This window comes from Pseudomonas sp. KH_021 (assembly GCF_057838865.1).
Map to the genome: position 1 here is coordinate 4442501 of NZ_CM174477.1, position 115343 is coordinate 4557843.

Consider the following 115343-nt stretch of genomic DNA (forward strand, 5'->3'; position numbering starts at 1 on the left):
TTGGCATCGCCCACGCTGGCGCAGACTTGCTCTCGCCGGCGTTGATCCCAATGGCGATTGCAGTTGCAGTGCTTTCCTCCGCCCTCCCCTACAGCCTGGAAATGGTCGCGTTGACGCGCATGCCCGCACGGACGTTCGGAACACTGATGAGTATTGAGCCAGCCTTCGGGGCGTTATCAGGGCTGCTGTTTCTTGGCGAAGTGTTGTCGTTAGCGCAATGGATGGCGATAGTAGCCATTATTGTGGCATCTGTCGGTGCTACGCTCACCATGCGCAAGGAACCCGTAGCGATGGTTGCCACCGACTGATTGAGAATTAATTTCATTAACTGCGCATTTGCCAATTGCGTCACAGCCAAGCGATGTTTAGGCTGTGACTCCAACGGCACCCTTGCTTTTTTTGACCAAGACGCGCAAACCCAAAGCGACGGTGAGCACTAACAGAAACAGACGCGGACATCTCCGCGAGTGCAATAAGGACAGGAATGAAACGAATTTTGCTCATCCTAGCCATAATCGCTGTCGCAGGATGCGCCGCGACCGCAAGAACAGAGACCAAGCACGGCAGAAAAGGCATGCACATCAACTGCTCGGGCCTCTCCTCGTCCTGGAACAAGTGCTACTCGAAAGCCGCGTCAATATGCACTGAAAAAGGCTACAAGGTCATCGCCAAGTCCGGAGACAGTGTCGAGGACCCAGGCGACTACCCGTTCGGCCTCAATCCAGCCGGTTATACCAGCCGCAGCATGATCGTAATCTGCAAGTAATCAGCGCCGCTCATTTGAGCGGCGCCCGATCCTCTTACAGGGGCGCGGTGTGCACGGTCAGCCATTCAAGCGCAGCGCCCTCCAGCAAGGGTGCCAATCGCAGGCGCACTTGCTGGTGATAAGCGTTGAGCCAGTCCCGCTCCTGGACCGTTAATTCGTCCAGTTCCAGGCAGCGAGTATCGATCGGGCAAAGGGTCAGGGTTTCGAACTCCAGGAAGTCGCCGAACTCGCTTTTTCCGACCTCACGATTGAGCACCAGGTTTTCGATGCGAACTCCCCATTGCCCCGGACGATAAGTGCCTGGCTCTATGGAAGTGATCATTCCCGGTTTCATGGCGGTCTGGGGAGTGGCCGCGGCCTGGTAGGCGATGACCTGAGGCCCCTCATGAACGTTCATGAAATGGCCAACCCCATGACCCGTCCCATGCCCATAGTCGACGTTGTGCGCCCACAGCGGAGCGCGGGCGATGGCATCGAGCAGGGGCGAAAGGATCCCGCGGGGGTAGCGGGCGCGAGATAGGGCGATCATGCCTTGCAGCACCCGAGTGCAATCGAGCTTCTGCGCCGTGCTCGGAGTGCCGATGGGAACCATGCGGGTAATATCGGTGGTCCCCCCCAGGTATTGCCCACCTGAATCTATCAACAGCAGGCCATCACCTTCTATTTGTGCATGAGCCTGTTCGGTCGCGCGGTAATGTGGCATTGCACCGTTGGCATTGAAGGCTGCAATGGTGGCGAAGCTCAGCGACACAAATCCTGGCCGACGCGCACGCTCGGCACTCAAGCGCTCATCAACCGTCAACTCAGTCAGCGTTTCACACCCTTGGGCTGCTTCGAACCAAGCGAAGAACTCACACAGCGCCGCGCCATCCTGTTCCATTACCTGCCTGATATGGACTGCGTCGGCTTCAGTCTTCTGCGATTTGAACAAGGTGGTCGGATTCAAGCCTTCTACCAGGTTGACTCCCTCTGGCAAGCACTCAAGCAACGCGCAGGTGACCCGTGCCGGATCGACCAGCAGGGCACTGCCCTCAGGCAGCGCAGCCAGGGCTGTTCCGGCATCTTCATACTCGCGCAGAGTAATGCCGTCCTCCTCCAACGCCTGGCGCACCGAGGCGTCGACTTTAGCGCCCGCCACGAACAGCATTGCCTGCTCCAGGCCAATGAGCGCAAAGGACAAAAACACTGGGTTATAGGAAACGTCGCTGCCACGCAGGTTGAACAGCCAGGCAATGTCATCAAGGGTCGCGATGAAATGCCAACTTGCCCCACGCTCCTTGATGGCCTGGCGCAAACGCTCGAGCTTTTCCTTGCGGCTCACGGTCGCGTGGGGTGGCAGGTGCTGGTAGACAGAATTTTCCGGCAGCGACGGTCGGCCCTGCCAGACCTTAGACAAAAGATCACCCCGCGTGCGTAACGCGATATTGCGCAATTGCAGCTTGTGTTCCAATTGACGACTGGATGCCACCGCCATCACCGCACCATCGACTGCAACGCAGCCACCCTGGGGGGCTGATTCGGCCAACCATTCGAGCGGCCCCGGCTGGCCTGGCATCAGCTTCATCAATTCGATTGTGCTACCGGCCAGTTCACGTTCAGCCTGCTCCCAATAGCGGCTGTCCGCCCACAACCCGGCGAAATCAGGCGTGACGATCAACGTACCGACCGAGCCTTGGAAACCTGACAACCACTGCCTCGCTTGCCAATAACCCGGCAAGTATTCGGAAAGGTGTGGGTCGGCTGAAGGAACGAGCAACGCATCGATGCCTTCCCAGCTCATAACTTGACGGACCCGCGCAAGACGCGCTGTCACGGATTGCTCGGATGTCGCCTGGTTGCTCACGGGGTCACCACAATTGACTGTTCTCAGGCCCTTGATAATGGAGCAGCCCCAGGCCCTGAGCAACCACCGGCAAACACTGCTGTGTTACATCACCTTGCACCGAAGTGCCCACCACTCATCCCTTGCGGTGAACTTACTGGCCCGCTCGGGTTTCACAATCCTGAATGTCTTGCACAAGCATCCTTAGCATCACAAGGAACATGCCTATGTCTGCATCCACTCAAGCGAAGACCGGCGTCGTTCTGCTGACCGCTCAAGAAGAAAAGCCCGCCCACGAGCATCAAGTCCACATCAAGCTGGCCGAGCGTCTGGCGAAATTACTGGGCACGGCATTTTTCCCTGAAGCGATCAGCGCGGCCGCTGGAGAAAATCGCTATTACTTGCCCACCGATACGCTCATCGATCCTGAGCGCTACCGCCAACTGGGTATCGAGTCGGAGAATGATTTTTTTGGCGGTATGGTGAGCCAGCCGTTCATGGCCACCAAAGCCATTTCTCATCCACTGCCAGGGGAGGCTTTTTCGCCACTGGGATGGAGCGATGACTTTGCCTTGCGGGCCGCCGATTCGCTGCTGCGCGGGTATAGCGTGTTTACCCTTGCCGATGCGCAAATGGCCGCGGACCTATTGCTGACCGAAGGCCCGCTGCGCCTCAAGCCCGTGCGGGCAACCGCCGGGCGCGGCCAATGCGTCATTCATAATCGCAATGAACTCGACGCCATCCTCAGCCAGCTCGATGAAGAAGAAATCAGCATCTGGGGCCTGGTGCTGGAAGAAAACCTCACCGAGGTCGAAACCTTCAGCGTCGGGCAGGTCACGGTCGCCGGCATGCTTGCCAGTTATTACGGTAGCCAGAGCCTGACCCAGGACCATGCAGGGGAAACGGTCTATGGCGGCTCGGAGCTGGTGGTGGTGCGCGGCGATTATGACCAACTACTGCAACTGGATATGGAAGAACCCCTTCGTCTGGCCATCAATCAGGCGAGGATTTATGAACAAGCCGCTTTCACTTCCCTCCCAGGACTTGTCGCGTCCAGGCGCAACTACGACGTCGCCCGTGGGACCAATGCCCAAGGCAAGACTCGCAGCGGGGTGCTGGAGCAATCCTGGCGAATAGGTGGCGCCAGCAGCGCTGAAGTACTTGCGCTTGAAGCCTTCGCCCAGGATCTTTCGCTACAAAGACTGCGTGCATCGACTCACGAAGTATTTGGCTCAGTCCAATTGCCCGACGATGCCACGCTTTTCTACCAAGGGGGTGACAGTGAAGTCGGATTCATCACCAAATACGCCCGAGTCAGGCCCTATGACCATCCATAGCGAGCCGGTCGATATCAAGGTCGACGGCGAACTGATTGCCGGGACCATTCTAAGCCCGAGCCCGAAAGTGCCGGGCATTTTGTTTGTGCACGGCTGGGGTGGCAGTCAGCAACGCGACCTGGCTCGAGCCAAGAACATCACCGGGCTTGGATGCGTCTGCCTGACTTTCGACCTGCGTGGCCACGAGAAAACCGAAAGCCAACGCATGAGTGTCACGCGCGAGCAAAACCTCAATGACCTGATTGCCGCCTACGATAGGCTGGTCGGCCATCCGGCGGTGGATACCTCGGCCATTGCCATTATTGGCAGCAGTTATGGCGGGTACCTGGCAACCATTCTGACCCGCGCGCGGCCAGTGAAATGGTTGGCCTTGCGGGTGCCAGCGCTGTATTGGGATGATGAGTGGAGCCTGCCCAAGCAGGACCTGAATCGTCAGAAGCTGGTGACCTATCGCGCCAGTGCCTTGAGCCCGGCCGACAATCGCGCCCTGGCGGCCTGTGCAGAGTTTGCAGGCGACGTGTTGCTGGTGGAGTCCGAGCAGGACGACTATGTGCCCCACGCCACCTTGATGAGCTACCGCTCAGCGTTCGTCAGTGCCCACTCGCTGACTCACCGCATCGTCGATGGCGCCGACCACGGGCTATCGAGTGACAGCAGCCAAAAGGCGTACAGCTCGATCCTGACGGCCTGGATCAGCGAGATGGTGATCGGTGCACGACTGGACAAATATCCCCATCACTCGCCTTGGTATTCATAACCCGGATCAGCCCTCACGGTCCTTGCTGGCGGCGGTGCGAGCAGCGTTCACCGCCCCCATGCCCTCAAAACCGTATGAGGCTGGCTGTGAACGCAAGACTCGCGTCTTTTCTCGCTGATACTCATCGAATGACAAACCGCGACGATTCAACGACTCCAGCGACAATTCTAGTTGTTCTTCTACGCTGTAGGGTCGGTTCTCCGGTGCTGGATGGGTGCTGCAACCCGCCACTACGGCGAATGCAAATAACAGGGTCATGGCGGGCAGATGGATCATGGTAGCCTCCTGGTCGGGAGTGTCGTGGAGCAATGAGACAAGGCTACAGCGCCGCTCAGGTCGCCAGAAATCAACCGTTTCGATAGTGACTATTGCCAGTGTTGCAGGGCTGCGCTTCTGACGGAAAATGCCCTATGCAAAATTGCAGAGAGCACCTGCAGTTTTACGAATTGAAACGGGCAAATTTGCACTGTTACGATCGTACGGACATCCATGCCCCCAAATCCGCTCCAAATCATTTGGAAATCAATAACAAAGCAGGGAGATAGCGATGACTGCCCAGGCCCATCCCACCACTTCATCCACGAGCAGTTCCCTGGATGCTCATGTGCTGAGCGAGATTCGAAACCACGTTGGCCACCTGACCCTCAACCGTCCTGCAGGGCTCAACGCACTGACCCTGGACATGGTTCGCAGCCTGCAGCGTGCCCTTGATGAATGGGCCCAGGACGACCGGATACGCGCTGTTGTGTTGCGCGGCGCCGGCCCCAAGGGCTTCTGCGCCGGCGGCGACATTCGCTCGCTGTACGACAGCTACAAGAGCGGTGACAGTGTTCATGAAGCGTTTTTCGAGGAGGAATATGCCCTCGATCTGTGCATCCATCATTACCGCAAACCCGTGCTCGCACTGATGGATGGCTTCACCCTCGGCGGTGGCATGGGCCTGGCCCAGGGCGCCGACTTGCGCGTGGTGACAGAACGCAGCCGCCTGGCCATGCCAGAAACCGGCATTGGCTATTTCCCTGACGTAGGCGGCAGCTATTTCCTGCCGCGCATTCCGGGCGCAGTGGGTATTTACCTGGGCGTCAGTGGTGTACAGATTCAGGCTGCCGACGCCCTGTATTGCGGCTTGGCTGACTGGTTCCTGGAGAGCAGCAAAATACCCACCCTTGATGAGCGCCTGGATAATCTGAGCTGGACCGAGAGCCCGCTCAAGGACCTGCAGGGAGCGCTGGCCAAGGTCGGCGTTCAAACGCTTGAGGCCCCTCCTCTGGCCGCGCTTCGCCCCGCCATCGATCACTTCTTCGGGCTACCCGATATCGCGAGCATGCTCGAGCAACTGCGCCAGGTGAACGTCGCAGGCAGCCAGGAGTGGGCACACAAGACCGCCGATGTACTGCAAGGCCGTTCGCCACTGGCGATGGCAGTCACCCTGGAGATGTTGCGCCGCGGACGCCATTTGAGCCTGGAGCACTGTTTTGCGATGGAGTTGCATGTGGACCGCCAGTGGTTCGAGCATGGCGATTTGATCGAAGGTGTGCGCGCCCTGTTGATCGACAAGGACAAACAACCACGCTGGAATCCGCCCACCTTGCAAGCCTTGAAGCCTGAGCGAGTCGATCAATTTTTCGAAGGCCTCTGAGGGCCGGAGCACTGCCATGCAAGACCTTGAATTGAACGAAGAGCAGATCATGATCCGCGACATGGCGCGCGACTTCGCCCGTGGCGAGATCGCCCCCCATGCCCAGGCCTGGGAAAAAGCCGGCTGGATCGACGATAACGTCGTGGCCAAGATGGGTGAGCTGGGCCTTCTGGGCATGGTGGTGCCTGAACAGTTCGGCGGCAGCTACACCGACTACGTCGCCTACGCCCTGGCGGTGGAAGAAATTGCGGCGGGCGATGGCGCCACCGGCGCGCTGATGAGTATTCACAACTCGGTCGGCTGCGGCCCATTGCTGCAGTACGGCAGCCAGGAGCAAAAAGACACCTGGCTTGCTCGCCTTGCCAGCGGCGAGGTCATCGGTTGCTTCTGCCTGACCGAACCCCAGGCGGGGTCTGAGGCGCACAACCTGCGCACCCGTGCTGAACTGCAAGGCGATGAATGGGTGATCAATGGCACCAAGCAATTTGTCAGCAACGGCAAGCGCGCCAAGCTGGCGATTGTCTTTGCCGTGACCGACCCTGAGCTGGGCAAGAAGGGTCTGTCGGCATTTCTAGTACCCACCGACACACCCGGCTTCAATGTTGATCGCCGCGAACACAAGATGGGTATTCGCGCCTCCGACACCTGTGCCGTCAGCCTGACTAATTGCCGTGTACCCGCAGCAAACATGCTCGGTGCTCGCGGCAAGGGCCTGGCGATTGCCTTATCGAACCTGGAAGGCGGGCGCATTGGCATCGCGGCCCAAGCCCTGGGGATTGCCCGTGCGGCGTTTGAAGCGGCGTTGGTGTATTCACGTGATCGGGTGCAATTCGGTAAACCCATCAATGAACACCAGAGCATCGCCAACCTGCTCGCCGACATGCACCTGCAGATCAACGCCTCGCGCTTGCTGATTTTGCATGCGGCACGGTTGCGCAGCGCAGGCCTGCCCTGCCTAACCGAAGCCTCGCAAGCCAAGCTGTTTGCCTCGGAAATGGCCGAGTCGGTGTGCTCCAAGGCCATCCAGGTTCACGGCGGGTATGGGTATCTGGAAGATTATCCGGTGGAGCGTTACTACCGTGATGCGCGAATCACCCAGATCTACGAGGGGTCGAGCGAGATCCAGCGGATGCTGATTGCGCGCGAGCTCAAGCATTACGGGGTTTGAACAGGCCACTCTGTAGGAGCCAGCCTTGGCTGCGATGGCATCACCGCGGTATACGATGAATCGCGGTGATGCCATCGCGGTGGTCCGGCATTCCGGTAAACCTGGCTCCTACGGGCAGTTTTGGATCACCGACTTCAGGACGGTCTTGAAGGTCTCTATCTGCTCGTCGCTGAACTCGCCAAACACCTTGTCCTGCTGCTCCCGGGCAATGGTCCAGAGCGAATCGGTCTGGTCGATGCCAGCCACGGTCAAGCGCACCTTGTCCTCACAATCGGTCACCAGTCCCTTGCGCTTGAGGTTGGCCACTGCCTCGTCGATTTCACGCGCGGGCATCGCCACTTCACGCTGCAAGTCGACCAGGTTCAGGCCGGAATCGTTTTCCAACACCATCAACATCCGCGCCTCACTGGTGCGCAGGCCCGTGGACAGTTGCCGCGGTTGGTAGCTGGCCTGATAGGCGCGCAGAGCTTGGGTCATCAGGTAGTAGAGGTTATGACTCAAGCGGCCCTGGAAGTTGCTGCTGGGCGGCTGACCTTCCTCGCGCGGGGTCATGCGGGTATGGGGCAACACCATCGAGTAGGCACCTTGGTGGTACAGCAGCGGTGAACGGCCGAAATCGTCAAACGCCACGACTTTGCCGATCATGATCCAGTGGTCACCACCGTCCACCTGTTGGTACTTTTCACATTCAAAACGTGCCGCGCAGTCGGCGAATACTGGCGCGCCACCTGCGCCCGACTCGTACTCGATGCCTGCGAAACGGTCTTCCTTGGGGCGGGCAAAATTGTTCGACAGGTCGATCTGATCGGCGGCCAGCACGTTGACAGCGAAATGGCTGGCCTCTTCAAAGACGGGGTGGCTGTTGGAGCGTTTGTCGATGCTCCAGAGAATCAGCGGCGGGTCTAGCGAAACTGAATTGAAACTGTTGGCCGTCACGCCAACTTGGCTGCCCGATTCGGTCGCTGCAGTCACGACGGTAACGCCAGTGGCGAAGTTGCCCAAGGCACGACGAAAGGCACGGCTGTCGAACGCCGTTTCAGATTGAGTAGACATGCAAGACTCCCAGGCTGCCCATGACGACAGCCCTGATTGTTGTTATGGGCGACGAGGATGGGGCAGATCAGACCATGCTTGGATCGGGCTCAAGGCCCATCAACTCGCGACCCAAAATCTGTGCGCAAACGTCATAGTCAGTGTAGGCATGGGCTCCGGTCAGATGAGAATCGCGGAACAGGCGCTGCAGTTCATTGGTTTCAAACCAGGCACCACCACCGGCAGCTTCCATCAGGCGATCGACCGCCTGGATGCACATCTTGGTGGCATAACCCTGGTTGGTACGCCAGAACGCCAGGGTCTCACGATTCGGGTATTCATGACGCTCACCGTGCTCGGCGATGTCCTCCCAGCTTTTTTCCAGCAAGGCGCGAGCCGCGGCCACTTGATGGGTGGACTCAGCCAGACGCATCAGGGCAGGTGTAGCGGCACCGACGGCTGCCCCCGTGTAGGCACGAACGCGGTTGCGGGTTTTCTCGCGGAAGACCTCTAGCATACGCTCGGCGATGCCCAGGCTCACGGTTGAGAATCCACTGGCGAAGTAGGGACGGTACGGGGTGAAGAAGATCTTGCTGTCCGGGTACAAGCCAAAACCTGCGGACTTGCCTTCCATCATGTCCTTGGCTTTCTGGATACGGTGTTCAGGCACGAACACGTTGTCGATGATCAAGGTCTTGCTGCCGCTGCCACGCATGCCCACGGCGTACCAGTCGTCACGGATCTGGTAATCGCTGCGTGGCAACACGGCAAAGCAATAGTCCTGGATGCCGTCGGCGTTCTTGCGGCGAAAGCCCACGATGGCCCATTCGCCGTGATCGCAACCACTGCTCCAGCCCATCTCACCACTGAACATCACACCGCCGTCGGTCTCGCTGGTACGGCCGAACGGCGCGATGCTGCTGCTGGCGGTAGCGTGTGGGTTTTCATCCCACACCTCGTGCTGCAACTGGGCCGGGAACATGGCCAGCTGGTGACTGTGCGTGCACAGCAAGCTCATGGCCCAGGCAGTGCTGGCGCAAGAGCCGGCCAGCAAGGCGATGCAATCGGCGAATTGTGGCAGGGACAGTTCCATGCCGCCAAAAGCCTTGGGCTGGAAAGCCCGGTGCAGGCCGATGCTTTTGAGCAGCTCGATGTTCTCGGCAGGAACCTGACGATCTTGCTCGGCACGCAAGGCATTGGCAGCGATGGTGGGCAGAATCGACTTCAGGTCTTCGAGCAACGGGTTTGGCTTTTTCATGGGTGGCCCTGCTTATTATTAAATTTGCGCTCAGCCCGCTGGAGTAAAGGGCAGCGCTGGATACAGGGCCAGTATGGGGGGATACCTCGAAGTGGAGAATGCAACTTCCAGACGCAAGATTGTACTTTTCATGGCGGATACAGACTTGAAAATGCGGGGGGCTTCGAAGGACTTGGCACGCATAGACATCTAGGCGGCAGGCACAGTCAAGCAGCCCCGCGACCCAGTCGCTAAGGTAGGCCATTGCTGTTTTTCTTCCTGCCCACAGGTATGCCCCCATGAGCGCGATTCCTCTTCTGCCCCAGGTTGAAGCCTTCCTCAAGCGTAACCACCAGCTGTTTATCGACGGCGGCTATCTACCCAGCACCTCCTCCCAAACACTCGATGTAGTCGATCCCGCCAACGGTGAGGTGATCAGCCGGGTTGCCGATGCCAGCCAGGCCGACATCGATCAAGCGGTAGCTTCGGCCAACCGTGGCTTTAAAGTCTGGTCGCAGACTGCACCGGCTACACGCGCAGGCGTGCTGCTGAAACTGGCCGATCTGCTGGAGCGCAATCGCGAGGAGCTGGCCCAGATCGAAACCTGCCAATCGGGCAAGATCATCCACATCTCGCGAATCTTCGGACCCGGACAAAGCTGTCAACGGCATGATCGAAGCCGGTTTCCTGCACTCCGGCCAGATCTGCGCGGCCGCCGAGCGTTTCTTCGTTCACCGCTCGCAACTGGACGTCATGACTGAAAAGCTGGCCGAACGCCTGGCCGCCCTGAAAATTGGCTCGCCCCTGGACGAAGCCACCCAGTTCGGCCCGCTGACCAACAAGCAACACCAAGCCAAACTCGGGCAGTTTTTCGCCCAGGCGCGCGCCGAAAACAGCACCATCGTCTGCGGCGGCAACGTCATCGACGGCCCGGGCTGCTATGTAGAGCCGACGGTCATCATCGCCAATTCGATCAACGACACATTGCTCAACGAAGAAACCTTCGGCCCGGTGGCGACCTTCTTCCCCTACGACGATGAAGAGCAACTGCTGCAGCTGATGAACAATACCCCCTATGGCCTGAGCGCCAGCCTCTGGACCAACGACTTGAGCAAGGCACTGCGCATGGTGCCGCAGATCGAGGCGGGTACCGTGTGGGTGAACATGCACACCATGCTCGACCCAGCCGTGCCGTTTGGTGGCGTGAAAGCCTCGGGCGTCGGCCGGGAATTTGGCGATGCATTCATCGACGACTACACCGAGCTCAAGTCGGTGATGATCCGCTACTAAGTCAGCCCTACCCTGGGATTGTGTCGTTCGATGCATTAACCGTGCTTGGCTATACTTAAACCTCCCGACTCGCCACTGGTGGAGGTGCCCCATGACCAACAAACCCGCCCCCGAACCTTCCAAACAGCCCCCTCCCGATGAGCCGGACGACGACGAACAGCCGCCGCCACAAACCTGGAAGCACCCTGACGACGGTAAAGAGCTGTCCGAGCAGGATGAAGAGCGCCCACTGAAGCCGTAACGCCCCGTTCAGACTGTCCGACAATTTTGTAGTACCAGAAAAAATTCACTACAAAACCTATTGACGACGCTCTTTCGGCCTTGCATGATGCAGCCATCTCCCAGATCGGGAGTGCTGGCAAAAGGTAATCCAGGCAGGCTCGACAAGCCGTTGAACTGCTCAGTGATGTGTACTGCCCAAAAGGCAGTTTGATGAATGACTAGCATCATCGTACGGCATGGGAAAGCAGTTTTGGGAGCCGTTCTTGATGACGTTGTCACCGTCACCTGTAACCTGGGAATCATCCCCTCCCCCCATGACGCGACGCTGGTGTAGTAGCTTCTTATCGAGGCTACATACATCAAGCTAGGGCCAGATCTTCACTCGACGAACACACTGTGTCGTCCATTTGCTTCGCCACTCATCAATGGGCCTTTACGCCTGTTTGAGTTAACTCATAAGCAGATCAACGAATGATCTAAGGGGCTTACAAATGAATTTGAATGATCAACCTACTGTTGCTGAACTGGCTAAACTGTTCGCGGCACGCAAAGATACGCTCGACAACCATATACTTTGGGTCAGCGAGGCGGGCACTGTTCATATTGATGCCCTAGCGCCTTTCAGCGAAGAGCGCGAGTTTGAACAAAACACTCCAAACTTGCGGGCACGTTTGAAAATGTACCGCCGTGGCCAAGGCTATGTTGGCAAGAAAGCCGCAGCCGACAAGGACTTCATGAACCGCGTGCTGCATACGCTGAAGCAGGAATGGAACGGGATCACCGACGGCTCGGACGTTCGCCGACTGGACCGCTACTGCTGATAGCGACTGCTAAAAAGTAGGTTCAATACAATCCCCGCCTTGTGCAAGGCGGGGATTTTTTGTTCCCGTCCCACACTGTTTCTGCTACGCCTCACCCCTCTTCTTCGCAGCCCTGAACGCCCATGAACGCAACCCTACGTTAGAGCAAGGGTCATGGCGTTTGCTCCCCATCCGTCTATCGTAGGATTCAGACTACATAAACCAGAGAATCTACCTACAGTTGACAGTAATTCATCCGAGGTTTACGTTAACGTAAAGGTCATCACCCAGCCATCATAAAAACAATCCGCACAGGTGCCCGCATGAGCTATCCCTCCTTGAATTTCGCCTTGGGCGAAACCCTCGACATGCTGCGTGATCAGGTCAAGGCGCTGGTCGCCGCCGAAGTGGCTCCGCGCGCCGCCCAGATCGATCGCGACAATCTTTTCCCCGCCGACCTGTGGCGCAAATTCGGTGACATGGGCCTGCTGGGCATTACTGTCCCGGAAGAATACGGCGGCACGGGCTTGAGCTACCTCGCCCACGTCATTGCGATGGAAGAGATCAGCCGCGGCTCGGCTTCCGTCGCCCTCTCCTACGGCGCGCACTCGAACCTGTGCGTCAACCAGATCAACCGCAACGGCAACCATGAACAGAAAACCAAGTACCTGCCCAAGCTGATCAGCGGCGAGCACATCGGTGCCCTGGCCATGAGCGAGCCCAATGCCGGCTCCGACGTGGTGTCGATGAAACTGCGCGCCGACAAGCGCGGCGACCGTTTTGTGCTCAATGGCAGCAAGACCTGGATCACCAACGGCCCTGACGCCAACACCTACGTCATCTATGCCAAGACCGACTTTGAAAAAGGCCCCCATGGCATCACCGCCTTTATTGTCGAGCGCGACTGGAAAGGCTTCAGCCGCAGCAACAAGTTCGACAAACTGGGCATGCGCGGTTCCAACACCTGCGAGCTGTTCTTCGACGACGTCGAGGTACCGGAAGAAAACGTGCTGGGCGTGCTCAACGGTGGTGTCAAAGTGCTGATGAGTGGGCTGGACTACGAACGCGTCGTGCTCTCCGGCGGCCCTACCGGGATCATGCAAGCCTGCATGGACGTGGTCGTGCCTTATATCCACGACCGTAAACAGTTCGGCCAAAGCATCGGCGAGTTCCAGCTGATCCAGGGCAAGGTCGCGGACATGTACACCCACCTCAACGCCAGCCGTGCCTATCTCTATGCGGTAGCCCAGGCCTGCGAGCGCAACGAAACCATCCGCAAGGACGCCGCTGGCGTCATTCTCTATACCGCCGAGCGCGCCACGCAAATGGCCTTGGATGCCATCCAGATCCTGGGGGGCAATGGCTACATCAACGAGTTTCCCACCGGGCGCCTGCTGCGCGATGCCAAGCTGTATGAGATCGGTGCTGGCACCAGCGAAATTCGCCGCATGCTGATTGGCCGCGAATTGTTCAACGAAACTCGCTGAGCTCTCGAATAAAAGGAATCGCGCCAATGGCAGTCCTGCACACCCAGATCAACCCCCGCTCGCCTGAGTACGCCAGCAACAGTGCGGCCATGCTCGAACAGGTCCAGGCCTTGCGCGGCCTATTGGCCAAGGTTCAGCAGGGCGGCGGTGAGAAAGCCCAGCAACGTCATACGTCACGCGGCAAATTGTTACCACGTGAGCGCATTGATCGCCTGCTGGACCCAGGCTCACCCTTTTTGGAAATCGGTCAGTTGGCCGCCTACGAGGTCTACGGCGAAGAGGTACCGGCTGCCGGTGTTATAGCCGGTATCGGCCGAGTTGAAGGGGTCGAGTGCATGATCGTGGCGAACGACGCTACGGTCAAAGGCGGCAGTTACTACCCGCTGACGGTGAAAAAGCACCTGCGCGCCCAGGCCATCGCGCTGCAAAATCGCTTGCCGTGCATTTATCTGGTGGATTCGGGCGGCGCCAACCTGCCGCGCCAGGATGAAGTGTTTCCTGATCGCGAGCACTTCGGCAGGATTTTCTTCAACCAGGCCAACATGAGCGCCTTGGGCATCGCCCAGATTGCGGTGGTCATGGGCTCATGCACCGCCGGTGGCGCCTATGTGCCGGCCATGGCCGATGAAGCGATCATGGTCCGTGAGCAAGCGACGATTTTTCTGGCGGGACCGCCGCTGGTCAAAGCCGCGACCGGCGAGGTGGTGAGCGCCGAGGACCTCGGCGGGGCCGATGTGCATTGCAAGGTCTCAGGCGTTGCCGACCACTATGCCGACAATGACGAGCACGCGTTGGCCATCGCCCGCCGCTGTGTCGCCAACCTCAATTGGCAGAAGCTGGGTGAAGTGCAGCAGCGCGCGCCCATCGTCCCACGGTATGCCAGCGAGGAGCTGTACGGTGTGGTGCCTGCGGACGCCAAGCAACCGTTCGATGTGCGGGAAGTGATTGCCCGGCTGGTCGATGGTTCGGTCTTCGATGAATTCAAGGCCTTGTTTGGCGCCACCCTGGTGTGTGGCTTCGCTCACCTGCATGGCTACCCCATCGCGATCCTGGCCAACAATGGCATTCTGTTTTCTGAAGCTGCGCAAAAAGGCGCGCACTTTATTGAGCTGGCCTGCCAGCGCGGCATCCCGCTGCTGTTCTTGCAGAACATCACAGGCTTCATGGTCGGGCAAAAATATGAAGCGGGGGGTATCGCCAAGCATGGCGCCAAGCTGGTGACCGCCGTGGCATGCGCCAAGGTACCGAAGTTTACCGTCATCATCGGCGGCAGTTTTGGGGCCGGTAACTATGGCATGTGCGGTCGCGCCTACGACCCGCGCTTCTTGTGGATGTGGCCCAATGCCCGGATCGGCGTGATGGGCGCCGAACAGGCCGCCGGTGTTCTGGCACAGGTCAAGCGCGAACAGATCGAACGCAGCGGGCAAAGTTTCAGCGCCGAGCAGGAAGCGCAGCTCAAGCAGCCGATCCTCGACCAGTACGAACACCAGGGCCACCCCTACTACTCCAGTGCCCGCCTTTGGGACGATGGCGTCATCGACCCGGCACAGACCCGTGACATCCTGGGCCTGGCCTTGTCCGCGTCACTCAACGCACCGATTGAACAGAGCCGTTTCGGCATTTTTCGGATGTGACTGATGAATAACTTCGCAACCCTGCAATTGCATAAGGACGCTCGCGGCTTTGCCACGTTATGGCTGAGCCGCGAAGAGAAAAATAACGCGTTCAACGCCCAGATGATTCGCGAACTGATTGTGGCGCTGGAGCAGGTGCAGGCCGACTCGGACCTGCGCTTTCTATTGCTGCGTGGACGCGGCCGGCATTTCAGTGCTGGCGCAGACCTGGCCTGGATGCAGCAGTCGGCGGGCCTGGACTATGCCAGCAACCTGGCAGACGCCCATGAGTTGGGCGACCTGATGTACAACCTGGCGGCGCTGAGCATTCCGACCCTTGCCGTGGTTCAGGGCGCAGCCTTCGGCGGTGCATTGGGGCTGATCAGTTGCTGCGACATGGCCATCGGCGCCAGTGATGCTCAACTGAGTCTCTCGGAAGTGCGCATCGGCCTGGCACCGGCGGTTATCAGCCCCTTTGTGGTCCAGGCTATTGGCGAACGCGCGGCCCGTCGCTATGCGTTGACGGCCGAGCGTTTCAGCGGGGAGCGAGCGCGGGAGTTGGGGCTTTTCGCCGAGGCTTATCCAGCCTGCGAGCTGGATGCGCAGGTTGAGGCCTGGGTCAGCAATTTACTGCAGAACAGCCCTCAAGGCCTGCGTGCAACCAAGGCTCTACTGCGCGAAGTGGCCGCCGGTGAATTGACCGATGAACTGCGTCACAGCTGCGAAGGCACTATCGCCCGCGTTCGCGTGAGCCCTGAAGGCCAGGAAGGTTTGCGTGCCTTCCTGGAAAAACGCCAACCCGCTTGGCAATCCGCCCCCCATGCGAAGGAGCCGCGCCCATGAGCCGCCCCCCACTGACCACCCTGCTGGTCGCCAACCGTGGCGAAATCGCCTGCCGTATCATGCGTACTGCCAAGGCACTGGGCTTGACCACAGTGGCCGTGCACAGCGCGGTCGACCGTGATGCCCGGCACAGTCGCGAAGCGGATATTCGTGTCGACCTGGGCGGCAGCAAAGCGGCCGAAAGCTATCTGGACATCAACAAATTGTTGGCTGCCGCCAAGGCCGCTGGCGCCCAGGCGATTCACCCAGGCTACGGTTTTCTTTCCGAGAACGCAGGTTTTGCTCGTGCCATTGAAGAGGCCGGACTGATTTTCCTTGGCCCACCGGCCAGCGCCATTGATGCGATGGGTAGCAAGTCGGCAGCCAAGGCCCTGATGGAGACAGCAGGCGTCCCGTTGGTGCCGGGTTATCACGGCCAGGCCCAAGATTTGGAAACCTTTCGCGAGGCCTCGGCGCGCATCGGCTACCCGGTGCTGCTCAAGGCCACTGCCGGTGGCGGCGGCAAGGGTATGAAAGTGGTCGAGCACGAAAGCGAGCTGGCCGAGGCGCTGGCGTCTGCCCAGCGCGAAGCGCAATCGTCATTTGGCGATTCACGCATGCTGGTCGAAAAGTACGTACTCAAGCCCCGCCATGTGGAAATCCAGGTCTTCGCTGACCAGCACGGCAACTGCCTGTACCTCAACGAGCGCGATTGCTCAATTCAGCGTCGTCACCAGAAAGTCGTCGAAGAGGCTCCGGCTCCCGGCCTGAGCCCGGCGCAGCGCCAGGCCATGGGTGAAAGCGCTGTACGGGCTGCCCAGGCCATCGGTTACGTGGGCGCCGGTACTGTTGAGTTTTTGCTCGACTCACGCGGCGAATTCTTCTTTATGGAGATGAACACTCGCCTGCAGGTCGAACACCCGGTCACCGAAGCGATCACAGGCCTGGACCTGGTGGCCTGGCAGATTCGCGTTGCGTGTGGCGAGCCGCTGCCGATCACCCAGGCGCAAGTGCCGCTCAATGGGCATGCGATCGAGGTACGGCTGTATGCCGAGGACCCCAGCAATGACTTTCTGCCCGCCACCGGTACTTTGCAGCTCTATCGCGAGTCGGCACCTGGCCCTGGCCGGCGGGTCGACAGCGGCATCGAAGAAGGCGACAGCGTATCGCCCTTCTATGACCCCATGCTGGGCAAGTTGATTGCTTGGGGTGAAAACCGTGAACAGGCCCGGCTGCGCCTGTTGAGCATGCTCGACGAGTTTGCCGTTGGCGGCGTTAAAACCAACATTGCTTTTTTGCGCAGAATCCTTGCTCACCCAGCCTTTGCCGCAGCAGAGCTGGACACCGGTTTTATCCCTCGCTATCAGGAGCAACTGCTGCCCTCGCCACAACCTTTGCCTGCCAGCTTCTGGCAAGCGGCCGGGGAGGCTTACATCCAGAGCGAACCTGCGCGGATACGCAGCGACGACCCCCATTCACCCTGGAGCTCGACTCAAGGCCTGCGTGCCGGGCTTCCCGCCCAGATCAGCCTGCACCTGAGCTGCAATGGCGAGCGGCAGATGATCTCGCTGAGTGCCTTGAGCCCCAGCACCGGCATGTGCCACAACCCCCTGGCCCTTCGACGCGGCGGCGACCTCTACCTGAAATGGCAAGGAGACCTGCAGTGCATCTCCCGCGTCGACCCGATTGCCGAGGCCGAGGCCAGCCATAGCCATCAGGGCGGGCTGACCGCCCCCATGAACGGCAGCATTGTGCGAGTACTGGTTGAGGTCGGCCAGGTGGTAGAGGCCGGCGCGCAACTGGTGGTACTCGAAGCGATGAAGATGGAGCACAGCATCCGTGCGCCGCAGGCGGGCGTGGTCAAGTCGCTGTATTGCCAGGAAGGCGAGATGGTCAGTGAAGGGACTGCGCTGGTGGAGCTCCTGTAGGAGCCGGGTTTACCCGCGATGAACGCACCGCGGTTTGTCTGATGCACAGCAGCGTGCCCATCGACGGTAGGAGCTGGCTTTAGCCGCGATGAACGCACTGCGGTTTGTCTGATGCACCGCGGCGTGCCCATCGCCGGCAAGCCGTGCTCCTACGCCGATGAACACGACGCGGTCTGAGCGTGCGGGGACGATGATGCGGCCTGTAGGCCGCATCAGTTCTTGGCTACAGAAATCTTACGGTTGCCTGTACGACCACTCCGATAACACGGCATTGATCTGTCAGAAGCTGCTTGGGATAAGTGGGGTTGAGCGGCGTCAAATAACGCTGCCCGCCCTCTTCCGTAATTTGTCGGAAAGTGGCGACTGGGCTGTCATCCCATTTCGCTATCACCAGACTGCCGGCTTTGGGCACAAGGGTGGGGTCTACCAGAATGAGCATGCCCTGAGGCACACTGAGCCCCACAGGAGCGTTCATGGCATTGCCCTCCACTTCCAGCCAGAAGCAGTGGGCGTCGGTTTGATAGTCGGTGAGTTCGAAGCGCTGCCCTGGCACCGAGAGCAATGCGGGCTGCTCCGGATCCAATGCCTGCTCCCAACTGATCAGCGGGTAACGAAAGCACAGTGCCAGCCGCACGCCATCGCTCACTTGGGAGATGGCCGGGGCTTCCTTGACCTCCAGGCCATAGCTTGCCGCCGCTTCAGCCACCTGCGCAGAGGGCATCAGTTGCAAGGGCGTGAGCCCCAAGGCATGCAACATTCGGTTGAGGCGGTCCAGTTTCAGCCCGCGGCGGTCATTGAGCCAATGGCTGACTGCACCCTGGGACACCCCAAGGCGTTCGGCGAGTTTTTCCTGCGTGACATTCATGTCGCGCATTCGATTTCTGATCAGAGCAATCCATTTTTCCATGGCGGCACGATACGGTCTGTACTGAACCACTCAATACACACTTTGTATTATGTAGATTATGGAAATAAATACGAGGCGTATTACCCTGAGGCGGACTTTTTCAAACCCAAAAAGGCGGCCTGCACTTCATGAATTCACAGTTTCGCGACACCCAGGCAATCGACCCCGACAGCCACCCTGCCCTGAGCGAGTCAGAAGCGGCTCGCCGCGCACTGGACTACTACCTGAACCCGGAGCCTGTGGCCAATGAGCCACAACGCCCACCGTTCATGGCGCGCGACGGCCTGAGCACCGAACAGGTGCTCACCCACGCATTGATGTTGATGCGCTGCACAGCCGCCACGGCGTATGAAGTCGCCGATGCGCAGCAAGGGACAAAAAGGGATTTGGCTTTTTCGGTCGTGCACATGGCAGATATGACCAGAACCCTTGTAGAACGGGCCCTGGATCAATATCAGCGGCAATGAGGCGACAATAAGAATCAGAAATTTTCATGAATGACAGAAAATTCACTTGATCTCTAAACGAGAACGATTATTATTGCATCAGCTGGTCGCGAGACTGGTTGGATAACCTGAAAGACCTTAGGTCGGACTCTCAGATTATCTCCTCATCAGGCTAATCACGGTTTTTGACCCGGCTTTTTGCCGGGTCTTTTTTTTAGTTTCTTCAGGCTAATGAAGAGGGTGTTTCGAATGGCCGCGATGATAGCAAAGGACTATCGCCTGCAAAAGCCTGAAACATCTCTGTGATATCAAAATTCACCGATTTAGCACTTGAGAATCAATCGCACAAATACTAAGCTGCTGCAGCGTCAGGGAAGACGCCCCCCCTCCCAGCTGCTCAGCGTTCGCCGCACCTCGCATGGAGCTTACCCATGGCCAGCTTGCTCTCGTCGTTTGAAAACCCCTTCCAGCGCCACCCGATCCATGGCCAGAGTGCACGGCTGAAAAAACTACCTCGCCGCATCCAGCAAGTGTTTCTGTTGGCTCGACTTGATGATCTGTCCTTTGCCGACATCGCGCTGCGCCTGCACATGACCCAAGCTCAAGTAGAAAAAGACATGACCCAGGTGCTCGTTCACGGACGTGACCACCTTCAGTCAGACCTGAATACCGCCAGCCAGTGGTATGTGCGACTGCAGTGCACGTCCACCACTGCCTGCGAACGCATCGACTTTCGCCGTTGGCTGGACGCCGATCCCGCCCATCTGCACGCCTTTCACGCCACCGAACTGCACTGGCGCGCCCTGTTGGCCCCTGCTCGTGAACTAGGCCAGGGCCATTGGTACCGCCAGCCAAGGCACACTCTGGGAGTGGGCGCTTGGGCGCTGCTGTTGTTCGGCCTGGGTCTGCTCGGGCTCGGCTGCGCCTGGTACTGACGCAGCATTCGCCGAGCCGTGTAAAGTAAGCCTCACACGTATCTTGATGAGGCCCTTACCGTGCCAGCACCCTCTGTTCAGATCAGCGCCGACTTCGACAGCGGCAATATCGAAGTGATCGACGCCAGCGATGCCGGCAATGTGCGCCTGGCCATCCGCCCCGATACCCGTAGCCAGCATTTCCAGTGGTTCCACTTCAAGGTCGACGGCATGACGCCGGGCGAGCACTACAGCTTCAGCCTGGAAAATGCCGGGCAGTCTTCGTACAACAAGGCCTGGAGCGGCTACAACGCCGCGGCCTCCTACGACCAAAACACCTGGTTCCGTGTGCCCAGCCGCTTCGATGGCCAAGCCTTGCGCTTTGACCTTCCAGCTCAGGAAGGCCTAGTCTGGTTCGCCTATTTCCAACCCTACAGCCGCGCCCAGCATGAGCAGCTGATTAAACGCGCTGTCAGCGATGCTGGCCTGGAATTGCTGGCAGTCGGTAAAAGTGCCGAGGGCCGAGAAATACCTCTGTTGCGCAAAGGCGACGGCGCAGCGGGCAAGCGCAAACTGTGGATCATCGCCCAACAACACCCCGGCGAGCACATGGCCGAGTGGTTCATGGAGGGTGTGATCGAGCGCTTGGAGCAAGACACCGGCGTTGAACTCAAGGCGCTGCTGGCGACTGCTGACCTGTATCTGGTGCCGAACATGAACCCCGACGGTGCTTTCCATGGGCACTTGCGCACCAATGCCATGGGCACGGACTTGAACCGCGCCTGGCAGGCATCCAGCGCTGAGCACAGCCCAGAGGTATTTTTCGTTCAGCAACAAATGGACAAATACGGTGTGGACCTGTTTCTCGACGCCCATGGCGATGAAGAAATCCCCCATGTGTTTACCGCAGCCTGTGAAGGTAACCCAGGCTACACACCGCGTATCGCTGAGCTTGAGCAGGCGTTTCGCAGCCATCTAAGCCTGCAGACTCAAGACTTTCAAACGGTGCACGGGTATACGCGCGACGAACCCGGCCAGGCCAATATGACCCTGGCTTGCAATGCCGTGGGGCAAAAATTCGACTGCCTGTCATTGACCCTGGAAATGCCGTTCAAGGATCACGACGATAACCCCGACCCCGTCACAGGCTGGTCTGGCCAGCGTTCGGCGCAATTGGGCAAGGATGTCTTGAGTACGCTTGCACATCTGGTCGACCGGTTGCGCTGAATCCAGATAGCCCTCTCTCACACAGGAACCGCCCCATGGCCCTGACCGTCTATCTGCACCCCTTGGCGTCCTTCTGTCACAAAGTGCTGATTGCTCTTTATGAGAACGACACGCCCTTCACCGCCCACGTCGTCGACTTCAGTGACCCAGAGGCCAACAAGGCGTTTCTGGAGCGTTGGCCCGTGGGCAAGATCCCGCTGATGTATGACGCCAGCCAGCAACTGATGCTGCCGGAAACCAGCATCATCATCGAATACCTCGACCAGCATTACCCCGGCAAGACGCGGTTTCTGCCCAGCGACCCGGCCACCCAGCTACAGGCACGCCTATGGGATCGGTTCTTCGACCTTTACGTGCAAGTCCCGATGCAGAAGATCGTCGCCGATCGCCTGCGACCCGAAGGCGGCGGCGATCTGCTGGGCGTGGCCGATGCCCACGACAACCTGCGCACCGCCTACCGCATGATCGAGCAACACATGGCCGATAAAGCCTGGGCCATCGGCAACCCCTTCAGCATGGCTGACTGTGCCGCCGCCCCTGCGCTGTTCTATGCCTCGATCGTCGAACCGTTCCCTGCCAGCCACCGCAACCTGACGGCGTACTTCGAGCGCCTGCTCAAGCGCCGTTCGGTCGAGCGCGTGCTGGAAGAAGCCAAGCCCTGGTTCAAGTTCTTCCCGTTCAAGGATCAGATGCCCAAGCGCTTTCTCGACGACGAATAACAAGGTTCAGGAGCCGCCTTTGACCAGCACCGGCTCATTGCGATAACGGTCCGGGAACAGTTTTTTCAACTGAGCAACCTTGGGCAGGTCATTGATCACGATATAGGGGTACATCGGGTGCTCGGTCAGAAAGTCCTGATGGTAATCCTCGGCGGGATAAAAGCCCTTGAAGCTTTCCAGCCGCGTGACGATGGGTTTGCCGAACGAGCCTGCGGCGTCGAGCTGGGCGATATAGGCCTGGGCGACGCGCTGCTGGTCCTCGCTCTGCGGGAAGAGTGCCGAGCGGTACTGGGTTCCAGTGTCGGGCCCCTGGCGGTTCAACTCGGTAGGGTTATGAGCGACCGAGAAGAAAATCTGCAGCAAGGTGCCGTAGCTCACCTGCGTGGGGTCGAAGGTGACTTGCACTGCTTCCGCATGGCCGGTATCGCCACCACTGACGCGCTCGTAATCTGCGGTGTCGGCGCTGCCTCCGGCGTAGCCCGACACCGCTCGAGTCACGCCTTTGACATGCTGGAATACACCCTGCACACCCCAGAAACAGCCACCGGCCAACACCAGGGTTTCACTCCCGCCCCTTGCCGGTTCGTCGATGGCAGGGGCAGCAATCACAACCGCCTCATCCCCCGCACCGAATGAAAAGGCGCTGCCAGGCACAGCGAATGCCAGTGCCAAAAGGCCCAGTAGCGCAGATGCCAATTTTGCGAAAACAGACATGGCTCAAACTCCTGAATCAACCAAAGGTGAAGGCGTAGGCCGAGACGTTCGGGTCTAGAAACTCAATGCTGAAGGTGCGGTCCTGCACCTCGCCGATCTGACGCACCAACTGATACAAGCGTTGTTCGGTGACCTGGCCACTGCCATCGGGGGCCACGTCGCTGCCATGCGAAGCGCCTGGGGCCTGGCCGTCAATGCTGACCTTGAAGCGCACGGGCCTGCCGTCAGCCCCTGGGCCGAGCACCAGATGCAGGTCACGGGCATGGAAGCGATAGATGATCCGGCCATGGGCGGCGACCAGGCTTGCGCGTTCGGCACCGATATTCCACTGCCCTTGCAGCCCCCATTGATTGAGCGCCAGCCCGTCTGGCACGGAGTAGCGGGCGACACGATCCGGGGCCAGCGCCGAAGCGGGTACGAAGTTTTTGGCCCGCTCAAAGCCCAGGTAGGTTTCCGGCGAGCGCACCGCCGCCATGTCTGGCGCTTGTTGCACCCCCTGAGCGCTGACTTTAGTGATGTCCGCGGTGACCTGGCTTGCGCCCGCCTCCCGTAACAGCTGCTGAATCACACGCTCCGATTCGGCGTATTGCCCTTCACCGAAATGGTGATAGCGAATACGACCCTGAGCGTCGGCAAAGTAATGGGCAGGCCAGTACTGATTATTGAAGGCACGCCAGATCCGGTAGTCGTTGTCGATGGCCACTGGGTAGTCGATGCCCAGCTTGCGCATGGCCTGGGTGACATTATCGACATCGCGTTCAAAGGCGAACTCCGGTGCATGCACGCCGATCACCACCAGCCCCTGATCGCGGTACTTCTCGGCCCAGGCCTTGACGTAAGGCAGGCTGCGCAGGCAGTTGATGCAGGAGTAGGTCCAAAAATCCACCAACACAACCTTGCCCTTCAAGCCTTCGGCCGTCAGGGGCGGTGAGTTGAGCCACTGCACAGCACCGTCCAGCGATGGCAGCGTCCCTTCGACCGGTAAGGCCGAAGCGCTTTGGTTGGCGGCTTTCATGGTGCCACCGGACGCCATCATCGCACCGCTCCCAGACATTGCACTGTCGTTGGACAAGCCTGCCAGACGATCGACCAGCGCTTGTTCCAGGCCCCCAGTCGACGCCGTAGAAACCCTGGCCAGGATGCCCGTATCCAAGCCCAGCGCAATGGCAGCAACACCGGCCAACATGGCTGCACCCAGCCCGCGGCGCAACCATTCCCCGGCGCCGAGCGAGCGCTTCATAGCGCTGAATACCTTGCCACCGATCAACAAGGCCAGCGCCAGCGAAGTGGCCGCGCCTGCCGCGTAGGCCAGCAACAGCAAGGTGGTGCCCACATTGGCGCCTTGCAACGCGGCGCCGGTCAATAACAACCCCAGGATCGGGCCGGCACAAGGTGCCCAGAGCAAACCGGTCGCGACACCGATCAGTAAGGACGTGCCCGACCGTGGGCGCGGATCGTTACCGGCCGACTGCGACAGGCGATTGCCCGCCGCGACCAATGGCCGTGTCAGGTGCTCGGCCAGGCGTGGCAGCATCAGCGTCAAGCCGAACAAGGCGACAAAGATCAGCGCCAGCCAGCGGCCATACTGGTTCAATTGCACCACCCAAGCACCGCCGACAGCCGCCAGGGTGGCAACCAGAGCGAAGGTCAATGCCATGCCCACCAGTAACGGCAGACCCGTGCGCAGAAACGGCTGGCCGGTCCGCGCGAACACAAATGGCAGTACGGGCAGGATGCACGGGCTGACGATGGTAAGTACCCCGCCCAGGTAAGCAAGTATCAGAAGCCACATAGGATCACCGTTATCAATTCAGGCTGGCGTGAAAGTCATGGCCAGGCCGTTCATGCAATAGCGCAGGCCGGTGGGGCGCGGGCCATCATCGAACACATGGCCCAGGTGGCCACCACAACGACGACAGTGCACTTCGTCGCGCACCATGCCGTAGGACGAATCGGTGCTCACCGCGACCGCGTTCTCCAACGGTTGCCAGAAACTCGGCCAACCGGTATGGCTATCGAACTTGGTGGTGGACGAAAACAGCGGCAAGGCGCAACCGGCACAGGCGAAGGTGCCGGCACGGTGCTCATCGTTCAGTGGGCTGCTGTAGGCGCGTTCGGTGCCCTGCTCACGCAAGATCTGATACTGCTCGGCGCTGAGTATCTGTCGCCATTGCGCCTCGGTATGGCTGATTTCAAAAGTCTCAGTCGGTGCGGCTGTCGGGGCCGCCGATGACTGGCCCACCCATTTGGGCAACATGCCAATGGCCAACACGGTCGCGCCAAGGCTGGCACCGCTCAGCAGCAATTGTCGTCTGGATAGCATGGTCTTCTCCCGCATGACCCTCAGGTATTGAGACAAAGCCTAATGCGCGGCTGATCGCCAAATCCTCACGCAGAGTTAAACAATTCGTGACAACTTCGCCTTGATAAAACTTGCACAATGAAGCGAACGCTCAAAGGCATTCTCCCGATGGATCAACCCAAACGTGTTCTCGTTGTCGAAGATGACCAGCACATTGCCGACCTGATCGTGCTGCACCTGCGCGACGAGCATTTCGACGTCGTCCACTGTGCCGATGGCAACCAGGGGCTGCGCCTGCTCGAACAAGGCGGCTGGGACACCCTGATCCTCGATTTGATGCTGCCCGGTGTCGATGGCCTAGAGATCTGCCGGCGTGCGCGGGCCATGACGCGCTACACGCCCATCATCATCACCAGCGCGCGCTCCAGCGAAATGCACCGCATCCTCGGGCTGGAACTGGGTGCCGACGACTACCTGGCCAAACCGTTTTCCATGCTTGAGCTGGTGGCGCGGGTGAAGGCCCTGTTACGCCGGGTCGATGCCATGGCACGCAACCTCAAGATGGAGGCCGGCAGCCTGACCTTGGCCGGGCTGTTCATCGACCCGTTGACCCGCGAGGCATCACTGCACGGCCGGGTGCTGGAGCTCACCCCCCGAGAGTTTGACCTGCTGTATTTCTTCGCTCGCCAGCCTGGCAAGGTATTTTCGCGCATCGATTTGCTTAACGCCGTCTGGGGCTACAACCACGAAGGCTACGAACACACCGTCAATACCCACATCAACCGCCTGCGTGCCAAGGTCGAAGCCGACCCGGCCCAGCCCGCGCGAATCCTCACCGTATGGGGGCGCGGCTACAAGATGGCGGCCCCCGAGGATCTGCCATGAGACTGACCCTCACCCAGCGCTTGTCACTGGTGTTTGCCGTGTTGTTGCTGGTGTGCAGCGGCACCTCAGTGTGGATGCAAGTGCGCTCCAACCGCATGCACGAACTGGAAGTGGTGCAAGGCCTGTCGCGTGACCTGGCCACCCACATCGCCCGCGATACGCAACTGGTGGACACCAGCGGCCTGAAGCCCGATGCCCTGCGTGGTTTGTTCGGCCAACTGATGCGGGTCAACCCCAGCGTCGAGGTGTATCTGCTGGATAACCAGGGCCGTATTCTGGTCAACGATGCACCCGCTGGGCGCATTCGCCGCGAACAAATCGATGTGGCGCCCCTGCAACGCCTGTTGGCCGGCGCACCGCTGCCGGTGCTGGGCGATGACCCGCGCAGTGACCATGGGCGCAAAGTCTTCAGCGTGGCGCCTCTGAGCGCCAATGGTCAGCAAAGCGGCTATTTGTACGTGGTATTACTCAGTGAAGAGCACGACCGGCTCGTGGAGCGTGGCGCCACCAGTGCCGCGTTGAACACCGCCCTGTGGTCCATTGGCATGGTCGCCCTGCTGTGCCTGATCGCAGGCCTCACAGCCTTTGGCCTGATTACCCGGCCACTGCGCCGGCTGACCGAAACCGTGCGCCAGTTTGATATCGACGGCGCACCCACAGCGCCTGCCCCTGCGTCCCCCGAAGCGCTCGATAAACAGGTGACTCAGGACGAAATCGCCGTGCTCGATGCCGCCTTCCGACAAATGCAGATCCGCCTGAACGAGCAATGGCGCTCACTCACCCGCCAGGATCAGGAACGGCGTGAGCTGGTCGCCAATATCTCCCATGACCTGCGCACCCCCCTGGCTTCGCTGCACGGCTATCTGGAGACCCTGTCGCTCAAGGACGCCAGCCTCACGCCAGAGGAACGTCGTCGCTACCTGGGTATCGCCCTGGACCAAAGCCGCAAGGTCGGCGGTTTGGCCCAGTCGTTGCTGGAACTGGTGCGCCTGGAGCACGGTTTTGTGCAGCCGGTGCTGGAGCGCTTCTCGCTGACCGATCTGATCCAGGATGTGTTCCAGAAGTTCGAACTCACCGCCGAAGCGCGCCAGGTGGCACTCAAGGCCAGCATTGCCCCGGGCGTCTCGGCGGCCTGCGCAGACCTCGGCTTGATCGAGCGCGTGCTGACCAACCTGCTCGACAATGCGCTGCGCCATACCCCCTCAGGCGGCGAGGTGGAAATCAGCCTGGTCACTCGCGGCCCCGTGGTCGAAGTGACCGTCAGCGACAGCGGCCCCGGCATTGATGAGGCGCTGCGCGAAGGCCTGTTTCTGCGCCCGTTCAATATTGGCGGCGCACGCCGAGACGGCGGGCTGGGGCTGCGGATCGTCCACCGGATCCTGCAACTGCATGGCGTGCAAATCCAGTTGCTGGACCTGCCTGGACGTGGGGCGAGCTTTCGCTTCAGCTTGCCGGTGGACGAGAAGGCTGCCGCGCGGCTACGACCGGCACTCTAGTGGGGATTTGTGGCCGATTTGACCCTTGCACTTTCGACTTGCCGAGCGCTCGGTTAAATTAGCGGCGCTCGCGCCAGGCGAGCCTGGATGCATGTGAGGACTTTTCAATTGGCTGTTTTACCGTCGAAAAAATCATGGCTGGGCACACCGTTGCGCACGCTCGGCAACAGCCGGCACGGCCAACACATCACCGATTACTTTCAAAAAAAGGCCAGCCAGCAGGGCTACACCCTGAGCCACAGCCAACAACAGGTGATCCAGACCATGGCCGAACAGGCCGGGCAACTGCATGAACCAAACGCACGCAGCCTGTACCTGCACGGGGCGGTCGGGCGCGGCAAGAGCTGGTTGCTGGACGGGTTCTATCGGGCGATCCCGCTCACCCAGAAGCGTCGCCTGCACTTTCATGACTTCTTTGCCCAGTTGCATCAAGGCATGTTTCGCCACACCGGCAAGGCTAACGCCCTGGCGCTGACACTGGACGAGTTGCTCGACGATTGCCGGCTGCTGTGTTTCGACGAGTTCCATGTCCATGACATAGGCGATGCCATGTTGATCAAGCGGTTGTTCACCGCCTTGTTCGAGCGCGGCATCTTTGTGCTGGTCACCTCCAACTACCCGCCAGAAGGGCTGCTGCCTAACCCGCTCTACCACGAACGCTTTTTGCCGGTCATCAAGCTGATCAACGCGCATATGCAGGTCATGGAAGTGGGCGGCCCCCATGACTATCGCAGCCAACCGGAGTCTGGAGTCGGTCAGTTGTTCACCCAAGGCCATTACATCTGGCCGGGCAGTGCAGCCCAACGTCAGGCCCTGCAACTGCCGCCCCAGGACAGCCCGCCCTTTGCCGTGGCGGTCGGCACCCGCGACTTGCAGGCACGCTTGTGCCGGGACAGGACCATTCACTTCAATTTCAGCGATATCTGCGAACACCCCACTGCCGTGATGGATTACCTGGAACTGAGCCGGCGCTTCGACACCTGGATCATTGACCGCCTGCCCGATCTGGAAGATTGCACGGAGGCCGCGCAACAACGCTTTATCAATTTGATAGACGTGCTCTACGACCAGGACAAGCGTTTGTTTCTGATCGGCGAACGGCCGCTGCGCGAAACCCTGGGCGGCACCGCCGCGGACCTGGCACGGACCCGCAGCCGGCTGGGCCAACTGCTGTAGGAGCCAGCCTTGCAGGCTGTGTGAAAACTCAAAATTTGGTTGATTTAGGGGGTACTTGACCCCCTCCCGACTAGTCGATCGTCGCGTGTACGCGATTACAGGAGGTCGTTTTTTGAGTGGGTCGACTTTTGTCGGAGTTTTCACACAGCCTGCTTGGCTGCTATGGCCATAGGTATCTACACATCTTTTGGTGTACTGCATTTCGTAGCAGTGGACGAGTAGAACGAGGCCACGTCCGGCTGCGCAGCAGTCGTAAAACCTGGCACTTCAGTATTCAGATACACCGCGAGTACAGGCTTTGCGAGGACTACGTCCCCGGACCTGGCCTCGCTGAACTCGTCTACTGCTACGAATGTAGCCGCTGACGAGGTACGAGGCTGCGATCGGCAGCGAAGCGGCCGTAAAACCTGAGACCGTAATCCATCAGGCACACCGAAGGGCCTGAATTTACGACGGCTTCGCCGCCGATCGCAGCCTCGTACCTCGGCAGCGGCTACAAGAGCCGCGCTGCCCCAGAATTGTGTAGATACCTATGCTGCGATGGCATCACCGCGGTCTGCGATGATCCGCGGTGATGCCATCGCAGCCAAGCAGGCTGTGTGAAAACTCCGACAAAAGTCGACCCACTCAAAAAACGACCTCCTGTAATCGCGTACACGCGACGATCGACTAGTCGGGAGGGGGTCAAGTACCCCCTAAATCAACCAAATTTTGAGTTTTCACACAGCCTGCAAGGCTGGCTCCTACACGGGTATGATGGCGCACGCGATTTCTGGAGAGCTCATGCATACCCTCGACGATTTGAAAGCCGGACGCCTGGCGGGCAGCACGCACCTGGACCTGGCCTGCGGGCTGGATGAATTCCCGCAGGAAATCTTTTCGCTGGCCGATACCCTGCAAGTGCTCAGCCTGTCCGGCAATCACTTGCGCAGCCTGCCCAGTGACCTGGGACGGCTCAAACACCTGCGAGTGTTGTTCTGCTCCAACAACCCGTTCACTGAATTACCCGCCAGCATCGGCCAATGCCTGCAATTGCAGGTGGTGGGCTTCAGGGCCTGCCAGATCGAGCATGTACCGGCCAGCGCCCTGCCGCCGCGCTTGCGCAGCCTGGTGCTGACCGACAACCGGATCGAATCGCTCCCCGAACAGATCGGTGACTGTGCCGAGCTGCAGAAACTCATGCTGGCCGGTAATCGCCTCAGATCGCTGCCCGAGCGTCTGGCTCGCTGCCAGCAACTGGAGCTGCTCCGGCTGGCCGCCAACCACCTGACCACCCTGCCCGGCTGGCTGTTGAACATGCCACGCCTGGCATGGCTCGCGTTTGCCGGCAACCCGCTGACCGAAGGGTTCCTGCCCCCTGCCGAGCCCGCGGCGGCACTGATCGACTGGTCGCAATTGAAGCTGCATACGACGCTGGGACAAGGCGCTTCAGGGGTCATTTACCAAGCCCGTTGGGCAGCCTCCCAGCGTGAAGTGGCGGTCAAGCTATACAAGGGTGATATCACCAGCGATGGCTTGCCGAGCCATGAAATGACCGCCTCATTGATCGCAGGCAACCACCGGCATCTGATCGGTATCGAGGGGCGAGTCTGCGCTCATCCGCAAGGCCAGGCCGGGCTGGTCATGGACCTTATCGATCCGCAACTTGCCAACCTCGCAGGCCCCCCAAGCCTTGAGTCCTGCACCCGCGACATCTACGCCGAGCAGGTTCGCTTCAACATGCCTGCAGCCCGGCGTATCGCCTGCGCCATGGCGTCGGTGGCCGAGCACCTCCACAGCCTGGGCATCCTCCATGGCGACCTGTACGCCCACAACATTCTGTGCAGCGAACAGGGTGATGCGGTATTCGGGGATTTTGGTGCCGCTTCGTTCTACCCACGCGCAAGCGATGATGCCGCGGCGTTGCAGCGCATCGAAGTCAGGGCATTCGGGTTGTTACTGGAAGAGTTGCTTGAGCGCTGCGAAGACAGTGACCCTTCGTTGCGCGCCCTGCAGCAGGCCTGTGTGCAGCCATCGGTCATGGCCAGGCCAAGTTTTGCCGACATTCATCGGCAATTGCAATTGTAGGAGCCAGGCTTGCCTGCGATGGCATCGCTGCAGTTCTCAGGAAGACCGCGGTGATGCCATCGCGACGGTTCGGCGCCCCGATAAACTCTGCTCCTACAGGGTGGCCAGGCCGACGTAAACGTTCTGCACGTCATCGTTGCCGTCGATGGCATCCAGGAAGGCCTCGACTTCAGCCAGCTGGGTTTCGTCTTCGATGGTCACAGGGTTCTTGGAGATGTAGCCGATCTTGGCCGAAACGACCGTAAAGCCCTGGTCTGGCAAGGCTTTCTGCACTGCGTCCAGGTCAGTGATTTCGGTGACGAACAGGGTCGCGCCCTCATCAGCCGGTTCGAAATCCTGGGCGCCCGCTTCGATGGCGGCCAGTTCCGGGTCGGCGTCCGGAGTATCGGGGGTAGCTTCGATCATACCCACATGGTTGAAGTCCCAGGCCACCGATCCTGAAGCCCCCATCGTGCCCTTGCGGAACAGCACACGGATTTGAGCGACAGTGCGGTTGACGTTGTCGGTCAGGCATTCGACGATCAACGGGACCTGGTGAGGGGCGAAACCCTCATAGGTCACCAGGGTGTAGTTGACGGCTTCTTCGCCGGTGCCAGAGCCCTTCTTGATCGCCCGCTCCAGCGTCTCGCGCGTCATCGAGGCTTTTTTGGCCTGCTCCACCGCCAACCGCAGGCGAGGGTTGGTGTCGATATCGGTGCCAGCACGGGCAGCGACTGATATCTCTTTGACCAGCTTGCCGAAAATCCGCCCTTTGGCGTTGGCTGCCGCTTCCCGGTGTTTAGCTTTCCACTGTGCGCCCATTACTGACTCTCTTGCTCGGTGCGCCGATTCCGTTAGCGATCGGCACTTTGCGCCAGTTTATCGACAATCCCTGCAAATTTAAAACTTAGCCCGCGCGATAGCTATCAAGTACGCAGCGGGATCGGCTGTTCAGGCGCCGCCACCAGGACATCGCTGACGACAGCCGGGCGACTGTTCCAATGCGGTAGCAGCACCAGTGCCGAAAACAGTGCACAACCGGCGAAAACCATGAACACAGTGACCGTGTCGAAGTAGCCCGGCAGCAGGCCGCCGAGAATCGCTCCCACCGAGCCGCAACCATTGACGAAGCCGGCTGCCGTGGCACCCGCCTTGGCGGTGCCGAAATCGATGGCGGCCGCGCCGCTGATCATCGAGTCCGGGCCGTACAGTGTCAGGCCCATGAAAAACAGCAGGCACACCACCAGGGTGACGCTGCCGGTGTGCAGCGCGCCCATGAACAGAGCCAGAGTGACCGTCAGGGCCAACAGGCTCAGCACACAGGCAGGCATGCGCCGGGCGCCGAAGATTTTGTCCGAAGCCAGGCCGATCATGATCGGGCCAAGCAGCCCGGCCAACTCGAACGCCGTCGGGATAATCGCCGCCCCGACCTTGCCCACCGTGGGCATTTGTTCGAACACGATCACCGGCCCCCACAGCAAGATGGCGTAGCGCGCAGGCTTGAGCAGAAAGTAGGCCAGGCCCAAGGTCAGCACCGTGCGATTACGCAAGATCTCCTTGAACGGAGCCCAGACGCTGCACAACGTGGCGCTGGTGCCGATGGTTTGTGGCTCGGGCTCAACCGCCGGCAGGCCGACATCTTCAGGTTTGTTGCGCTGGAAGATGAAAAACAGCACGGCCACCGACGCCACCACCGCGGCGCTGGAGATGAAGGCCGCGTGCCAGGTGCCAATCAGTGTATAGGCCCACCAACCGGCAAAGGGTGAGGCGACCAGGCCGCCGAAGGCGTAGCAGGAGCTCCACAGCCCCAGCACCCTCCCGCGCTGCTGGGTGGGGAAAAAGCTGCCAATGTTCTTGCACAACCCTGACCACCCAGTGGACTGCGCCAGGCCTTGGACCAACATGCACGCGGCAAAGATCGGAAAGGTTGCAAAACTACCCATCACCACGGCGGCGGCAGCAGAGATGACCAAACCACCCAGTACCACGACTCGAGGGCCAAAGCGGTCGGCCAGCATCCCCCAGGTGAATTGCCCCACGGCATAGGCCGCCAGGTAGATGGCATCCAGGTTGGCCATGGCCATTTTGTCGAGGTGAAACAAAGGGTCTTCGCCAATACCAAGCTTGGCGACTGAAAACGCTTTGCGAGTGAAGTAGAAGGCCGCGTAGGCCAACCAGGTAATGGCGAAGATCTGTACGCGCCAACGCTGGAGGGTAGCTATCTGTTTTTTCATGATGAGTCTGACCTCGGATACGAGTGTGCCGGCAGAATTGAGAAAAAACGCCTGTTTTTATTGTGTTGAGCACTCTCAGTGACGGCCGGTCGGGCCGCCGCTGGGTCAGTCAAGAACCTGGCGGACATGCATGGGTTTTGGGTCTATGGACGCAGCCCAGGCCCATGGCCCTACGCTGCAGTCGGCCGCCAGCAGCGTTAGGCCGAAAAGATTAGAAACAATTACTGGCTAATAAATAAAATCGATTTATCGTATTTCAAATATAAGTCCAGCTTTTAAGAGGTGCAGGTATGTCGGTTTCACACGCGCAGCTCAAGGCGTTTCATGCCGTCGCCCAACATGGCAGCTTCACGCGAGCCGCCGAACGGTTGTTCCTCACCCAGCCGGCGATCTCGGATCAGGTGCGTAAACTTGAAGAGCGATTCGGCGTATTGCTGTTTCACCGCAACAAACGCTCGGTACGCCTGAGCGATCTGGGTGAACGCCTGCTGCTGATCACTCAGCGCATGTTTACCTGCGAAACCGAAGCCCACGAGCTGCTGCAGGCCTCCCGCGCCCTGCAGACCGGCACACTGGTATTGGCAGTGGATGCACCGGTGCACGTGCTGCCGTTGATCGCCCGTTTCTGCGAGCGCTACCCCGGCATCCGGGTGAAGATCGAAACCGGCAACACCGACGAATCACTGCTACGCCTATTCAATTACCAAGCCGATCTGGCCCTGCTTGGCCGCGATGTGACCGACGAACGCTTGCTCTGCGTGCCGATGCGCAATGACCCGATGGTGGCCTTTGTGTCGCTGCAACACCCTTGGGCCCATCGCGACTCGATCAGCCTCGCCGATCTGGACGACACACCCTTGGTGTTGCGCGAAGTCGGGTCAGTCACCCGGCAAACGCTGGAAGAAGAAATGCAACAAGCCGGCCTGCGAATTCGACCGGCCATTGAAGTCGAAGGCCGGGAAGCGGCGCGCGAAGCGGTGGTGGTGGGGATCGGCGTCGGTGTGGTCTCCGCCGCGGAGTTCGGTGCCGATGCCAGGGTGTGCGCGTTGCCGATTGTCGACTGCAAGCGACGGCTCACGGAAACACTGGTGTGCCTGCGTGAACAAGGTTCGCGGCGGGTGGTGGCGACCTTTCTGGAGATGGTGCGTGAGAGCCTGCTGTAGGAGCAGAGCTTGCTCGCGATGGCATCGCTGCGACTCTCAGGTAGACCGCGGAATCGCTGCAGCTTTCAGGTAGACCGCAGCGATGCCATCGCGAGCAAGCTCTGCTCCTACAGCAGAGCCAATGCCAGGAAGGCCTGAATCAAGCGCAACTCCCGTCGCCGTTCCAGGCATCCCACCATATGCTGGTTGACCAACCCCTCGCCCTCGATAGGGACTGCGATCACCCGCGGGTCATGGCTAACCTCTATCGACGACACAGTCCCGATTCCCAGATGCGCCGCCACCGCCTCGGTGACTGCTTCACGGCTGTCCAACTCCAGCAGCACCCGGGGCTGGACCTGTGCCAAAGCACAGGCGTCGTCAAAGGTGCGCCGGGTAATCGAACTGGGTTCGCGCAGCACCATGATCTGCTGATGCAGTTGGTGCAGCTCGATCACCTGCGCATCCGCCCAAGGGTGTCCAGCCGGCACCAATGCGCACATGCGTGACGGACTCATTGCTTGCAGGTGCAAGCCCTTGCGCAACTCCACATCGGTCATCACCGCCACATCCGCGTGCTCGCTGAGCAGCGCCGTCAGCGTCTCCTGGGCATTGCCCAGGCGCAAATTGACGGTAATGCCAGGGTAACGCTCACGCAAGCTGGCCAGCATCGGCATGACTTGGTGCGGACCATCAGCCGCGATTTCCAGGCGCCCTGTCAGCAATTGTCGGTTGGCTTCCAGCATCGCCTGGGCTTCCTCGACCAAACCGAACATGGCACGGGTGATGGCGGACAGGCGAATGCCCTCGTCCGTCAATTCCACTCGCCGGGCAGTACGCCGTAGCAAGGTGATCTGGTAGTGCTCCTCCAACGCTTTAACGTGACCAGTGACCGCTGGCTGGCTGATGAACAGCCGCTCGGCGGCGCGGGTAAAACTGCCCTCACGGGCCACGGCATCGAATGCGCGCAATTGGAACAGGTTCATAACTATCGGCCTGACTTATGGTTGGCATAACAATAAACAATTTGATTGATGGACCGCAGAATTGCAACTTAAGCACCATAAGTTCAGCCCACCGCTTGTGAGGAATCCAGAATGAGTACCGCTGCCCCAATCCTGCTTACCCCTGGCCCACTGACGACCTCGAGCCGTACCCGGCAGGCGATGATGGTTGACTGGGGTTCGTGGGACAATACCTTCAATGACCTGACCGCCAGCCTCTGCCAACAACTGCTGGCTATCGTCAATGGCGCCGACAGCCACCACTGCGTCCCCCTGCAAGGCAGTGGCACCTTCGCCGTAGAGGCAGCTATCGGCACCCTGGTACCACGAGACGGCAAGGTGCTGGTGCTGATCAACGGGGCTTACGGCCAGCGGCTGGCCAAGATCTGCAAAGTACTGGGCCGCGCGTTCAGCACCTTTGAAACCGGCGAAGACGAACCCACCACCGCCGAAGACGTCGACCGTCTGCTGCGCGCCGACGATGCCATTACCCATGTGGCGTTGATCCACTGTGAAACCAGCACCGGGATTCTCAACCCGTTGCCAGAAATCGCCCAGGTAGTGGCCCAACATGGCAAGCGCCTGATCATCGATGCCATGAGCTCGTTCGGTGCCTTGCCCATCGACGCCCGGGAAATCCCCTTCGACGCCTTGATCGCCGCCTCAGGCAAGTGCCTGGAAGGCGTACCGGGCATGGGCTTCGTATTTACTGCCAAAGACTCGCTGGCCAAGGCCGAAGGCAACGCCCACTCGCTGGCCATGGACCTTTACGACCAGCACACCTACATGGCCAAGACAGGCCAATGGCGCTTCACCCCACCCACCCATGTGGTAGCGGCACTGCATGAAGCGCTGCTGCAGTACAACGAAGAAGGCGGCCTGCCCGCTCGCCACGCCCGCTATGTGGCCAACTGCAAGACGCTGCTCGACGGCATGGCTGACATCGGCCTGCGCAGCTTCCTGCCCGCCGAGATCCAGGCGCCGATCATCGTCACCTTCCACGCCCCCACTGACGTCCGCTACCAGTTCAAGGACTTCTACGAGCGCGTCAAGGCCAAGGGTTTCATCCTTTACCCCGGCAAATTGACCCAGGTCGAAACCTTCCGCGTCGGCAGCATCGGCTGCGTGGGCCCGGAGGGTATGCGCGCCGCCGTCAATGCCATCGCTGAAGTGTTGCGTGAAATGGAAGTGCTGGACATCTGAACCGAACCGCATCGTTAACCCTTATTTGCAGCCCGACTGATCAAGGAACCTACGACATGAACTACCAGAACCCTACCCAACTCCAGGCCGCCATCCTCGACTGGGCCGGCACCGTGGTCGATTTTGGCTCCTTCGCCCCCACCCAGATTTTTGTCGAAGCCTTCGGTGAGTTCGACGTGCAGGTGTCCATCGAAGAAGCGCGCGGCCCGATGGGCATGGGTAAGTGGGACCACATCCGCACCCTGTGCAATCAGCCGCAGATCGCCGAGCGTTACAAGAGTGTCTTTGGCCGTACCCCGACCGATGATGATGTGACCGCCCTCTACAACCGTTTCATGCCGCTGCAGATCGAAAAGATCGCCACTCATTCGGCGCTGATTCCGGGTGCATTGGACATCATTACCCAATTGCGCAATGACGGTCTGAAAATCGGCTCCTGCTCCGGCTACCCGGCCGTGGTCATGGAAAAGGTCGTAGAACTGGCGGCCAAGAACGGCTATGTCGCCGACCACGTGGTTGCCACCGATGAAGTACCGAACGGTCGCCCATGGCCGGCCCAGGCCCTGGCCAACGTGATCGCACTGGGCATCGACGACGTGGCGGCATGCGTCAAGGTCGATGACACCGTGCCGGGTATTCTGGAAGGCCGTCGTGCCGGGATGTGGACCGTAGCACTGGTCTGCTCCGGCAATGCCCTGGGCCTGACCTATGAAGGCTACCGCGCCCTGGGCTCGGAGCAACTGGATGCCGAGCGCAAGCGTATCCACGCGCTGTTCGAAGGTTCACGCCCGCACTACCTGATCGACACTATCAACGAATTGCCAGAGGTGGTCGCCGACATCAACCGTCGCCTGGCCAAAGGCGAGACCCCGCAAGCGGTCTGAGCTTTTTGATACAAAAACGCCGCAGCCCCGAAAAAGGGTTGCGGCGCTTTTGCTTCATTCCCTGAGCTGTTTCTCGACCCACTGTCCGTAGCTGTCGATAAAAGCCTGCAAGAACGGTCGGGTTTGCTCCGACAACTTGCCGGCCCCATCGAACAGCGAGGCCGCGCGCCCCACATAGGCCTCCGGCATTTGCATGCACGGCACATTCAGAAACACCAGGGACTGGCGCAGATGGTGATTGGCACCAAAGCCACCCACGGCACCTGGGGATACACTGATGACCGCACCCGGCTTTTTGTTCCACACGCTTTTGCCATAAGGCCGCGAGCCGACGTCAATGGCATTTTTCATCACACCCGGCACCGAACGGTTGTATTCCGGCGTGACAAACAGAACCGCGTCACTGTTACGGATCTTTTCGCGAAAAGTGCTATAGGCCGCTGGCGGCGGGTCGATGTCGATATCTTCGTTGTACAGCGGTAACTCACCAATCTCGACCAACTCCAGCGAAAGACTGGCAGGCGCCAGGCTTTTCAAAGCCAAGGCGACCTTGCGATTAAACGATTCCTTCCTCAGACTGCCGACCACCACGGCCACCGAATAGACTTTGCTCATGAAAGTTTCCGACTTATCTGACATGGAAAGGTTAAGTTATAGATGACACTAAAGGATTATTCCGCTGTATGGTGCTTTCGTTCTGTCGACCAGACGTTTATTTTTCAGTGTCAGCAAAACTTCGTCGATAAATCAGTGGTCTACAGCTGACGTAAATAGTGGATTTTTCTAGAGGTTCTTAAACAAATGGCCGCAGTACTCGTAGGACAATTTCACGCAAGGGACGCCGAAGGCCGGATTTATCCCGTGCATGAGTACCAGGAATCCACGCTCCAAACCGATGGCAGCAGCCCCAGCGCCCCAATCACCACCTACCGCCTGGCCATTGGCGATCGCGTCAATCATCTCCAGGAAGATGTCTTCGTATTGGTCCAAAGCGGCGTCGAGATCACCCGCGTTCCCTGAACTGCCGTAGGATAGGGCCCAGCAAGGTCATTACCTGAGAGAAAGGGAGTTCATGCGACTGCGTCATATCGAAGTGATCCAGGCGATCTTGCAAACCGGCAATCTGACGGCGGCAGCTGCTTCGCTGGATCTTTCCTCCGCCACCGTCAGCGCCACCTTGCAAGATGCCGAACAGCAATTGGGCTACTTGCTGTTCGTGCAAGGACGCGGGCGCTTGCAACCGACTCGCGAAGCTCAGGCGCTGGAACCCGAACTCAACCGCTTGTACGAGCGCATCGAGCCTATTCGCAGGCTTGCCGGCGACTTGCGCCAGCATCAAGACCCACCCCTGCGGGTTGCCTGTACCCCTACCCTGGCCCAGCAACTGCTGCCCCAGAGTATCGCGGCCCTGCATCGGCGCTTTCGTGAGGCGTCCTGCTCGCTGTCCAGCCTGAGTAACGCCCAGATCATGCACAGCCTGCTGCTGCATGAAAGTGATGTAGGCCTGAGCCTTGCGCCCAGTGATCAACCGGCCATTACTGATGTGCCTTTGGCCCAGGGCAAGCTGCAGCTGCTTGCGCCCCATGGCTGGCTGGCGGCGAAACAGAAATACATTGCCCTGCAAGACCTTGCCGGCCAGACCATGATCGGCCTGCAGGGGCATGACCCACTGCGCCGCCTGCTGGAAAGCAAACTGCAAACCCTACGCCCCGCCCCGCTCATTCAGACCCGCGTGCAGACCTACCCGATGATGCGCTGCATGGTCGAGGCCGGTGAAGGCCTGGCCGTGGTCGACCCCTTCACCGCCATTGGCGCCAAGGCAAGCGGGCTCGATGTCTGCCCGATCGCCCCGGCGATCCCGATCACCCTGTATGCGCTGACACTCACGCACAGCGAAGCCTCACCCGCGCTAAAAGCGCTGCTGGAAATCGTCAGCGAAAAGGCCACCGCCCTGCTGGCCAGTTGAGCCTCAGAACAGCAGATACCAGAACAGCGCCACTTCCCGGGTATCCACATCGATGCCGCGATACCGCAGGTAATCGATACCGCCCAGTTCAAACCCGAAACGCTCATACAGGTGGCAGGCGCCCAGGTTGTTGTTCTGGGTTTCCAGCATCAGCCCCGGCAAGCGCTTGTCCCGTGCCCAGGCGCAGGCCGCATCCAGTAAGCCATGGGCAACGCCAGCGCGCCGCGCCGGCGCCGCAACGGCCAGTTCGTCCACATGGCCGTAGCCATTCCAGTTGGTGCTGACCACAATATGCCCGACCGGCTGTTCATGCAGGTACGCCACCAGTACGGCGCTGTCGACCGCATTGCGGTAGCTCTTGAATTCGTCAGGGTCGATGCCATAGCTTTTGCGATAGGGCTCGACCGCTATGACGGGCCATTGCCCCACAGGCTGGCCGAACACCGCCGTTAAGTAGCCTGTGACCATCAAACCAAACTCGCTGCCCAGCACGTAGTCGGCAAAGCCATCATCTGCCGCACGTACTTTCAACCCTGCAATAGACGAACTCATAACCCCCCTCATCTGTTGTGGACAACCCGCTCACGCCTTGACGCAATCGACGGTGTAAACCCGCACGCCCTGTTCGTCTGGGTCGTGCTGAAGACCATGCACATCTGCATCAAAACCCGGGAAACCGCTGTTGAAGGCACGGGCAAAGGCCAAGTAATCAATGATTGAACGACACGTCTCGGTAAAACGTTCACCGGGCATGATCAAGGGAATGCCCGGGGGGTAAGGTACCAGCATCACAGCCGAGATACGGCCGATGAGTTGATTGATCGGTACAGCTTCCACTTCGCCACGCACCAGCTTGTCGTAGGCATCGGCAGGTTTCATGGCAATCTCCGGCAGCACGGTGTACATACGCTTGAGGTGTTTAGCGGTCGCGTTGCTGCGATAGCAGGCATGCAACTGGTCACACAGGTCGCGCAACCCCAGGCCACGGTAGCGGGCCGGATCAAGCCTGGCCACGCACGGCAAGCTGGCGGTCAGTTCAATGTTCGCGTCGTAGCTGCGCTTGAACTCCAGCAGCTCGGTCAGCAAGGTGCTCCACTTGCCTTTGGTAATACCCATGGAGAACAGCACCAGAAAGGAGTACAGCCCGGTTTTTTCGACCACCAGGCCACGCTCCCAAAGGAATTTGCTGACCACGGCAGCAGGAATGCCGTGCTCACTCAAGGCCCCACCGGCGCTTAATCCCGGCATCACCAGCGTGACCCGGATCGGGTCGAGCAGTACATAGTCCTCGGCCACATCACCAAAGCCGTGCCATTCGGCTTGCGGCGCCAGCACCCAGTCTTCGGTCGCCAGGCGGTGACCGCCGTTGAGCTGCGGCGGCTGCCAGATGCTGAACCACCAATCACTGGCCACCATATGCTCACGCAGGTTCGCCAGTGCCCGGCGAAAGCTCAGGGCTTCATCGAACATCTCCTGCATCAGCGAACGCCCGGCCGGTCCCTCCATCATCGCCGACGACACATCCAGCGACGCGAGGATGCTGTATTGAGGCGAGGTGGAGATATGCATCATGAAGGCTTCATTGAAGCGATCGCGGTCCAGTTGCCGGGCACCGCCATCCTGTACATGGATCATCGAGGCTTGGCTGAAAGCGGCCAACAATTTGTGGGTAGAGTGAGTGGAAAACACCAACGGGCTGTTTGCTGTGCGCGAGGTGCCCATGCCGTAGCGCCCTCTGAAAAACTCGTGAAACGCGGCATAGGCGTACCAGGCTTCGTCGAAATGCAGCACCTCGACACTGTTGCCCAGCGTCTGCTTGATCAATTCGGCGTTGTAGCAAAGCCCGTCATAGGTGGAGTTGGTGACGACCGCCAGCTTGACCTTGGCGGGTCGCCCACGAGCCAGTGGGTTGGCCTGGATCTTGGCCTGAATGGCTTTGTGGGTAAACTCGCTCAGCGGGATCGGGCCGATGATGCCCAGTTCGTTGCGTTCCGGGCACAGGTACAGCGGGATGGCGCCGGTCATGATAATCGCGTGCACCACCGATTTGTGGCAGTTGCGATCGACCAGTACCAGGTCATCACGGCCGACCACCGCGTGCCAGACGATCTTGTTGGCGGTCGAGGTGCCATTGATGACGAAGAAGGTATGGTCGGCGCCAAAATTGCGCGCGGCGCGCGCTTCCGCCTCCGCCAAGGGGCCGGTATGGTCAAGCAGTGAACCCAGTTCCGGCACCGACACCGACAAGTCCGAGCGCAAGGTGTTTTCACCGAAAAACTGGTGAAATGCCTGCCCCACCGGGCTTTTGCGATAGGCCACGCCACCGCCATGGCCTGGGGTGTGCCATGAATAATTGGATTGGGCGGTGTGTTGCACCAACGCCTTGAAAAACGGCGGCAACAGACCATCCAGATAATTGTGTGCGGCCCGCGCCACCTGGCGCGCCAGAAACGGCACCGTGTCCTCGAACAGATAGAGGATGCCACGCAATTGGTTGAGTTCGCTCATGGCATCGGCGGGGGCATTTTCCAGGGTGACCTGTTCGCCCAAGGCAAAGATCGGCAAATGCGGGGCACGGGTGCGGGCCAGGCGAATCAGCTCGACCATGTTCTGTAACAAGTGGGTGTTTTCGCCGGCGCCCTCGGCCGCCACCAACATGCAGGCCAAGCCATGGTGGGTGGAGGCCACCAGACGCGCTTCGGCGTAATCGACGGCGGACAATATGCTGAAACCGTCCTGGGCAAGCTCGGCAGCAATCCCGCGCACGCGATCACCGGCGACGCAATCGCTCTTGATGTCGCGGTGGACGATCAGAATGGGGAAGTTCAGGTCTTTGTACATACGCGCAAGCATAGTAGGAGCAGAGCTTGCTCGCGATGGCCACACTGCAATACATCAAACTAACCGCGGCGCATTCATCGCTGTAGGAGCCAGGCTTGCCTGCGATGGCCACACCGTAATACGTCAGGCAGACCGCGGCGTATTCATCGCGAGCAAGTCGGAGCGCCGAACCGTCTGTTCCTACAGGGGTGGTTACTGCGAAGCCTGCTCCAGTTGCACCCACATGGCCGGCGCACCCGCCGACTTGGCAATCGCCTCAAGGCGCGAGACATGTTCGGCCAACTCATCGTCACTGGCGCGAATGATCCGCGTCAGCGCCCGATCCGCGGGCAGCCGACGAATCTCACTGCCTTGGTTGGCGTTACCATTGCCCTCGCCATCGGTGGCGTTGCCGGCCAGCGACAGGCTGGTCTGGCCACCGGTCATGGTCAGGTAAACGTCGGCAAGAATCTCGGAGTCGAGCAAAGCGCCGTGCAGTTCACGGCCGGAGTTGTCGACGCCATAACGCTTGCACAAGGCATCGAGGCTGTTGCGCTGGCCAGGGTGGCGCGCGCGCGCCATCAACAGGGTGTCGAGGATGCTGCAGTGCTGGGTGATGTCGGCGCGGTGAGCCTGGCCCATCAGCGCGAATTCGTTGTTGATAAAGCCAACGTCGAACGCCGCGTTGTGGATGATCAGCTGAGCGCCTTCGATAAACTCGAAGAATTCGTCAGCGACTTCGGCAAAACGGGGCTTGCCGACCAGAAACTCGTTAGTGATACCGTGAACGCCGATGGCGCCCTCGTCACTCTCGCGATCCGGCTGCAGGTAGACGTGGAAATGGCGCCCGGTCAGGCGGCGGCCCATCAGTTCGACACAGCCGATCTCGATGATCCGGTGACCATCGGTCACCGGCATACCGGTGGTTTCGGTATCGAGTACAACCATTCTCTGAGCCATTAGTGGCAATCCCCCATCACGCCGTCAATCAAGCGGCGAATCTTAACACGGATGGGGGAAGGCTTTCCTGGCTCGACGTTACTGGGTGCGTGCGCCGTACAGGTTGATAAACGCGCTGGCCACTGCATCCAGATTGTCTTCGTTCAGGCCAGCCATGCAGATCCGCCCGCTACCGATCAGGTAAACCGCTTGTTCATCGCGCAGGCGATCAACCTGGGCGGCGCTGAAGCCGGTGTAGCTGAACATGCCTTTCTGGGTCAGGAAGAAGCTGAAATCCTGGTCAGGCAAGGCCGCGCTCAAACGCTCTACCAATTGCTGGCGCATGGACACGATGCGCAGGCGCATAGCCTCCACTTCACTTGTCCAGGAGGCCTTGAGCGCAGCATCGCCCAGCACCTTGGCCACGATCTGAGCGCCATGACGGGGCGGGCTGGAGTAGTTCTGGCGGATGGTGAATTGCAGCTGGCCCAACACGTTTTCAGCCGTGTGGGCATCGTCACAGATTACCGACAGGCCGCCGACACGCTCGCCGTACAGCGAAAAGATCTTGGAGAACGAGTTGCTCACCAGGCAGTTGACACCCGCATTGGCCATGGCACGAATAGCGTAGGCATCTTCCTCCATGCCGTCGCCAAAGCCCTGATAGGCAATGTCGAGGAAGGCGATCAGGTCACGCGCCTTGACTACTTGGGTGACCTGATCCCATTGCGCAGGGGGCAGGTCGGCACCGGTCGGGTTGTGGCAGCACGGGTGCAGCAGCACGATGCTCTGGGCTGGCAAGGCTTGCAGCGCCTGGAGCATGGCATCGAAACGTACGCCGCCGGTCTGGGCGTCGAAGTACGGATAGGTGTTAACGGTAAAACCGGCCCCACCAAAGATCGCGTGGTGGTTCTGCCAGGTGGGATCGCTGACCCAGACTTGAGAGTCGGGGTAGTAGCGCTTGAGGAAATCGGCGCCGATTTTCAACGCGCCGGAACCGCCGACCGTTTGCACGGTGGCTACGCGCTTCTCGTCCACAGCCGGGTGGCTTGCGCCAAACAGCAGCGCCTGGATGCCGGAGCGATAAGCGCCCAGGCCTTCCATTGGCAGGTACAAGGATGCACCCTGCTCGTCTTCGAACAATTCGCATTCGGCGGCCAGGGCAGCAGCCGGCAGCGGGATCGCGCCCTCATTGTCGTAATACAGACCGATGCTGAGGTTGACCTTGTTCGCCCGCGGATCCTGCTCGAAAGCTTCCATCAGCGAAAGAATAGGATCGCCAGCGTAGGGCGCCACATGGTTGAACATTTCATAACTCCTAAGGGGCAAGCATGCCCAATTGACCGCTACAGGTCGCGGGCACCGGGCAAAGATCGGCGAGCATGTATTTAGCGCGCCCAGCCGGCCGGGTCAACCGGCAATCGCAGGCCTTCGCCCAATGGCGCAAAAACCAGGGAACCGTGCAGCGGGTTGCTGCCAAGCATTACGCGGAGGATGTGCTGTTTACGATTCGCAATGACAACCCTTCATAACCCTCCAGGTTGATCATCATCTCCCCGTTTTCAGTCAGATCCCCTTCCACTCGTTCGTTGATCATGTCGACGACCACGCCCGGGCTGATACCCGGCAGGATGAGCATTTCGCTCAAGGGCTGGGCGCCGAAGTTCAAGGCCGTGACTTGGATGCCGCGCCCAGCCGGCAGCTCATGGACCATCACCAGCAGCGCCGGATTTTCAACGTCGGGGATCAGGATTTGCCGGCTGGCGGCGATCGAATAAGCCTGACGTACGGCCAGAATTTTCTTCACCGTGCTGGCGAATGAGTCCGGTCGCTGCAACTGGCTGACCAGGCTGCCGTAAAGCGCCCTGGCCCGCGGCATGCCTTCGGCGGAGTGGCTGGCATCGGGCGACAGGTCCGCCAGATCGTAGGCGCCTCGGTGAATCCAGCGAGTATCGCCATCACCCATCATGCTCGCCACCTCCGTGGCCGCCAGCGGCAGCGCACCCACCAGGTCCCAACCGGACAGGGCAAACACCCCCGGTTGCATGGCGTTGTACATCACCAGCAACACATGGACGTGCTGGATCATGGCCAGGTCCGAGGCGCTCAATTGTTCCAGGTCGCGCAGCCCCAGGGCGGCCGTGATAATGCTGACGGTGGTGCAGGACACCCCATTGGTGACGAACTTGAGATTGTAGGGTGCATGCTCGCCAGCCAAGCGCTCGTACATTTCCTCGCGGATATGCTCACGCAAGATGCTGCCAGGGAACGTCTGGCCCTTGTACAGATAGGTATCGTTGGCGTGCAGGGTCCAGAAGTGGACCAGTTCCAGGGTCAGCTCATCGTGATTTTGCAGGGCATGGATCAATGAGGCCGGATCGATACCGAAGCCATGCATCTGGTGCAGCATCAGTCGCAGGAATTCGGTGTCGCCCGTCAGCAAGGCGTGCTGGTAAGCCGGTCGGGTGATGAAATCGTAGGAAAGATCTGCTCCGCCTTTGGACATTCCGGCGATATCGTCCAGCGTCAGGTTCAACTCCTGAAAACTGAAGCCGCCTGCCTTGCGAATCATCCCACCCAGCAGTTGATTACCGGTGATCGACAATGGGTGGCTTTCCGACCAGGCATTGCCCTCGGCCCGACGCTCCACCCCAAGGAAACCATTGGCATCCAGGCGCAGGATGCGCGCGCCGAATACATCAATGGCCTGCAAGGCATCGCCAATGATCAGCCGTTGCGCGGCAAAGCTTGGGTCCAGCCAGTTCAGCGACGGCTGGCCCTCCTTGAAATAATGCAAATACACCCAGCGCCGCACTTGGCCATCCACGCCCCTTACAGGGGGTGTCGCGCTCCAGTCGGTTTCCTTGACCCCTGGCTCGAAGAAAATCACCCGTTGCAACTGGCCAACAATGTAGTGCTTGTCCCTCAATGCATCGACAGTCGCGGGCAACAGGTTGATCGCATCTCGCCCCTCTGGCACGTCGGGCAATAAGGGCCAGTCTTCTTCATTAATCTGGACCATGTGATAGAGCCCTGGGTATTCACCATAGGCCAACTCGGCCAGGCGAAAATCCGCGCCCTTGCCGGTGTGCGACGGGATGGAATCTTCGATGGTGATCGCGTTATGCGCCGCCGCCACACGGGCCAGCTGGATCAATTGCTCTTCGCTGCCGTAACGAGGGTCGATGGTGGAGCTGATACGGTCGAAATTACCGTCCACACTGGGTGTCAGCTCGTAACCGCGCAGCCCCCCGGACTGTTTCAAAGGCCCGCTGTGGATGCCTTGAACGCCGATCTGCGACAGGCTCGTCCAGAGTGTATCGTCGCCCAGCGCCTGCAGCACCGTGCCCTCTGGCGCAGTGATGATTGATGCCGGGTACACAGTGACCCATACCGACGCGATAGCACTGGCGTCCCGTGGCCTGGCCTGGGCGTAAGGGTGCTGCCAAAGGCGCCCGTGGCCCGCGTACAGTCGCGCCCGCTCCGTGGCGGCCTGTAGCATGGAATGCTCGACCAGCCATTGGGTATAGTGCTTGTCGTGTGTCGTCATGAAGGGCCTTCTCCTGTCCATGAGCGATGCTTTGAAATTTGCTACCCCGCGGCTTATAAGAGTGGCTCAAGGCTGCAAACGTTCGCAGTTTTGCGGGGCCTCCCTGTCGGATGCCGCAAAATCACGTCATGGCCTGCTCCCATGCTTGCGTGGTCCGACCGCCTACAATGCCCCTACGCCTTCCATCGAAAAAGGAATTAATCATGCTCGCCATTGGTGCGAAATCTTTGCTGACGTCCTTGGCCCTGCTGGCGGGCTTGGCCTGCGCTCAATCCGCTTTGGCTCATGCCCACCTCAAAAGCGAATCCCCGGCCGCCGACAGCACCGTGACCGCCCCCGCAGAGGTTCGACTGAATTTCTCAGAAGGCATTGAAGAGAAGTTCAGTAAAGTCACCCTGACCCGCGATGGCTCGGCCATTGCCGTAAAAAGCGTCGCCACCGATGGCAGCGACAAGAAAGTACTGATCGTTACTCCCGAACAGCCGTTGAGCGCCGGTGACTACGAGGTGAAATGGGAAGTGTTGTCTATCGATACCCACAAGAGCGATGGTCGCTACGGCTTCAAGGTAGGCAATTGAGTTCATGCACAGCGCAATAGTCTTCTGTCGGTTTGTGCACTTCTCTATTGTGCTGCTGATGTTCGGGGCCATGCTGCTCAGGCCTCTGCTGGCCAATGCAGGCTATGGCGACAACCCATCTCGCGGCCTGCAGCGCAAGCTTGAGCATATTCTGCGCTGGCTGGCGGCACTGGCCTTGCTGAGCGGTGTCGCATGGCTGCTGCTGATTACCGCCAGCATGGTCGGCAACTGGCCCGCCGCCCTGGAACCTTCGATGCTCTGGCGCGTACTGGACGGCACCTTCTTCGGCCAAGTCTGGCGCTGGCACCTGCTGTTCAATGTAGCCCTGCTCGGCTGCCTGCTGTTTGTTCGCAGCAACCCCTGCAAACTACGAGAATGCTTGAGCGCCGCCGCCCTCGCCACCCTCGCCCCGGTTGGCCACGCCGCCATGCTCGATGGCCTGGCCGGCCAGTTGTTGATGCTCAATCAATTGGTGCATCTGCTGTGTGTGGGCGCCTGGCTGGGTGGCTTGATGCTGTTGGCGCTGATGCTTGCGCCGCCCCAGGCACCGAACGTACGCCACGTGCTGCACCGCTTCAGCGGCTGGGGCTATGGATTGGTGGCCGCAATCATCTTGACCGGCTTGGTCAATGTTCGAGTATTGACCGGGCACTTCTGGCCTACACCGGTGTTTTCCGGCTTCGCCTTGATACTGCTGGTCAAGGTATCGCTGGTGGTGGCAATGCTGATACTGGCATTGCTCAACCGGCAGAGCAGCCGCACCGGGCGGTTGCAAATCCTGCGTACCAGCGTGAACCTTGAGTGGATGATTGGCCTGGGGGCTGTTGCAGCGGTCTCTTGGCTGGGAACCTTGCCGCCGATGCCGGCCTGAACAAAAACGCAGCGGACTGCAACCTGTAGCCGCTGCCGATAGGCTGCGATCGACCGCAACGCGGGCGCAGGATCTTGAAAGGCGCCCCTGGCGGGACGCATCGCAGCCTTCGGCAGCGGCTACAGGGCGGCTACTGGCAGTCTTGGTCAGGACTGTTTATAGCCGCGCACTTCGTCGACACCGCGGTTGGCCAACTGGTCGGCGCGTTCGTTGCCGTGGTGCCCGGTGTGGCCGCGCACCCACTTCCAGGTGACTTGATGGCGGCCAACCTGCTCATCGAGTTGCTGCCAGAGGTCGGCATTCTTGACCGGTTGCTTGGCGGCGGTTTTCCAGCCGCGTTTTTTCCAGTTGACCATCCACTCGTTGATGCCTTTCATGACATATTCCGAGTCGGTGACCAGCAGCACTTCACATTCGCGCTTGAGCTCCTCCAGGCCTCGAATGGCCGCGGTGAGTTCCATGCGGTTGTTGGTAGTGTCTTTCTCACCACCCCATAATTCTTTCTCGACGCCCTTGCACACCAGCAAGGCGCCCCAGCCACCAACACCCGGGTTGCCCTTGCAGGCACCATCGGTGTAAATCTCGACGCTATCGCTCATCTACCCACTTTCCATCAATGATTGCCGTACGCTTCACGGCTTGGAATCGCGCCGATTGACCTTGGCCAATGGTAGCGGCAGCAGCTTGCCCATCGGCTCACGGCGAACCTGGCGCAGCGGGCGAAGGCCCACCACCAGCTTGCGCGCTACCAGCAGATAGACACCACCACCGGCACTTTGCCAGCGCCCTGCGCGCCGCTCCCAACCTTCAAGTCGCGATTGCCAGACCGGCGACGCAAGCGGCGGACGATAGCACCCGAAGCGGCGTTTCTCCAGCGCGAAGCCCAGCAGGTTGAGCCAGTCACCGACCCGCGAGGCGGAGATGCAACGCGCCTTGCGCAAGGCATCGTGAGCAAACACATGTCGAAGCCCCCAGGTGCTCCAGGGGTTGATACCCACGATCAGCAGATGTCCGCCTGGGCGAACCGCATGGGCAGCCTCACGCAGCAGCCCATGGGGCGAGAGGCTGAAGTCCAGGCCATGCTGCAGCACCACCACATCGGCGGCATGCTCGCTGAGCGGCCAGGCCTGCTCTTCGCAGACAATTTCGACGCCGGCGAAGGGTGCCCCCAGGCGGACATTGCGCTGCACCTGGGCGGCATTGGGCGGTGCCTCGGCGCTCGGCCCGTAATGGACAAGGTAACCACCAAAATAACGCGCCAGCTCATCCTCGAGCAGGCGTTGTTCGGCCCGCAGCATTTGCTGGCCCAGCGGCCCGGCGAACCAGTCCCGCGCCAGGCTGATCAGCTCCAGCCAGTCCGGATCGGCTTGAGCGAAGGCGTTGTCGGTCATCGCACTGTTCTCCTGGAACCCTTGAAGCTCTAAGATGCACCATTGTTTCCCGCTTGGCGAACTGCACCATGATTCAAATTGATGCCCTGCCCGCTTTTTCCGACAACTACCTGTGGTTGTTGCAAGACGACGTCACTCGCCGCTGCGTGGTGGTCGACCCCGGCGATGCCGAACCGGTACTGGCCTGGCTCGAATCCCATCGCGGCTGGCAGCTCGAAGCCATCCTGGTGACCCATCACCATCATGACCATGTCGGTGGTGTGGAACGCCTCAAGCAGGCTACCGGCGCCCGCGTCTTCGGGCCCGCCGCTGAAAACATCCCGGGCCGCGACCAGGCACTCGGCGACAATGACTCGGTAGAAGTACTGGGCCTGAAATTCCAGGTGCTGACAGTACCTGGCCATACCCTGGGCCACATTGCCTACTACCACCATTGCGACCACGCTCCGTTGCTGTTTTGCGGTGACACCCTGTTCGCTGCAGGCTGCGGTCGCCTGTTCGAGGGCACGCCGCAGCAGATGCACGCCTCGCTCAGCCGCCTGGCGAGCCTGCCGGACGACACGCTGGTTTACTGCACTCACGAATACACGTTAAGCAACCTGCGCTTCGCCTGCGCGGTGGAACCTGAGAATCCGCACGTTCAGCGTCGCTTCGAAGAGGTTCGGCAACTTCGCGAGCAGAATCGCATCACTTTGCCATCAACTTTAGCGCTTGAAAAACTCACAAACCCCTTCCTGAGGGTCGGCGAAACATCTGTTAAAGAAAAAGCAGACAAACGGGCAGGCCACGGTCTAGACAGTCCAAGTGCCGTTTTTGCGGGGCTAAGGGCTTGGAAGGATACGTTCTAAACAGTGCGTTGAAGGTTCGCTTGGTTCTCAAAGGTTGACCATGTACAGGCTGCTTTCTAGAATCGGCCGACATTTTTGCCCGGAACTCTCTTCCAGCCAATGTCACCCTCTATACGCAAAACCACCAAGGCAGACGCCTTCACGCGACTGGCTCAAGCCATCGCCGTCGCGCTGTCCGCCGCTACACTGGTCGGTTGCCAGAGCACCGGGCAAGTCTCGGACACAGAAAACCCGCGTGCCCATAACCTGGCTACGCGGGCCAAGCCCAAACCCGTTATCCTGACCCAGAAAGCAACCCAGGAAGCCCCTCAGGACGTCTGGGAGCGCATGCGCCAAGGTTTCAAGTTGCAAGATGACGTCGCGGTCAACCCACGCATCGAACAACAACGGCTTTGGTTTGCCAGCAATCCATCATTTCTTGAAGGTGCCGGTGATCGCGGCAGCCTTTATATCCACTACATCGTCGAACGCCTCGAAGAGCGTGACATGCCGCTGGAGCTGGCGCTGCTTCCGGTGATCGAAAGTGCCTATAACCCTCTGGCCTATTCTCGAAGCCATGCGGTGGGGCTCTGGCAATTCATCCCGTCCACCGGCCGTTATTTCAACCTGCGTCAAACCAATTTCTACGATGGCCGCCGCGATGTGACGGCTTCCACAGGTGCGGCACTGGATTACCTGTCGCGCCTGCACGACATGTTCAACGGCGACTGGCTGTTGGCCCTGGCCGCCTACAACGCGGGCGAGGGTACCGTCAGCCGGGCGATCGAGCGCAACGAAAAAGTCGGCCTGCCCACTGACTTCTGGAACCTTCCGCTGCCGCAGGAAACTCGCGACTACGTGCCCAAGCTACTGGCCTTGTCGCAGGTCGTCATGGCGCCAGATGCCTACGGGGTCAACCTCACCCCAATCGCCAACGAACCCTATTTTGAAGTCGTCGAAATCAATAGTCGCATGGACCTGTCTCGAGTCGCGGCACTGGCCAATATCGACGAAGACGAAATGTTCCAACTTAATCCGGCGTTCAAGAAACGCATGACGCTCGACGGCCCTCAGCACTTGCTGGTCCCGACTGCCAAGGCGCAGATCCTGGCCACCAGCCTGTCGAACATGAAGCCCGAAGAACTGCTGAGCCTGCAACCCAAGCAGAAGGTCTTCGAAGAGGTTGCCAGCACTTCGCCAAGCCGTCCGCGCAACTACCGGATCAAGCCAGGTGACACCCTGACCAGCATTGCCAAGGCCAACAAGGTCGACGTCAAGGATCTTCAGCACTGGAACCAGGTCACCGGCAAAAACCTCAAGGTTGGCCAGACCCTGGTCATGCAAGACAACAGCCGCAGCAGCGCCAGCAAGAAAAGAGCCACTACCTACAAAGTTCGCAAGGGTGACTCACTGTATTTGGTCGCGAAGCGTTTCAACGTTGAAATGCAGCACCTCAAGCGCTGGAACCCGAAAAGCGCCCGCGCCCTCAAGCCCGGCCAGACGCTGACCGTCTACAAGCCTCACTGATCCCACCCAAGCCACCAGGGCAACCTTGGTGGCTTGCTTGCAAACCTGCCCGCCTAAAGCCCTGCAAGGCACTCTTTTTCCAGTCCAGACAAACTGTTACTGTAGCTGCAATAAAGCCCAAGCCCGCCTGGATCGGATCTCTGACTTGAAGCGTCCCCTCCTCCTGCTGCTCATCAGCCTGGCATTGAGCTTTTCCGCGAGCGCAACAATCAGCGAAAGCCATGGTTATGCGCAGTTCGGCACGCTCAAGTATCCAGCCAAATTCACCCACTTCGACTGGGTCAACCCCAACGCCCCCAAAGACGGTACGTTGCGGGCAATGGCTTCCGGCACCTTCGATACCCTCAACCCCTACACCTTCAAAGGGACCAGCCCGGTCTCGACGCCCAACTTCCTGCAATACGGTGTCAACGAGCTCAACCAGACGTTGATGGCGGGCACAGGGCAATATGACCCTTCCGGGGACGAACCGACGTCCAGTTACGGCCTGATCGCCCAGTCTGTGGAATACAGCGAGGATCGCAGCTGGGTGGTGTTCAATCTGCGCCCACAAGCGCGCTTCCATGACGGCGTACCGATCACCGCTGCCGATGTCGCGTTCTCCTACCGTACCCTGCTCAAGCAAGGCCATCCGCTCTATCGGACCAACCTGCAGGAGGTTGCCCGCGTTGACATCCTCAACGCCCACCGGATTCGCTTTGTCTTCAAGCGCGCCGGCAACCCGTTGCTGATCCTGCGTTTGGGCGAGTTGCCCGTGCTGCCCCGCCACTACTGGAAAGACCGCGACTTCCAGGCCACCACCTTCGAGCCCCCTCTGGGGAGCGGGCCTTACCGCATCACAGAGGTTCAGCCAGGTCGCCGACTGGTGTTCGAGCGAGTCAAGGATTGGTGGGGCAAGGATTTGCCGGTCAATCGCGGCAAATACAATTTCAACCGCGTCGAAGTCGAGTTCTACCGCGATAGTGAGGTCGCCTTTGAAGCGTTCAAGGCTGGCGAGTTCGACATCTACATCGAGCATCAGGCGAAAAACTGGAGCAACGGCTACAACTTTCCCGCGGTACGCCGTGGCGAGATCATCAAGGCACAAATCCCGCACCAGATCCCGACGCAGACCCAAGGGTTGTTTATGAACAGCCGCCGACCATCCTTCAGTGATGTCCGGGTGCGGCAGGCGCTGGGGATGATGTTCGACTTCGAATGGACCAACCGCACCCTGTTCAGCGGTGCCTACCAGCGCGCCTTGAGCTACTACCCCAACAGCGAATTCACCGCCAGCGGCTTGCCGACCGGGCGTGAATGGCTACTGCTGTCGACCTGGCGCCAACAGTTGCCGCCGAGCCTGTTCACCGAACCGTTCAGCGTGCCTCGTACCGAAGGTCGCGGCATCCCGCGTGAAACCTTGCGCCGCGCCCTGGGTCTGTTAAGCGATGCTGGCTGGAAGCTTTCCGGCCAGCGGCTACTCGACCACGATGGGCAGCCGCTGCACCTGGAGATCCTGCTGGTCAACCCGAACCTTGAGCGGATCCTGCAACCTTATGTCGAAAATCTTGCCAGCGTGGGCATCGATGCGCGCTTGCGCACCGTGGATCGAGCCCAGTACAAACAACGGCTCGACCAATTTGATTTCGACATGATTCTGATGACCCTCAATCAGACCTTGAGCCCCGGCCTGGAACAATGGCAGTACTTCCACTCAAGCCAGGCGTCGATCAAGGGCAGCAAGAACTACGCAGGCGTGGCCGACCCGATTGTCGATCACCTGCTCGAACATCTGCTCGGCGCCCAAACCCGTGACGAGCAAATAGCGACAGTCAAGGCGCTTGATCGCGTACTGCTGTCCCAGCACTACATGATCCCCAATTGGTACATCAACTATCATCGCCTGGCGCACCGCAACCGGTTCGCCTTCGTCACCACGCCGCCCTATACCCTGGGTTTGAGCGCCTGGTGGCTGAAGCCTTCGGAGAAAGCCCAATGATGCCCATGCGCACAATGCGCCAGCTGGTCGGCGGTCTGTTGCTGGCCGGCCTGAGCAGTCTTGCCCTGGCGGCACCCCAGCACGCCCTCACGCTCTACGACGAAACGCCGAAGTACCCTGCCAACTTCAAGCACTTTGACTACGTCAACCCGGACGCCCCCAAGGGCGGCACATTCCGCCAGGCCGGCTTCGGCGGCTTTGACAGTCTCAACCCCTTTATCAACAAGGGCGTGCCCGCCGACGATATCGGCCTGATCTACGACACCCTTGCCCGCCAGAGCCTGGATGAGCCTTTTACCGAATACGGCCTGGTGGCCGGCAAAATCGAAAAGGCCCCGGACAACAGCTGGGTACGCTTCTACATCCGCCCCGAGGCGCGCTTTCATGATGGCCACCCCATGCGCGCCGACGACGTGGTGTTCAGCTTCCAGACCCTGATCAAGAACGGCGCGCCACTGTACCGAACCTACTACGCCGACGTCGCCGAAGTGGTCGCCGAAGATCCGCTACGGGTCCTGTTCAAGTTCAAGCACAGCAACAACCGTGAGTTGCCGCTGATTCTTGGCCAACTGCCGGTGTTGCCCAAGCACTGGTACGAACATCGCGATTTCGCCAAGGGCAACCTTGAGATTCCTCTGGGCAGCGGCCCGTACAAAGTGGCCGCGGTCAAGGCCGGGCGCTCGGTGCGTTACGAGCGGGTCAAGGATTACTGGGGCAAGGACCTGCCCATTAACCGCGGCTTCTACAACTTCGATTACCTGACCACTGATTACTACCGCGACAACACCGTGGCGCTGGAGGCCCTCAAGGCGGGTAATTTCGATTACTGGCTGGAAATGAGCGCCAAGAACTGGGCCACCGCGTATGACATCCCCGCCGTTCGCGAAAAACGCCTGTTGCGCGAGCAAATTCCCAACGGCAACCCCACGGGCATGCAAGGCTTTGTCTATAACCTGCGCCGGCCCGTCTTCCAGGACATTCGTGTACGCGAAGCATTGAGCCTGCTGCTGGACTTCGAATGGACCAATAAACAACTGTTCAACGGTGCCTACACACGCACCGGCAGCTTCTTCGAAAACTCGGAAATGGCCGCCCGCGACTGGCCTTCGCCCGAAGAGTTGAAAATCCTTGAGCCGCTACGCAGCCAAGTGCCGGACAAGGTCTTCACCGAGGTCTTCAAAAACCCCGTGACCGATGCCAGCGGCATGATCCGCAGCCAACAACGGCGTGCCTATCAGCTGCTGCAGGAGGCCGGCTGGCGCATCAAGGATGACAAGATGGTCGACGCTCAGGGCAAACCGGTGTCCATCGAGTTTCTCCTGGCCCAGACCGAGTTCGAGCGTGTGCTGCTGCCCTACAAGCGCAACCTGAGCGACCTTGGTATCGACCTGGTGATCCGCCGAGTCGACGTCTCGCAGTACATCAATCGCCTGCGCTCACGTGATTTCGACATGATCGTCGGGGGTTTTCCGCAATCCAGCTCCCCCGGTAACGAGCAGCGCGAATACTGGCAATCGTCCAGCGCCGACAATCCCGGCAGTCGCAACTATATCGGCCTCAAAGACCCGGCCATCGACAACCTGGTCGAAAGCCTGATCAATGCAGACTCGCGGCAAAACCTCATCGACCATACCCGCGCGCTGGACCGTGTACTGCTGTGGGGCTTCTATGTGATTCCCAACTGGCATATCAAGACCTGGCGAGTGGCCTACTGGGACCACATCGGCCACCCGACGGTGACGCCCAAATACGATGTCGGCATCACCACCTGGTGGCTCAAGCCCGATGCCAAGCCTGCCGTGACGCCTGCGCCTGCGCAAGACGCGTCCACGCCTGAAAACGGGGAACAGTGACATGCTGGCGTATATCCTGCGGCGCCTGCTGCTGATTATCCCGACACTGTTCGGCATCCTGGTGATCAACTTCCTGATCATTCAGGCCGCGCCCGGTGGGCCGGTGGAACAGATGATTGCCAAGCTCGAAGGCTTCGAGGGCGCCACCAGCCGGATCGCCGGCGGTGGTGCGGAAGTCTCGGTGGCCGGCTCCAGCTATCGAGGCGCCCAGGGCCTGGACCCGGCCCTGGTCAAGGAGATCGAGCGCATGTACGGCTTTGACAAGTCGGCGCCGGAACGCTTGTGGATCATGGTCAAGAACTACGCCCAACTGGATTTTGGCGACAGCTTCTTTCGAGACGCCAAGGTCATCGACTTGATCGTCGAAAAAATGCCGGTATCGATCTCCCTGGGGCTATGGAGCACCCTGATCATGTACCTGGTGTCGATCCCCCTGGGGATCGCCAAGGCCACTCGGCATGGCAGCAGCTTCGACGTCTGGACGAGCTCGGCCATCATCGTCGGCTATGCCATCCCGGCGTTCCTGTTTGCCATTCTGCTGATCGTGATGTTTGCCGGAGGCAGCTATTTCGACTGGTTCCCCCTGCGCGGGCTGACCTCCAACAACTTCGATGAACTGACCCTGGGCGGCAAGATCCTCGACTACTTCTGGCACCTCGCATTGCCCGTCACCGCCCTGGTCATCGGCAACTTCGCCACCATGACCTTCCTGACCAAAAACAGCTTCCTGGATGAGATCAACAAACAATATGTGGTCACCGCCCGCGCCAAAGGCCTGAGCAAAAACCGCGTGCTGTACGGTCATGTCTTTCGCAATGCGATGTTGTTGGTGATCGCCGGCTTTCCGTCGGCCTTCATCGGCATCTTCTTCACAGGCTCCCTGCTGGTGGAGGTGATCTTCTCCCTGGATGGCCTGGGCCTGATGAGCTTCGAGGCGGCGATCAACCGCGATTACCCGGTGGTGTTCGGCACCCTGTTCATCTTTACCTTGCTGGGATTGGTGGTGAAATTGATTGGCGACCTGACCTACACCCTGGTCGATCCACGTATCGACTTCGAAAGCCGGGGGCATTGAGATGAATCTTTCTCCGCTCAATCGCCGGCGCTTCGAACTGTTCAAATCCAATAAGCGTGGCTGGTGGTCACTGTGGCTGTTTCTGATTCTGTTCGGCCTGAGCCTGGGTGCCGAGTTGATCGCCAACGACAAGCCATTGGCCGTGCGCTATGACGGCGAGTGGTATTTCCCGGCCGTCAAACGCTACCCGGAAACCACCTTCGGCGGCGAATTCCCGCTGGAAGCCAACTACAAGAGCCCTTACATCCGCGAACTGCTGGCCGCCAAGGACAGCTGGATCCTTTGGGCGCCGATTCCGTTCAGCTACCAGAGCATTAACTACGACCTGAAAGTCCCTGCCCCCGGGCCGCCGTCGGCACAGAACTGGCTCGGCACCGACGACCAAGGCCGCGATGTGCTAGCGCGAGTCATCTATGGGTTTCGCGTTTCGGTGCTGTTCGCCCTGAGCCTGACACTGTTCAGCTCCATCATCGGCGTGGCGGCCGGTGCCCTGCAGGGCTATTACGGCGGCTGGGTGGACCTGGCCGGCCAGCGCTTTCTGGAGATCTGGTCAGGGTTGCCGGTGCTGTACCTGTTGATCATCCTCGCAAGCTTCGTACAGCCCAATTTCTGGTGGCTGCTGGGGATCATGCTGCTTTTTTCCTGGATGAGCCTGGTGGACGTGGTACGCGCCGAGTTCCTGCGCGGGCGCAACCTTGAATACGTCCGCGCCGCCCGCGCCCTGGGCATGCAAAATGGCGCGATCATGTACCGCCACATCCTGCCCAACGCCATGGTCTCGACCATGACCTTCCTGCCATTCATCCTCACCGGTGCGATTGGCACCCTGACTGCCCTGGACTTCCTCGGCTTCGGCCTGCCCCCCGGCGCGCCGTCGCTGGGCGAACTGGTCGCCCAGGGCAAATCCAATCTGCAGGCGCCGTGGCTGGGCATCAGCGCCTTCGCCGTGCTGGCTGTGATGCTGAGCTTGCTGGTATTTATTGGCGAATCCGCTCGCGATGCCTTCGACCCGAGGAAATAAGATGAATCAGGACAATCTGATCGAAGTCCGCGACCTGGCCGTCGAGTTCATTGTTGGCGAACAGCGTCAGCGCGTGGTCGAAGGCATCAGCTTTGATATTCGTCGCGGCGAGACCCTGGCCCTGGTGGGGGAAAGTGGTTCGGGCAAATCGGTGACCGCGCACTCGATCCTGCGCCTGCTGCCCTACCCCATCGCCCACCACCCTAGCGGCACGATCACCTATGGCGCCCGTGACTTGCTGAGCCAGGACGAAAAGCATTTGCGGCATATTCGTGGCAACCGCATCGCCATGATCTTCCAGGAGCCGATGACCTCGCTCAACCCGCTGCACAACATCGAAAAGCAGATCAACGAAATTCTCGCCCTGCACAAGGGCCTGCGTGGCAAGGCCGCCACCGCGCGTACCCTTGAGTTGTTGGAGCTGGTCGGCATCCCGGAGCCCCACAAACGGCTCAAGGCCCTGCCCCATGAGCTCTCGGGCGGGCAGCGACAACGGGTGATGATCGCCATGGCGCTGGCCAACGAGCCTGAGCTGCTGATTGCTGATGAGCCGACCACGGCGCTTGATGTCACCGTCCAACTGAAAATCCTCGAGTTGCTCAAGCAATTGCAGGCCCGCCTGGGCATGGCCTTGCTGTTGATCAGCCACGATTTGAACCTGGTGAAAAGAATTGCTCACCGCGTATGTGTCATGCAGCGCGGTCGCATCGTCGAACAGGCATCATGCGAAGAGCTGTTCCGCGCACCGCAGCATCCGTATACCCAGGTTCTGCTAGGCGCAGAACCCAGTGGCGAGCCGGCAGGCACTACAGCCGGGGCACCGCTGCTTGAAGTCGAAGACCTGCGCGTCTGGTTTCCGATCAAAAAAGGGTTGCTGCGCCGCACCGTCGATTACGTCAAAGCGGTAGATGGCATCAACTTCAGCCTGCCTCAGGGCCAGACCTTGGGCATCGTCGGTGAGAGTGGTTCGGGCAAGTCCACCCTGGGGTTGGCGATTCTGCGGCTATTGAGTAGCCAGGGCGCCATCCGTTTTCAGGGAAAGGCGCTAGACTGCCTGTCGCAGCAAGAGGTACGCCCCTTGCGCCGGCAGATGCAGGTGGTGTTCCAGGACCCGTTTGGCAGCCTCAGCCCACGCATGTGCGTGAGCGAGATCGTCGGAGAAGGCCTGCGCATCCATCGGATCGGTACGGCAGCGGAGCAGGAACAAGCCATCATTGAGGCGCTCAAGGAGGTAGGTCTGGACCCGGACACCCGGTATCGCTACCCTCACGAGTTTTCCGGGGGGCAGCGACAGCGTATTGCCATCGCCCGGGCACTGGTTTTGAAACCGGCACTGATATTGCTAGATGAGCCCACTTCGGCGCTCGATCGCACCGTACAGCGCCAAGTGGTAGAGCTGCTGCGCTCGCTACAGACCAAGTACAACCTGACGTACTTGTTCATCAGCCATGATCTGGCGGTGGTCAAGGCGCTGAGCCATCAGTTGATGGTGGTCAAGCAAGGTCAAGTGGTTGAACAGGGGTCGGCACACAGCATCTTTGCCGCACCGCAACATCCTTATACACAGCAGCTGCTGGAAGCCGCTTTTCTGGCTCCAACAGCTGTCGATTAACCTGAAGAGGAACAACACATGGGTTTTCTCGCCGGTAAGCGCGTCCTGATCGTCGGTGTCGCCAGCAAACTGTCCATCGCATCCGGCATCGCTGCCGCCATGCATCGCGAGGGCGCAGAACTTGCCTTCACCTACCAGAACGAAAAGCTCAAGGGCCGCGTCGAAGAGTTCGCCGCAGGCTGGGGTTCGAACGCAGAGCTGTGCTTCCCCTGCGACGTTGCCAACGATGACGAGATCGCCAAGGTCTTCGAAGAACTGAGCAAGAAATGGGACGGCCTGGACTGCATCGTGCACTCCGTCGGTTTCGCCCCGGGCGACCAACTGAACGGCGACTTCACCGAAGTCACCACCCGTGACGGTTTCCGCATCGCTCACGACATCAGCGCCTACAGCTTCATCGCCCTGGCCAAGGCTGGTCGCGAGATGATGAAAGGCCGCAATGGCAGCCTGCTGACCCTGTCGTACCTGGGCGCCGAGCGCACCATGCCGAACTACAACGTCATGGGCATGGCCAAGGCCAGCCTTGAAGCCGGCGTTCGTTACCTGGCAGGCAGCCTGGGCCCGGAAGGCACTCGCGTCAACGCCGTATCTGCAGGCCCTATCCGCACCTTGGCGGCCTCGGGCATCAAGAGCTTCCGCAAGATGCTGGCCGCCAACGAAGCGCAAACGCCGCTGCGTCGCAACGTCACCATCGACGAAGTCGGCAACGCCGGCGCCTTCCTCTGCTCCGACCTGGCGTCGGGTGTCAGCGGTGAAATCATGTACGTGGACGGCGGCTTCAACACCACCGCCATGGGCGACATCTCGGAATAACTCCCCAGACAAGCCTCACAAAAAAGCCCCGGCTCACTGAGCCGGGGCTTTTTTGTTGCTACCGCGATAAACGCACCGCGGTGCGACCATCACCCTGTAGGAGCAGACCTTGGTCGCGATGGCGTCACCGCGGTTCATCGCTGGGACCGCGGTGATGCCATTACAGACACCGCGGTGATGCCATCGCGAGCAAGCTCTGCTCCTACAGGCCTTCCGGCAGCACTGGCAGGTAGTTCAGCTGCAGGCGCGCGCTGCTCCACTGACGAACCTGGTTGGTCAGCTCCAGGTCATTGTTAAGCTTGCGCCCGTAGGACGGGACGATCTCTTTGAGCTTGTCTTGCCACTGCGTAGTCTGGATACGGTCCTTGAAGGTCTTTTCCAGCACCGTCAGCATGATCGGCGCCGCGGTCGAGGCGCCTGGCGATGCGCCCAGCAGTGCGGCGATGGTACCGTCGGCCGAGGCCACGACTTCAGTGCCGAATTGCAGCACGCCGCCCTTCTCAGCATCTTTCTTGATGATCTGAACACGCTGGCCTGCGTTGAGCAGCGACCAGTCTTCGTTTTTGGCTTGCGGGTAGTATTCACGCAAGGAAGCCATACGCTCGTCGAAGCTCAACATCAACTGGCCCATCAGGTACGTACTCAGGTCCAGGTTGTCGATACCGGCATGGGTCATCGGCAGGATGTTGTGAGTGGTCAAGGCGCTGAACATATCCAGCAACGAGCCATTCTTCAGGAACTTGGTGGAGAAGGTTGCGAACGGGCCGAACAGCAGCACTTCCTTGCCGTCAATCACGCGGGTGTCCAGGTGCGGAACCGACATCGGCGGCGCGCCAACCGAAGCCTTGCCATACAGCTTGGCTTTGTGGCGAGCGACGATTTCAGGGTTGCTGGTCATCAAGAACTGGCCACCGACCGGGAAACCGGCATAGCCGTCAGCTTCCGGGATGCCGGATTTCTGCAACAGCTTCAGGGCACCGCCACCGGCACCGATGAACACGAACTTGGCCTTGACGCTGGTTTCAGCCCCTTTGTTGGCCAGGTCTGCGACGACGACCGTCCAGGTGTTGTCCGCATTGCGCACGATATCGCGCACTTCGTGCTGCACATGCAGCTTGACGTTGTCGTGGCGGGTCAGCGAACCCACGAGTTGACGGGTGATCTCTCCGAAATTCACGTCGGTGCCGATTGGCATCCGCGTGGCCGCGATTTTTTGGTCGCCAGCGCGGCCTTCCATGACCAGCGGCACCCACTGCTGGATCTGCGCGTGGTCTTCGGAATACTCCATGCCACGGAACAGCGAGCTGTGCTGCAGCGCTGCATGGCGCTTCTTGAGAAACTCGACGTTTTTATCACCCCAAACAAAGCTCATGTGCGGGACGTTGTTGATAAAGGTCTTCGGGTTATTCAAGACCTTCTGCTCGATCTGGTAGGCCCAGAACTGCTTGGAGATTTCGAATTGCTCGTTGACCGCCACCGCCTTGCTGATGTCGATGCTGCCGTCGGCGGCCTCGGAGGTGTAGTTCAGTTCACAGAAGGCCGAGTGGCCAGTACCGGCGTTGTTCCAGGCGTTGCTGCTTTCTTCGGCAACCTTGTCCAGACGCTCGTAAATGTCGATGGACCAGCTCGGCTCCAGCTCGTTGAGGTAGGTGCCCAAGCTTGCACTCATGATGCCGCCGCCAATCAGCAACACATCAACGGTTTTCTCAGGTTCATTAGGCTTGGAGCAGCCAACGACGCTCAGGCAGACGAGCATCAGCAGGAATTTTTTCATTGAATCGGTCCAGTTATGAAAGCTGAGCCGTGCTTAGCAAGCGGCGTGCCGAACTGCGTGCGACCAACGGACGCGGGGCTTTGCCAGGTTTTCATGGCGGCGAAATGGCGGATTCCCGCCACAAATGAAAGATATTTCATCCCGAGATGGCGGTTTTCCCCACTTTCACAAAGCGACTAAGGCCAGTCCAGCTCCAGACGGCTTTCAAAAACTCGCGGCTCACCGGTCAGTGGGTCACTGAACTCAAGGCGCTTGGCCAGCAATTTCAAGGGCTTTGTATAATCGTCATCACCCGGCGGGCTGACTTCAGGATAGAAAGGGTCGTTACAGATACTCGCCCCCAGCGCGGTCATGTGGACCCGCAACTGATGGGTTTTGCCGGTGATCGGCGACAGCCCGTAGCGCCACCAGTGGTCACGCTTCTCCAGCACCATCGCGACCGTTTCGCTGTTGCTCTCGCCCTCCACTTCCTGCATTCGAAAGAACGGCTCGCCATTGACCATCCGGCTTTTGTGTACCAGAGGGAACTCGAGGTTCGGCAAAGGTGCAGCAATGGCTTGGTAGTGCTTGTCGATTTTTCGATTGGGGAACAGCGACTGATATAGCGCGCGCGTTTGAGGGTTGGCGGAGAACATTACCAGGCCTGCGGTATGACGGTCGATGCGATGCAGGGGCACCAGATTAGGGTTGTCCAAGCGACGGATCAGGCGGCGCAACAAGGTGTGTTCGACATATTCACCTGTTGGCGTAACTGGCAGGAAATGCGGTTTGTCGGCAATCACCAGATGCTCATCCACAAACAGGATATTTTCCTGGAAGGGGATCACCTTTTCGTTCGGCACTTCTCGAAAGTAATGAATTCGCAGGCCAGTCTTGTAAGGCAGCGCGGCATCAATCGGTTGCCCCATGGCATCCAGCACCCGGCCACGAGCGATACGGTCAAGCCATTGCTCCCGGCCGATAGCCTTGAAGTGATCGCAAAGGCAGTCCAACACCGTCGACCACTGCCCAGGTGGCAGGCAAACGGTGCTGGCCTGAAGACGGGACGGATCGAAAGGAAGGCTGGACATGGACACACTCACAGGGCAATTGCGCGCCATTATCCAGCAAGCTTCGCCCCTCAGCCAGCCTGGGTTGCGGCGGCTTCGGTGAACTCCTTGAGCCAACGCAGCACATCGACCGCCTCCCAACGGCTAGGGTCATACAAGGCGTACAGCAAGCCTTGATAACCCACCACGTCCAGCGGGCGGTGATAGCCTGCGCGCTGGAACAAGGCTTCGATCTCGGCAAAACAGGTGTTGAAATGCACCTTGTTGAACGGCGTCTTGCCCTCTGTCACCAACCCGTCCAGACGCAGTTCCAGCACCGCGTCACGGAGCAGGTCGACGGACATGCGGTTGACGCTATTTTTCAATTGTTCGACATTGACCATTGCTTGGCCTCCATGGCAGTGCTGCCGGGCACGCCACTAATACTGTATTTATATACAGCATAGTGCCTACAGCTTTTATTCGTCAACGACCAAGGTGGTCGGATTCATACAAGCCCGGTTCGATAGCCAAGGCCTCGACGCGCCGTCAGCACCTGCCGACGAGCAGGCCCCTCGCTCAAGCCCACATGCACCCAGCGATCAAACTCCAAAATGACCTGGTCGAACGGCAGATCGCTGTCGGCGATCAGTTGTGCCAACTGGCGCGCCGTAAAACCCGGCGCGGAAATATCGGCGGCCAGGCCACTCATGTGTGCACTTCGGGCGGCACCGCCGATCAATCGATTGAGCGAAGGTGAACGGTAGCCACTGCTGACCAGGATCGGGCTTTTGGTGAGGGCGCGCACTTGTTCGAGAAACGCTGCCAGGCGCTTGAGCCGGGCCAGGATCTGCGGATCAGGATTGTTATCAATACCTTTGCGCGCGGCTGTTTCCGACACGGTCAGTTCGTCGAGGGTAAAAAATTTGCTTAAGAACATGGTCGCCACTCCTTGGCACAGTCTGAGGAAAATGTTCGTGTTTTTCCGGCCGCTTCAGAGTCTCGGCCGGGGCGAATCATTTTCCACAAACCGTTTGCGTGTGCAGCGACAGAAATGCATCAGCAGATGACACTGGCCACCTTTGCGCGTTTTCAGCGCAAAAAGGCAACTAACTGATCGCCGTTGAAAGGCCAGTTCAGTTCGGCGCCATTGTCGACACGACGCAATACGGGGATGCGCAAGGAGTAGGCTGCTAAATACTGTTCATCGTCGGCGATATCGACTAACTCGACCAGCAAACCGCGCTCAACCAACGGCATGATTTCTACCTCGGCCAGTTCGCAAAGATGGCATCCGAGGGTACCGAACAGTTTGCATTCAGGCAGCATGGTCAGGGTCCGGCTATCAGGGTGGGAGGGAAAATATTCTAGGGCCAGATAATAGAGTCGTCGAGCCGCGAAGGTCTCGCGGCTGCTCGGATTTGACTCACTCCTGATTGGTCGAGCCGATCTTGTGAATCGACAGATCCGCGCCGTAGTACTCCTGCTCCTGACTCAAGCGAATCCCCGTCACCGTGCGCAACACTGCATAAACCGCGAAGCCGCCCACCAGCGCTACCACGACCCCGACCAGACACCCCACTAACTGGCTGGCCAGACTCACGCCGCCCAAACCACCCAATGCTGCTTGGCCAAAAATGCCGCACGCAATCCCGCCCCACAGCCCGCACACCCCGTGCAGCGGCCATACCCCCAGAACGTCATCGATCTTCCAGCGATTCTGTGCAGCGGTGAAGCACCAGACAAATAAAGCACCCGCAATCGCTCCCGTGACCAGCGCACCGACCGGGTGCATCAAGTCGGAACCAGCGCAGATCGCCACCAAGCCCGCCAAGGGACCGTTATGCAAAAAGCCCGGGTCGTTGCGACCGACCAGCAGTGCCGCCACCGTGCCACCGACCATCGCCATCAGGGAGTTGACCGCCACCAGCCCGCTGACACCTTGCAGCGTCTGGGCACTCATGACGTTGAAGCCGAACCAGCCGACAATCAGAATCCACGACCCCAGGGCCAGGAAAGGGATGTTGGAGGGCGCAAACGCGACCAGGCGACCCTCCCGATAGCGACCATTGCGCGGGCCCAGCAACAATACCGCCGCCAGCGCCAACCAGCCGCCCATGGCATGCACCACCACGGAGCCGGCAAAATCGTGGAACCCGGCGCCGAAGCGCGCCAGCAGCCAGGCCTGGAAACCGAAGTTACCGTTCCAGATCATGCCCTCGAAAAACGGATAGACAAAGGCGACAATCAACACCGTCGCACACAGCTGGGGGGCAAAGCGGGCACGCTCGGCAATACCGCCGGAGATAATGGCCGGAATCGCTGCAGCGAATGTCAGCAAGAAGAAAAACTTCACCAGCGCATAGCCATGGTCGGCACTGATCACCGCCGCCGGCTGAAGGAAACTCACGCCGTAGGCAATCCAGTAGCCTATAAAGAAATAAGCCAGCGTGGAGACGGCAAAATCGCTGAGAATCTTGCACAAGGCGTTGACTTGGTTTTTATGCCGCACGGTACCGACTTCAAGGAAGGCGAAACCTGCATGCATGGCCAGGACCATCACCGCACCGGTCAGAAGAAACAGCGTATTGGAGCCATGGACCAGAGTGTCCACTGCGCTTTGCAAATTATCCATGGAAGGAGCAGACCTGTTCACGGAAAAGCACCAAAGCAGGTCGAGGCCCCAACTGCTGCACCGATTTGGCTCGCCCGGCAGTTTTCTCCCTGCTACCGGTGAACCAATTGAGTGCCATGGACCGATCGACGCTCGAGATTTTCCTCGGGATTTATTTGATATAGCCAGGGTTCAAGCGCTTGGGCTCATTCCTCTGCCCGAATTCAGCGCACCCCTGCCAGCTTTACGCACCAGCCCGAAGCAAGAGCTGTACCAAACCCCTTTTCAAGCCCACTCTGGCGATGAACTGAACCTTCAACGACACGCGCCACTCGAAACAGACACCAGCCACCCTTACGGAGAGACCCATGGCCAGCAAAACAGCAAAGAGTGCTCAAGACATCCTGATGGCAGATTTCCAGTCCCTGGTAGCCGATACCGAGAAGCTGCTGGAACATACCGCCACGCTGGCCGGTGATCAGGCCGATGAACTGCGTGAGCAGATCCATGACAGCCTGCTGCGCGCTCGCGAAACCCTGAAGCAGACTGAAGACTCGCTGCGCGAACGCGGCGAAGCTGCTGTTACCGCCACCGAAGACTACGTGCGCGACAATCCTTGGCAGTCGGTAGGCATCGCTGCCGGCATTGGATTTGTCCTGGGCCTGCTGGCAACTCGGCGCTGAGATGAGCATGGGTACAGAAAACGATTCGCCAGGCACCGGCTCCTCGACACGACGCCTGGGCGCTGCCTTCCTGGGCCTGTTACACAGCCACGTCGAACTGTTCGGCATCGAGCTGCAGGAACAGAAAGCCCGTACCGTGAGCCTGCTGCTGTTCGCCGGGCTCGCATTGGTATTTGCCCTGTTGCTGCTGATAGGTCTGTCGACGCTGCTGCTTATCCTGGTGTGGGACAGTTATCGAATGGCGGGCATCATCGGCCTGTGCGGCTTCTATGCACTGGCGGCGGTGTTTTGCGCGCTCCGGCTCAAAGCGGCGATCTTCGACGAGTCGTCACCCTTCGAAGCCACGCTGCAAGAGCTGGCCAATGACCGGGAGCGCCTGTTGCCATGAGCCTGCCTGAAATGCCGAAAAACCAGAGTCGTCGAGAATTGCGCAAAGCCCTGATCCGCCTGCGCATGGAAATGCACCGCCAGGAAATCCGCCATGAATCGCGCCAGATCGTGAACCCGCTGCAGCGAATGCAAGGCATGACCCGCCAGATCCAGGGCAGCCTGGATTTCAAGCATGCCCCCTTGTGGGGCATGGGGGCTGTGATTTTGCTGGGCTTTCTGACGGGCAAAGGCGCTCGCGGGGGCGCTGGTGGGATCACGCGGATGGTCAAGCTGGGCACCAGCCTGATCCCGTTGATCAAGCTGGTGATGCAAGGCGGTCCGCCGAAACACTGAGGCCCTGTAGGAGCACGGCTTGCCGGCGATGGCATCCCCCGCGGTCCGGCATTCCGGCAAGCCACACTCCCACATCTGGATGTTGCCTCAGCGCCACCCTATGGTGGCTTGCCCTAATGCAGATCAGTTAAGCCGTACTGCTTGGTTTCGTTTGCAGGGGCATCGACCCGGAGTATTCAGACGATAAAGTTCACCAGACGGTTGGGTACCACGATCATCCTCCCTGCGCCCTCCAAGTGGCTGCGCAAAGCAGCATCGGAAAGCGCCCGGCTTCGTATCAATTCGTGATTGGCATCAACCGGGACCATGATTTCTCCGCGCAACCTGCCATTGACCTGCACCATCATTTTTACTTCGTCCTGCTTCAAAGCTTCGCTATCGGGCACCGGCCACGAGCTGTCGTAGATATCGCCTGCGAACCCCAGCTCGCTCCATAGAATCTGGGTGATATGCGGCGTCACAGGGTGCAAAACCTGTAACAGGATCGCCATGCCATCGCGGAACGTCTGCTGGTCGGCCGCCTTGCCCCCCTCCAGAACCTTGAGCATTTTCATCGCGCCCGACACCACAGTGTTGTATTGCAGCCGTTCGTAATCATTGTTGACCTGCTGCAGCAAACAATGAATTTCAAAGCGCACGCGCTTGGATTCGGCAACGTCTTCAACCTGCTCACCCCCATTACGTGACGCCTGTTCGTCGCAGGCAAAACGCCAGAGCCGGCGCAGGAAACGATAGGCACCCTCAACGCCACTGTCGCTCCAAATCGTGCTCTGGTCAGGGGGCCCCGCAAAGATCGTAAACAAGCGAGCCGTGTCGGCACCAAACTTGTTGATGATGTCTTTCGGCTCGACGACGTTGTTCTTGGACTTGGACATCTTCTCCACGTCGCCAATGGTGACGGGCAAACCGTCCTCAAGCGCCGTAGCCCTCACCGGACGGCTTTTTTCATCGTATTCGACCGATACCTGAGCGGGATAGAACCACCGTCGGCTACCGTCATCGGCTTTTCGGTAATAACTTTCACGCAGTAGCATTCCTTGGGTAAACAGGCTTATGAATGGCTCGCTGAAGCTCACCAGCCCTTCGTCACGCATCGCCCGGGTCCAGAATCTGGCGTAGAGCAAATGCAGAACCGCATGCTCAATACCGCCGATGTATTGGTCGATCGGCATCCAGTATCGACTACCGGTCCCCACCATCGAAGCATGACTGTCGGGATCGCAATAGCGCATGAAATACCAACTTGAATCCACGAAGGTATCCATGGTGTCCGTTTCACGCAGCGCAGGCGCCGCGCAGCGAGGGCAAGCCACATGGCGAAACCCGTCATGCTCTGACAAGGGATTGCCGCTGCCGTCGGGAATGCAATCGGTCGGCAACACCACGGGCAGATCCGAGTAAGGGACTGGGACGTCGCCACATTGCTCACAATGAATAATGGGGAATGGGGTACCCCAGTAACGCTGACGTGAAATTCCCCAGTCGCGCAGGCGCCATGTGGTGGTTTCCTCGCCCACCCCACGCTCAACCAGTGTAGCGACGATGGCTTGGGTGGCCTGTGCGACTGCCAGTCCATCGTAGGTGCCGGAGTTGACGAGGTGGCCGTCCCGACGGGTGTAGGTGTCTGACCAGCCCCGCGGGTCGTATACCTGATCGTCGTAGGCAATGACCTGGCGAACAGGTAAACCATATTGATTGGCAAATTCGAAGTCACGCTCATCATGAGCAGGCACCCCCATCAGGGCCCCTTCACCATATTCACCGAGCACATAGTTGGTAATCCACAGTGCGACAGGCTCACCAGTCAACGGGTGGTCGACCTGCATACCGGTAGGAACGCCAATCTTGGCTTGGGCTCTGAAAGCCGTGCCCGCATCTGCCGCTTGCCGACACGCCTGCACCTGCGACTCAAGGCCGGGATTGATCTCCAGAGCGCGTTTGGCAAGTGCATGCTCGGGGGAAATGGCACAAAACGTCACTCCCGTGAGCGTATCTACACGGGTTGTAAACACCCACAGTTTGCCTGCATCAATCAGTTGCCCACTGGCGTCCTGAATATTGTGGGCGAATGCCAAGCGAACCCCAGTGGCCTTGCCGATCCAGTTGCGCTGCATGGTGCGGACCATGTCTGGCCAGCCATCCAACGTGTCGATGGACGATAGCAGCTCTTCGGCATATTGAGTGATGCGCAGGTAGTACCCGGGAATTTCCCGCTTCTCGACGAGCGCCCCAGATCGCCAGCCTCGACCATCGATCACCTGTTCATTGGCCAGAACTGTTTGATCGACAGGGTCCCAGTTGACTATCTGTGTTTTCTTGTAAGCCACGCCCTTCTCCAGCAGCTTCAAGAAAAACCATTGGTTCCACTTGTAGTATTCCGGGTCGCAGGTGGCGATTTCTCGCGACCAGTCAAAAGCCAGCCCCAGCGGCTGCATTTGCGACTTCATGTCAGCAATATTTTGCCGTGTCCACTGGGCGGGAGAAACACCCGACTGCATTGCCGCATTCTCTGCCGGCAAACCGAAGGCATCCCACCCCATCGGCATGAGCACATTGAACCCCTTCATGCGTAAATGACGGGCCAGCATATCGTTGATCGTATAATTGCGTACATGGCCCATGTGCAACTTACCCGATGGGTAGGGAAGCATGGAGCAGGCATAAAACTTGGGACGACGTTCATCTTCGACCGCTCTGAATACGTCATCTTGAAGCCATTTGGCCTGCGCCGTACTTTCTACCCAGGCTGGATCATACTGCGGTCGCATAGAGCTTCCTTGAAATTGCTGGGGCTGAACGACAATGACTCGCTCGATTCACACCCTTGTAAGTTTCCGGTCGACTTCACAAGAGGACGTTTGCCACCGGGCCAAATAAATGCACGAGATGGTTTATATTTCGCTGTAAGCGATCATTGCAGAGCACCATGGGCAACCAAAAAATTTGGTTAAAATCTCTCCTTATACTGTGAGTATTTTTTCAAGGAACTGCAGGGGTATATGATGAGCCCCGAGACAGGTGAAATTCTTCAAACGCACCCGTTCAAAAAATCGGTATTTTTAGATTGTCGCGCACATCCCAAACACTCCTCTTTCCATTGATATTTGAAACGGGCTAGTCAGCCTGCTTCGGATGCAAGTTTCAGCTCCTTTGCGGCGATGAAACACGGAGCGCCGCTTCCGCCCTGCGGATACCCACAAGACAGACGCCCCCGAACAGGATGCCCAGCAGTCCATAGATGATCCAACTCAGCTGAAAGCCGACCCCTGCGATCAGTGAGGCACCGATCCCTACGGACACTATCCTCGCCCCCACCTGTAAGACAGGAATAAGGGAGAACAGACTGGCCTGGGCTTGCAATGAGGATTTCTGCGAAATCAACGCCGTGATATAGGTGATGCCGATAATCTCACCCAGCGTCCACACAGCAACAAACGCAAGAATTGCAGCTGTCTGCTCAAAAAGCGCGTATGCGCCAAATCCTATACCGTAAAAGACCGCAGCAAGAGACAGATTGGTGAGCGCTCCGAAACGCGACGTCAGCGCAAGCAGTGGTTGCGTCAACAGGATGACCAGCAACGCATTGACGATTCCTACAGCACCGAACACGCTGGCAGCCTGCCCCGCCGTCACCTCGTCCAGCCATAGTGGCAACTGATACTCTCGTTGGGCATCCAACACCGATAACGCAAAGAATATGGCGCCAGCTACGATCAAAATCCTAGGCACATTGACCACTGCGTCAAGTGAAGCCCTTCTGGCTTTCGGCTCACCGTCCTGGCGCTCCGGTAGCGCCAGAAAAGCACTCGCCAAAAGGCACAACACACTCACGACCATCGCAAAAAGCATTAGGTAGTGGCTATCGAGGCCGAGTAAATACCCACCCATTACGAATAGAAGAGCACCCCCCAGATTGCTGGCCAGGTGCAAATAGCCAAAGGAGGCAATGCGATTATTTTCATCAGCAGTCAAGGACGTGAGGACACTAAATACGGGCGTGATCAGGCCCGCGCACAGCATGAACAACAGCACCATAACAATAGAGGCGACCGATGTGCCAAGCACGACGGCGAGTAATAAAAACACCGTTGAACAGGACGAGGTACTAATCAATAGCGCCCGAAAGGAACAATGACTGACAAGCACTCCGCCCAATAGATTACCCGCGAGATAGAAGGCCGATATCAACGTAATCACTAACGCTACCTCCGAATTTTCGAGTTGGTAGTGACGCTGGAAAAATAAGGCAGCAAAAGGCCCCAAGGCGTTCGCCGTGACGAAAAGCAACCGGAGCAAAATGATATTACGCATCCCTGCCGCCAGACTGGTTCTTTTCAAGAGTCTCTTCACTTCAGGATCACCTCGACGCTCCGTACACACCCAATGCCAGACCCCAACAAATGCATTCTAAATGTAGAAATAGTGAGCTTTAGCACCCACAGCGTATGCTCGGCCTGCAAAATTACCGACCGCGACTTATCACCCTAGCAAGCCGCACTGCGACTCCCTTGCGTTATCGCCATCAGAAAAACCTTGAGATCTGATGACGCCGGAACAGCCACACGCAGCATATTACGTAGCAAGCCGAAACTATGAGGGTATTGTGAACAGTCGCTTACACGAATATTAGCCTGAGCGAAAGCGTTGGCTAAATGACCGTCACTATGATCCTGCATCAGCAAAAAATTCGTATCACTTTCGTATACAACAATCCCATTGTCTCGGCAGACTTTTATTATTTCATCCTTGACATGTTCAAGATTATCGTGAGCCAACCGCAAAACCTCCTGATTCTGCAAGCAGAACAAAGCCGCTTTCACCGCGACATGATTTACATCCCAGGGACCACGCACCTTTAACAGTTCACGAGTCAATTCTGGACGAGTGACGACATACCCCAGACGCAATCCGGCCAGGCCAAAATACTTGGAGAACGAACGAATTACGAACAACTGCCTGACCGAGCTGAATGCATCCAGACACGATTGTTGCAGGTATTCAAAGTAGCATTCGTCAACGATTATCGGTTTGTCCTGCCTTACGCAGGCCTCGACCAAAATTCTCAATTGTTCAGGGGCGGTTCGTACACCCAGCGGATTGTTGGGGTTGCACAGGATCAATCCCTCGCTGGCATCCAAAGCTTCGAGGACCGCTCCAATTGGCAGTACGAATCTTTGGGCCTGTTTCTCAAACCCCACGATTACCGGCGTCACGCCATTTATGTCGAGTATTTGGTAATAGAAGGAAAAGACCGGGGAAGGAACTACCACCCGATCCCCTGATGAGAACAGTAACCGCACAACTAGTGTGCTGTCTGCGAAATAGCTTTTCTAATTTTTCACCTACACTTCAGGTGTCATTTCCCCCTTGGAGAGCTTCAGGTGAGCGCACTGGACATTACGCTTAGCTCCGAAGAAAAGGCCGAACTGAACCGGCGCGTTCGCTCCGCCACCATTCCCCAGCGTGAAGGTCGTAGAGCACGCATTGTGCTGCTTGCAGCACAGGGCGAAACACGGGAAGAGATTGCACGACTGACTGGGTTTTCTCTCCCGACAGTCACCAACTGGTGCCAACGCTTTCAGTTGCTCCGGCTCGACGGATTGATTGATAAACCAGGTCGTGGACGCAAGTCGTCGCTGCCTGCCGATACTGTCCGCCGCGTCTTGGAGCAGGTCACGAAACCTCGCATTGGCGAGTCGCGATGGAGCTGCAGGAGTATGGCGAGAGCGGTCGGGATTTCTTCGAGTACGGTCCATAAGTTATGGGCTGCCAATGACTTGAAGCCTCATCTGACTCGCACCTTCAAGCTCTCAAACGATCCGCAGTTCGAACAGAAATTCTGGGATGTTATCGGCCTTTACCTGGCCCCGCCGGACAAGGCATTGGTGCTGTGTTGCGACGAAAAAAGCCAGGTGCAGGCCTTGGAACGCACGCAGCCTGGATTGCCTCTGGGCATCGGCCACATCCAGACGAAATCACATGATTACACCCGCCACGGCACGGTTACATTATTCGCTGCGCTGGATTATCTGCAGGGAAAATTGATCAGCAGCATCGAACGTCAACACCGTCATCAAGAGTGGTTGTCCTTCCTCAAGAAGATCAACAAGCAGACCCCCAAGAATCTCCAGCTTCACCTGATCGTCGATAACTATGCGACGCACAAGCACGCCGCCGTGAAAACCTGGCTGGCGAAGCACCCGCGTTTCCATATGCACTTCACACCGACGTCCAGCTCTTGGATGAACATGGTCGAACGATTTTTCCGAGACATCACGGTGTATCTACGAGACGGTAGCTTTGCCTCGGTGCGCGAGTTGGAATCCTCGATAACAACGTTCATGGCACTAAGAAATGCTCAGCCGACCCGGTACGTTTGGAACGCGAAAGGCGAGGAGATTTTGAGCAAAATCCAACGAGCTCGCGAGGCACTTGAGGCCGTACCATAGGGATAAATTATTTCGAAGACAGCACACTAGGTCGATCGCTTGGTCCGCCCCATTAGTCAGAAGCAAATTGTCAACGGGAACCTTGCAGTACTTTGCCAGCTCAACCAACAGAGGTTGATAGTTTGGATAGGTAAACAAATCCAGGGGCTGTAACTCGGTGGCAACGAACCGAGCCAGAAACGCATGTAAAAACTGGTTCTCGTTCAAGTCCAACAACACTGAGGACAGGTCACGCTCGGGCGCCCTCCATAGTCCCGATCGCAAAATTTGCTCGTCAATTTTCATTTGTGCATTTCCCCATAAATCACTTGCTCGCCAAGTTCATACATCTGTCTTACGTCTTCGTCGCTGGCATACACCACCGACTTCCCCGTAGCTGCCGACAAATACTGGCAGGTTATCAACCGGCTGATTTCCGCAGTGAACGCCACCGCGCGATGAAACGCCTCGGACAGGTCGTGGCCAAAGCAGGTGATTCCATGACTGGGCATGACGATACAGTTGGTGTCATTGGCACATTGGCCAATAGGGCTGACATCCAATTCAACATTCACTCCCTCACCGAGAATGTACGGTGGCTTGCCCATAACCAGTGCCGTATCGTTCGACACGTACTCCATCTCCCGCCACTGCATGACGGAGAAGAACGAGATAACGTCATTGGGATGAAGATGCACGGTGGCATTGACATCAGAGCGACAGCGCATGATTTCCCGGTGCATCTGATGCCCCTGACTGGGCCTGTAACAACCGTGCAATAGCTCATCGGACTGCATGTCCAGAACAGCCAGGTGTTCTAGACCGCACTCTTCTAGTGAGAGACCACGGTGCTTGGTGTATATAACGTCGCGTTTCCAGTACGGACAATGGCTGCGCACAGCGATATTGCCCAGCGTATTGACCAGCAGCTGACGTGTTGCCAGACGCTGACCGTATTGAAGAATACTGTTACCGATCCGTAGATCGAACCAGGCCGGCAACCTGGACCGAGAAGGCTCAAGTCCAGCAAGATTCAATTCAAACATATCCTGATGCCTCACCCGAGACGCAATCGGGATTGACCACGGTTTCGACCTTTCGCCCCTGCAATAGAGCCAGCATTGTTTCCAAGGCATCGCCCTTCAACCGACCCAGAGAGCGCTCACTGTAAAACGCGGCATGCGGCGTCAACAACACACGCTCATGTTCGATCAGAGCCTTGGGAGGTGTTGGTTCTTCCTGCACGACATCCAGCAGAGCCAAGGATACCGTCCCGGACTGCAAGGCTCGTTGTAGAGCTTCGGTATCAACAACACCACCTCGCGAGGTATTGATTAGGGTCGCGCCGCGTTTCATCTGAGAAAAACGCACATCACTCAACAGATGCAGAGTGTCTTGGGTAAGAGGAATATGAAGCGATATGACATCGGCCCTGTCGAGCAAAGACTCGAGAGTTTCACTCTGTGCAATACCTTCGATACAGCGCTCGACCCGAGGATCGTAAAAACACATCTGGTAGCCAAGGGCCGCAGCTCTGCGCGCCAATGCCCTCCCGGTTGCCCCATAGCCTATTAAACCCAGAACCGTGTCACTGCAGGCCTTCACTATCCCTGCGTGGGCCCGCCAGCTCCAGCCACCCTGCCGGGTATGCCTGGTGTAATCGAGGAGCTTGCGCTGCGCGAAGAGAATCAGAGCCAAAGTGTGTTCCGCGACTTCCTCCGCTCCCACAGCACCGATGTTTGAACAAAGAATACCCTTCGCGCTCAACGCCTCGATATCCACATCATCAAGTCCGATGGTCGCTTTCACCAACGCGCGGCATCGATGCATTCTGGCTATTAACAGCGCATCGATGACAACCGAATGAAATGCGATAATTCCGTCGGCCCGGGCCAATTGCTCATCAGTGGGCTGAGAAGTGACCTCAAGGGTATAATGCTGCTCCGCCCTCGGGGAGTATTCCCCCGGTTCAATATAGTTTACCCGCTGCGAATCGATCATCAGAATATTCATGGGCATTTCTTTCTTCCGTGTCAGTTACATTGCCGATTCCAAATTGCGCGCCTGATACCTATCAAGTATTGAAATAATCGCAGTGCCAGCCTATGCGGCCTGCCTTGGCCGCGTCGTAGATGCAGGCAGCGATAACCATATCCTGGCTCGCATGCCCAACACTGCGAAAATAACTCAGACCCTGTTTTCGCCTTACCGGCAAAGGCTGTTCGACGACCAAAGCACTGATATCGCGAATATCCCTTTCACTCATTAGCGATAACGCCAACGCCTGCGCAATTTCCCCTGACTCACGTCGTGCAGCGTCCAAATCATCAACGTGAACCCGGGCATTGCGCAGTAATCGGGGATCAATTTCGCATGCCTGTAGCGTACTGCCACCAATTGCATTGATATGTGCATTGGGTTTGAGTTGATGCTCCCCAATCAAGGGAATCGGACTGTTATGGGAGGTGGTCGTACAGATAATGTCCGCATCAGCTAGTGCCTCATCCATGCTGTTGACAGCTTCGATCGACAGCGAAAGCTCAATAGCTAATCGCTCGGCCAATGCAGTACTTTGGGACAGACGACGGGAATATATCCTGACCAACCCCAGATCCCTGATAGCGGCCATCGCATTGATATGCTCAGCAGCCTGGGCCCCAGCACCTATCACTGCCAGATTGAGTCGCGCCCGCGGGCAGAGCTTGTCCGTCGCCAGCGCACTCATGGCACTGGTACGGATAGCCGTCAGGGTTGCGCTCTCGAGCATAGCCAGCAACTGCCCGGTTTCAATATCGATCAATAACACTGCACCATTGACCGCCGACAGCCCTTGTACGGTGTTGCGGGGATGAAACGACGACACCTTGATGCCGAGCGTCTGATTCTCAGGCAATAAGGCAGGCATGAATAAAGAAAACGCTGTTTGTCGCTGGTGAGTGATGATCGAACGCTGTGGAACTACGGGAGGCGATAATGCAAATCCCCGATGAGCGTCCTCTAGTGCACGAATAAGGTTTGGCAACTCGACACAACGTCTAATATCTTGGCGATTAAGAAGTAGCATGGCTTTTCTTTATTCCTTATAGGCTTTTCGGAGTCCATCCTTTCTCAAGCCGACAGCACTCATGCTTGAGTGCCCCCATCCACCGGCATCGCAATCCCGGTAACAAACGACGCATCCTGAGTGCTCAACCAATAAACCACGCTGGCGACCTCTTCTGCCTCGCAAATTCTGTTCAATGGGTGTAAGCGGCCAACTGCCTCCAGGTCGCCTCCCAGAATGCCAACCGATAGTGGCGTGCGGACAAACGCGGGACACACTGCGTTTATACGAATGCCAAAGGGCGCATATTCCCGGGCTGCGGCTCGGGTCATACCCACGAGTGCAGCTTGCTCATGGCATCCTTCCGTTATTTTTCTGTGACTGAAATTTCTTTGTAAACGGGCGCCCTATCCGATGGGGTAGCCTTGGGAATGGCTTTGTTTGGGAACTAAAAAGGTGCGCAAATAGGTGATCACCGGAGTGTTACACTGCTTGAGGCCAATAACTTTGATAGTGACAATACCCTGACCTGGACGCGACTTGGATTCACGCTTGGAGACCACCTCACTCTCGGCGTACAAGGTGTCGCCAACATAGACCGGATTTGGCAGGCGAATTTCGTCCCAACCCAAGTTCGCGATAGCCCGTGCACTCATTGTCGCAACCGTCATACCACTGACAATCGACAACGTCACCGAACTGTTGACCAGCAACTTCTCGAACTCAGTACGTTGCGCATAAGCAAGATCGATATGCGCAGGATGGTTATTCATGTTCACCAACGACTGCCATATGTTATCCAGCTCAGTCACAGTGCGGCCGGGGCGGTGTTCGAACACATCGCCTACGATAAACTCCTCATAATGCAGGCCATAAGATTCACGGTAACGATTAGCACCGATTCGCTCATGCGCTAGAATCATCGGTTCCATAAATTTTTCTCCTCAAAGACCCAGTTCTTGGGCGCGCCGGATCAATTTTCTGGCTTGCTTCACAAACGGCGGTCCCACCATGAGATTTTTTAGCTTTGTGATTTTTTCACCGCTGTTTTCCGCAGCCTGCACGACTGCTAGGGCATGCTCGTATTCAGCACTGGTTGGAGTGAAGGCATCATTGATCGTGGATATCTGCCGTGGATGTATAGCCGTCTTACCACTGAAGCCCAACTCCCTAGTGTGCTGTCTGCGAAATAGCTTTTCTAATTTTTCACCTACACTTCAGGTGTCATTTCCCCCTTGGAGAGCTTCAGGTGAGCGCACTGGACATTACGCTTAGCTCCGAAGAAAAGGCCGAACTGAACCGGCGCGTTCGCTCCGCCACCATTCCCCAGCGTGAAGGTCGTAGAGCACGCATTGTGCTGCTTGCAGCACAGGGCGAAACACGGGAAGAGATTGCACGACTGACTGGGTTTTCTCTCCCGACAGTCACCAACTGGTGCCAACGCTTTCAGTTGCTCCGGCTCGACGGATTGATTGATAAACCAGGTCGTGGACGCAAGTCGTCGCTGCCTGCCGATACTGTCCGCCGCGTCTTGGAGCAGGTCACGAAACCTCGCATTGGCGAGTCGCGATGGAGCTGCAGGAGTATGGCGAGAGCGGTCGGGATTTCTTCGAGTACGGTCCATAAGTTATGGGCTGCCAATGACTTGAAGCCTCATCTGACTCGCACCTTCAAGCTCTCAAACGATCCGCAGTTCGAACAGAAATTCTGGGATGTTATCGGCCTTTACCTGGCCCCGCCGGACAAGGCATTGGTGCTGTGTTGCGACGAAAAAAGCCAGGTGCAGGCCTTGGAACGCACGCAGCCTGGATTGCCTCTGGGCATCGGCCACATCCAGACGAAATCACATGATTACACCCGCCACGGCACGGTTACATTATTCGCTGCGCTGGATTATCTGCAGGGAAAATTGATCAGCAGCATCGAACGTCAACACCGTCATCAAGAGTGGTTGTCCTTCCTCAAGAAGATCAACAAGCAGACCCCCAAGAATCTCCAGCTTCACCTGATCGTCGATAACTATGCGACGCACAAGCACGCCGCCGTGAAAACCTGGCTGGCGAAGCACCCGCGTTTCCATATGCACTTCACACCGACGTCCAGCTCTTGGATGAACATGGTCGAACGATTTTTCCGAGACATCACGGTGTATCTACGAGACGGTAGCTTTGCCTCGGTGCGCGAGTTGGAATCCTCGATAACAACGTTCATGGCACTAAGAAATGCTCAGCCGACCCGGTACGTTTGGAACGCGAAAGGCGAGGAGATTTTGAGCAAAATCCAACGAGCTCGCGAGGCACTTGAGGCCGTACCATAGGGATAAATTATTTCGAAGACAGCACACTAGTGTCCAGGCACTCTTTCAGCAGCCCCGCCTCGTCATCTAGATTGAAGAACGCGGTGTCGAATGCGGGAATACCCGCTGCGCTAGCGGCCGCAACGATGCTGCCTCGTGCATGCAAGATGTTGCTCCAGCCGCCAATTTGCACACCCAAGCTGGCCGCGTAGTCGGCAGACCCGAAAATCAATCCATCGGCGCAGGATGCAATGGCATAAACGTCTCGCAGACAGGCAGGAGTTTCGACAGTGACCAGTATTTTTGGACTTTTTCCATCACAACTCAGATTGGCGCGAACTACGTCTATCTCGGCAGCCGCTTCGGTCATCGCCATAACAATGAACTCGGGGCGTTGTGCAAGCGACTGCACCAGCAATAGGTCGAGCAATCCTTCGTTTTGACGCAGAGGATTGATACGCAGTGCCGTGCGTTGTGAGACGTGTGAACGATAGAAATGCTCGACACACAATCGGGCCTTGACTTTTTGTGAGTGCGGAACACCGTCCTCCAGATCAATCACCATGACATCCGTCAAGGCGCTCTTGGCGTATTGCTCTGGGTTCAGCGCGGAGCAATACAATAAACTTCTCGGTATGGGCTTGGTCATCGCATTTTCTCAGTTGCAGGCAGGTTGCAGGTTCAGTCGGGCATGTTCGATCTCGGCGCGAACAACGGCGCAGAACTCCCGAATATCGTCATGTGACATGTCGGCACGCATCATCACGCGCAAACCTGATTTGTTCCTCGCCACGATGGGGAAGAAGACAGCTGAAGTGTAATACCCACGTTTAAAGACGCCCTCTGAAACGCCAACCGCCATGTCTGGACTGTCCAGAGGAATAACCCGAATCGGCAAACCAGAACCCGCATATTCAGTCGCAAACAAGCTGTCGAACAGGCGGATGTTGGAATTTAGCTTTTCTTGCAACACGCCCAGCTCAGAAGTCTTATGAATATCCAGGGAAGTCATCGCCGCACCGATGGTGGCGGGATTGACATACTGCGAGTAGGACATCGGCCCACCGAAGCGCCGGAAAATCTCCCGATAGTTAGCATGCTCCGACATGAATATGCCACCACCATTGGCCCCGAAAGCCTTGGCCAGTGAGTAAACCAACATTGTTCTTGGATTGAGTTCGGGCATGAATGTACGAATATATCCCTCACCCCGTTCGCCGTAAGCACTCAATGAGTGCGAATCATCAAAGTAAAGAAACAACCCATACTTTTCCTGCAGTTCCAGCAGGCGCTCGATAGGGGCACTACCTCCCATACTATAAGCACCGTCGGCTACATAGGCGACCAGCGGGTGGCGCTTACACATATCCTCAATGAACTCGACATCATTGTGATTACAGGTGACAACCTGCGTTTCATCGCCACAAATGGCTTTAACCTGATTTAGCGCAAAATGGGCATGCTTATCAAAAATCAAAAAAGGGCGCTGACCATCAGTAAAGATGCCCGCGGCCAGTAAAGGCAAAGACGCCACGATGCCGGCACTGCAGGAGGTCGCAGTGAATGCGTGACAGTTGAAATGAACAGACAAGGCCTCTTCTAGCTCATCGAGCTCTTTCAACCTTATTCTTATACGTGACGTAGGCAAATTCACGGTACCGCAACTCAACACATACTCTGCAGCACGTCGCGCCAGACGCTCATCGGTCTCGAGGCCCAAATATGAACAAGAGCACATATTCATGAACACATGACCATTCTGATCTTGCATCCGCCCTCCCCGCAGATGCCTTATACTCAAATCGGTTAACCCCGAATCTTGCGCAAGCATCCAAGATGGATTTCCGATCTCTACGGACCTAGCAGTATTTATGTACTTGTTTTTTTGCTCTGACATAAACCACCTCACTGTAAAGCACGACAAGCCCATTTAACAGGCCAGCGAACACCCTGACCTCTGTATGCCTAACTCGACCATTTACCACTCGAAGACTATCAAGCCACAACAGGAGAGATTTTCTCCACGAGGCCAAAAGCATGACTGCAACATCCTGAGCTATTCAGATACTTTCCGGTTCTTCTCCGGCCCTCATCCACCTAGCCATTACAGATCAATCGCACAAATCGATCCATACGATTAGCCTTTCACATTTAAATTCATTCAGCAATAGCAAAAATTCCGAAATTTTTGAATGAAATTTCTGTAAGAACTTTTACCTGAATATCGATAACTCATTGAACCGCACCAGAGAAATTTTACGCATTCAGCTATCCAAACAACTAAGTCATGTCTGAAAGGCCGACGGGGTAAGCCGGCGCGAGAAGTTTACTTTTATTGGGCGTATATACTTTCCGCGTTGTTCATCAAGTACTGGAACTGATCAAAATAACATCGAATGTAATGGCTAATGCCAGTCAGTTAAGACATCGCACGATGAAACCCTTGTGGGGGCGATGGTCTGGCATTCCGGCACACCACGCCCCTTTATTAAGAGTGACGCCTGCGCCAAGCCCCGGCACCCTTGCACCAGCCGCCCCAACGCGTGAAGCTAGCATCTAGCCCACGTCATGGAGAATTGCCTTGGATTGGCAAACCCTGCTTACCCGCGAACGCCTCGGCAAATCCCTGCACAGCCCCGAAGAACTGGGGCGCAGCCCATTTCACAAAGACCATGACCGGATCATTTTTTCTGGCGCCTTCCGCCGGCTGGGCCGCAAGACCCAGGTCCATCCGGTGTCCAGCAACGACCATATTCACACCCGACTGACGCACTCGCTGGAAGTCAGCTGCGTTGGCCGCTCTCTGGGCATGCGCGTGGGTGAAACCTTGCGCGACCGGCTGCCACAGTGGTGTGAACCCAGTGACCTGGGCATGGTGGTGCAGTCCGCCTGCCTTGCTCACGACATTGGCAACCCGCCTTTCGGGCACTCCGGCGAAGATGCCATTCGCCACTGGTTCCAGCAGGCCGCAGGACGCGGTTGGCTGGACGCCATGAGCGATGCCGAGCGCCTGGATTTCCTTAATTTCGAGGGCAATGCCCAAGGTTTCCGGGTGCTGACTCAACTGGAGTATCACCAGTTCGACGGCGGCACCCGGTTGACCTACGCAACCTTAGGCACTTACCTGAAATACCCCTGGACCGCCAGGCACGCCGATTCGCTCGGCTACAAAAAACACAAGTTCGGCTGCTACCAGAGCGAGCTGGCACTGCTGGAACAGATCGCCCACAAACTGCAATTGCCCCAGCTCGAAGACCAGCGCTGGGCGCGGCACCCCTTGGTGTATCTGATGGAGGCGGCGGATGACATCTGCTATGCCTTGATCGATCTGGAAGACGGTCTGGAAATGGGCCTGCTCGACTATCCAGAAGTCGAGGCACTGCTGCTGGGGCTGGTCGGTGACGATCTGCCGGAAACCTATCGGCAGTTGGGGCCCGGCGATTCCCGGCGGCGCAAGTTGGCCATACTGCGCGGCAAGGCGATCGAGCATCTGACCAACGCCGCCGCGCGGGCGTTTGTCGAGCAACAAGAGGCGCTGCTCAAAGGCTGCCTGGCGGGCGATCTGGTCGAACACATGCACGGCCCGGCCAAGCGCTGTGTGCTGAGCGCCAAGGACATGGCGCGCAAGAAAATCTTCCAGGACAAACGCAAGACGCTCCACGAAATCGGCGCCTACACCACGCTCGAAATCCTGCTCAACGCCTTTTGCGGCGCCGCACTGGAGCAACACGGTGGGCGTAGCCTGTCATTCAAGAATCAGCGCATCCTCGATCTGCTGGGTAATAACGCTCCCGACCCGTCCTGGCCGCTGCATGCCGCCTTTTTGCGGATGATTGATTTCATCGCAGGGATGACCGACAGCTATGCCACCGAAATGGCCCGGGAAATGACCGGTCGCTCAAGCCCACAATAAGCACATCACACGCCATCGACGTAAATGAAGAGCGTGGAATATTTCCGTTGTAGGAAAGGTCCCACGCTCTTCTGCAGAGGTTAAACAGATTTGTTTTTTAGCCATGAAGAGTTGTCACTTCAGCCTTGACAGCGCTACATCCCGGCTGAATTTGGTAAGCATATACTTCGTTTTCTGTAGGACTATTCCTATATGGCTCCCAACCCGCTTCCACCCCATGTCCCCATCAAGCTTCTGGGCTAAGGTGCGGCTTTTCTTTACAGCTGTGCGGGAACTTGAAATGAACTCTGTCTTTATCGTCGACGATCATCCGGTCATTCGCCTGGCGGTTCGCATACTGCTGGAAAATGAAGGTTATCGAGTGGTCGGCGAATCCGACAATGGCGTGGATGCCATGCAGATGGTCCGCGAATGCATGCCAGACTTGGTAATCCTCGATATCAGCATTCCAAAACTGGACGGCCTGGAAGTGCTGGCGCGATTCCACGCGATGAATGTGCCCTTGAAGATCCTGGTGCTGACGGCCCAGTCTCCCACCCTGTTCGCCATCCGATGCATGCAGTCGGGCGCCTCTGGTTATGTCTGCAAACAAGAAGACCTGACCGAGCTTTTGAGTGCGATTCGCGCGGTCATGTCCGGCTACAACTATTTCCCAAGCCAAGCCTTGAGTACCGTGCGCCAGGACGTCGACCCCAATGACGAAATCGAACTGTTCAAGGCCGTCAACGACCGTGAACTCATGGTGTTGCAATTGTTTGCCCAAGGTCGCACCAACAAGGAAATAGCCAAAGGCATGTTCCTGAGCAACAAGACTGTCAGCACCTACAAGAAACGACTGATGCAGAAACTCCAGGCCAGCTCGCTGGTTGAGCTGATCGAAATGGCGAAACGCAACGCGCTGGTATGAGAGTCAGCATGCCCACCCGACTCAAAGATGCCTGGCTACTGCTGGCAGGCATGTGCTTGTGCCTGGAGCTTGCAGCCAGCCCAGCCACCACCTCGCTGCAGCTACTGAGCCGTGCCGGCCCGGATCACCCGGTGCTGACACCCAGCGCCAGCCAGCAACGCTGGCTCCAGGCGCGCAACGAGTTGGTGCTGGGGACCTCGGCACCCGACTACCCGCCTTTCGACATGACCTCCAATGGCCGCCACTATGAAGGCCTGACCGCAGACTATGCTGCCATCGTGGCGGCAAGTGTGGGTCTTGAAGTTCGGGTCGAGCGCTTCGAAAGCCGGCAGGCGGCGGTACAGGCATTGCGCGATGGCAAGATCGATCTGCTGGGCAGTGCCAACAGCTTCGAGGCCGATACGTCCGACATTCGCCTGAGCATGCCGTATGCCGTCGATCAGCCCGTGCTGGTGACCCGGGAGAACGAACCCCGCTCATTGAGCGAGGGGCTGGACGGATTGCGCCTGAGCATGGTCTACCACTACTTGCCACTGGCGGAGGTTCGATCCAACTACCCAGGCGCCATCCTCCAGACCTACCCCTCTTACCAGAACGCCCTCAATGCTGTGGCCTTCGAAGAAGCCGATGTGTTTCTGGGCGACACTATTTCCACCCACTACCTGATCAACCAGGGCCACTTGCAGAATGTGAAGATGGCCAATTTTGGCCGCCATGAACCCATCGGTTTCAGCTTTGCCCTGCATCAGGACAACCAGGCGCTGCTGGAAATGGTCAATGCAACGTTGCAGGCCATTGCTCAAACGACCCGCGAGCGCATCTTCCGACGCTGGAGCGCGGGCAGCGATATTCTCTTGACCGATCACAAGTTGCAGCTCTCCAGGCGCGAGGAGCAGTGGCTCAGCGAGCACCCGGTGGTCCGGGTGGTGGTCAATGAACAGTACGCACCGCTGACGTTTTTCGACAAGGATGGCCACCTGCGCGGCATCACCGCCGACCTGCTCGAGCTGATTCGCCTACGAACCGGCCTGCGCTTCGAGATTGTCAAAAGCGAAAGCGTCGCTGACATGCTCATGCAACTGCGCCAAGGCAAGGCAGAACTGATTGCGGCCGCGCCGACCTCGGCCGAGCATGACACCCAACTGGCCATTGGCCGCCCGTATCTGGAAAACTCCTATGTACTGCTCACCCGTCAAAATCATGTTGAAGGTCCCGCCAAGCTCGAACACATGACAGGTCAACGACTGGCCATCGGCCGCGGCAACCCGTTGATCGACGATCTGCGCCAGCACTTCCCTGGCATTACCCTGGTGCAAACCGACAATGCCTACAGCGCAGCGCAACTTTTGGCCCAAGGCCAGGTTGAGGGTGCCGTCAGCGCACTGGTCATCGCCAATCACTTGATCGATGGCCAACCCTTCGAAGAAAAACTCACCATCAATTCAACCCTGGGCACCGACCAAGCGAGCTTCTCCCTCGCAACTGCCGCGCACAACACCACGCTGGCCTCTGTTCTCGACAAGGCACTGTTGAGCATCGCACCCGAAGAGCTGGGCATCATCAATAGCCGCTGGCGCGGCTATCGCGTTGCGAACGACGGCTGGCGAGGGCATGAGCGGTTAATCTACCAAGTGGTGCTCGGCTGCACTGCCCTGCTGATGCTCTCGCTGGCCTGGAATGCCTGGATGCGCCGGCAGATCAAATTGCGAGAAGAATCCAAACGCGCGCTGAACGATCAATTCGAATTCATGCGCGCATTGGTCAACGGCACCCCGCACCCCATTTATGTGCGCGATCGCGCGGGCCTGCTGCAAATGTGCAATGACAGCTACCTGCAAGCCTTTTCCACCACGAGAGAGGCAGTCATCGGCAAGGCCGTATTGAACACCCTGCCCATTGATTCGATCCGTGCCCGGCAAGTGCATGCCGACTATCAGCACGTCATGGACAACGGCCAGCCGATGATCCTGGACCGACAAATGCACATCAATGGTCGCTCGATGACCATCTACCACTGGATTCTGCCGTATCGTGATTCGCTGGGTGAACTGCAAGGCATCATTGGTGGATGGATCGATATCAGTGAACGTCGCCAGCTCATTGAGGCCCTGCACAAGGCCAAGGATCAGGCCGATGCGGCCAATCGCGCCAAGAGCACCTTCCTGGCCACCATGAGCCATGAAATCCGAACGCCCATGAATGCCTTGATCGGCATGCTCGAACTGGCCATCCAGCGGGCCGACTATGGCCACCTTGACCGCCCCGCCATTGAAGTGGCCTACAACTGTTCAAAGGATCTGCTTGAATTGATCGGTGACATACTCGACATTGCCCGTATCGAGTCCGGTCATATGGTCCTGAGCCCCGAGCGGGTCCACCTGGGCGAGCTGGTGGGCTCGGTGGTCCGTGTATTCGACGGCCTGGCGCGCCAAAAGCAACTGAGCCTGGCGCTGGAGCTGGACCCACGCGCCAATCGGGATGTGCTGATCGACCCTCTGCGCTTCAAGCAGATTCTCAGCAATCTGGTCAGCAATGCCATCAAGTTCACCGACCAGGGTGGCGTCACGCTGAAACTGAACCTGCTGCCTGAACCTGAGCCTGGACGCGATCAGTTGCGCCTCAATATCCAGGTCAGCGACACCGGCGTGGGGATCAGTCGACCCGACCAGCAGCGGCTGTTCGAACCCTTCGCTCAGGTCGATACCGCCCAGAACGGACGCGGCGGTGCAGGGTTGGGGTTGGTGATCTGCCGCAATCTTTGCCAATTGATGAAGGGTGTGCTCAGCCTGGACAGCGAACCCGGCCGGGGCACCTGCGTGAACATCAGCATGACCGTGCCTTGCCTTGAACCCTGTGATTTGCCTGCCCCCATAGCCCCTGCCCTGCCTACCCCTGATCAGGCCCTGAACGTGCTGGTGGTCGACGACCACCCTGCCAATCGCCTGCTGCTGTCCGAACAACTGAACTTCCTGGGCCTGCGCCACAGCGCCGCGGTGAACGGTGCACAAGGTCTGGAAAACTGGCTGCGGGGCGATTTCGATGTATTGATCGTCGACTGCAATATGCCCGTGATGAATGGCTACGACCTCACCCGTGCCTTGCGCGAGCATGAGCAGGCGCATGCCCTCAAACCCTGTACTGTGCTGGGCTACACCGCCAACGCGCAACCTGGCGAGCGCGAGCGATGCCTGGAGGCTGGTATGAATGATTGCCTGATAAAGCCCTTGAGCCTGGTGACATTGCGTCAACGACTGGCGCAGGTCTCGCGCAAGCCAGGCAGGTGCCTCGATCACGCACCCGTCTTTTCAGCGACGTCACTGGATAACCTGACGGGCAAAGATCCACTGATGCAACGACGCCTGCTCGAATCACTGCTGCAAAGCAACCTGGAGGATCGAGCCCTATTGAGTGCACTCGTCTGCCGCAAGGACGTGCCTGGGCTCAAGGACCTTGCGCATAAACTCAAGGGTGCGGCGCGGCTGGTTGAAGCACACACGCTGGAGCAAGCGTGCGAGCAGTTGGAAAGCCTCTGTACCCAGCACGAAGACTGGGTGCACATAAATCTACAGTGTCGAGTGCTTGCACAAGCGATGGTATCGCTGGAATCTGCACTCGATCAGTATTTGCGCGAAGCTCCGCCCATGGCTGCCGCAACTGCGTCGCCTGTATGAGGCCGTTTATCCAGTCGTTGGGGCATGTTTTGGAAAGCCCAGCAATTGGACACGGTTGATCCGGCCATGGTGCTGGCAAAGGCAGGGTTGGAAGGGTGATACAGGGGAGAGGGGTGAAGCAGGAGCGGCGCCTGGGCGCCGCTCCATCAGGCATCAGGCAACCGAATTGATCGGCTTTTCTGGATACCAGACGTCCATCAGCGGGCTGACTTCAACGTTAGTCAGTTCGCTGCGGCCCTTGAGCCAGGCTTCAACCTGGGCGCGCTGCTCTTCGCTGACCGAACCACGGTTGGACAGGCAGACCAGACCGTAGTCATCGCCACCGACATAGCCCAGGCCATTGGCCTCCATGGCTTCCTTCAGGAATGCATCGAGGAAAGCGTCGATAGCTTCATCCGCCAGGTCTTCCTTGAAGTCCAGGTTCAGCTCAAAACCCAACTCCTGGAATTCATCAACGCACAGTTTTTTGCGCAGACGGCGGGAACGGTTAGTGGCCATGAAACAATCCTCTTGAGTAATATCGCGCGGCACTTTACCAGTTTCGCCCGCCGCCTGCCTGACAAAAAGCATGCCACTGGCCGGTTGGAGCATCGGACTGACATGCTGTCACCCCTACAAGGCCGCGCTTGGGGCATAATGCCCGCTACATTTAATCGCAGGGGGGGCGTTCATTTTTCTGCCCTCGCATTTTCACCCCTCGCCCGCAGGGTTTTACTTCCATATGATCAAATCTTTACGTCCACTGCTGCTCGCCAGCCTGCTCGTTCCCCTGACCTTTTCGGTCAATGCCGCCGCCCTTAATACCACGCTTCCTCCCAAGGTCCAGCAAGCCATCAAGGCCAGCAAACTGCAGGACAACGCCCTGTCGCTGGTGATGCTGCCGCTCAATGGCCCGGGCACGCCAACGGTGTTCAACGCCGACGTGTCGGTCAACCCAGCGTCGACCATGAAGCTTGTGACCACCTATGCAGCCCTTGAAATGCTGGGGCCCACTTATCAGTGGAAAACCGAGTTCTACACCGACGGCACCCTGAGCAACGGTACCCTGCAGGGCAACCTTTACCTCAAGGGTGGTGGTGATCCAAAACTGAACATGGAAAAGCTCTGGTTGCTGATGCGCGACCTGCGCGCCAACGGCGTACAGAACATCACCGGCGACCTGGTGCTCGATCGCAGCTTTTTCAATCAGCCACAACTGCCTGAGTTCAATGATGATGGCGGCGATGATAACAAGCCCTTCCTGGTCAAGCCCGACTCACTCATGGTCAACCTCAAGGCCCTGCGCTTCGTGGCTCGCAACGACGGTGGCAAGGTGTTGGTGTCGGTCGAACCGCCCATCGCCAGCATCCGCATCGACAATCAGGTCAAATCCACAGCCGGCAACAAATGCACCGGCGATGTGCGTTACAACCCGGTGACCCAGGCCGATGGCGTCAGCATCACAGTGACCGGCCAGTTGGCCAACGGCTGTAGCTCACAAACCTACCTGTCGCTGCTCGACCACCCGACCTACGCGGCGGGCGCCGTGCGGGCGGTCTGGAATGAGCTGGGCGGTACCCTTCAGGGCCGTGACCGATTCGAAATCGTGCCCAAGAATGCGCGGTTACTGGCTCGGGCCTATTCGCCTGACCTGGTGGAGATCATTCGCGACATCAACAAGTACAGCAACAACACCATGGCTCAGCAGCTGTTCCTGAGCCTGGGCGCCAAGTACCGCACAGACGCCGACGGCGACGATGCCAAGGCCGCGCAACGGGTGGTACGCCAGTGGCTGGCGAAAAAAGGTATCACCGCTCCGCACCTGGTGATGGAGAACGGTTCAGGCCTGTCGCGTGCCGAGCGCGTCAGCGCACGGGAAATGGCCAGCATGCTGCAGGCTGCCTGGAAAAGCCCCTATGCCGCCGAATTCATCAGTTCGCTGCCCCTGACCGGCATGGACGGCACCATGCGCAAGCGCCTCAAGCGCACGGCCATGGCCGGTGAAGCCCACATCAAGACGGGAACGTTGAACACTGTACGCGCCATCGCTGGCTTCAGCCGCGACAGCAACGGCACGACCTGGGCGGTGGTTGCCATCCTCAACGACCCGCGCCCATGGGGTGCTTCGTCGGTACTCGACCAAGTGCTGCTGGAGCTGTATCGCCAGCCGAAGATTGCCGAGACGGCGTCCGTGTTGTAGGAGCAGAGTTTACTCGCGATGAGCGCGCCGCGGACCTGACTGATTACCGCGGTGACGCCATCGCAGCATAGGTATCTACACATCTTTTGGTGTACTGCATTTCGTAGCAGTGGACGAGTAGAACGAGGCCACGTCCGGCTGCGCAGCAGTCGTAAAACCTGGCACTTCAGTATTCAGATACACCGCGAGTACAGGCTTTGCGAGGACTACGTCCCCGGACCTGGCCTCGCTGAACTCGTCTACTGCTACGAATGTAGCCGCTGACGAGGTACGAGGCTGCGATCGGCAGCGAAGCGGCCGTAAAACCTGAGACCGTAATCCATCAGGCACACCGAAGGGCCTGAATTTACGACGGCTTCGCCGCCGATCGCAGCCTCGTACCTCGGCAGCGGCTACAAGAGCCGCGCTGCCCCAGAATTGTGTAGATACCTATGGCCATCGCAGGCAAGCCTAGCTCCTACAGCAATTCCCACTCCACCCGGTCACGCCCGCCCTGCTTGGCCGCATATACCCCGGAATCGGCGCGCAACAACAAGGCATCGCCACCCTCGCCACGGCGCCAGCCCGCCACGCCGAAGCTTGCGGTGACATAACCCACGCCCTCGACAGGCACGCCGCGCAACCCTTGCCAGAGCTCCATGGCCAACGAGTGGGCCTGCTCGGCATTGCTGCCCGGGCACAACACCATGAACTCTTCGCCCCCCAGCCGACAGAACACGTCGGAACGCCGCAGTCGCTGGCTGATTCGTTGACATAGGCTTTTCAGCACATGGTCGCCCATGGCATGGCCATACTGGTCGTTGATCCTTTTGAAGTGATCGATATCCAGCATGATCACCGCCAGGTCCAGGTGCTCCCGGTGGGCACGATCGAGTTCGGTTTTCAATCGTTCCTGGAAATAACGACGGTTATGGATGCCGGTCAAGGAATCGGTGATGGACAAGGCGCGCAATTCCTCTTCAACGCGCTTGAGGTCGGAAATATCTGTCAGGTAACCGTGCCACAGTGTGCCACCGTCCGGCAGGAGCTCAGGTGTGGCCTCTCCCCTCACCCAGCGCAGGCCGCGACGCGGCAACTGCACCCGGTACTCTTCGCGCCACGGGGTCAGGAAGGTGGCCGAGTCACGAATCGACGACCGCACCTGCGCAATGTCCTCAGGGTGTATACGTTCAAAGATTGCCGTGGCGTCCCGGCGCAAATGCTCCAGGTCGATTTCGTAGATGTCACGCAACCCTTCACTGGCGTAGGTGAAACATGAGCTGCCATCGGGGTTGAGCTGAAATTGATAGATGCCGCCGGGCACTTCCGCGGTCAGCTTTTCCAACAACCTGTCACGCGCCGCGAGTGCTTCGTAGACACGCTTGCGCTCGGTCACATCGATGCAAATGGCCAGGTGACCGACCCACAGCCCATGCTCATCGAGCACGGCGGTGGCAAGCATATTGGCCGTCAGGTGAGTGCCATTCTTGCGCACCAGCGTCCAGTCACGGGGCTGGCGGCCACCGTCCTCGATGGTTTCGGCCAACATGGCCTGGGCCACCGGAATCTCGCGGCCATAGCGCTGACTGAGCACGGTCGCGCGCGCCTGCAACTCCTCGTGCAAGATCAAGTCCTCCAGCATCAACCGACCGACCACCTCTTCGCTTCGGTAACCCAGCATCAGTTCAGCACCGGCGTTGAAGGTGCTGACCACGCCCCGCAGGTTGGTGGCGATAATCGCCACCTGAGTGGCCGCATTGAGCACGCTGCGCAATTGACCGTGGGTGCCGCGCAGCTCCTGTTCGCTGGCGCGAAGTTCAGCCGTCCGCTGTTCGACCAGGGTCAAGGCACGTTGACGCTGGCTGACCAGGTTGTACAACAGCGCGCTGAGCAGCAGGCTGAGCAGGCCGCCGAACAGCGCTACCACGTTGGCCGCGGAGGAATGGTTAGCCTGCATGAAGACTGCGCTGGGGCGGATATCGAGTCGGTAATTATGGTCGGCCATCCGCACTAACTGGCTTGCCGAGAGCTTGGCCACGTCGTCGTCGGCATTGGACTCGAACAGCACCTCGTGTTCGCCTGGCGCGGAGAGGTCCAGGATTCTGACCTCAAGGTTGTCCGGCGCCGTCGCCGGTAAACCTTCGGACATCAGTTGACGCATGCTCACCACAGCCATCACAAAACCCTTGAGTACTGATGTGCCGGGCGCGAACACCGGAGCCAGAATCAACACCCCGCGGGAATAGTCGGGTTCAAGCCCTACCAGGTCGATGGGCGTGGTAACGGTCATGCTGTCCGCGGCAGCCGCTTTGACAACCGCTGCGCGGCGAGCAGGATCTGAAAGCAGATCGAAACCCAACGGCCGCTCCAGCGCGCTCAATGACAGGCTGTAGAGCACCGGCAAGTATTCGTCGCGGGGTGACGCAGCGATCAATTGGTCAGCGGTGCTGGCCTCACGAATGGAAAAATTCGCAATGCCCTGCTCGCGCTCCGACTGCTCGAAGGCGGAGCGCTCGCCGCCTTTGATCCGGGGAGCCCAGGAATAGGCCAGTGTGCGACCCAAGAGCGGTCGGACATAGCCATCGAATTCGCTGCGGGTGACGTCTGTGGAGAACACGAAAAAACGTCGAAGTCCTTCCAGGCGTTGCACCTGGTCTTCAAAGCGTTCTTCAATCCGGCTGAAGCGTTCATTGGCCAGCAATTCGAAACGCTGGCGCAACTGACGCTGATACAGCTCATGCGTTGCCAGGGCCAATAGCGCCGTCAACAAGATACCTGCGGCAAAGGCCAGGGCAGCCACTATCCAGGCAGAGGCGTCCTCACTGATAAAGCCTAGAATCTTCGGGCGAACGGCCTGCAACGACATAAAGGGAACTCACAACGCCGGCGAACGGAGCTTCACAGTGGCTTTCCCTGATTTATAGCTATTCGCCATTATTTTGCCTAGCAATCATGTGACTATAGAGCCCTGCACTGCAGGGCTCTCGACCAGCCGTCGGATGACGCTTAGCGTGCCTGAATACGCCAGGCGCGGTGGATTTTGCTGTTGCGGGCAAAGTCCTGGTCCAGGGTCTGGGCACTGATTTCTTCAACCGCATAACGCTCGGCCAAATTGGCATCGAGTTCGAACTTGCGGAAATTGTTGGAGAAGTACAACACCCCGCCCGGCGCCAGGCGAGCGACGGCCATGTCCAGCAACTGGACGTGATCGCGCTGTACATCGAACACCCCTTCCATGCGCTTGGAATTGGAGAAGGTTGGCGGGTCGATGAAGATCAGGTCGAACTCTTCCCGGTTAGCCTCAAGCCAAGCCATGACATCGCCTTGCTCCAGACGGTTCTTGTCGGAGAAGCCATTGAGGGACAGGTTGCGACGCGCCCAATCCAGATAGGTTTTCGACAGGTCAACACTGGTGGTGCTGCGCGCGCCGCCCTTGGCCGCGTGCACACTGGCCGTGGCGGTGTAGCAGTACAGGTTGAGGAAACGCTTGCCTGCCGCCTCACGCTGGATGCGCATGCGCATCGGCCGGTGGTCCAGGAACAGACCGGTGTCCAGGTAATCGGTGAGGTTGACCAGCAACTTGACGCCACCTTCCTGGACCTCAAGGAACTGCCCTTGAGTGCTCTGGCGCTCGTACTGGCGGGTACCGCTCTGGCGCTCGCGACGCTTGACCACCACGCGGCTCTTGTCGATGTTCAACGCCTGCGGAATCGCTGCCAAGGCATCGAACAGACGCGCCTGGGCACGTTCGGGATCGACCGAACGCGGTGCTGCGTATTCCTGGACATGGACCCAGTCGTGATACAGGTCGATGGCCAGCGCATACTCAGGCATGTCGGCGTCATACACGCGATAGCAGGTGATGCCTTCGCGGCGCACCCACTTGCTCATCTGCTTGAGGTTCTTCTGCAGGCGGTTGGCAAACATCTGCCCGCCTTCACTCAGGCGCGCTTCCTCAACCACGGGAGCTGCGTTGCTGGATTTTGGGCTTTCGATTTCGCGCTGGGCGCGCTCTTCGCTGCTGCGACGCTCACCGGTCACGAACTGGTCAGGCTGAACCTTGATCAGCAACAGCTTGCAGGGCAAGGCACCGTTCCAGAATGCGTACTGCTTGTGACTGCGGATACCCATGCGCTTGCCCAGGTCCGGCGCGCCGGTGAATACCGCCGCTTCCCAGTTCAAGCAGGCCTGTCGCAGGCGTTCGCCAAGGTTTTGATAGAGATACAGCAAGCTCGCTTCGTCGCCCAGGCGCTCGCCATAAGGAGGGTTACAAATGACCAGGCCTTTCTGGTTCTGGTCCGGGCGCGGCTCGAAGGTCGCCACTTCACCCTGATAGATCTTGACCCACTCGCTCAAGCCGGCACGCTCAACGTTGTTACGCGCTGGCTGAATCAGTCGTGGGTCGGCCTCATAGCCGCGGATCCATAGGGGTTGGCGTGCCAGACCCGCATCAGCGCGTGCCTGCGCTTCTTCCTTGAGCTTGCGGAACATCGCCGGGACGTGGCCGAGCCAGGCCGAGAAACCCCAGCGCTCGCGCCGAAGGTTAGGCGCGATGTCGGCCGCGATCATCGCTGCCTCGACCAGGAAGGTACCCACGCCACACATCGGGTCCGCCAGCGCCCCGCCTTGGGCTGCTATGCGCGGCCAGCCGGCACGGATCAGCACCGCCGCGGCCAGGTTTTCCTTCAGTGGCGCAGCCCCTTGCTGCAGGCGGTAACCCCGTTGGTGCAGGCTGTGGCCAGAGAGATCCAGGGACAGGATCGCCTCGCCACGGTCCAGGCGCAGATGCACGCGCAGGTCCGGGTTGAGCTTGTCCACCGAGGGGCGCTCACCCGAGGGCGTGCGCAATTTATCGACGATGGCATCCTTGACCTTCAAGGCGCCGAAGTGAGTGTTATCGATGCCCGAACCATGCCCGCTGAACTCAACCGCCAGTGTGCCGTCGGGCAACAAGTGGTCTTGCCAGTCGACGTCATTGACGCCGTCGTAAAGATCGTCGGCGTTCTTCATGGAAAAACGCTTGAGCACCAGCAGCACGCGGTTGCCCAGGCGCGACCAGAGGCACAAACGGTAGGCGGTTTCCATGTCGGCGCTGCCGCGGATCGCCGATGTGTGCTCGCGCACATCCTCAAGGCCAAGGCCTGCGGCCTCCTCGGCAAGCAGTCCTTCGAGGCCCTTGGGGCAGGTGAGGTAGAGTTCGTAACGATCCGACATGGTTTTTCCAGAGTCTTGGCAATAGGTGAACGGGCAACGCATTGCCTGTTCGATGTTTGATCAAGCGCTTTTCAAACGGCGCCCGCGTGGCACCCTAAGGTGCCGTTTCCGCCTCGCAATCGACAGCTTTCTGCGCCAGCAAAATGCCTTTGATCGCTTGGCAGTGAAAAATGTCCTTGGCAAAAGGCCGATATATGACCCTTCGTCGTTTCATGTGACTTTTTTTCGCCAACCCAAAAGGCATGGCGTTCTGAGGTCACGCAATGGGCAAACCCTGATGATAGCGGGGTTTGAATGCGAACCATCCTTGAATCAATTTTTTACTTATGGCTCGTATACCTTAAAGGTTACGTGCTTATGACAAATCGATCATTCACACAGCCCTACGCCTTGGGTAGAAATCAACTCAGGTTGTCTCGCAACGAGGCAACACCTTTGCTCGCCACGCCGGCAGCGAGCGCGCAACACCGGCAGAATGAATCTGCCCGGCCTCAACGAGGCCGACGGGACATTACAGTCAACAAGTGAGGGCAACACCCTATGAGAAGACTTAAGCGTGATCCGTTGGAACGAGCATTTCTACGCGGATACCAATACGGCATCCATGGCAAATCCCGTGAGCTTTGCCCCTTTACTCTACCGTCAGTACGCCAAGCCTGGATTAACGGCTGGCGCGAAGGACGCGGCGACAACTGGGACGGTATGACCGGCACTGCGGGTATCCATAGACTCAACGAACTTCACGCCGTTGGCTGAATCACGAGGACACTTTTAATCTTTCCCATCAACCATGCACGCCCCATCCGGGCGGCGGGCTGAGGCCCAGGGGCCCCTTCAAGGGGCCCTTTTTAATGCCGGCGCTTTTTTAATGCCCGTGTGAATCAGCGCGGCAAGGCGGCAATGGCGTCTACGGCCTCGCGAATCAAGGCAGGGCCCTTGTAGATGAAGCCCGAGTAGATCTGCACCAGGCTCGCGCCGGCCTGGATCTTCTCTGCCGCGTGGCGCCCTTCAGTAATGCCGCCCGCGGCAATGATTGGCATCTTCCCTGCCAACTCACCCGAGAGCACCTTGACGATGTGAGTGCTCTTCTCGCGTACCGGCGCACCGGACAAGCCACCGGCCTCGTCACCATGAACCAGGCCTTCGACACCTTCACGGCCCAGGGTGGTGTTGGTGGCGATCACCGCATCCATCCCCGACTCCAGCAAGGCCGCGGCGACCAGCACGGTTTCTTCGTCGCTCATGTCCGGGGCAATCTTGATGGCCAGCGGCACACGCTTGCCATGCTGGCTAGCCAGTACTTCACGACGCTCGGCCAGTGCGGCCAGCAGCTGCTTGAGCGACTCGCCGAATTGCAGGCTACGCAGGCCCGGTGTGTTAGGCGAGCTGACGTTGACCGTGATGTAACTGGCATGGCCGTAGACTTTTTCCAGACAGATCAGGTAATCGTCGACCGCACGCTCGACCGGGGTGTCGAAGTTCTTGCCAATATTGATCCCCAGGATGCCTCGGTATTTGGCCGCCTGAACCCGTGACAGCAGGTTATCCACGCCCAGGTTGTTGAAGCCCATGCGGTTGATGATGGCCTCGGCCTCAGGCAAACGGAAAATCCGTGGCTTGGGATTGCCCGGTTGCGGTCGCGGCGTCACGGTGCCGATCTCAACGAAACCGAAACCCAACTGCGCGAAACCGTCGATGGCCGCGCCGTTCTTGTCCAGGCCCGCGGCCAGGCCGACCGGGTTGGCGAACTCCAGGCCCATGACATTGACCGGCAAGCGCGCGGGCGCCTTGGTCAGCAGGCCATTGATACCCAAACGGCCACCGGCGCCAATCAAATCCAGCGACAGGTCGTGGGAGGTTTCCGGGGAGAGTTTGAACAACAGCTGGCGGGCCAGGTTATACATGGGCGACGTGAGCTCGACGGGGGACGGGTAAGGGCGGCGATTATAGCCGGGGCGGCGACTCCAAGCCCAGCCCCGTCGCTCACCGCCTGGCATATGCTTTGCTTTAGCTACCCCATCTCCCTGCTCCAACGGCGGAACAGGGCAAGGATTTCAGCGACGCCAGGCCGCAACCGCGCGAGCCCCACCGGCGCTTCTTTATGGGTAGTAGTGCTCTGATGAATAACATCCCCGTGAATCCGCTGGTTTGGGCCAATGGCAGCGATGCCCCCGAAAAACATAGCTTGAACATCGGCTTCATGGCCCTGAGCGATTGCGCCTCGGTGGTGGTGGCCGCCACCCAGGGCTTTGCCCAGGCCCACGGCCTGACCCTGAACCTCAAGCGCCAGAATTCCTGGGCGACCCTGCGCGACAAATTGATCAACGGCGAGCTGGACGCCGCACACAGCCTCTACGGCCTGATTTACGCCGTCCACCTGGGCATCGGCGGTACACCCGCCAACGACATGGCGGTCCTGATGGGCCTGAACCAGAACGCCCAGAGCATCAACCTTTCCCCGGCACTGCAGCGCCTGGGCGTGACCGATCCTGAAGCACTTCGCCTGCACGTGCACCAAAGCAAGACAAAACTCACCTTCGCCCAGACCTTCCCCACCGGCACCCATGCCATGTGGCTGAACTATTGGCTGGCAAGCCACGGGATTCACCCGCTCTACGATATCGACAGCGTGGTGGTCCCGCCGGCACAAATGGTCGCCCACCTGCAGGCCGGTCGCATTGATGGCTTTTGCGCAGGCGAACCCTGGGCTGCCAGCGCCATCGGGCAGGGGCTTGGCTTTACGCTCGCGACCAGTCAGTCGATCTGGCCGGACCACCCGGAAAAGGTGCTGGGTTGTACTCAGGCGTTCGTGAACCAGTACCCCAATACCGCCCGTGCGCTGGTCATGGCGGTCCTTGAAGCCAGCCGTTTTATCGAGCAAAGCCCGGAAAACCTGCGCAGCACCGCCCAATTGCTAAGCGGACAAGATTTCCTTGCCACCCAAGTAACCGATATCGAGCCGCGGCTGCTGGGCAACTACGACGACGGCCTCGGGCACTGCTGGCACGACCCGCACAGCCTGCATTTCCACAATGAAGGCGTTGTGAACCAGCCGTACCTGAGCGACGGCATGTGGTTCATGACCCAGTTCCGCCGCTGGGGCCTGCTGCGTGACGAGCCCGACTACCTGCAGGTTGCACGGCAAGTACAACAGTGTTCGCTGTATAGCGATGCCGCCGGGGCGTTGGGCATTCCCTGCACGGATCGGCCAATGCGCCGCAACCAACTGATCGATGGCAAAGTCTGGGACGGCTCAGACCCGGCCGGCTATGCGCGTAGCTTCACCTTGCATGCCTTGTACGACCATCCCTTGCACGCGCAACGCTGACAGGAGCTCGCCACCATGCTGCGTATCCTGCTGATTGATGACACCGAGAAAAAAGTCGGGCGACTGAAAAGCGCCTTGATTGAAGCGGGCTTTGAGGTCATTGACGAATCCGGCGCTGCCATCGACCTGCCTGCGCGCGTCGAAACGGTGCGCCCGGATGTGATCCTGATCGATACCGAGTCACCCGGCCGTGACGTGATGGAACAAGTGGTGCTGGTCACCCGCGATTGGCCCCGGCCCATCGTCATGTTCACCGACGAGCACGACCCGGGCGTGATGCGCCAAGCCATCAAGTCCGGCGTCAGTGCTTATATCGTCGAGGGCATCCATGCCCAGCGCCTGCACCCGATCCTGGACGTGGCCATGGCCCGGTTCGAGAGCGACCAGGCCCTGCGAGCCCAGTTGCATGCCCGCGACCAACAATTGGCCGAGCGCAAGCGCATCGAATTGGCCAAGGGGCTGCTGATGAAAATGAAGGCCTGCAACGAGGAACAGGCCTACACCCTGATGCGCCGCCAGGCCATGAGCAAACAGCAAAAGCTGATCCAGGTCGCCGAACAGATCATTGCCATGAGCGAGTTGCTGGGCTGAAACAATTCTGGCCCAGGTATTGCTAGTTCTCTGATAACTCCTGCAGGCAGCCAACGGCGGTTGCCTGAAATCACGACAAAGACGTCGCACCCCACTGGCCCTGGCCAGCTGGGAGGCGACGTCTTTTTTTTGCCCCAAAAGACTTCCGTTGAGACTGATCGCAGTCGAGGTGTTCAATGAATACGAATACGAGCTTCTGGAAATCCGGCCACGCCCCTACCCTGTTCGCCGCCTTCTTGTACTTCGACCTGAGTTTCATGGTCTGGTACTTGCTCGGCCCTTTGGCCGTACAGATTGCCGCCGACTTGCAACTGACCACGCAGCAACGCGCCATGGTCGTCGCCACACCGATCCTGTCCGGTGCGATCCTGCGCTTTGTCATGGGCATGCTGGCGGATCGACTGTCACCGAAAACCGCCGGCCTGATCGGCCAGGTTATCGTGGTCTGTGCGCTGTTCGGTGCCTGGAAACTGGGCATCCACAGTTACGAGCAAGCCCTGTTGCTGGGCGTGTTCCTGGGCGTGGCCGGCGCCTCGTTCGCGGTGTCGCTGCCACTGGCCTCGCAATGGTATCCACCCCAGCATCAAGGCAAGGCCATGGGCATTGCCGGTGCCGGCAACTCAGGCACCGTGTTTGCCGCCCTGCTCGCTCCGATGCTGGCTGCAGCGTTTGGCTGGAGCAACGTGTTCGGTTTTGCGCTGATCCCACTGCTCATCACCCTGGTGGTGTTCGCCTTGATCGCCCGCAACGCGCCGCAACGGCCGAAAGCCAAATCCATGGCCGACTACTTCAAGGCCCTGGGCGATCGCGACAGCTGGTGGTTCATGTTTTTCTACAGCGTCACCTTTGGCGGCTTTATCGGCCTGGCCAGCGCCCTGCCCGGCTACTTCAACGACCAATATGGCCTGAGCCCCGTGACAGCCGGCTACTACACGGCTGCCTGCGTGTTCGGCGGCAGCCTGATGCGCCCACTGGGCGGTGCGCTGGCTGATCGCTTCGGCGGCATTCGCACACTGCTGGCGATGTACACCGTGGCAGCCATTTGCATTGCCGCTGTTGGCTTCAACCTCTCCAGCTCCATGGCCGCACTGGCGCTGTTTGTCGCCGCAATGCTGGGCCTGGGCGCCGGCAATGGCGCCGTATTCCAGTTAGTGCCGCAACGCTTTCGCCAGGAAATCGGCGTCATGACCGGCCTGATCGGCATGGCCGGCGGCATTGGCGGCTTCTTGCTGGCAGCGGGCCTTGGCACCATCAAACAACACACCGGCAGCTATCAACTGGCCTTGTGGTTGTTCGCAAGCCTGGGCGTGCTGGCCTGGTTCGGCCTGTACGGCGTCAAGCAACGCTGGCGCACCACCTGGGGCTCGGCGGCCGTCACTGCCGCGCGCGTCTGAGACACTTGCCTCATGAGCCTGCAATTAAGCTTCGCCCACGCCTCCGCCACCGGACCGCGCAGCGAAAACCAGGACGCCCTGCGCCTGGTGACGCCGGCGCCGGCCTTGGCGGCGAGCAAGGGCTATTTGTTTGCACTGGCCGATGGCGTCAGCCAGTGCGCCGACGGCGGCCTGGCAGCACGCGCAAGCTTGCAGGCATTGGCCCTGGACTACTACGCCACGCCTGAAACCTGGGGCATTACCCAGGCTCTGGACCGTCTACTACTGGCACAAAATCGCTGGCTGCAGGCCAACGGTGGCGGCCAGCCGCTGCTCACGACCTTGAGTGCGCTGGTGCTGCGCGGCCAGCGTTTTACCATGGCCCACGTGGGCGATTGCCGCGTCTACCGCTGGCTTGATGATTGCCTGCTGCGGGTCAGCGAGGATCATGTCTGGGATCAGCCTGGCATGCAGCATGTGCTCAAGCGGGCGCTGGGCCTGGATCAACACCTGGTGGTCGACTATCTGGAAGGCGAGTTGCGCCAGGACGAACGCTTCCTGATCCTCAGCGATGGGGTCTGGGCGGTGCTTAAGGATCATGAAATCAGCCGCGTGCTGCGCGAGCAGAACGATCTCGAACAGGCCGTTCAGACACTGGTGCAAAGCGCCCACCTGGCGGGCAGCCAAGACAACGCGAGCGCCTTGCTCGTTCAGGTCGATCAATTGGGGCTGACGACCTTGGGCGATAGCCTGGCGCAGTCAGCGCAATGGTCATGGCCCGGACCACTCAAGGCCGGCCAACAGCTCGACGGCCTTGAAGTCATGGCGCTGGTGAAGCAGAGCCGCCAATCCAGGCTCTACCGGATGCGCGACGCCCAACAACAAACCTGGCTGCTCAAGACCTTGCCAGCCGGCCGCGATGAAGACCCCGCCGCCCAACAAAGCTTATTGCTGGAGGAATGGTTTCTGCGTCGTGTGGCCGGCCGGCACTTTCCCGAAGTGCACCCGGCCTCCCAGCGTCAGCACCTGTACTACCTGATGCGTGAATATCCAGGCCAGACCCTGGCCGAGCGCTTCACCCAGGACGGTCCGCTCCCCCTTGACCAATGGCAGTCGATTGCCCAGCGCCTGCTGCGGGCACTGGGGATGCTCCATCGACGCAATATCCTGCATCGCGACATCAAGCCGGAAAACCTGCACATGGGCGACGATGGCGAACTGCGCGTACTCGATTTCGGCCTGGCCTATTGCCCGGGTCTGTCGCAGACCGAGGCCTTTGAACTCACGGGCACCCCCAGTTACATCGCCCCGGAAGCGTTCGAGGGTGCGTCACCCAACCCGCAGCAGGACCTGTATGCCGCGGGTGTCACCCTGTTCTTTCTGCTGACCGGGCATTACCCCTATGGCGAGGTCGAAGCGTTCCAGCGGCCTCGCTTCAACAACCCGGTGAGCGTCAGTCGGTTTCGCCCGGATGTCCCGGATTGGTTGGCCGCCAACGTGGCACGCGCCGTTGCGGCCAACCCCGAACAACGCTTCGAGACGGCCGAGCAGTGGTTGCTATTGCTCGAACAAGCCGAGCGCCAACCACCCGCCCTGCGCGCCCGGCCCTTGCTGGAGCGCGAGCCCCTCAAGGTCTGGCGAACACTTGCGCTGCTGTCACTGGTTATCAACCTTATATTGCTGGTATCAGTGCTCAAGGCATGACACCACCGGCTCCCACACAGAGGAAAAAACATGAACGCGAAAGTCTGGCTGGTGGGTGCAGGCCCTGGAGACCCTGAATTACTGACGCTCAAGGCGGTCCGCGCGCTGGGCGAGGCTCACGTGGTGTTGATCGACGACCTGGTCAATCCGGCAGTGCTCGAGCATTGCCCACAGGCACGCGTGATCCCGGTCGGCAAACGGGGTGGCTGTCGCTCCACTCCACAAGCCTTTATCCATCGTTTGATGCTGCGCTATGCGCGCCAGGGAAAGTGTGTGGCAAGGCTTAAAGGTGGCGACCCCTGCATTTTCGGTCGCGGCGGCGAAGAGGCCCAATGGCTGCAGAGCCAGGGTGTCGAGGTCGAATTGGTCAACGGCATTACCGCCGGCCTGGCAGGTGCCACCCAGTGCAATATTCCTTTGACGCTGCGAGGCGTCAGCCGTGGGGTGACGCTGGTGACGGCCCACACTCAAGATGACAGCTGCCTGAACTGGCAGGCACTGGCACAAGGTGGCACGACCCTGGTGATCTACATGGGTGTAGCCAAGCTTGGGGAAATTGCTGAAAGCCTGTTAGCGGGCGGGATGCAAAGCACCATGCCAGTGGCCATGATCGAAAACGCATCCCTCCCCCACCAGCGTGAATGCCGCAGCCAGCTTGGCACCCTGAGCACCGATGCGCAGGCGTTCGGCCTGCAAAGCCCGGCGATTCTGGTCATTGGGGAAGTCGCCGCGCAGGCAGCACAGGCGGTCATCAAAGAGGTCATGGCGGGCTGAATACAAAAAAGCCCTGCAGCTCAATGGCTGCAGGGCTTCCAGGCTGCTGACTGTAGCCGCTGCCGAAGGCTGCGATGCGGCCCGTCAGGGGCGCCAAGGCGGTCGCGAGATCCTGCGCCCGCTCTGCGGCCGATCGCAGCCTGTCGGCAGCGGCTACAATCAGGCCAACGCTTCGCTCGGTTTGCCAAGCAGGCGATCCGCCACGACGGCCCCAGCCAGGGTGATCACCGACGGGATCAACCAAGCCAGGCCTTGCTCGCTCATCGGCAGGTGCGCCAGAACCCCTGGCAACTCGAAGCCTGCGCCCTTGAGCGCGTCGATCATGCCGAAAACAAACGAAACCAGCATCACCGGCGCCATGATCCGCGCCTGAGAGTTCCAGATGCCCTTACAGAAACTCAAGGCAACCAGAACGATGCACGGCGGGTAGATGGCGGTCAGCACGGGGATCGAAAAGGCGATCAGCTTGGTCAGGCCCAAGTTGGACACCAACAGCGAGAATGCCGCCAGAATGACCACGAGGGTCTTGTAGGACAGCGGCAACACTTGGCTGAAGTATTCGGCGCAGGCGCAGGTCAGGCCCACTGCAGTCACCAGACAGGCAAGCGCAATCAACACGGCCAGGAAGCCACTGCCCAGCGAGCCGAAGGTGTGTTGTACATAGGCGTGCAATACCGCGGCGCCATTGGTGGCGGTCGCCGCAATGTCATGGCTGCCGGCACCCAGGCGGAACAGGCTGATGTAAACCAGCGCCAACCCCACGCCTGCGATCAGGCCGGCAATGATTGCATAGCGAGTGATCAGCTTGGGCGACTCGACACCACGGGAGCGGATGGCATTGACGATGACGATACCGAACACCAGCGCGCCCAGGGTATCCATGGTCAGGTAGCCATTGATGAAGCCTTGCGAGAACGGCGCGGCGACGTAGGCAGGTTGCGCCTCACCGATGGTGCCAGCAGGCAGGGCGAACGCGGCGATACCCAGCGCAGCCAGGGCAATGATCTTCAACGGTGCCAAAAAGCGACCGACAGTATCGAGCAGACGGCCCGGATACATCGACACCGCCAGCACGACAATAAAGTACACCAGGCTATAGATAAACAGCGCCAGCGGGCTTTCGCCGGTCAGGGGCGCCACGCCCACTTCAAAGGACACCGTGGCGGTACGCGGGGTAGCGAACAGCGGGCCGACCGCCAGGTAGCAAACCGCAGCCAACAGGCCGCCAGCCACTTTACCGATGGGACTGCTCAGCGCGTCCATGCCGCCACCGACCTTGGCCAAGGCAACCACGGTGATCACCGGAAGACCTACAGCGGTAACAAGAAAGCCCAGGGCAGCCATCCAGACATGGGGACCAGACTGCAGGCCGACGATAGGTGGGAAGATGATATTGCCAGCACCCACGAACAACGCGAACGTCATAAAACCAAGCGCCAGGATGTCCTGGCCTTTCAACACTTTCATTAAGGAAATACCACACTACTGAATCGGAATTAGAGGGGGATTTCCCTATGGGTGAGGGAAATGCAGTCGATCCTGATGAGGACAGACCCGCTAAGTACGCACGCGCCCTTTTGGGGCACCGGTACAAAATGGCCCTCAGTGTAACCAAGTTGCACCTTTAAAGCATCGCAGCCTATCGAATTGTCCGATAGGTGCAACCGGTTGTCGCCTAGAGAACAGCAATCGTTGCAACTCTGTGCGGCAACCGCGGGAAAAATCTTCAGCCGTACTAGGAAATACCGAGAACCAGATACGACAAAGGCCACCCGAAGGTGGCCTTTGTTGGTGGAACGTCAAATAAGCGCGAGGCTTACTTGGCTTCCCAACCGGTCAGCTCGGCCAGGGCCTTGCCGATGTCTGCCAGCGAACGCACGGTTTTTACACCTGCGTCTTGCAGAGCAGCGAATTTCTCGTCTGCAGTGCCTTTGCCGCCAGAGATGATTGCGCCCGCATGGCCCATGCGCTTGCCAGCAGGGGCAGTCACACCAGCGATGTAGGAAACAACTGGCTTGGTCACGTGTGCCTTGATGTAGGCAGCCGCTTCTTCTTCAGCCGAACCGCCGATCTCACCGATCATGACGATCGCTTCGGTCTGCGGGTCTTCCTGGAACAGTTTCAGGATGTCGATGAAGTTCGAACCTGGGATCGGGTCACCACCGATACCAACGCAGGTGGACTGACCGAAACCGGCGTCAGTGGTCTGCTTAACGGCTTCATAGGTCAGGGTGCCGGAACGGGAAACGATACCGACCTTGCCTGGCAAGTGAATGTGACCTGGCATGATGCCGATCTTGCACTCGCCCGGAGTGATGACGCCTGGGCAGTTAGGGCCGATCAGGGTAACACCCAGCTCGTCGCACTTGACCTTGGCATCCAGCATGTCCAGGGTAGGAATGCCTTCGGTGATGCAGACGATCAGCTTGATGCCGCCGAAGGCCGCTTCCAGGATCGAGTCTTTGCAGAAAGGAGCTGGAACGTAGATCACGCTGGCGGTGGCGCCAGTGGCAGCTACAGCGTCTTTCACGGTGTTGAATACTGGCAGACCCAGGTGCTCGGTGCCGCCTTTGCCTGGAGTTACGCCACCCACCATCTGGGTGCCGTATTCGATGGCTTGCTGGGTGTGGAAACTACCTTGCGAACCGGTAATACCCTGGCAGATGACTTTGGTGTCTTTATTGATCAGGACGCTCATTACTTGCCCTCCGCAGCTTTGACAACTTGTTGAGCAGCGTCGGTCAGGCTAGTTGCCGCGATAATGTTCAAACCGCTTTCTGCCAGTACTTTGGCGCCCAGTTCAGCGTTGTTGCCTTCCAGACGAACAACAACCGGCACTTTAACGCCGACTTCTTTCACTGCACCGATGATGCCTTCGGCAATCATGTCGCAACGAACGATGCCGCCGAAGATGTTGACCAATACGGCCGCGACGTTGGAGTCGGACAGGATGATCTTGAACGCTTCGGTTACGCGCTCTTTGGTTGCGCCGCCACCTACGTCGAGGAAGTTGGCTGGCTTGCCGCCGTGCAGGTTGACGATGTCCATGGTACCCATGGCCAGGCCAGCACCGTTGACCATGCAACCGATGTTGCCTTCCAGGGCCACGTAGTTCAGCTCGAAGCTGGCAGCGTGGGCTTCACGAGGATCGTCCTGGGACGGGTCGTGGAAAGTTTTCAGCTTAGGCTGGCGGTACATGGCGTTGGCGTCGATGTTGATCTTCGCGTCCAGGCAGTGCAGATCGCCGTCAGCCTTGATCACCAGCGGGTTCACTTCCAGCAGAGCCAGGTCGTGTTCCTTGAACAGCTTGGCCAGACCGACGAAGATCTTGGCGAACTGAGCAACTTGCTTGCCTTCCAGGCCCAGCTGGAAAGCCAGCTCGCGACCCTGGAATGGCTGAGCGCCAACCAGTGGATCGATAGTGGCCTTGATGATTTTTTCAGGAGTTTCGTGAGCGACTTTCTCGATGTCCACGCCACCTTCGGTGGAAGCCATGAACACGATGCGACGGCTCGAACGATCGACTACAGCGCCCAGATACAGCTCTTTGGCGATATCGGTGCAGGATTCGACCAGGATCTTGGTCACTGGCTGACCGTTGGCGTCAGTTTGGTAAGTGACCAGACGCTTGCCCAACCATTGCGCAGCGAACGCCTTGGCGTCTTCTTTGCTGCGAACCAGCTTGACGCCGCCCGCTTTACCGCGACCACCGGCGTGGACCTGGGCCTTGACGACCCACTCGGTGCCACCGATTTTTTCGCAGGCTTCTGCTGCCGCTTCAGGGGTGTCGACTGCGAAACCCTTGGATACTGGCAGGCCGTATTCAGCGAACAGCTGCTTACCCTGATACTCGTGAAGATTCATGCTTTTTACCGTCTTCGTTAGGTACTGCGCTTCGGCGCTGCACTGTTAGGGAGTGCCGCGCCACCTGTGACCGCTTACTTGCGCAGCGAACTGCGCAGGATCGAGTCCGGCGTAGGTTCCGCGGTCAGTCTTGTATGCAAGACTGACGACGAGACTGACGACGGGCTGTACGCCGTGGTTTCTTATTGTTTAACGCTTTTTACGGTTGGCTATATGAATCGCACCGCCGTTAACGGCCAGTGCGGCTTCATGCAGCGCTTCAGACAGGGTCGGATGGGAGAAAACCATCATGCCCAGGTCTTCAGCGCTGGTGCCGAATTCCATTGCGATTGCACCCTGCTGAACCAGTTCGGCAGCGCTTGGGCCAATCACGTGAACACCCAGTACGCGGTCGGTCTTGGCATCGGCGATGACCTTGACGAAACCACCGGTATCGTTGGCTGCCATGGCACGGCCACTGGCGGCGAACGGAAAGGTGCCCACGTTAACCTCAACGCCTTCAGCCTTCAAGGCCTGTTCGGTCTTGCCGACCCACGCAATTTCCGGGTGAGTGTAAATGACCGAAGGGATCAGGTCATAGTTCATCTGAGCCTTGTGGCCCTTGATGCGCTCGACAACCATGATGCCTTCTTCGGAGGCCTTGTGCGCCAGCATCATGCCGCGGACCACGTCACCAATGGCGTAGACGCCCGGTACGCTGGTCGCGCAATGATCGTCAACGAACACGAAACCGCGCTCGTCAATGGTAACGCCACTGTCAGCTGCCAGCAGGTCGGTGGTCACCGGGCGGCGACCAACAGCTACGATCAGCTTGTCGAAGGTGATGTTCTGTTCGCCGTTGGCGTCGGTGTAGGTCACCACGACTTCTTCGCCGTTGACCTTGGAACCGGTGACGCGAGCGCCCAGCTTGATGTCCAGGCCTTGCTTGGTCAGAGTCTTCTGCGCTTCCTTGGCAACGGCAGTGTCAGCCGCCATCAGGAAGGTATCCAGTGCTTCCAGGACAGTAACCTGAGCACCCAGACGCGACCAGACCGAGCCCAGCTCCAGACCGATCACGCCAGCGCCGATCACGCCCAGACGCTTAGGTACGGTTTGGAATTCCAGTGCGCCGGTGGAGTCAACGATGACGTTCTGGTCGACCGGAGCCGGTGGAATGTCGATCGGACGCGAGCCGGAGGCCAGGATCACGCTCTCGGCTTCGATGATTTCAACAGTGCCATCAGCCTTGGTGACTTCAACTTTCTTGCCAGCCAGCAGTTTGCCGTGGCCTTGAATGGAGGTCACGCCGTTGGCCTTGAACAGGGTGGCGACACCGCTGGTCAGGTTCTTGACGATGCCAGCCTTGCGGCCAACCATCGCGGCGACGTCCATCTTGACTTCGCCAGTCGAGATACCGTGGACGTTGAAGCTCTCTTTGGCTTCCTTGTACTTCCAGGAGCTGTCCAGCAGCGCCTTGGAAGGAATGCAACCTACGTTCAGGCAGGTGCCGCCGAGGGCGAGCTTGCCTTCGCCATCGGTGTATTTCTCGATGCAGGCAGTCGACAGACCGAGTTGGGCTGCCTTAATAGCAGCCACATAGCCGCCAGGGCCTGCACCAATCACTACCACGTCGAATTTCTGAGTCATAACACATTCCTTATCGAATCAAACCGGACAGCCCCCTTGAGGGGGGCCGCCTTGGGACGAAGCTGAATCTTTCGGCCAAAAGCCTGCCCTCGCCGGAAGGCGAACGCAGGCCCAGGAAGCCTGATCAGATGTCCAGCAGCAGACGAGCCGGGTCTTCCAGCAGGTTCTTGATGGTCACCAGGAAGGTCACAGCTTCTTTGCCGTCGATCAAACGGTGATCGTAGGACAGTGCCAAGTACATCATCGGACGGATGACAACCTGACCGTTGACTGCCATCGGACGCTGCAGAATGTTGTGCATGCCCAGGATGGCCGCTTGCGGCGGGTTGACGATCGGAGTCGACATCATCGAACCGAAGGTGCCACCGTTGGTGATGGTGAAGGTGCCGCCGGTCATCTCGTCGATGGACAGCTTGCCGTCACGGGCTTTCTTGCCGAAGGTGGCGATGCCGCCTTCGATTTCAGCCAGGCTCATCAGCTCAGCGTTACGCAGAACCGGTACGACCAGGCCACGGTCGCTGGAAACAGCAACACCGACGTCGGCGTAGCCGTGGTACACGATGTCGCTGCCGTCGATCGAGGCGTTGACAGCCGGGAAGCGTTTCAGCGCTTCGGTGGCGGCCTTGACGAAGAACGACATGAAGCCCAGGCGCACGCCGTTGTGCGACTTCTCGAACAGGTCCTTGTACTTCGAACGCAGCGCCATGACTTCGGTCATGTCGACTTCGTTGAAAGTGGTCAGCATAGCCATGTTCGACTGTGCTTCTACCAGGCGCTTGGCCACGGTAGCGCGCACGCGGGTCATTGGCACGCGCTTCTCGGTGCGGTCACCGGCAGCCATTACTGGCGCGGCGCCCGCAGGAGCAGCAGGCTTGGCAGGTGCAGCAGCAGGAGCGGATTTCTTCGCTTCGATGGCTGCAACGACGTCTTCCTTGGTCACGCGGCCGTCTTTGCCAGTGCCTTTGACGCTGTTCAGGTTGATACCGTTTTCTTCGGCCAGCTTGCGAGCAGCTGGAGCGCCGATGGCGTCTTCAGCTTCAGCGGCAGCCGGAGCAGGAGCACCACCGGAAGGGGCGGCAACAGCAGCGGCAGGCGCGGCAGCAGCGCCGCCTTCGGTGATGGAGCCGAGGACTTCGTCGGACAGGACGGTTGTGCCCTCGTCCTTGACGATCGCACCCAGTACACCGTCAACAGTCGCCAGAACTTCGAGTACGACCTTGTCGGTTTCGATGTCGACGATCAATTCGTCACGCTTGACGGCGTCGCCCGGTTTCTTGTGCCAGGTGGCAACGGTGCCATCGGCAACCGATTCCGGGAAAGTTGGGGCTTTGATCTCGATAGCCATTATCAGTGGTTCCTTAAATTCGATTTCTATGCGAAGGCGTTAAACAGTAAAGGCATCTTGCAGCAGTTTTTCCTGCTGCTCGGCGTGCATCGACGCATAACCACAGGCAGGCGCGGCAGAAGCTTCGCGGCCAGCGTATTCCAGGCCCAGGGCCTTGTTGTGGTTACCGATGCTGCGACGCAGGTGATGCTGACTGCTGTACCAGGCACCCTGGTTCATCGGCTCTTCCTGACACCACACCACGTTCGTGAGATTGGTGTAAGGCGCGATGGCCTCCATCAGGTCGTCTTCCGGGAACGGATAAAGCTGCTCGATACGCACGATGGCAATGTCTTCGCGGCCTTCGGCACGGCGTTTTTCCAGCAAGTCGTAGTAGACCTTGCCGCTGCACAGGACCAGGCGAGTAACCTTGGCCGCATCCAGCGTGTCGATCTCTGGGATGACCGTCTGGAACGAACCTTCGGCCAGATCTTCCAGGGTCGAGATGGCCAACTTGTGGCGCAACAGCGACTTGGGCGTCAACACGACCAGCGGTTTACGCAGCGGACGGATCACCTGACGGCGCAGCAGATGGTAGATCTGTGCCGGGGTGGTCGGTACGCATACCTGGATGTTGTGCTCGGCGCACAGCTGCAAGTAACGCTCAAGACGTGCCGAGGAGTGCTCCGGCCCCTGCCCTTCATAACCGTGTGGCAGCAGCATGGTCAGACCGCACAGACGGCCCCACTTGTGCTCGCCACTGGTGATGAACTGGTCGATCACAACCTGCGCACCGTTGGCGAAGTCGCCGAACTGGGCTTCCCAGATCACCAGTGCGTTTGGCATGGTGGTGGAATAGCCGTATTCGAACGCCAGTACCGCTTCTTCGGACAGGAACGAATCGTACAGGTCGAAACGTGGCTGGCCGGCGTAGAGGTTCTGCAGCGGCACGTAGGTGCTCGCATCCTTCTGGTTATGCAGCACCGCGTGACGGTGCGAGAAGGTACCGCGGCCGATATCCTGGCCGGTCATGCGCACAGGGTGACCTTCGAAGGCCAGGGTCGCGTACGCCATGGTTTCGGCGTAACCCCAGTTGATCGGCAAGCCACCGGCCTGCATCTTCTGACGGTCTTCGTAGATCTTCGCAACCTGGCGCTGCACCACGAAGCCTTCTGGAATTTCCAGCAGCTTGGCAGACAGTTCCTGCAAGGTTTTCAGATCAAAGCGGGTGTCGTGACGCGCAGTCCACGCGTGGCCCAGGTACGGGCGCCAATCCACGAACAACTCTTTGTTCGGCTCCTTGACCAGGCTTTTTACTACATGCAGGCCGTTGTCCAGCGCGTTGCGGTACTCGTCGATCTTGGCCTGAACAGTGGCTTCGGTCTGCACGCCGCTCTTGACCAGGCTCTCGGCATACAGCTCACGGGTGGTGCGCTGCTTGGCGATTTTCTGGTACATCAGAGGCTGGGTGCCGCTTGGCTCGTCGGCCTCGTTGTGGCCGCGACGACGGTAGCAGACCAGGTCGATGACCACGTCACGCTTGAACTGCATGCGATAGTCGATCGCCAACTGGGTCACGAACAGCACAGCTTCTGGATCATCACCGTTAACGTGCAGGATCGGCGCCTGGATCATCTTGGCAACGTCGGTCGCGTACTCGGTGGAGCGAGAGTCACGAGGGTTGCTGATGGTGAAGCCGACCTGGTTGTTGATGACGATGTGTACCGTACCGCCAGTCTTGAAACCGCGGGTCTGGGACATCTGGAAAGTTTCCAGCACAACGCCTTGGCCAGCAAAGGCCGCGTCACCGTGCAGGGAAATCGGCAGTACCTTGTCACCTACCGCATCGTTGCGACGGTCTTGACGGGCACGCACCGAACCTTCGACCACAGGCGATACGATTTCCAGGTGAGACGGGTTGAACGCCATGGCCAGGTGAACTTCACCGCCTGCGGTCATCACGTTGGACGAGAAGCCCTGGTGGTATTTCACGTCGCCAGAGCCGAGCTCGACCTGCTTCTTGCCTTCGAACTCGTCGAACAGGTCGCGCGGGTTCTTGCCGAAGGTGTTGACCAGAACGTTCAGACGGCCACGGTGAGCCATGCCGATCACGACTTCCTTGGTACCGTAGGAACCGGAACGCTGGATCATCTCGTCCAGCATCGGGATCAGGCTTTCGCCACCTTCCAGACCGAAACGCTTGGTGCCCGGGTATTTGGTACCCAGGTATTTTTCCAGACCTTCGGCAGCGGTGACGCGCTCAAGCACATGGTTCTTGATGTCGGCAGAAAATACCGGGCGCCCACGCACGCTTTCCAGACGCTGCTGGAACCAGCTGCGCTGCTCGGAATCGGTGATGTGGGTGAACTCGGAGCCGATGGTGCGGCAATATGTCTGCTGCAACGCTTCGAGGATTTCGCGTAGGCTCGCTTCCTCCTTGCCGATAACCAGGTCGCCGGCACGGAAGATCGTATCAAGATCGGCATTGGTCAAGCCGTAATGATTGATCGACAGGTCTACTGGCGCAGGGCGCTGCCACAACCCTAGCGGGTCGAGCTGAGCGGCTTGATGGCCGCGCATACGGTAGGCCTGGATCAGTCGCAACACTTCAACCTGCTTCTTCTCGTGTTCGCTGCTCACGCTGCCGGCGGAAACCGGTTGGGCGCGGCGCTGGTTCTTTGCCAGCAGTACGAAATGGTCGCGGATTGTCGAGTGCGATACATCGGTAGCAGTGCTGCCTTCGGCGGGCAACTTCTGAAAGTAAGTGCGCCACTCTTCTGGCACAGCGTTAGGGTCGTGCAGGTAGAGCTCATAGAGCTCTTCCACATAGGCAGCGTTACCACCTGACAGGTGGGCGCTGTTCCACATGCGCTGCATCACGCTTTCTTGCATGCTTGGTCACCCTCGGTTAGGGGCCTGAATCGGCAAGTGATCAAAGAAAGGGGTGGAAAAGTCAGAGTGCAGCGACTGAACCAAGCCACTAACTAAGGTCCTGCGGATTTTCCGGGTACCAGCCCGGAGTGCCCCTGCTGGTCTCATATCTTCGAAAGTAAGAGTTCGGGCTTTGTGAGCCCTCGCTCGGGTTTCACCTCAGTGCGGACAAGGGTCCGCACGTCGGTGTGCTACGGGTACAACACTTTTAAAATCAGGTACCGCTTTGCAGCAACATGTTGCGTATGTGGCCGATTGCCTTGGTCGGGTTCAGACCTTTAGGGCAGACGTTCACGCAGTTCATGATCCCGCGGCAGCGGAATACGCTGAACGGGTCGTCCAGGGAAGCCAGACGTTCCTCGGTCTTGTTGTCACGGCTGTCTGCCAGGAAGCGATACGCTTGCAGCAGTGCAGCTGGGCCCAGGAACTTGTCAGGGTTCCACCAGAACGACGGGCAGGAAGTCGAGCAGCAAGCGCACAGGATGCACTCGTACAGACCGTCCAGCTTTTCACGTTCTTCCGGCGATTGCAGACGCTCGATAGCCGGTGGCGGCGTATCGTTCTGCAGGAACGGCTTCACCTTCTCGTACTGCTTGTAGAAGATGCTCATATCGACGACCAAGTCACGAATTACCGGCAAACCCGGCAACGGACGGACGACCAACTTGTTACCTTTTACGACAGCGGACAGCGGCGTGACGCACGCCAGGCCGTTCTTGCCGTTGATATTCATGCCGTCGGAACCACAAACGCCTTCACGGCAGGAGCGACGATAGGAGAAGCCTTCGTCCTGCTCTTTGATCAGCGCCAGCACGTCCAGAACCATCAGGTCCTTGCCGCCGGTGTCGACGTCGAATACCTGGGTTTTCGGTGCCGAGTCCGTGTCTGGGTTGTAACGATAAACTTCGACTTTCAACATGTCGGCCACCCTTAGTAAGTCCGTATTTTTGGCTCGAAAGCCGGTACGGTTTTCGGCGAGAAGTTAACACCACGCTTGGCAACGCGTTTCTCACCCGGGAAGTACAGGGTGTGGCACAGCCAGTTTTCGTCATCACGATCTTCGAAGTCTTCACGGGCGTGAGCGCCGCGGGACTCTTTACGCACTTCTGCAGCGATGGCAGTGGCTTCGGCCACTTCCAGCAGGTTCTGCAGTTCCAGTGCCTCGATACGTGCGGTGTTGAACGCCTGGGACTTGTCGTTGATCTTGACGTTGGCGATGCGCTCGCGCAGGTCGGCCAACTGGGCAATACCCTTCTGCATGTATTCGCCGGTACGGAATACACCGAAGTAGTTCTGCATGCAGCTTTGCAGCTCGCGACGCAGGGTTGCGACGTCTTCACCGGTGGTGCGCTCGTTGAGCTTGTTCAAGCGGCTCAGCGCAACGTCGATGTCGGTGTCGCTGGCATCGCGGTACTCGATACCCTCGGTCAGCGCTTTTTCCAGGTGCAGACCAGCAGCGCGACCGAATACCACCAGGTCGAGCAGCGAGTTGCCGCCCAGGCGGTTGGCACCGTGAACCGATACGCACGCCACTTCACCCACTGCGAACAGACCAGGGATGATGGTGTCTTCGCCATTGGCGTTCTGAGTCATGGCCTGGCCATGAATGTTGGTGGCAACGCCGCCCATCATGTAGTGGCAGGTTGGAACAACCGGAACCGGCGCGACAACAGGGTCGACGTGAGCGAAGGTTTTCGACAGCTCACAGATACCTGGCAGGCGGCTGTGCAGCACTTCTTCACCCAGGTGGTCGAGCTTGAGCATCACGTGGTCGCCGTTAGGGCCACAGCCGTTACCGGCGATGATCTCTTTAACCATGGAACGGGCCACAACGTCACGACCGGCAAGGTCCTTGGCGTTGGGCGCATAACGCTCCATGAAACGCTCGCCGTGCTTGTTGATGAGGTAACCACCTTCACCACGGCAGCCTTCGGTAACCAGTACACCTGCGCCGGCGATGCCGGTTGGGTGGAACTGCCACATTTCGATGTCTTGCACCGGCACGCCAGCACGCAGCGCCATGCCAACGCCGTCGCCGGTGTTGATCAGGGCGTTAGTGGTAGACGCATAGATACGACCCGCGCCACCGGTCGCCAGTACAGTTGCCTTGGAACGGATGAAAGAGGTTTCACCGGTTTCAATGCAGATGGCGATCACACCGACGAAGGCGCCGTCCTGGTTCTTGACCAGATCGACCGCGTACCACTCGTTCAGGAAGGTGGTGCCGGCTTTCAGGTTGCCCTGGTACAGGGTGTGCAGCAGTGCGTGACCGGTACGGTCGGATGCAGCGCAAGTACGCGCAGCCTGGCCGCCCTTGCCGTAGTCCTTGGATTGACCGCCGAATGGACGCTGGTAGATACGACCGGTTTCGGTACGGGAGAACGGCAGACCCATGTGGTCCAGCTCGAAGACCGCAGCCGGGCCTTCCTGACACATGTATTCGATAGCGTCCTGGTCACCGATGTAGTCGGATCCCTTGACGGTATCGTACATGTGCCAGCGCCAGTCATCGTTCGGGTCTGCAGAGGCGATGGCGCAAGTGATGCCGCCCTGGGCCGATACAGTGTGCGAACGGGTCGGGAACACTTTGGTGATCACCGCAGTCTTGTGGCCGCCCTGGGCCAGCTGCAGTGCGGCACGCATGCCGGCACCGCCACCACCAACAATGATGGCGTCGAAGGAAATCGTTGGAATGTTAGCCATGAATCAGATACCCCAGAGAATCTGCACGCCCCAGACGAAGTAAGCGAACATTGCAACGCCGCATACAGCCTGGAACAGGAAACGAATTGCAGTCGCCGACTTGCCGAACGCCATTGGCGTCAGGTAGTCAGTTGCTATGGTCCACATGCCGACCCAGGCGTGAGCGCCCAGGGCAACCAGTGCCAGCAGACTGAAAATGCGCATTCCGGTATGGGAGAACAGATCATGCCACTGGTCAAATTCAAGGCCCGGGTTAGCGATGATGTATCCGATCAGGAAGATGAAATAAGCCGCGAGAACGACCGCAGAAACGCGTTGCGCCATCCAGTCATAGAGGCCCGAACGCGAAAGGTTCGTGACGTTAGTTACCATATCCAGACTCCCGCCAGAACAATCACCACCACAGAGACGGCGATGACAATTTTCGAGCCCAGTTTGCCGCCTTCCAGCGTCTCACCGATGCCCATGTCCATGATCAGATGGCGCACACCGGCCACCAGGTGATACAACAAGGCGGACAGCAGGCCCCAAATCACAAGCTTGGCCAGCGGGCTGGTCAAACACGCCTTCACCTCGCCGAAGCCTTCCTCCGAACCCAGGGTTTTATCCAATGCATAAAGCATGATGGCAATG

100 protein-coding genes and 1 pseudogene (2 of these 101 running past the window's edge) are annotated in these 115343 nt (G+C 58.9%); 51 read left to right on the forward strand and 50 right to left on the reverse strand.

Features of this window, described 5'->3' with window-relative positions; translation table 11 throughout:
* Together rhtA and AC3IX4_RS20505 are read left to right on the forward strand one after the other, a co-directional pair.
* Positions 1-308 carry the 3' end of a threonine/homoserine exporter RhtA gene (gene rhtA / locus AC3IX4_RS20500; RefSeq protein WP_489257213.1) on the forward strand. Its footprint begins 580 nt before the window's first position, so only the last 308 of its 888 coding nucleotides appear in the window; its start codon lies beyond the left edge, outside the window; the stop codon is at positions 306-308.
* A gap of 176 nt (positions 309-484) precedes the next feature.
* Positions 485-766, forward strand: coding sequence for a hypothetical protein (locus tag AC3IX4_RS20505; protein ID WP_489257214.1), 282 nt, complete (start codon positions 485-487; stop codon positions 764-766).
* A 34-nt stretch (positions 767-800) separates the two neighbouring features.
* Here AC3IX4_RS20505 and AC3IX4_RS20510 read toward each other — a convergent pair whose 3' ends face one another.
* Positions 801-2609: an aminopeptidase P family protein gene (locus AC3IX4_RS20510; protein WP_489257215.1), complete on the reverse strand. Its 1809-nt coding sequence runs from the start codon at positions 2607-2609 to the stop codon at positions 801-803.
* Positions 2610-2809: 200 nt separating this feature from the next.
* On the opposite strand from AC3IX4_RS20510, the gene AC3IX4_RS20515 reads away from it, so the two are divergent.
* Positions 2810-3925: a DUF3182 family protein gene (locus AC3IX4_RS20515; RefSeq protein ID WP_489257216.1), complete on the forward strand. Its 1116-nt coding sequence runs from the start codon at positions 2810-2812 to the stop codon at positions 3923-3925.
* The gene (locus AC3IX4_RS20520; RefSeq protein WP_489257217.1) at positions 3912-4682 is read left to right on the forward strand and encodes an alpha/beta hydrolase family protein; all 771 of its coding nucleotides are present in this window, start codon (positions 3912-3914) and stop codon (positions 4680-4682) included. The genes AC3IX4_RS20515 and AC3IX4_RS20520 overlap by 14 nt, the downstream gene beginning before the upstream one ends.
* 6 nt (positions 4683-4688) lie before the next feature.
* Here the strand turns inward: AC3IX4_RS20520 and AC3IX4_RS20525 are convergent, their stop codons facing one another.
* Positions 4689-4958 carry a hypothetical protein gene (locus tag AC3IX4_RS20525; RefSeq protein WP_489257218.1) on the reverse strand — a complete coding sequence of 90 codons (270 nt, stop codon included), beginning with the start codon at positions 4956-4958 and terminating at the stop codon, positions 4689-4691.
* Positions 4959-5229: 271 nt separating this feature from the next.
* Between AC3IX4_RS20525 and AC3IX4_RS20530 the strand changes: the two genes are divergently transcribed.
* Both AC3IX4_RS20530 and AC3IX4_RS20535 read left to right on the forward strand, forming a co-directional pair.
* On the forward strand, positions 5230-6321 hold the full coding sequence (locus tag AC3IX4_RS20530) for an enoyl-CoA hydratase/isomerase family protein (protein ID WP_489257219.1): 1092 nt from the start codon (positions 5230-5232) through the stop codon (positions 6319-6321).
* A gap of 16 nt (positions 6322-6337) precedes the next feature.
* Positions 6338-7489, forward strand: a complete 1152-nt coding sequence (locus tag AC3IX4_RS20535) for an acyl-CoA dehydrogenase family protein (RefSeq protein ID WP_489257220.1) — start codon at positions 6338-6340, stop codon at positions 7487-7489.
* Between the two features lie 108 nt (positions 7490-7597).
* Here the strand turns inward: AC3IX4_RS20535 and AC3IX4_RS20540 are convergent, their stop codons facing one another.
* A complete protein-coding gene (locus AC3IX4_RS20540) occupies positions 7598-8542 on the reverse strand; it encodes a p-hydroxyphenylacetate 3-hydroxylase reductase component (protein ID WP_489257221.1) in 945 nt (314 codons plus the stop codon).
* A 67-nt stretch (positions 8543-8609) separates the two neighbouring features.
* A complete protein-coding gene (locus tag AC3IX4_RS20545; RefSeq protein ID WP_489257222.1) occupies positions 8610-9779 on the reverse strand; it encodes a p-hydroxyphenylacetate 3-hydroxylase oxygenase component in 1170 nt (389 codons plus the stop codon).
* A gap of 278 nt (positions 9780-10057) precedes the next feature.
* On the opposite strand from AC3IX4_RS20545, the pseudogene AC3IX4_RS20550 reads away from it, so the two are divergent.
* The 7 genes and pseudogenes from AC3IX4_RS20550 to AC3IX4_RS20580 all read left to right on the forward strand — a co-directional run bounded on the left by AC3IX4_RS20550 (position 10058) and on the right by AC3IX4_RS20580 (position 17920).
* A pseudogene (locus tag AC3IX4_RS20550) lies at positions 10058-11048 on the forward strand (aldehyde dehydrogenase family protein).
* Between the two features lie 91 nt (positions 11049-11139).
* On the forward strand, positions 11140-11289 hold the full coding sequence (locus tag AC3IX4_RS20555; RefSeq protein WP_489257223.1) for a hypothetical protein: 150 nt from the start codon (positions 11140-11142) through the stop codon (positions 11287-11289).
* Positions 11290-11761: 472 nt separating this feature from the next.
* Positions 11762-12091 (forward strand): hypothetical protein, encoded by a 330-nt coding sequence (locus AC3IX4_RS20560; RefSeq protein ID WP_489257224.1) that lies wholly within the window; start codon positions 11762-11764, stop codon positions 12089-12091.
* A gap of 302 nt (positions 12092-12393) precedes the next feature.
* A complete protein-coding gene (locus tag AC3IX4_RS20565) occupies positions 12394-13557 on the forward strand; it encodes an isovaleryl-CoA dehydrogenase (protein WP_489257225.1) in 1164 nt (387 codons plus the stop codon).
* Positions 13558-13583: 26 nt separating this feature from the next.
* Entirely contained in the window at positions 13584-15191 is a 1608-nt protein-coding gene (locus AC3IX4_RS20570) for a carboxyl transferase domain-containing protein (RefSeq protein WP_489257226.1), read from the forward strand.
* 3 nt (positions 15192-15194) lie between these two features.
* Positions 15195-16013, forward strand: coding sequence for a gamma-carboxygeranoyl-CoA hydratase (locus AC3IX4_RS20575; protein WP_489257227.1), 819 nt, complete (start codon positions 15195-15197; stop codon positions 16011-16013).
* The gene (locus tag AC3IX4_RS20580; protein WP_489257228.1) at positions 16010-17920 is read left to right on the forward strand and encodes an acetyl/propionyl/methylcrotonyl-CoA carboxylase subunit alpha; all 1911 of its coding nucleotides are present in this window, start codon (positions 16010-16012) and stop codon (positions 17918-17920) included. Before AC3IX4_RS20575 ends, AC3IX4_RS20580 begins: the two co-directional genes overlap by 4 nt.
* Positions 17921-18143: 223 nt before the next feature.
* Here AC3IX4_RS20580 and AC3IX4_RS20585 read toward each other — a convergent pair whose 3' ends face one another.
* Positions 18144-18827: a LexA family protein gene (locus AC3IX4_RS20585; RefSeq protein WP_489257229.1), complete on the reverse strand. Its 684-nt coding sequence runs from the start codon at positions 18825-18827 to the stop codon at positions 18144-18146.
* A 128-nt stretch (positions 18828-18955) separates the two neighbouring features.
* Here AC3IX4_RS20585 and AC3IX4_RS20590 point away from each other — a divergent pair, with 128 nt between their 5' ends.
* From AC3IX4_RS20590 to AC3IX4_RS20605, 4 genes are all read left to right on the forward strand, one after another.
* On the forward strand, positions 18956-19294 hold the full coding sequence (locus AC3IX4_RS20590; protein ID WP_489257230.1) for a DUF6124 family protein: 339 nt from the start codon (positions 18956-18958) through the stop codon (positions 19292-19294).
* 410 nt (positions 19295-19704) lie between these two features.
* A complete protein-coding gene (locus AC3IX4_RS20595) occupies positions 19705-20208 on the forward strand; it encodes a DUF4880 domain-containing protein (RefSeq protein ID WP_489257231.1) in 504 nt (167 codons plus the stop codon).
* A gap of 60 nt (positions 20209-20268) precedes the next feature.
* On the forward strand, positions 20269-21414 hold the full coding sequence (locus AC3IX4_RS20600) for a M14 family metallopeptidase (protein WP_489257232.1): 1146 nt from the start codon (positions 20269-20271) through the stop codon (positions 21412-21414).
* 35 nt (positions 21415-21449) lie between these two features.
* On the forward strand, positions 21450-22133 hold the full coding sequence (locus tag AC3IX4_RS20605; RefSeq protein WP_489257233.1) for a glutathione S-transferase family protein: 684 nt from the start codon (positions 21450-21452) through the stop codon (positions 22131-22133).
* 6 nt (positions 22134-22139) lie between these two features.
* Here the strand turns inward: AC3IX4_RS20605 and msrA are convergent, their stop codons facing one another.
* From msrA to msrB, 3 genes are read right to left on the reverse strand one after another with little or no spacing between them, the layout of a single operon-like run.
* Positions 22140-22847, reverse strand: coding sequence for a peptide-methionine (S)-S-oxide reductase MsrA (msrA, locus tag AC3IX4_RS20610; protein WP_489257234.1), 708 nt, complete (start codon positions 22845-22847; stop codon positions 22140-22142).
* A 16-nt stretch (positions 22848-22863) separates the two neighbouring features.
* Positions 22864-24639 carry a cytochrome c biogenesis protein DipZ gene (locus tag AC3IX4_RS20615; protein WP_489257235.1) on the reverse strand — a complete coding sequence of 592 codons (1776 nt, stop codon included), beginning with the start codon at positions 24637-24639 and terminating at the stop codon, positions 22864-22866.
* Between the two features lie 18 nt (positions 24640-24657).
* A complete protein-coding gene (msrB, locus tag AC3IX4_RS20620) occupies positions 24658-25170 on the reverse strand; it encodes a peptide-methionine (R)-S-oxide reductase MsrB (RefSeq protein ID WP_489257236.1) in 513 nt (170 codons plus the stop codon).
* A gap of 147 nt (positions 25171-25317) precedes the next feature.
* On the opposite strand from msrB, the gene AC3IX4_RS20625 reads away from it, so the two are divergent.
* The 4 genes from AC3IX4_RS20625 to AC3IX4_RS20640 all read left to right on the forward strand — a co-directional run bounded on the left by AC3IX4_RS20625 (position 25318) and on the right by AC3IX4_RS20640 (position 30773).
* A complete protein-coding gene (locus tag AC3IX4_RS20625; protein ID WP_489257237.1) occupies positions 25318-26034 on the forward strand; it encodes a response regulator transcription factor in 717 nt (238 codons plus the stop codon).
* Positions 26031-27530: a sensor histidine kinase gene (locus tag AC3IX4_RS20630; protein WP_489257238.1), complete on the forward strand. Its 1500-nt coding sequence runs from the start codon at positions 26031-26033 to the stop codon at positions 27528-27530. Before AC3IX4_RS20625 ends, AC3IX4_RS20630 begins: the two co-directional genes overlap by 4 nt.
* 108 nt (positions 27531-27638) lie before the next feature.
* Positions 27639-28706: a cell division protein ZapE gene (gene zapE, locus AC3IX4_RS20635; RefSeq protein WP_489257239.1), complete on the forward strand. Its 1068-nt coding sequence runs from the start codon at positions 27639-27641 to the stop codon at positions 28704-28706.
* A gap of 783 nt (positions 28707-29489) precedes the next feature.
* Positions 29490-30773, forward strand: coding sequence for a leucine-rich repeat-containing protein kinase family protein (locus tag AC3IX4_RS20640; RefSeq protein ID WP_489257240.1), 1284 nt, complete (start codon positions 29490-29492; stop codon positions 30771-30773).
* A gap of 93 nt (positions 30774-30866) precedes the next feature.
* On the opposite strand, the gene AC3IX4_RS20645 is transcribed toward AC3IX4_RS20640, so the two are convergent.
* Together AC3IX4_RS20645 and AC3IX4_RS20650 are read right to left on the reverse strand one after the other, a co-directional pair.
* Complete coding sequence (locus AC3IX4_RS20645; protein WP_489257241.1) at positions 30867-31574, reverse strand: YebC/PmpR family DNA-binding transcriptional regulator; 708 nt, start codon at positions 31572-31574, stop codon at positions 30867-30869.
* A gap of 104 nt (positions 31575-31678) precedes the next feature.
* Entirely contained in the window at positions 31679-32986 is a 1308-nt protein-coding gene (locus AC3IX4_RS20650) for an MFS transporter (protein WP_489257242.1), read from the reverse strand.
* 290 nt (positions 32987-33276) lie between these two features.
* Between AC3IX4_RS20650 and AC3IX4_RS20655 the strand changes: the two genes are divergently transcribed.
* Positions 33277-34149, forward strand: a complete 873-nt coding sequence (locus tag AC3IX4_RS20655; protein WP_489257243.1) for a LysR substrate-binding domain-containing protein — start codon at positions 33277-33279, stop codon at positions 34147-34149.
* A gap of 107 nt (positions 34150-34256) precedes the next feature.
* On the opposite strand, the gene AC3IX4_RS20660 is transcribed toward AC3IX4_RS20655, so the two are convergent.
* Positions 34257-35114, reverse strand: coding sequence for a LysR substrate-binding domain-containing protein (locus AC3IX4_RS20660; RefSeq protein WP_489257244.1), 858 nt, complete (start codon positions 35112-35114; stop codon positions 34257-34259).
* A gap of 111 nt (positions 35115-35225) precedes the next feature.
* Between AC3IX4_RS20660 and AC3IX4_RS20665 the strand changes: the two genes are divergently transcribed.
* Together AC3IX4_RS20665 and phnX are read left to right on the forward strand one after the other, a co-directional pair.
* On the forward strand, positions 35226-36335 hold the full coding sequence (locus tag AC3IX4_RS20665) for a 2-aminoethylphosphonate--pyruvate transaminase (RefSeq protein ID WP_489257245.1): 1110 nt from the start codon (positions 35226-35228) through the stop codon (positions 36333-36335).
* 56 nt (positions 36336-36391) lie between these two features.
* A complete protein-coding gene (gene phnX, locus AC3IX4_RS20670) occupies positions 36392-37219 on the forward strand; it encodes a phosphonoacetaldehyde hydrolase (protein WP_489257246.1) in 828 nt (275 codons plus the stop codon).
* A gap of 54 nt (positions 37220-37273) precedes the next feature.
* Here phnX and AC3IX4_RS20675 read toward each other — a convergent pair whose 3' ends face one another.
* The gene (locus tag AC3IX4_RS20675) at positions 37274-37834 is read right to left on the reverse strand and encodes an NADPH-dependent FMN reductase (protein ID WP_489257247.1); all 561 of its coding nucleotides are present in this window, start codon (positions 37832-37834) and stop codon (positions 37274-37276) included.
* Between the two features lie 186 nt (positions 37835-38020).
* Here AC3IX4_RS20675 and AC3IX4_RS20680 point away from each other — a divergent pair, with 186 nt between their 5' ends.
* Together AC3IX4_RS20680 and AC3IX4_RS20685 are read left to right on the forward strand one after the other, a co-directional pair.
* Positions 38021-38239, forward strand: a complete 219-nt coding sequence (locus AC3IX4_RS20680) for a hypothetical protein (RefSeq protein WP_489257248.1) — start codon at positions 38021-38023, stop codon at positions 38237-38239.
* A gap of 52 nt (positions 38240-38291) precedes the next feature.
* Positions 38292-39185 carry a LysR substrate-binding domain-containing protein gene (locus AC3IX4_RS20685; protein ID WP_489257249.1) on the forward strand — a complete coding sequence of 298 codons (894 nt, stop codon included), beginning with the start codon at positions 38292-38294 and terminating at the stop codon, positions 39183-39185.
* Between the two features lie 3 nt (positions 39186-39188).
* Here the strand turns inward: AC3IX4_RS20685 and AC3IX4_RS20690 are convergent, their stop codons facing one another.
* The 5 genes from AC3IX4_RS20690 to treS form a co-directional block, all read right to left on the reverse strand.
* Positions 39189-39749: a GNAT family N-acetyltransferase gene (locus tag AC3IX4_RS20690; protein WP_489257250.1), complete on the reverse strand. Its 561-nt coding sequence runs from the start codon at positions 39747-39749 to the stop codon at positions 39189-39191.
* A gap of 18 nt (positions 39750-39767) precedes the next feature.
* Complete coding sequence (locus AC3IX4_RS20695; protein ID WP_489257251.1) at positions 39768-42026, reverse strand: Orn/Lys/Arg family decarboxylase; 2259 nt, start codon at positions 42024-42026, stop codon at positions 39768-39770.
* A 192-nt stretch (positions 42027-42218) separates the two neighbouring features.
* The gene (gene dnaQ / locus AC3IX4_RS20700) at positions 42219-42965 is read right to left on the reverse strand and encodes a DNA polymerase III subunit epsilon (protein WP_489257252.1); all 747 of its coding nucleotides are present in this window, start codon (positions 42963-42965) and stop codon (positions 42219-42221) included.
* Positions 42966-43043: 78 nt separating this feature from the next.
* Positions 43044-44252 (reverse strand): amino acid aminotransferase, encoded by a 1209-nt coding sequence (locus tag AC3IX4_RS20705; protein WP_489257253.1) that lies wholly within the window; start codon positions 44250-44252, stop codon positions 43044-43046.
* A 175-nt stretch (positions 44253-44427) separates the two neighbouring features.
* A complete protein-coding gene (gene treS / locus AC3IX4_RS20710; protein WP_489257254.1) occupies positions 44428-46494 on the reverse strand; it encodes a maltose alpha-D-glucosyltransferase in 2067 nt (688 codons plus the stop codon).
* Between the two features lie 203 nt (positions 46495-46697).
* Here treS and copC point away from each other — a divergent pair, with 203 nt between their 5' ends.
* Both copC and copD read left to right on the forward strand, forming a co-directional pair.
* Positions 46698-47072, forward strand: a complete 375-nt coding sequence (gene copC / locus AC3IX4_RS20715) for a copper homeostasis periplasmic binding protein CopC (protein ID WP_489257255.1) — start codon at positions 46698-46700, stop codon at positions 47070-47072.
* 4 nt (positions 47073-47076) lie between these two features.
* Positions 47077-47943, forward strand: a complete 867-nt coding sequence (gene copD / locus AC3IX4_RS20720; RefSeq protein WP_489257256.1) for a copper homeostasis membrane protein CopD — start codon at positions 47077-47079, stop codon at positions 47941-47943.
* Positions 47944-48089: 146 nt separating this feature from the next.
* Here copD and rnhA read toward each other — a convergent pair whose 3' ends face one another.
* Positions 48090-48542, reverse strand: a complete 453-nt coding sequence (gene rnhA / locus AC3IX4_RS20725) for a ribonuclease HI (RefSeq protein ID WP_489257257.1) — start codon at positions 48540-48542, stop codon at positions 48090-48092.
* Positions 48543-48575: 33 nt separating this feature from the next.
* Positions 48576-49334 (reverse strand): class I SAM-dependent methyltransferase, encoded by a 759-nt coding sequence (locus AC3IX4_RS20730; RefSeq protein ID WP_489257258.1) that lies wholly within the window; start codon positions 49332-49334, stop codon positions 48576-48578.
* 68 nt (positions 49335-49402) lie between these two features.
* Here AC3IX4_RS20730 and gloB point away from each other — a divergent pair, with 68 nt between their 5' ends.
* The 8 genes from gloB (at position 49403) to fabI (ending at position 60040) form a co-directional block, all read left to right on the forward strand.
* Positions 49403-50182 (forward strand): hydroxyacylglutathione hydrolase, encoded by a 780-nt coding sequence (gene gloB / locus AC3IX4_RS20735; RefSeq protein ID WP_489257259.1) that lies wholly within the window; start codon positions 49403-49405, stop codon positions 50180-50182.
* Between the two features lie 99 nt (positions 50183-50281).
* Complete coding sequence (locus tag AC3IX4_RS20740; RefSeq protein ID WP_489257260.1) at positions 50282-51688, forward strand: lytic transglycosylase domain-containing protein; 1407 nt, start codon at positions 50282-50284, stop codon at positions 51686-51688.
* Positions 51689-51851: 163 nt separating this feature from the next.
* Positions 51852-53666: an extracellular solute-binding protein gene (locus AC3IX4_RS20745; RefSeq protein WP_489261329.1), complete on the forward strand. Its 1815-nt coding sequence runs from the start codon at positions 51852-51854 to the stop codon at positions 53664-53666.
* A complete protein-coding gene (locus tag AC3IX4_RS20750) occupies positions 53663-55519 on the forward strand; it encodes an extracellular solute-binding protein (protein WP_489261330.1) in 1857 nt (618 codons plus the stop codon). The genes AC3IX4_RS20745 and AC3IX4_RS20750 overlap by 4 nt, the downstream gene beginning before the upstream one ends.
* 1 nt (position 55520) lies before the next feature.
* Complete coding sequence (locus AC3IX4_RS20755) at positions 55521-56594, forward strand: microcin C ABC transporter permease YejB (protein ID WP_489257261.1); 1074 nt, start codon at positions 55521-55523, stop codon at positions 56592-56594.
* A gap of 1 nt (position 56595) precedes the next feature.
* Complete coding sequence (locus AC3IX4_RS20760) at positions 56596-57615, forward strand: ABC transporter permease (protein ID WP_489257262.1); 1020 nt, start codon at positions 56596-56598, stop codon at positions 57613-57615.
* 1 nt (position 57616) lies between these two features.
* Positions 57617-59227: an ABC transporter ATP-binding protein gene (locus AC3IX4_RS20765; protein ID WP_489257263.1), complete on the forward strand. Its 1611-nt coding sequence runs from the start codon at positions 57617-57619 to the stop codon at positions 59225-59227.
* A gap of 18 nt (positions 59228-59245) precedes the next feature.
* Positions 59246-60040, forward strand: coding sequence for an enoyl-ACP reductase FabI (gene fabI, locus AC3IX4_RS20770; protein WP_489257264.1), 795 nt, complete (start codon positions 59246-59248; stop codon positions 60038-60040).
* A gap of 202 nt (positions 60041-60242) precedes the next feature.
* On the opposite strand, the gene AC3IX4_RS20775 is transcribed toward fabI, so the two are convergent.
* The 6 genes from AC3IX4_RS20775 to AC3IX4_RS20800 form a co-directional block, all read right to left on the reverse strand.
* Complete coding sequence (locus AC3IX4_RS20775; protein WP_489257265.1) at positions 60243-61814, reverse strand: malate:quinone oxidoreductase; 1572 nt, start codon at positions 61812-61814, stop codon at positions 60243-60245.
* A gap of 176 nt (positions 61815-61990) precedes the next feature.
* Positions 61991-62884: a pseudouridine synthase gene (locus AC3IX4_RS20780; protein ID WP_489257266.1), complete on the reverse strand. Its 894-nt coding sequence runs from the start codon at positions 62882-62884 to the stop codon at positions 61991-61993.
* 50 nt (positions 62885-62934) lie between these two features.
* The gene (locus AC3IX4_RS20785; RefSeq protein ID WP_489257267.1) at positions 62935-63246 is read right to left on the reverse strand and encodes a transcriptional regulator; all 312 of its coding nucleotides are present in this window, start codon (positions 63244-63246) and stop codon (positions 62935-62937) included.
* A 104-nt stretch (positions 63247-63350) separates the two neighbouring features.
* Entirely contained in the window at positions 63351-63782 is a 432-nt protein-coding gene (locus tag AC3IX4_RS20790) for a D-Ala-D-Ala carboxypeptidase family metallohydrolase (protein WP_489257268.1), read from the reverse strand.
* Positions 63783-63934: 152 nt separating this feature from the next.
* Positions 63935-64171 (reverse strand): glutaredoxin family protein, encoded by a 237-nt coding sequence (locus tag AC3IX4_RS20795; RefSeq protein ID WP_489257269.1) that lies wholly within the window; start codon positions 64169-64171, stop codon positions 63935-63937.
* A gap of 97 nt (positions 64172-64268) precedes the next feature.
* Positions 64269-65477, reverse strand: coding sequence for an ammonium transporter (locus AC3IX4_RS20800; RefSeq protein ID WP_489257270.1), 1209 nt, complete (start codon positions 65475-65477; stop codon positions 64269-64271).
* A gap of 347 nt (positions 65478-65824) precedes the next feature.
* Here AC3IX4_RS20800 and AC3IX4_RS20805 point away from each other — a divergent pair, with 347 nt between their 5' ends.
* From AC3IX4_RS20805 to AC3IX4_RS20815, 3 genes are read left to right on the forward strand one after another with little or no spacing between them, the layout of a single operon-like run.
* Positions 65825-66139: an ElaB/YgaM/YqjD family protein gene (locus tag AC3IX4_RS20805; protein WP_489257271.1), complete on the forward strand. Its 315-nt coding sequence runs from the start codon at positions 65825-65827 to the stop codon at positions 66137-66139.
* A gap of 1 nt (position 66140) precedes the next feature.
* Positions 66141-66527, forward strand: coding sequence for a phage holin family protein (locus AC3IX4_RS20810; protein WP_489257272.1), 387 nt, complete (start codon positions 66141-66143; stop codon positions 66525-66527).
* Positions 66524-66862: a hypothetical protein gene (locus tag AC3IX4_RS20815; RefSeq protein WP_489257273.1), complete on the forward strand. Its 339-nt coding sequence runs from the start codon at positions 66524-66526 to the stop codon at positions 66860-66862. Before AC3IX4_RS20810 ends, AC3IX4_RS20815 begins: the two co-directional genes overlap by 4 nt.
* Before the next feature lie 176 nt (positions 66863-67038).
* Here AC3IX4_RS20815 and leuS read toward each other — a convergent pair whose 3' ends face one another.
* The 3 genes from leuS to AC3IX4_RS20830 all read right to left on the reverse strand — a co-directional run bounded on the left by leuS (position 67039) and on the right by AC3IX4_RS20830 (position 72162).
* Positions 67039-69630 (reverse strand): leucine--tRNA ligase, encoded by a 2592-nt coding sequence (gene leuS / locus AC3IX4_RS20820; protein WP_489257274.1) that lies wholly within the window; start codon positions 69628-69630, stop codon positions 67039-67041.
* Positions 69631-70003: 373 nt separating this feature from the next.
* Complete coding sequence (locus tag AC3IX4_RS20825) at positions 70004-71173, reverse strand: MFS transporter (RefSeq protein ID WP_489257275.1); 1170 nt, start codon at positions 71171-71173, stop codon at positions 70004-70006.
* A gap of 173 nt (positions 71174-71346) precedes the next feature.
* The gene (locus AC3IX4_RS20830; RefSeq protein WP_489257276.1) at positions 71347-72162 is read right to left on the reverse strand and encodes a pyridoxal phosphate-dependent aminotransferase; all 816 of its coding nucleotides are present in this window, start codon (positions 72160-72162) and stop codon (positions 71347-71349) included.
* Between the two features lie 81 nt (positions 72163-72243).
* On the opposite strand from AC3IX4_RS20830, the gene AC3IX4_RS20835 reads away from it, so the two are divergent.
* Positions 72244-73311 (forward strand): IS630 family transposase, encoded by a 1068-nt coding sequence (locus tag AC3IX4_RS20835; protein WP_489256307.1) that lies wholly within the window; start codon positions 72244-72246, stop codon positions 73309-73311.
* 281 nt (positions 73312-73592) lie between these two features.
* On the opposite strand, the gene AC3IX4_RS20840 is transcribed toward AC3IX4_RS20835, so the two are convergent.
* From AC3IX4_RS20840 to AC3IX4_RS20865, 6 genes are all read right to left on the reverse strand, one after another.
* Positions 73593-74336: a class II aldolase/adducin family protein gene (locus AC3IX4_RS20840; protein ID WP_489257277.1), complete on the reverse strand. Its 744-nt coding sequence runs from the start codon at positions 74334-74336 to the stop codon at positions 73593-73595.
* On the reverse strand, positions 74329-75303 hold the full coding sequence (locus AC3IX4_RS20845) for an NAD(P)-dependent oxidoreductase (protein ID WP_489257278.1): 975 nt from the start codon (positions 75301-75303) through the stop codon (positions 74329-74331). The genes AC3IX4_RS20840 and AC3IX4_RS20845 overlap by 8 nt, the downstream gene beginning before the upstream one ends.
* 61 nt (positions 75304-75364) lie before the next feature.
* On the reverse strand, positions 75365-76354 hold the full coding sequence (locus AC3IX4_RS20850; RefSeq protein ID WP_489257279.1) for an ornithine cyclodeaminase family protein: 990 nt from the start codon (positions 76352-76354) through the stop codon (positions 75365-75367).
* A 59-nt stretch (positions 76355-76413) separates the two neighbouring features.
* The gene (locus tag AC3IX4_RS20855; RefSeq protein WP_489257280.1) at positions 76414-76671 is read right to left on the reverse strand and encodes an SDR family NAD(P)-dependent oxidoreductase; all 258 of its coding nucleotides are present in this window, start codon (positions 76669-76671) and stop codon (positions 76414-76416) included.
* Between the two features lie 69 nt (positions 76672-76740).
* On the reverse strand, positions 76741-77265 hold the full coding sequence (locus tag AC3IX4_RS20860) for a MaoC family dehydratase (RefSeq protein ID WP_489257281.1): 525 nt from the start codon (positions 77263-77265) through the stop codon (positions 76741-76743).
* A 12-nt stretch (positions 77266-77277) separates the two neighbouring features.
* On the reverse strand, positions 77278-77499 hold the full coding sequence (locus tag AC3IX4_RS20865; protein ID WP_489257282.1) for an HpcH/HpaI aldolase/citrate lyase family protein: 222 nt from the start codon (positions 77497-77499) through the stop codon (positions 77278-77280).
* 83 nt (positions 77500-77582) lie between these two features.
* Here AC3IX4_RS20865 and AC3IX4_RS20870 point away from each other — a divergent pair, with 83 nt between their 5' ends.
* Positions 77583-78650 carry an IS630 family transposase gene (locus AC3IX4_RS20870; protein ID WP_489256307.1) on the forward strand — a complete coding sequence of 356 codons (1068 nt, stop codon included), beginning with the start codon at positions 77583-77585 and terminating at the stop codon, positions 78648-78650.
* A gap of 7 nt (positions 78651-78657) precedes the next feature.
* On the opposite strand, the gene AC3IX4_RS20875 is transcribed toward AC3IX4_RS20870, so the two are convergent.
* Positions 78658-79278 carry an aldolase/citrate lyase family protein gene (locus AC3IX4_RS20875; RefSeq protein WP_489257283.1) on the reverse strand — a complete coding sequence of 207 codons (621 nt, stop codon included), beginning with the start codon at positions 79276-79278 and terminating at the stop codon, positions 78658-78660.
* A 9-nt stretch (positions 79279-79287) separates the two neighbouring features.
* Complete coding sequence (locus AC3IX4_RS20880) at positions 79288-80559, reverse strand: aminotransferase class I/II-fold pyridoxal phosphate-dependent enzyme (RefSeq protein WP_489257284.1); 1272 nt, start codon at positions 80557-80559, stop codon at positions 79288-79290.
* 651 nt (positions 80560-81210) lie between these two features.
* On the opposite strand from AC3IX4_RS20880, the gene AC3IX4_RS20885 reads away from it, so the two are divergent.
* The 3 genes from AC3IX4_RS20885 to AC3IX4_RS20895 all read left to right on the forward strand — a co-directional run bounded on the left by AC3IX4_RS20885 (position 81211) and on the right by AC3IX4_RS20895 (position 87120).
* Positions 81211-82542, forward strand: coding sequence for a deoxyguanosinetriphosphate triphosphohydrolase (locus tag AC3IX4_RS20885; protein WP_489257285.1), 1332 nt, complete (start codon positions 81211-81213; stop codon positions 82540-82542).
* A gap of 280 nt (positions 82543-82822) precedes the next feature.
* A complete protein-coding gene (locus AC3IX4_RS20890) occupies positions 82823-83449 on the forward strand; it encodes a response regulator (RefSeq protein WP_489257286.1) in 627 nt (208 codons plus the stop codon).
* A gap of 8 nt (positions 83450-83457) precedes the next feature.
* Positions 83458-87120, forward strand: coding sequence for a transporter substrate-binding domain-containing protein (locus AC3IX4_RS20895; RefSeq protein WP_489257287.1), 3663 nt, complete (start codon positions 83458-83460; stop codon positions 87118-87120).
* Positions 87121-87273: 153 nt separating this feature from the next.
* Here AC3IX4_RS20895 and AC3IX4_RS20900 read toward each other — a convergent pair whose 3' ends face one another.
* Positions 87274-87618, reverse strand: a complete 345-nt coding sequence (locus AC3IX4_RS20900; RefSeq protein ID WP_489257288.1) for a YggL family protein — start codon at positions 87616-87618, stop codon at positions 87274-87276.
* A 223-nt stretch (positions 87619-87841) separates the two neighbouring features.
* Between AC3IX4_RS20900 and dacB the strand changes: the two genes are divergently transcribed.
* The gene (gene dacB / locus AC3IX4_RS20905; protein ID WP_489257289.1) at positions 87842-89299 is read left to right on the forward strand and encodes a D-alanyl-D-alanine carboxypeptidase/D-alanyl-D-alanine endopeptidase; all 1458 of its coding nucleotides are present in this window, start codon (positions 87842-87844) and stop codon (positions 89297-89299) included.
* Between the two features lie 457 nt (positions 89300-89756).
* On the opposite strand, the gene AC3IX4_RS20910 is transcribed toward dacB, so the two are convergent.
* Both AC3IX4_RS20910 and rlmKL read right to left on the reverse strand, forming a co-directional pair.
* Positions 89757-92144, reverse strand: coding sequence for a sensor domain-containing diguanylate cyclase (locus AC3IX4_RS20910; RefSeq protein ID WP_489257290.1), 2388 nt, complete (start codon positions 92142-92144; stop codon positions 89757-89759).
* A 140-nt stretch (positions 92145-92284) separates the two neighbouring features.
* Complete coding sequence (gene rlmKL / locus AC3IX4_RS20915; RefSeq protein WP_489257291.1) at positions 92285-94492, reverse strand: bifunctional 23S rRNA (guanine(2069)-N(7))-methyltransferase RlmK/23S rRNA (guanine(2445)-N(2))-methyltransferase RlmL; 2208 nt, start codon at positions 94490-94492, stop codon at positions 92285-92287.
* Between the two features lie 540 nt (positions 94493-95032).
* Between rlmKL and rmf the strand changes: the two genes are divergently transcribed.
* Positions 95033-95248, forward strand: coding sequence for a ribosome modulation factor (gene rmf / locus AC3IX4_RS20920; protein WP_008368461.1), 216 nt, complete (start codon positions 95033-95035; stop codon positions 95246-95248).
* 125 nt (positions 95249-95373) lie between these two features.
* Here the strand turns inward: rmf and AC3IX4_RS20925 are convergent, their stop codons facing one another.
* Positions 95374-96396: a quinone-dependent dihydroorotate dehydrogenase gene (locus AC3IX4_RS20925; RefSeq protein ID WP_489257292.1), complete on the reverse strand. Its 1023-nt coding sequence runs from the start codon at positions 96394-96396 to the stop codon at positions 95374-95376.
* Between the two features lie 215 nt (positions 96397-96611).
* Here AC3IX4_RS20925 and AC3IX4_RS20930 point away from each other — a divergent pair, with 215 nt between their 5' ends.
* The 5 genes from AC3IX4_RS20930 to cobA all read left to right on the forward strand — a co-directional run bounded on the left by AC3IX4_RS20930 (position 96612) and on the right by cobA (position 102262).
* A complete protein-coding gene (locus AC3IX4_RS20930; protein ID WP_489257293.1) occupies positions 96612-97820 on the forward strand; it encodes a CmpA/NrtA family ABC transporter substrate-binding protein in 1209 nt (402 codons plus the stop codon).
* A gap of 15 nt (positions 97821-97835) precedes the next feature.
* Positions 97836-98411 carry an ANTAR domain-containing response regulator gene (locus AC3IX4_RS20935; RefSeq protein ID WP_489257294.1) on the forward strand — a complete coding sequence of 192 codons (576 nt, stop codon included), beginning with the start codon at positions 97836-97838 and terminating at the stop codon, positions 98409-98411.
* A 176-nt stretch (positions 98412-98587) separates the two neighbouring features.
* Positions 98588-99805: a nitrate/nitrite transporter gene (locus AC3IX4_RS20940; protein ID WP_489257295.1), complete on the forward strand. Its 1218-nt coding sequence runs from the start codon at positions 98588-98590 to the stop codon at positions 99803-99805.
* A 12-nt stretch (positions 99806-99817) separates the two neighbouring features.
* Positions 99818-101488 carry a bifunctional protein-serine/threonine kinase/phosphatase gene (locus tag AC3IX4_RS20945; RefSeq protein WP_489257296.1) on the forward strand — a complete coding sequence of 557 codons (1671 nt, stop codon included), beginning with the start codon at positions 99818-99820 and terminating at the stop codon, positions 101486-101488.
* A 30-nt stretch (positions 101489-101518) separates the two neighbouring features.
* A complete protein-coding gene (gene cobA, locus AC3IX4_RS20950; protein WP_489257297.1) occupies positions 101519-102262 on the forward strand; it encodes a uroporphyrinogen-III C-methyltransferase in 744 nt (247 codons plus the stop codon).
* Positions 102263-102421: 159 nt separating this feature from the next.
* On the opposite strand, the gene brnQ is transcribed toward cobA, so the two are convergent.
* The 10 genes from brnQ to sdhC form a co-directional block, all read right to left on the reverse strand.
* Complete coding sequence (gene brnQ, locus AC3IX4_RS20955; protein ID WP_489257298.1) at positions 102422-103729, reverse strand: branched-chain amino acid transport system II carrier protein; 1308 nt, start codon at positions 103727-103729, stop codon at positions 102422-102424.
* A 349-nt stretch (positions 103730-104078) separates the two neighbouring features.
* Entirely contained in the window at positions 104079-104960 is an 882-nt protein-coding gene (gene sucD, locus AC3IX4_RS20960; RefSeq protein WP_489257299.1) for a succinate--CoA ligase subunit alpha, read from the reverse strand.
* The gene (gene sucC / locus AC3IX4_RS20965; protein WP_274295102.1) at positions 104960-106126 is read right to left on the reverse strand and encodes an ADP-forming succinate--CoA ligase subunit beta; all 1167 of its coding nucleotides are present in this window, start codon (positions 106124-106126) and stop codon (positions 104960-104962) included. The genes sucD and sucC overlap by 1 nt, the downstream gene beginning before the upstream one ends.
* 189 nt (positions 106127-106315) lie before the next feature.
* Positions 106316-107752, reverse strand: a complete 1437-nt coding sequence (lpdA, locus tag AC3IX4_RS20970; RefSeq protein WP_489257300.1) for a dihydrolipoyl dehydrogenase — start codon at positions 107750-107752, stop codon at positions 106316-106318.
* A gap of 124 nt (positions 107753-107876) precedes the next feature.
* Positions 107877-109097, reverse strand: coding sequence for a 2-oxoglutarate dehydrogenase complex dihydrolipoyllysine-residue succinyltransferase (gene odhB, locus AC3IX4_RS20975; protein WP_489257301.1), 1221 nt, complete (start codon positions 109095-109097; stop codon positions 107877-107879).
* Between the two features lie 39 nt (positions 109098-109136).
* Entirely contained in the window at positions 109137-111968 is a 2832-nt protein-coding gene (locus AC3IX4_RS20980) for a 2-oxoglutarate dehydrogenase E1 component (protein WP_489257302.1), read from the reverse strand.
* A gap of 253 nt (positions 111969-112221) precedes the next feature.
* The gene (locus AC3IX4_RS20985) at positions 112222-112926 is read right to left on the reverse strand and encodes a succinate dehydrogenase iron-sulfur subunit (RefSeq protein WP_489257303.1); all 705 of its coding nucleotides are present in this window, start codon (positions 112924-112926) and stop codon (positions 112222-112224) included.
* An 11-nt stretch (positions 112927-112937) separates the two neighbouring features.
* Entirely contained in the window at positions 112938-114710 is a 1773-nt protein-coding gene (gene sdhA, locus AC3IX4_RS20990) for a succinate dehydrogenase flavoprotein subunit (protein WP_489257304.1), read from the reverse strand.
* Between the two features lie 3 nt (positions 114711-114713).
* Positions 114714-115082 (reverse strand): succinate dehydrogenase, hydrophobic membrane anchor protein, encoded by a 369-nt coding sequence (gene sdhD / locus AC3IX4_RS20995; protein ID WP_489257305.1) that lies wholly within the window; start codon positions 115080-115082, stop codon positions 114714-114716.
* Positions 115076-115343: the 3' portion of a succinate dehydrogenase, cytochrome b556 subunit gene (gene sdhC, locus AC3IX4_RS21000; protein ID WP_489257306.1), read on the reverse strand. The gene runs 119 nt beyond the window's last position; the window shows 268 of its 387 coding nt (coding positions 120-387); the start codon falls outside the window, past its right edge — the gene reads right to left on this strand; the stop codon is at positions 115076-115078. Before sdhC ends, sdhD begins: the two co-directional genes overlap by 7 nt.

Coding starts and splice junctions, on each gene's coding strand:
- leuS (WP_489257274.1), bottom strand. CDS start 69,630: ATGCGACCGCAGTATGATCCAGCCTGGGTAGAAAGTACGGCGCAGGCC.
- AC3IX4_RS20845 (WP_489257278.1), bottom strand. CDS start 75,303: ATGAATATTCTGATGATCGATTCGCAGCGGGTAAACTATATTGAACCG.
- AC3IX4_RS20690 (WP_489257250.1), bottom strand. CDS start 39,749: ATGAGGGGGGTTATGAGTTCGTCTATTGCAGGGTTGAAAGTACGTGCG.
- AC3IX4_RS20880 (WP_489257284.1), bottom strand. CDS start 80,559: ATGGGCTTGTCGTGCTTTACAGTGAGGTGGTTTATGTCAGAGCAAAAA.
- lpdA (WP_489257300.1), bottom strand. CDS start 107,752: ATGACTCAGAAATTCGACGTGGTAGTGATTGGTGCAGGCCCTGGCGGC.
- AC3IX4_RS20615 (WP_489257235.1), bottom strand. CDS start 24,639: ATGTGGCTTCTGATACTTGCTTACCTGGGCGGGGTACTTACCATCGTC.
- AC3IX4_RS20530 (WP_489257219.1), top strand. CDS start 5,230: ATGACTGCCCAGGCCCATCCCACCACTTCATCCACGAGCAGTTCCCTG.
- AC3IX4_RS20675 (WP_489257247.1), bottom strand. CDS start 37,834: ATGAGCAAAGTCTATTCGGTGGCCGTGGTGGTCGGCAGTCTGAGGAAG.
- copD (WP_489257256.1), top strand. CDS start 47,077: ATGCACAGCGCAATAGTCTTCTGTCGGTTTGTGCACTTCTCTATTGTG.
- AC3IX4_RS20630 (WP_489257238.1), top strand. CDS start 26,031: ATGAGACTGACCCTCACCCAGCGCTTGTCACTGGTGTTTGCCGTGTTG.
- AC3IX4_RS20535 (WP_489257220.1), top strand. CDS start 6,338: ATGCAAGACCTTGAATTGAACGAAGAGCAGATCATGATCCGCGACATG.
- sdhA (WP_489257304.1), bottom strand. CDS start 114,710: ATGGCTAACATTCCAACGATTTCCTTCGACGCCATCATTGTTGGTGGT.
- AC3IX4_RS20580 (WP_489257228.1), top strand. CDS start 16,010: ATGAGCCGCCCCCCACTGACCACCCTGCTGGTCGCCAACCGTGGCGAA.
- AC3IX4_RS20665 (WP_489257245.1), top strand. CDS start 35,226: ATGAGTACCGCTGCCCCAATCCTGCTTACCCCTGGCCCACTGACGACC.
- AC3IX4_RS20650 (WP_489257242.1), bottom strand. CDS start 32,986: ATGAAAAAACAGATAGCTACCCTCCAGCGTTGGCGCGTACAGATCTTC.
- rmf (WP_008368461.1), top strand. CDS start 95,033: ATGAGAAGACTTAAGCGTGATCCGTTGGAACGAGCATTTCTACGCGGA.
- AC3IX4_RS20795 (WP_489257269.1), bottom strand. CDS start 64,171: ATGCTGCCTGAATGCAAACTGTTCGGTACCCTCGGATGCCATCTTTGC.
- AC3IX4_RS20640 (WP_489257240.1), top strand. CDS start 29,490: ATGCATACCCTCGACGATTTGAAAGCCGGACGCCTGGCGGGCAGCACG.
- AC3IX4_RS20775 (WP_489257265.1), bottom strand. CDS start 61,814: ATGAAAAAATTCCTGCTGATGCTCGTCTGCCTGAGCGTCGTTGGCTGC.
- AC3IX4_RS20695 (WP_489257251.1), bottom strand. CDS start 42,026: ATGTACAAAGACCTGAACTTCCCCATTCTGATCGTCCACCGCGACATC.
- gloB (WP_489257259.1), top strand. CDS start 49,403: ATGATTCAAATTGATGCCCTGCCCGCTTTTTCCGACAACTACCTGTGG.
- AC3IX4_RS20945 (WP_489257296.1), top strand. CDS start 99,818: ATGAGCCTGCAATTAAGCTTCGCCCACGCCTCCGCCACCGGACCGCGC.
- AC3IX4_RS20765 (WP_489257263.1), top strand. CDS start 57,617: ATGAATCAGGACAATCTGATCGAAGTCCGCGACCTGGCCGTCGAGTTC.
- phnX (WP_489257246.1), top strand. CDS start 36,392: ATGAACTACCAGAACCCTACCCAACTCCAGGCCGCCATCCTCGACTGG.
- AC3IX4_RS20565 (WP_489257225.1), top strand. CDS start 12,394: ATGAGCTATCCCTCCTTGAATTTCGCCTTGGGCGAAACCCTCGACATG.
- AC3IX4_RS20655 (WP_489257243.1), top strand. CDS start 33,277: ATGTCGGTTTCACACGCGCAGCTCAAGGCGTTTCATGCCGTCGCCCAA.
- AC3IX4_RS20935 (WP_489257294.1), top strand. CDS start 97,836: ATGCTGCGTATCCTGCTGATTGATGACACCGAGAAAAAAGTCGGGCGA.
- cobA (WP_489257297.1), top strand. CDS start 101,519: ATGAACGCGAAAGTCTGGCTGGTGGGTGCAGGCCCTGGAGACCCTGAA.
- treS (WP_489257254.1), bottom strand. CDS start 46,494: ATGACGACACACGACAAGCACTATACCCAATGGCTGGTCGAGCATTCC.
- AC3IX4_RS20585 (WP_489257229.1), bottom strand. CDS start 18,827: ATGGAAAAATGGATTGCTCTGATCAGAAATCGAATGCGCGACATGAAT.
- msrB (WP_489257236.1), bottom strand. CDS start 25,170: ATGCTATCCAGACGACAATTGCTGCTGAGCGGTGCCAGCCTTGGCGCG.
- AC3IX4_RS20645 (WP_489257241.1), bottom strand. CDS start 31,574: ATGGGCGCACAGTGGAAAGCTAAACACCGGGAAGCGGCAGCCAACGCC.
- AC3IX4_RS20825 (WP_489257275.1), bottom strand. CDS start 71,173: ATGCGTAATATCATTTTGCTCCGGTTGCTTTTCGTCACGGCGAACGCC.
- AC3IX4_RS20590 (WP_489257230.1), top strand. CDS start 18,956: ATGAATTCACAGTTTCGCGACACCCAGGCAATCGACCCCGACAGCCAC.
- AC3IX4_RS20800 (WP_489257270.1), bottom strand. CDS start 65,477: ATGGATAATTTGCAAAGCGCAGTGGACACTCTGGTCCATGGCTCCAAT.
- AC3IX4_RS20740 (WP_489257260.1), top strand. CDS start 50,282: ATGTCACCCTCTATACGCAAAACCACCAAGGCAGACGCCTTCACGCGA.
- AC3IX4_RS20605 (WP_489257233.1), top strand. CDS start 21,450: ATGGCCCTGACCGTCTATCTGCACCCCTTGGCGTCCTTCTGTCACAAA.
- AC3IX4_RS20595 (WP_489257231.1), top strand. CDS start 19,705: ATGGCCAGCTTGCTCTCGTCGTTTGAAAACCCCTTCCAGCGCCACCCG.
- AC3IX4_RS20780 (WP_489257266.1), bottom strand. CDS start 62,884: ATGTCCAGCCTTCCTTTCGATCCGTCCCGTCTTCAGGCCAGCACCGTT.
- AC3IX4_RS20805 (WP_489257271.1), top strand. CDS start 65,825: ATGGCCAGCAAAACAGCAAAGAGTGCTCAAGACATCCTGATGGCAGAT.
- AC3IX4_RS20930 (WP_489257293.1), top strand. CDS start 96,612: ATGAATAACATCCCCGTGAATCCGCTGGTTTGGGCCAATGGCAGCGAT.
- fabI (WP_489257264.1), top strand. CDS start 59,246: ATGGGTTTTCTCGCCGGTAAGCGCGTCCTGATCGTCGGTGTCGCCAGC.
- AC3IX4_RS20660 (WP_489257244.1), bottom strand. CDS start 35,114: ATGAACCTGTTCCAATTGCGCGCATTCGATGCCGTGGCCCGTGAGGGC.
- AC3IX4_RS20850 (WP_489257279.1), bottom strand. CDS start 76,354: ATGCTACTTCTTAATCGCCAAGATATTAGACGTTGTGTCGAGTTGCCA.
- AC3IX4_RS20750 (WP_489261330.1), top strand. CDS start 53,663: ATGATGCCCATGCGCACAATGCGCCAGCTGGTCGGCGGTCTGTTGCTG.
- AC3IX4_RS20900 (WP_489257288.1), bottom strand. CDS start 87,618: ATGGCCACTAACCGTTCCCGCCGTCTGCGCAAAAAACTGTGCGTTGAT.
- AC3IX4_RS20520 (WP_489257217.1), top strand. CDS start 3,912: ATGACCATCCATAGCGAGCCGGTCGATATCAAGGTCGACGGCGAACTG.
- AC3IX4_RS20815 (WP_489257273.1), top strand. CDS start 66,524: ATGAGCCTGCCTGAAATGCCGAAAAACCAGAGTCGTCGAGAATTGCGC.
- AC3IX4_RS20505 (WP_489257214.1), top strand. CDS start 485: ATGAAACGAATTTTGCTCATCCTAGCCATAATCGCTGTCGCAGGATGC.
- AC3IX4_RS20560 (WP_489257224.1), top strand. CDS start 11,762: ATGAATTTGAATGATCAACCTACTGTTGCTGAACTGGCTAAACTGTTC.
- AC3IX4_RS20860 (WP_489257281.1), bottom strand. CDS start 77,265: ATGGAACCGATGATTCTAGCGCATGAGCGAATCGGTGCTAATCGTTAC.
- dacB (WP_489257289.1), top strand. CDS start 87,842: ATGATCAAATCTTTACGTCCACTGCTGCTCGCCAGCCTGCTCGTTCCC.
- AC3IX4_RS20575 (WP_489257227.1), top strand. CDS start 15,195: ATGAATAACTTCGCAACCCTGCAATTGCATAAGGACGCTCGCGGCTTT.
- AC3IX4_RS20890 (WP_489257286.1), top strand. CDS start 82,823: ATGAACTCTGTCTTTATCGTCGACGATCATCCGGTCATTCGCCTGGCG.
- AC3IX4_RS20940 (WP_489257295.1), top strand. CDS start 98,588: ATGAATACGAATACGAGCTTCTGGAAATCCGGCCACGCCCCTACCCTG.
- AC3IX4_RS20515 (WP_489257216.1), top strand. CDS start 2,810: ATGCCTATGTCTGCATCCACTCAAGCGAAGACCGGCGTCGTTCTGCTG.
- AC3IX4_RS20545 (WP_489257222.1), bottom strand. CDS start 9,779: ATGAAAAAGCCAAACCCGTTGCTCGAAGACCTGAAGTCGATTCTGCCC.
- copC (WP_489257255.1), top strand. CDS start 46,698: ATGCTCGCCATTGGTGCGAAATCTTTGCTGACGTCCTTGGCCCTGCTG.
- AC3IX4_RS20555 (WP_489257223.1), top strand. CDS start 11,140: ATGACCAACAAACCCGCCCCCGAACCTTCCAAACAGCCCCCTCCCGAT.
- brnQ (WP_489257298.1), bottom strand. CDS start 103,729: ATGAAAGTGTTGAAAGGCCAGGACATCCTGGCGCTTGGTTTTATGACG.
- AC3IX4_RS20910 (WP_489257290.1), bottom strand. CDS start 92,144: ATGTCGTTGCAGGCCGTTCGCCCGAAGATTCTAGGCTTTATCAGTGAG.
- AC3IX4_RS20810 (WP_489257272.1), top strand. CDS start 66,141: ATGAGCATGGGTACAGAAAACGATTCGCCAGGCACCGGCTCCTCGACA.
- AC3IX4_RS20730 (WP_489257258.1), bottom strand. CDS start 49,334: ATGACCGACAACGCCTTCGCTCAAGCCGATCCGGACTGGCTGGAGCTG.
- AC3IX4_RS20705 (WP_489257253.1), bottom strand. CDS start 44,252: ATGTTCAACCATGTGGCGCCCTACGCTGGCGATCCTATTCTTTCGCTG.
- AC3IX4_RS20755 (WP_489257261.1), top strand. CDS start 55,521: ATGCTGGCGTATATCCTGCGGCGCCTGCTGCTGATTATCCCGACACTG.
- AC3IX4_RS20895 (WP_489257287.1), top strand. CDS start 83,458: ATGCCCACCCGACTCAAAGATGCCTGGCTACTGCTGGCAGGCATGTGC.
- odhB (WP_489257301.1), bottom strand. CDS start 109,097: ATGGCTATCGAGATCAAAGCCCCAACTTTCCCGGAATCGGTTGCCGAT.
- AC3IX4_RS20785 (WP_489257267.1), bottom strand. CDS start 63,246: ATGGTCAATGTCGAACAATTGAAAAATAGCGTCAACCGCATGTCCGTC.
- AC3IX4_RS20980 (WP_489257302.1), bottom strand. CDS start 111,968: ATGCAAGAAAGCGTGATGCAGCGCATGTGGAACAGCGCCCACCTGTCA.
- AC3IX4_RS20570 (WP_489257226.1), top strand. CDS start 13,584: ATGGCAGTCCTGCACACCCAGATCAACCCCCGCTCGCCTGAGTACGCC.
- sdhD (WP_489257305.1), bottom strand. CDS start 115,082: ATGGTAACTAACGTCACGAACCTTTCGCGTTCGGGCCTCTATGACTGG.
- AC3IX4_RS20625 (WP_489257237.1), top strand. CDS start 25,318: ATGGATCAACCCAAACGTGTTCTCGTTGTCGAAGATGACCAGCACATT.
- AC3IX4_RS20540 (WP_489257221.1), bottom strand. CDS start 8,542: ATGTCTACTCAATCTGAAACGGCGTTCGACAGCCGTGCCTTTCGTCGT.
- rlmKL (WP_489257291.1), bottom strand. CDS start 94,492: ATGTCGGATCGTTACGAACTCTACCTCACCTGCCCCAAGGGCCTCGAA.
- AC3IX4_RS20790 (WP_489257268.1), bottom strand. CDS start 63,782: ATGTTCTTAAGCAAATTTTTTACCCTCGACGAACTGACCGTGTCGGAA.
- AC3IX4_RS20875 (WP_489257283.1), bottom strand. CDS start 79,278: ATGACCAAGCCCATACCGAGAAGTTTATTGTATTGCTCCGCGCTGAAC.
- AC3IX4_RS20685 (WP_489257249.1), top strand. CDS start 38,292: ATGCGACTGCGTCATATCGAAGTGATCCAGGCGATCTTGCAAACCGGC.
- AC3IX4_RS20925 (WP_489257292.1), bottom strand. CDS start 96,396: ATGTATAACCTGGCCCGCCAGCTGTTGTTCAAACTCTCCCCGGAAACC.
- sucD (WP_489257299.1), bottom strand. CDS start 104,960: ATGAGCGTCCTGATCAATAAAGACACCAAAGTCATCTGCCAGGGTATT.
- AC3IX4_RS20525 (WP_489257218.1), bottom strand. CDS start 4,958: ATGATCCATCTGCCCGCCATGACCCTGTTATTTGCATTCGCCGTAGTG.
- rnhA (WP_489257257.1), bottom strand. CDS start 48,542: ATGAGCGATAGCGTCGAGATTTACACCGATGGTGCCTGCAAGGGCAAC.
- AC3IX4_RS20840 (WP_489257277.1), bottom strand. CDS start 74,336: ATGTTTGAATTGAATCTTGCTGGACTTGAGCCTTCTCGGTCCAGGTTG.
- sucC (WP_274295102.1), bottom strand. CDS start 106,126: ATGAATCTTCACGAGTATCAGGGTAAGCAGCTGTTCGCTGAATACGGC.
- dnaQ (WP_489257252.1), bottom strand. CDS start 42,965: ATGGCTCAGAGAATGGTTGTACTCGATACCGAAACCACCGGTATGCCG.
- msrA (WP_489257234.1), bottom strand. CDS start 22,847: ATGTCTGTTTTCGCAAAATTGGCATCTGCGCTACTGGGCCTTTTGGCA.
- AC3IX4_RS20985 (WP_489257303.1), bottom strand. CDS start 112,926: ATGTTGAAAGTCGAAGTTTATCGTTACAACCCAGACACGGACTCGGCA.
- AC3IX4_RS20680 (WP_489257248.1), top strand. CDS start 38,021: ATGGCCGCAGTACTCGTAGGACAATTTCACGCAAGGGACGCCGAAGGC.
- AC3IX4_RS20760 (WP_489257262.1), top strand. CDS start 56,596: ATGAATCTTTCTCCGCTCAATCGCCGGCGCTTCGAACTGTTCAAATCC.